Source organism: Taklimakanibacter deserti (assembly GCA_003574785.1).
The window spans coordinates 219,794-333,021 of sequence record QORU01000007.1 but is presented as its reverse complement, the minus strand read 5'-3'; the positions used below and the strand labels follow the sequence as shown (position 1 = coordinate 333,021).

Sequence of the window (113,228 nt, the reverse complement as noted above, 5' to 3'; positions counted from 1 at the left end):
TTCGGCGGCGAGGTCGGGGTCGTTATAGACGTTCTTCCCGACGGCATCTTCGGAATGCACCGAACCGGAATGCGGATAGAGGTAAGTGTAGGAGCGCAATCGCTCATGCACTTGTCCGCCCAAGAGCTTGTAGACCGGCTTTCCGGCTTCCTTGCCGATGATGTCCCAGCAGGCCATTTCCAGTGCCGAGAAGCAGCCCATGGCGGAAACGTCCGGCCGCTGGGTGAAGCCCGAGGAGTAGCAGCGGCGGAAGAAGTTCTCGATGTCATGCGGATCATGGCCGATGAAATAGCGCAGGGCCATGTCCTCGATCATTCTGGCGGTGAGATGGGCGGAGAAGGTGGCGGTATAGGCTTCGCCATAGCCGACGACGTTGGCGTCGGTCGTCAGCTTGACGAAGATGAAATACTTGCCGCCGATGCCGGGCGGCGGATTGCCCACCACCCAGGTTTTTACGTCGGTGATCTTCATGAGCTACTCCCTATGAGCCGAGGCGGTGTGGCTCGGCAACCGGTTTCCAGTTTTGCTTGTTGTAAGTCAAACAAAGGGTTAACTGTATAAGATGACGTTTTGTTTGAAGGAAGTTTTCTCATGATGCGCTCCCACCTGCCGTTGCAGTGGTTGCGGACCTATGAGACGGCGGCGCGTCACCGCAATTTTTCTGCAGCGGCAGCCGAATTGGGCCTGACGCCCGCCGCCGTCAGCCATCAGATCCGTTCGCTCGAGGGTGAATTGGGTTTCAAGCTTTTTGAGCGGCTGGCGCGCCGGGTCGAGCTGACGGAGATCGGACAAGCGTATCTTCCCAGTGTGACCAAGGCGCTCGACGATCTTCTCATATCGACGGTGAGCCTCTTCGGTGGCGAGCGCGAGGCCCAGATTACCCTGCGTGCGCCGATAACGCTGACGGGTTCCTGGCTCGCGCCGCGCTTGCACCGCTTCTACGCGGCATTTCCCGACATAAGGTTGCGCCTTCTCGCCGGCGGCTGGATCGGCCCTGGCGTCGCGACCGACGTCGACATTCAATTCGGCACCGGGAATTGGCCGGGATTCGACGTGACCCTGCTGTTGAAAGCCCAATCGATCATGATTGCCCGGCGCGATGCCGTGGCGGTCGTGCCGCAGGCCGACGACAGGACAATGATCGAAGCCCTCATTCGCAAGGGTGTCGTTCATGTCATGGGAAGCGAGAACCGCTGGGTCGCCTTTGCCCGGAAATTCGGCGTGTCCGAGGATTTGATCAAGGTCAATGTCACGACGGACAACTCGATTTCCGCTATCGATTTGACGCGCGCCGGATTTGGTCCGTGCCTGGTCCAGAAATACTATGCGCGCTCGGTGTTCGAGAGCGACGATCTCGCGGTGCCGATCGCTGAAGGCGTGGATATCGAAGAGGCGCAATATGTGCTGACCTCCAAATCCGCGCAGAAGAAGAAGCCGGCGATCATGCTTTTTCGAAAATGGCTTCTCGAGGAAGCCGGGGCTTATAACGCCGCCGGTTGAGCAATGCCGTCAAGGCTGACGGCAGGCGACGTCGCGGACCTGGCGAGCGCATTTCAAGTCGACGGCTTCACGCTTCTGGCTCTGACCAGTTGTGGGCTTCGAAAACCGTCACGCTTCCTGCAGCAGAAACCGTTTGTTGAGCCAGGCTTGCCAGGTCGTCTAGACATCATTGGCGATATCGGCGCCTGGGGCCCGTAGAGAGTTCATGAGTTATGGGAGGGATTTCTATAGCTCAATTTATACGGTATTGTGAGCTATAGAAAGGATGGCTGTGGCTCATGACCTGGAACTGGGAGCGGCTGGACTGGCCAGATTTTACACATGAGTCCAAGGCATTGCAGGCTCTGGAGGAGCGGTTTCTGGTACAATCGGGGGAGCTTGTCGGCATCCAGAGACATATCGGCGCGGATGATCAGGACGTTCTCAGGATCGAACTCATCAGCGATGAGGCCGTCAAGACGTCCGAGATCGAGGGCGAGATCCTCGATCGTGACAGCGTGCAATCATCGCTGCGCCACCAGTTCGGTCTCGGCTCCACATCGCTTCGGGTGAAGGCCGCCGAACGCGGCATCGCCGAGATGATGGCGGATCTCTATCACAACTTCGCGCAGCCGCTCGACGACGCCACGATGTTCGCCTGGCACAGGATGGTCTTGAGCGGCGATAGGACGGTGAGGGTCGTCGGGGGCTATCGCAGGCATGCCGAGGCGATGCAGGTCGTCTCAGGCCCCGATTACCGGCGCAAGATTCATTTCGAAGCGCCGCCTTCGTCCCGGCTGCGCGCCGAGATGAAGCGGTTCAATGCCTGGTTCAATGCCACTGCACCGGGCGGCAAGCGCCCGCTGGCGGCGCTGACCCGCACCGGGATCGCGCATTTGTATTTCGAATCCATTCATCCCTTTGAGGACGGCAATGGGCGCATCGGCCGCGCTCTGGCCGAGAAGGCGCTGGCGCAGTCGCTCGATCGCCCGAGCCTGATCGCGCTTGCTTGGACCATCGAGCGTAAACGCAAGGGCTATTACGCAGCACTCGAGCGTAACAACAAGGAGCTGGAGATCACCGCCTGGCTCTCATACTTCGCCGAGACGATCCTCGAGGCCCAGCGCAACACCATCAGGCGTATGGACTTCTTCCTCGCCAAGGCGAAATTCTACGAGCGCTTCCGCGGCAAGCTGAACGCGCGCCAGGACAAGGTCGTCGCCCGCCTCTTCGCGGCAGGCACCGACGCCTTCGAAGGCGGGCTGAGTGCTGAGAACTATATCAGCATCACCAAAACTTCACGCGCCACCGCCACCCGCGATTTGCATGATCTGGCCGAGAAGGGCGCGCTGACGCGGACAGGTGAGTTGCGGCATACGCGGTATTTCCTAAATCTGCGCCAGTGGGGTTGATTCAGGAGAGCCGAACCGAGCACAAGCCGTGCCGATCTACGGAGATGCCCCGCCTCATTGAGTTGGAGATAATCTCCGATTACAGTAATGCGCGTCTGACGTGAACGACGACATCATGCAGCCGCACAATCGCAAGAAGCTCCACGATCGCGTGACCAAAGCTGCGGAGGAAGCGCTCGCGGCCCGGAAACATGTGAGTTCCATCGATGTGCTGGTCGGGATCGGATGGCTCGATCCGGGGACGGTCAAACGCTGGCGGCAGGGACAGCTCGATTGTCTCGAGGGGGCGGTGCGGACCAATCTGGCGCGCATTTCCGAGGCCATGAAGCTGTTCCGGTCCTGGGCCGGCGCGAAAGGATTGATCCCACGTGAGACCCACTATGTCGCGCAAACGCCGTCTCGGCAAACGCTGCGCTTCAGCAAGAGTGGAAACCCGACGATCGAGCAGCTGTATCGCACGCATTGGATATCGCGCGAGCTTACCGAGAACAAGCGGGAGCGCTTGGCCGAGAAGGCGAGCCGTGCGCCCGAGCTGGTCGTGATCGCGCCGCTTCATGATTCGTGGACGTGTCACCGGTGCGGCGGCACCGGCGGTCTTCTTATCATGGAAAATCCTGGTCCGGCGTGCCTCACATGTGCGGGCCTCGGCGATCTTGAATATCTGCCGGCCGGGGATGCGCTGCTCACGCGCCGAGCGAAGGCGAAAAGCCCAAGACACGCCGTGGTGGTGCGTTTCAGCAGAAGCCGGCGCCGCTATGAACGGCAAGGCCTCTTGGTCGAGCCTCAGGCCTTGGCGGAAGCGCAGCGTGGACTCTCATACGATGATTGACATGACTTCCGCTCCTCGCCGCAGCGCTACTGGTCTGCGCCGATTCCTGGATCTCGAGCAGCAGCGCAATTGGTTGCAGGGCAAGACGGTCCTGCGCGACGCTGACGAGCGCTTGGAATCCCTCGAGCTGCGTCTCAAATATGTCGCGCGCTATGAGAAGCTGCTGCGCCGGCCGCAGGCGCAAGAGGTCCTGGAGATTCTCCGGCGCTATGGCCGCGACTGCATCCCGATCCCGCGCCGGACCGAGCGGCACTATTGGTCGGTCTCCTGCCTGCCGTCGACTCCGGGCAAGGCGCTCGTCCGTGTGAATGCGAGCTGGATGGAGTTTTTTTCGCTTTATGCGGAAGGCGACGGCATCCGTGCGCTGTTCCTGGTGCATCTTTCGGATTTCACCATCGACCATTCACTCGAAGAGGACCGGGTGGACGAATCCCTCCTCGAGCGTTGCGTCACGACGCCGGAGGACGTCGGTTTCATCTTCCCGCGCGGCGAGGACATTTTCGGCATCAAGGTCCGCGGCTTCGCCTCGATCGGCAAGTTCCTCAAGAGCCGCCGCGCGCTGCGCGCCATCCGGGCTTTCAACCTGACCCACATGAACCGCGGCCGGAATGCCTACCAGGCGAGCCATTGCTACAGCCTGGCGGATCACATGCTGGCACGTTGAGCTGCTCATTGGGCTTGGGCCGCGTCAGTGCTGGACAACCTTGCGATACAGATGCCAGGTCGCATGCCCGAGCACCGGCATCACGACGGCGAGCCCGGCGAAGAGGGGCACGGCCCCGATCAAGAGCAGACCGGCGACGATCAAGCCCCACAGCATCATCGTCATCGGATTGACCACAAGCGCGTGAACGGAGGTTTGTATCGCTGTTGCCAGGCTGACATGCCGGTCGAGAAGCATCGGAAAGGACATGGCGCTGACGGCGAGGGCCACCAGCGCGAAGAGGAAACCGACGCCGCAGCCCACGATGATGAGCGTCCAGCCGGCCGGCGTGGTGAGGACCTCACGGAGGAATTCGGTGATCGAACTCGGCACGGTGTCGCCATAGATCTGTCGGTAGATGGCGAATGCCGCACCGAGCCACGCGAAGTAGATCACGCCGAGCAGGACGCTCAGCATCAGGATGTTCATGGAGGGACGCCGCATGACGTTGAAGGCGTGCCCCCACGAGATATCGAGCCCCAGTTCGCGCCGCCGGCTGATTTCATAAAGGCCGACCGCGGCCAGGGGGCCGATCAGGGCGAATCCGGAGAGGAGCGGGAAGACGAGCGGCAGCGGTATGTATCCGGCCGCGATATTGGCCGAAACCACCATGGCCAGCGGATAGAGAATGGCCAGGATGACCAGGTGGCTGGGTTTCGCCTTGAAGTCATCGACGCCCTTGATCAATGCGTCCACGAGGTCAGCCGCGCTGATCTTTTGAATATTCCCATAAGCGGGGCTGTCATCGACAGCGCCGATCGGTTTGCCATGTGAAGAGGCCATGACGGGACCTCCTGAACAGCCGCATCCGAGCGCCCCTTGCGCTCGGAGCCAAGTCGAGCACCGGGGCGGATTATACACCGCGAAGCTTGCCGTTTCAAATCTGGTCGCCGGCCCGAAAAGTCTCAATCGGGCATTCAGCCAAAATTAACGATGTTTTTCGAAGCGGAAGCCATCTTAAGCGCCTCTTTGGCCTTCCGGCTGCAATGGCAGACAGTAAAATCGCGTCAGATGGGTTTGCCGGTCGCAGACATGACAATTCCTGGTCCTGATACAGAGCAGACCGATGCCTTTGAAAGAGAAGGGCTCCGTCGGCTTGATGTTGCGGATGACAGGACCGCCGCGGAGTCTTTCCGCCTGCTGTTCGAGAGCAGCCCGGTTCCGATGTGGGTCGTCGAAAGATCAAGCCTGAAATTCCTTGCCGTCAATGCCGCGGCTGTCGAGCATTACGGCTATGCGCGCGACCGGTTCCTGAATATGACGTCGCTGGAAATCAGGCCCGCTTACGAACGGCAGCGGGCGCTCGACGACGCCAGGAACAACTTTACCCGGGACAGCGGCGAAAAGGATTGGATCCATAACAAGGCCGACGGCACGGAAATTCTGGTCTCGAGCTACGCCCGGCCCATCATATATGGCGGCAAGGAAGCGGCGATCATTTCCGTCTTCGACGTTACCGAGCGCCGCAAGCAGGACGCCCGCATCAAGTTCATGGCGGAACACGATGCGTTGACCGGCCTTCCCAACCGGCGGCTGTTCCTCGAGCTGCTTGAGGACACGCATCTGCGGAAAACACAGGATCCCGGCCTTTGGTCGGTCATTCTGGTGGATATCGACGACTTCAAGAACATCAATGACACCCTCGGACATTATGTCGGCGACAACCTCATCATTGCGGTGGCCCACAGGCTCGAAGAATGCTTAGGCGACCGGGGAATTGTCGGCCGCCTGGGTGGCGATGAGTTCGCGGTGCTGCTGCCGGTGCTTGCCGATCCCGCGGACGCTCACACCGCTGGGAGCGACCTGGTCAAGGCTTTCGCCGATCCCCTCAAGGTCCGCGAATACGAAATCCTGGTCGGGGTGAGCGCTGGGTTGAGCGTCGGTTTGGACGTTTCGACTGACGCTTCCACCATGCTGAAGAACGCCGACCTCGCCCTCTACAAGGCAAAGTCGGATGGCCGTGGCGTCTGCCGGGTTTATGAGCCGCATATGTCGCTGCAGACGATCGTGCGCCGCGAGATGGAGCGGAACCTGCGCCAGGCCCTGGCCGAGGATCAATTCGATGTCCACTATCAGCCTCTGGTGGACCTCGCGACCGCTAAGGAAATCGGCTTCGAGGCTCTGCTGCGCTGGAACCATCCGATCGAAGGCATGATACCGCCGTCGACTTTTGTCCCCGTCGCGGAATCGAGCGGACTGATCGTTCCGATCGGCGCCTGGGTGCTGGAACGGTCCTGCAGCTTGGCGACCGCCCTCCGGGAAGATCTGACAATTGCGGTGAACATTTCCCCGGCCCAGTTCAAGTCGGGCAAGCTCGTGGAGGCCGTATCTGGCGCGCTCGCGAGGTCAGGTCTCGCTGCCCACCGGCTCGAGCTCGAAATCACCGAATCCTGCCTCTTGGAAAAAACGTCCGAAACCGTGCAGATCCTGCAGGACCTGAAGGACCTTGGCGTGTCCATTGCGCTCGACGATTTCGGCACCGGCTATTGCGGATTGGGATATCTGGGCAGTTTTCCGTTCGACAAGATCAAGATTGACCGATCCTTCGTCAAGGATGTCGAGACCGCGCGGAAGTCCGCGGAAATATTCCGGGCGGTCATCAATATCGGCCATAGCCTGGACCTGGTGACGCTTGCCGAGGGCATCGAAACGAAGGAGCAGCTTGAGTTCCTGCAGGCGCTCGGCTGCCAGCAGGGTCAGGGCTTCCTGTTCAGTCCGGCGGTTCCCGGGGGCGAAATCGCCCCGGAGCTGAAGCGTGAAGGGAATCTCCATTCCAGGAGATGTGTTGCCTGACGGTTCGCGCCCGAGCTTACGCCGACGGGCTTGAATTTGCATGTGTTCCATGTTTCCTTGGCGAGAGCGATCTACAACTTAGGGGGCCTTGCGGGAGATATCATCCGATGCGGCTGAAGTCGCTCCTCCTCGGTGTCGTCAGCTCGGGCATGGCTATTGCCTTGTTGGGTTTGCCCCACTCTTTTGCCGCGGAGCAATCCCCAGATGTTCCGGAATGGCTGCGACCCCATGTCGGCGAAGGCCCAAGCCAGATCGCGCAAGTGGTTTTGCAGAGGGCACGCGCGCTCTACTTGCAGAAAGTGAGCGAAGGCGTGGTCAAAAATCCATGCTACTTCGCTATGGACGCTACGCGGCCTGGCGGTTGGGGGCGACGGTTCTACACCATATGCGAAGCCGACCGGACCTTTCGCGCGGTTCCAACGGGCCACGGCAACGGTCGTCATTTGAAGGGCATCGCTAACTTCGCGAACGGAATCCGGTGCGCGAAGAATTTCAGTAATGCGTTGGATTCCAAATTGACGACCGGGGGAGCCTACCTGACACGCGAGGAGATCACGTCTTTCAAAGGTTATTATCGCGCCTCATCCGGGAGAAGTGCGGTTTTGAATCGCTCTTTCGTGCAGTTTGACGGTGAAGGTGACACGGGAAATGCGAGGCTTCGTCTGATCGGGGGGCATCCGGCCGTGTTGCTGAGGGGAGTGTGCCTGCGGAAAGACCCGAAAAGTCCGTACGCGAATCAAAACGGTTACGTTCCATTCGGAAAGCTGGTGGACTATTCCTTCGGCCGCAGCAATGGCTGCACCAGCTGGTCGCCTTCGGACGCCAGGCAGATCATGCCGATGATGAAGGATAAGCCGACGACGCTTTATATCTATCCTGAATCAAAGGACATCGAAGCCGTCGTGGGGGCCGTCAAGGCCGGCCGATTGCCGACGAGCGGAGGATTATATTGGAACGCCTCTTGCTTGAAAGAAATTCGCTCTCCGAAATTCTGGGCCAGAGAATCTCTCGAACCGATCCTGATCCAATACCAGAAGGATCATCCGGCACCGCCGCCGGGGCCGATACCGATTTGCAAGGGATCGTGAAGGTCCATCTCATTGATCTGACATTGTGCTCGTGGGAAATTTCCCTCAGAGTGGCGAGGGGCTGAGGCAAGACCAATTGGCGAGATGCTGCAACCATAGGAGATCGTGAATGCGATGCCTGGGCTTGCTGTGTCTCATTTTGGCAGTGGTCGCCGTATCTGCGGCGAAAGCGCAGGACAACGCCGCGCTTGCGCAGGGCGAGGCCGTGGTAACGGGCTTCGCCGGGGCGAAAGCGGCAGGTGCGCCAGGCGCTGCCGGCGATCCTGTCGATGGAACCTTCATCGATCTCGACGGCGCCTCGGCGCAGATTTTGCAGCTCGAGCCGGGCGCATCTCCGCAGCGCCCGCCGAAGCTCCGGGTGAAAGCCCGCGACGTCGGCCAGGTTTTCGCGATCGGCCTCGATGATGGCCTTCCTGCCCGTGGCACGCAGGCGACGCCCAGCATTTATCTCGGCGCCACCTCGGCCTTCGGGCTTCAGATCGTGGCCCCCGATTCCGATGGCGACGGGCGCCCGCAACGCCTGACAAAGGGCGACGCCAATGCCGAATGGATGGCGGGCCAATTCGGGCGAGGAGGGGGGCCGGGCTCGATCTACAGGATCGACGGCAAAACGGGCGCCGTGTCGCTCTTCGCGACAATACCCGGAAATGCCGGTCCGGGCCTCGGCGACATCGTATTCGACCCGGCCACAAGGCAGTTCTTCGTCTCCGACCTCGACACGGGCCTGATCTACCGCCTCGATGCCGCGGGAACCCTCGTTGCCAGCTTCGACCATGCGCGGACCGGCCGGACGGCGCTGGGCCTTCCCGCTATTGCCGATGACGGCATCGCCATGGATATCAAATCGCCCGCCTTCGACAGTGAGGACCAGGCGACGTGGGGCTTGACCCCGCCCGAGCGGCGCATCTGGGGGCTCGGCCTCCATGCGGGACGTCTCTATTATGCCGCTGGACCGGAAATCTGGTCCGTGTCCATCAATCTCGACGGGACCTTTGGCAGCGATCCACGCCGCGAAATCGAGGTTCTGGGCGGGCAACGCAATCACCCGATTTCGGACATCGCCTTCGACGGCCAAAATCGCATGTATGTCGCAAAGCGGGGCGGCACCGTGCTGTTCCGGTTTGCCCGGGAAATACCGGACGACCCGGTAACACCCGGCACCTGGGCGCCGATACAAGATGAATATGCCCTCGGTACCCCGCCCGACCATCGCACCACATCGGGCGGCGTGGCGCTGGGTGTGGGCTATGACGAGGCCGGCACGATCCGGCCCGGCGCATGTGATATGACGCTGTGGGCGACGGGCTCTCCGCTGCTGCAAGGGACCGATCTTGCGCTGACGCGGGCCGACAATGAACCGCCGGCCAAATCCCGGTTCATCGACTACGGTGGCCGAGGCGCCGATCCGCAAAGCCAAGGCCATGTCGGCGATGTCGAGATCTGGCAGCCTTGCGATCCCAAGATCGCCACCGGCATCCATGCGCCGGCAGCCGATGTGCCGCCGGATGGGACCTACAATCTCAGGCTCGAGGAGCGTTCGGTGAGGGGCGCCTGCGCCGCGGGTGGGCTTGGCTTCCTCTGCGACTATGTGGTGCGAGTCACCAATACCGGCCCCGACGCCTATGTCGGCCCGATCGTCGTCAAGGACCGTTTGCCGGCGCAGCCGGCCGGCGCGGTGATGACGCTCAGCCACAGTCCGCCCTGGCTCTGCTTTGCGCTCTCGCCGAGCGAGCAGCAATGCACTCAAGCTCAGGCTTCGCTCCTGCCCGGCGAAAGCGTCGATCTCCATGTCACGGTCGATCTCCCGGTCGCCGCGCCCCTCTGCCATCTCGACAGTCAGGCCGGACTGGTCTGGCCCGGGGGGTTAGGCGATGTCGATCCCGCCGATGACTTCGATCTCGCCACCGCCACGATCCCGGCTCCCCATTGTCCGCCGCCCGCCATCGGCAAGGCCAATCTCGAGATCTCGACGCATCCGCTGGCCGAAGTCTGTGCCGACGAGGTTGGCTTCTTCGAGTGCCGCTACACTTTCGTTGTCCGCAACACCGGGGCTGGCGCCTATTACGGTCTCATCAAGCTCGACGACACGATCCCTCAGGGCGCGACCGCGACCTTCTCGGCCCGGTCGTGGAGCTGCATGGGCTCCGCGCCGACCTTGTCCTGCGAGAGATGGTCGGTTGCGTTGCTGCCAAATCAGGCCGTGAATTTGAATGTCGTCGTGAAGTTACCCAAGACTCTCGCAGGGCCTCTGAGTTGCCAGGCGAAGAACGCGGTGAAGATCGTGGCGGCGGCGGGCGGCACCGATCAGAACGCAGATTTGACTGATGATGAAGCCGAGGCCACGATGGTCCTGCCGGGCGAGCTTGCTCAGTGCCCGAACCTTGATGCCGTGAGCAATCTCAAGCTCGAGACGAAAGGGCCCGACGGCGAGTGCCCCGTCATCTGGGGCAGCTGGGTATGCGAGTTCAAGGTTACGGTGCAGAACCTCGGCAAGGCTTACTCGAGTCCTGTCCAGTTCACCGACGCCTTGCCTTTCGGCAACCCGGCCGGCGCCACCATCTCCTTCCAGCCGCCCGCCGGTTGGACTTGCGGCGGCCCGGTGCAGTTTCCGAACCTCTACCAGTGCAGCAGCGACAATCCCGACCTTGCGCCTCTGGAAAAGGCCGAGATCCGGGCGATCGTCAAGATTCCGGTGGCGCCTGTTGCGAAATGCGAGGTCACCAACGGCGCCGAGATCATCAAGGCGATGGGCGGCACGCTCGACAATGCCGCCCTTGGCGATGATGCGAGCTCGGCCACGGCGAAGCTCGCCGCCGCTGTCGCGCAGGGCATCTGTCTCTCCAATCTCGAGCTCACGAACACCGGACCTTCCGAACCATGCCCGGTCCTGGACGACGCATGGGAGTGCAGGTTCAAGGTCACGCTGCAGAACTTCGGCAAAGCTTACGCGAGTCCTATCCAGTTCATCGACACCCTGCCATCCGGCACGCCCGCCGGCGCCACGGTCTCGTTTGAGCCGCCCACCGGCTGGAATTGCGGCGCGACGGCGCCGTTCCCGCATCACTATCGGTGCGGCAGCGACAATCCCAACCTGGCGCATCAGGAAAAGGTCGAGATTCCGCTGACCGTCAGGATTCCCGTGACGCCCGATGCGGCATGCGCGATCACCAGCAGCACCAAGATCGTCAAGGCGCCGGGCGGGTCACCGCGCAATTTCCTCGAGGCAGACGACACTGACTCGGCAGAAGCCCAGTTCGCGCCCGTCTTCCCACCGGACGAAGGCCAGGGCATCTGCCTGACGAGCAACCTCGCGCTCGAGATCATGAATCGCAACCAGTCTCCCGGAGACTCTTGCCCGGCCGTGGACGGAAACTGGATTTGCCATTTCCTGCTCAAGATCGCGAATCTCGGCGAACCCTATGCGGGCGAGATCCGGATCGTCGACGCGCTGCCGGTCGACACGCCCGAAGGCGCCACCATCACATTTGACGAACGGCCTGGCTGGGACTGCGAAGGGCCCGTCGCAGGCTCGAATCTCTATCAGTGCACGAGCGCCAATGCCAAGCTCGGCAAGGGCAAGAGCGCGTTCATCCCGGGGACGGTCAGGATTCCCTTGGAACGCGTGACCAAATGCGAGGTCACGACGAATGCGAAGATCGGCAAGGCCGGAGGGGGCTCTCCGCTCGACAGCTTGAAGGGCGATGATACGGCCTCGCTCACCATGCCGCTCCAGAGGGACGTGATCCTGCCCTCGGGCCGGATTGCCTGCGCATCGAAACAAAGCAACCTCAAGCTCGAGACGGCGGGCTGGGTCAAGAACATGAAATTTTGCCAGGTCTCCGGCAAAATGTGGCGGTGCGAGTGGAAGGTCAGGATCACCAACACGGGTCCGGATGCCCACACAAGCCCGATCGAGTTTGTCGATGAGCTGGTCGGCCCTCCTTCCGCGCCGCCCAAAGCGGCTCTCTCGCTCAGCCAGCCGGTCCACTGGACGTGCCAACAGCCGGCACCGCTGCGCTCTGAGTGCCGAAGTGAAAATCCTGAGCTTGGGGTCGGCGAATCCGTCGAATTCGGGGCAACCGTCAGAATTCCCCTCGGGCCTGTTGCGGAATGCGCGCTCAAGAACCGTGCGTATATCGCCGCGCCGAAGGCCCCCACACCTCTCAACCTTGCCTGGGCAGACGATTCCGGATCATCGACGCTTTACCTGGCGCCCCATCCTCCGCCCGACCACCCCCACATTCCGGCGGTCTGCCTCGTGTCGAATATCGGCGAGCCCCGGCCGCTTGCGACGAACGAAGAGCAGGAGAGCAATCTGACCGTCACCAAGACGGTGGGCGCAAGCCGGGTCACCGCGACCGGACAGAGCACGAAATTTGCGATCACGGTGACCAATCAAGGGCCAGGCGTGTTCAACGCGCCGATCGAGATCCGCGACACGTTGTTCGATGGCGCCATCGTCGAGCCGTCCAACGGCAACTGGTCGGCGCCCTGGTTGTGCGAAGTCCAGTCGGCATTGGGTCATCCCGAGCAGGCAATCTGCACGCATCCCGAGGTCGAGCTCGATCCGGGCGAGAGCGTCGTGCTCGATCTTGAAATCGAGGCGCCGCTGAGCTTCGCCGCATCTTCGGGCACCGAGGCGAGGTGCGGCTACGACAACAAGGTCGAGATCCTGAGGCCCTTGGGCGGCAGCGCGAAGAATGTCGATGCGGGCGACGATGTGGCCTCTGCCCAAGTCGCGTTCGCGCCGTTTGCGAAGGACGGAGCGAAGTTCTGCGGAGGAGGCCTCAAGACCGACCCCGGCGAGAAGAGAAACCTCACTATTGCCAAGACGGCGGGCGCTTGCGACTCGACCACGGGCGGCCAGAATTGCCGGTTCACGATCACTGTCACCAACAGAGGTCCGGGGGTCCACAAGGGTGCGATCGAGCTTCGCGATACGCTCTTCGATGGCGCCATCGAAGAGCCGTCGAACGCAAACTGGTCGGCGCCCTGGACCTGCCTGGGCCAGCCCCTCCTTGGCTATCCCGAACAGGGTATCTGCACCCACCCGCCGGTTGAGCTCGGCCCGGGCGAGAGCGTCGACCTCGAGCTCGAGATCGAGGCGCCGATGAGCTTCGTGGCACCCTCGGCTTCGCAGGTGAAGTGTGGCTACACGAGCAAGACCGAGATTGTCGCGCCGGCGGGCGGGACGCACGACAATGCCAGTACCGGCGACGATATGGCCTTTGCCGAAGCCAGGTTCGCGCCCTTCGAAAAGGACGGAAAGACCTTCTGTCGCCCCGAGAGGAACCTGACTGTCACGCAGGCTGCTGGCGACTGCGTCACCACCGCGGCGGCCGGTCAGGATTGCCGGTTCACGATCACCGTCACCAATAACGGACCAGGTGTCCATGAGGAGGCGATCGAGCTTCGCGGCACGCTGTTCGGCGGCGCCGTCGTCGACCCGTCCAACGGAAGCTGGTCGGCGCCCTGGGTTTGCCAAGGCCGGTCGGCGGCCGGCCATCCCGAGCAGATCATCTGCACCCATCCGCCGCTCGAGCTCGGTCCGGGCGAGAGCGTCGATCTCAAGCTCGAGCTCGAGGCGCCGGTGAGTTTCGTTGCGGGTAAGCCAGCGAAGTGCGGCTTGAAGAACAAGGTCGAGATTCTCGAACCGGCAGGCGGCACGCGGGGCAATATAAATGCCGGCGACGACGGGACCGTCACCGAAGCCAGGTTCGCGCCTTTCGAAAAGCGCGGGAAGACATTCTGCGGACTGGGCCTGACGCCCCCGGCATCGCCCGCCTGTCCGCGAGGCTGGTCGCGCAAGCAAGTTCGCGGCAAGTGCTGCCCGCCCCAGTCGAGCTGGGATGGCGAGAGCTGCAAGAGCGACGTGAGGCAGCCGGAAGGCAAGAGGGACGTGAGGCAGTCGGAAGGCAAGAGCGTCCTGAAGCAGCCGGAAGGCAAGAGCGGCGTGAAGCAGGCGGAAGGGGTGAAACAACCGGAAGGCGTGAAGCAGCCGGAAGCCGTGAAGCAGCCGGAAGACGTGAAGCAGGCGGAAGCCGTGAAGCAGGCGGAAGCCGTGAAGCAGCCGGAAGCCGTGAAGCAGCCGGAAGCCGTGAAGCAGCCGGAAGGAAAATGCCCGGCAAATACAGTGGGGTTCATCGGCGGCGAGTGCGCGTGCGCGGAGGGGTGGCGCGTGCTCGATGGAAGGTGCCAGCCGGCGTCGTCCGAAGCCGAGACGACCTGCCCGCCGGATTCCGACGGCCTCTATCCTGACTGCCGCTGCAAGCAGGACACGACCGGCACGCCCGGCAAGTGCGTGCGCATCATCGCGCCCAGGAAATGCCAGGCGGACTCGGTCGGCATCTATCCGAAATGCCGCTGCAAGCGGGGCACGACCGGCAAACCCGGCAAATGCAAGCCGATCGTCGAGCGCAAGAAATGTCCCAAGGGCTTCCGCGGCAAGCCGCCCAAATGCAGGCGGATAGCGCCGCGCTAAGGCCCACGGCGTTCCCCTTCATGTGGATCGGGCGCCCGACGGCGGACCCGACGTGAACCACGCCTGAACCGGACGATCAGGTCCAGTTCAGCGTCGCCGCCCTATAGTTGCGCCCCAAAGACGAGTCTTCCGCAGCGTCGGCGAGTAGCTCCGAAACGCAACGGCGTCGTACGCGGCATCAGCCGCCAGACTGCAGTTGCGAGTAACGACCGACGACCCAAAGGCACAAGGAGATTCGCTATGTCGCCACTCATCCGTTGGAAATCCCGCGTGATCAACTTTGCTGCACTTCTCACAGCGCCGCTCGCTCTTGCGATGCCGGAGGAGGCGAGAGCCGATGAATGTCGCTGCGAGGCGCATTTCGAACTGCGCGCGCCTTCCGACAAGGGGCGGCGTCCGAATTTTGACCCGTCGTTCAAGCCGGATTTTCCCGTCGATCATTTCAACGCAGGCGTTGGCCAAGGTGCGGGGACGATGAATGGCTGTCGGCGCGAGGCTCAGCATCGGGCTCACCGATGCATGAGCAGGATTTGGGACAATCGTTTGACTCCGGACGATGAACCCGGCGAGTGCTCCACGAGTCTCGGCATACATGGTTCTGTGCCCTACGACATCAAGTGGTGGATCGAGCGCAGCGCCTGTCAGTCGCCATCGCCTATTGCCAATCGTCACGCCACTACGGTCTCGGTCTTTCGCCGTACTCACGGGGGCACCGGCTGTGGCGACGATTATAGGACGGTCAAATCGGTCTTTGTGCACGACTACGTGGTCGATTGCCTGGCCATTCGCCACCGGGAGAAGCTTGGCATGGTGGCCGAGAGTCAAATCGAGGGCATTGACCGGCCGGGCTCCGATCTCGCCGAGGGTGCGACGGCTGGGGATGGTTCAGTTGGCGCTTGCAAGGCGGCTTGCAATCTCAGCAGCCAGTGCAAGGCTTGGACCTGGGTGCCCGCCGACATCCAGGGACCGAAGTCGAAGTGTTGGCTGAAGAGCAGCGTCCCCTGGCACAAGGTCCACGCCACGAGCACCAAGATGGTCTCGGGAACCCGCCAGCACAACAGCCAATAGTTATGCCATGCGCGCGCCTATTCGTTGACGTTCATGTACGACGTAAAGCGCCATTTGTCGTCGACGAGTCCGAAATAATATTCGTTTCCGTCGCAGTCGATATACCAGGGACTGCCCGGGAAATCGGGGTTTTCGGCCTGGTAGTCCAGCTTGGCCGTGGCGAGGCAGGTCACGATCTGCTCGCCGCCCTCGTAGAACAGGCTGGAAAACTGGATCTCGTCGGACAGGAAGTCCTCCTCGGTGATCTTGTCGGGAGCCTCATAGCCGCTGAACGCCACCGGGAAGCGCGAGAGCGCGACGATCGCTTTAAGGTCGTGCGCCTTCACCGCGGCGGCCAAGTCCTTGCGTAGGGCGTCGAGTTCGGGCGGTGGGGCAGGCTCCGAGGCTGCAAGCGCAACAGAGGCCGCGCCGGCGAACGACAACGCCAGAAGGACTGTTCTCAACCTCGATCTCCGTTCATTGGATCTGCGGCCTCCCCGTTCCCAGAATCCCATCCCTTCGCCCACGAAGTCAATGAGCCGCCGGTGGCAGGAGAATGCGGCAATTTCCTTGACTCCAGCGAGACCTGGGAGCTTGTTTTCAACGGCGGTGTTCGGCGGGCTCCATCATGGAGGATGATCATGGCAACCATGGATCGTCGCACCGCAATAACGCTTGGCGCGACGATTTTCGCTCCGGCAGCTCTATTTCCTGGTTCGGCAAAGTCTGAGATCTATGCGAGACACGCCGGTCTGGAAGTCATGCCGGGTGTGAGGCGGATCGACTTGGGCAGGTGGCCGGCGGCATTGCCGAATTACCGGTCCATCGTGATGACCGACTATGTCGTTGCGCCCGGCGCGGGTTTTCCGCCGGAGAAAATAAGGTTCGACACGATCTATCACGTCCTCGAAGGAGAGCTTCGGGTCAAGAAGGGCAGGGAGTTCAGGGTCCCGGCCGGTGGCGTCTTTGTCGGCGTTACGGGCGAGACGAGGGAAGTTACCAACCCTGGTCAAGTCGATACGGTAATGCGTGTCATCGCTCTCAAGGCGAGATAGAGCGGGCTTCGCATCGGCGACGGCTCAGGCCACCCCTACTCGGCAACCTTTACGGGGTTGATGTGCCAGATGTCACGGCAATAGTCGCCGATCGCGCGATCGGACGTGAACTGGCCTATGCGCGCCACGTTGAGGATCGACGCGCGCGTCCAGCGCTCGGGCTCGCGCCAGGCGCGGCCGACCTTGTCCTGGCAATCGATGTAGGAACGGTAGTCGGCCAGCACCATATAGGGATCGGTCCCCAGCAGATTGTCCACGATCGGGCGAAACAGCTCGCGGTCGCCATTCGAGAAAGCCCCGTCCGCGATCGCATCGATGGCCTCCTTGAGCTCCTCGTCCGAGCGATAGTGCTCATACGGCCGGTAGCACTCGGCGAGCCGCCGCTGGACCTCGTCCACCGTCATGCCGAACAGGAAGAAGTTTTCCGCTCCCACGGCGTCGCGGATCTCGACATTGGCGCCATCGAGCGTGCCGATGGTGAGCGCGCCGTTCATCGCAAATTTCATATTGCCGGTGCCGGACGCCTCTTTGCCCGCCGTTGAAATCTGCTCCGAGAGATCGGCGCCCGGGAAAATGCGCTGGCTGTTCTTCACATTATAGTCGGGCACGAAGGCGACGCGCAGCCGTCCGGCGATCGCCCGGTCGTTGTTCACGATGTCGGCGACGGCGTGGATCAGCTTGATGATCAGCTTCGCCATCATGTAGCCGGGTGCCGCCTTGCCTGCGAAAACGACGGTGCGCGCCGGCGCGTCGCAATGCGGGTCGCGCTTCAGGCGATGATAGAGCGTTATGATGTGCAAGACATTCAAGTGCTGTCGCTTGTATTCATGGAAACGCTTGACCTGGACATCGAACAGGCTTGCCGGATCGGTCGTGATGCCAGTCTTTTTGAGAATCTCCGCGGCGAACGCTTCGCGGCACTGCCGTTTGACGCTTCGCCACGCGTCGCGGAAGGCCAGTTCGTCAGCCTTGGCTTCGAGGAGACGCAGCTTGTCGAGGTCGCGCGTCCAGCCATCTCCGATGGCGTCGCTGACGAGCTTCGTCAGCCCGGGATTGGTCAGCATGAGGAAGCGTCGCGGCGTAACGCCGTTCGTCACATTGAAGAACTTCTCCGGCCACATGTCGTTGAAATCGCGCAGCACCTCGTGCTTGAGGAGCTCGCTGTGAAGGGTGGCGACGCCATTAATCGCGTGGCTGCCGACACAAGCGAGATGCGCCATCCTGATCGACCGGCCGCCGGTCTCATCGATGAGAGAAAGCCTGCGGACCCGCTCGTCGTCGCCCGGATATCTGGCCCTCACCTCGTCGATGAAGCGGCGGTTGATCTCGAATATGATCTCGAGATGGCGCGGCAGGACGCTTTCGAACAATCCGATCGGCCACTTCTCGAGCGCCTCGGGAAGGAGCGTGTGGTTGGTGTATCCCATCGTTCGGCGTGTCACCTCCCACGCCGGCTCCCAGTCCATGCCGTACTCATCGACGAGGAGGCGCATGAGTTCCGCGACCGCGACCGCCGGGTGCGTATCGTTGAGCTGGACGGCATATTTTTCGTGGAAATGCGACGGATCGGGGGCCGTCTGCAGCGTGATGCGCATCATATCCTGGAGCGCGCAGGAGACGAGGAAATACTGCTGCTCGAGGCGAAGCTGCTTGCCCTCCAGCCCCGAATCGTTCGGATAGAGGACCTTGCTGATCGTCTCGGAGCCGACCTTTTCCTCGACGGCGCCATAGTAGTCGCCGGTATTGAAGGACTGGAAGTCGAACGAGTTGACGGCCTCCGCCCGCCACAGACGGAGCATATTGGCGGTGTTCACCCTGAAACCCAGGATCGGCGTATCGTGGGCGATGCCCTTGACGAGGCGCTGCGGTATCCAGCGCACGCGATAGCGGCCGTTCTCGTCGGTGTAATGTTCGGTATGGCCGCCGAGGCCGACGGTCATGGCGATCTCGGGGCGCGGGATTTCCCACGGATTGCCGAGGCGCAGCCACTTGTCCGCGATCTCGACCTGCCAGCCGTCGCGGATGACCTGGTCGAAGATGCCGAATTCATAGCGGATGCCGTGACCGACGGCCGGGATCTCGAGCGTCGCCATCGAATCGACATAGCAGGCCGCAAGACGTCCGAGGCCGCCATTGCCGAGGCCCGGCTCTTCCTCCTGATCGAGCAAATCCTCGAAATTGAAGCCGAGCTCCTCCATGGCCTGCTTGGCCTCGTCATATGCTCCGAGATTGAGGAGATTGTTGCCGAGATGGGGGCCGAGCAGGAATTCGGCCGACAGGTAGCAGGCCGTGCGCGCCTTTTTCCGATAATAGGTTTCGGATGTCTTGACCCAGCGGTCGAGCAGGCGTTCGCGCACGCTATGGGCGAGCGCCAGATACTTGTCGTTCAGGCTCGCCGTCTCCGGAAAGCGCCCGAGAACATAATAGAGGTTCCACAGGAACGCCTTCTTCCAGTCTTCGACGCTTGTGCCGGCGCTCCCGCTCTCGGCCATCGGGAGATTCTGAAGATGCAGGTTTGCCATCTGAGTTCCCCTTGAACTGCCATACTCCCACGGTGTTTTCCGGGCAAATCCCCGCCCGGCGGGACATTCGAGACCAGGAAGATGACAATCATGGTACAGGACATTTCCGGCCGGGAAGGCCCGCTGCGGAGGCGCCATGTGGAGAAAAGCGTAGGGGAGCTGTTTGAGCGCTACGAGAAGCTGTTCCGAAGGGCGCTTGGCGGTGAAGCCGACATGGACGAGGTGACATCCTCATACGCTGGGGCCTTCGTGGCTGCGTCTCCGGCCGGCGTCAATGTTGGCCGTAATGACGAGCAGCTGAAGCAGGTGATGCGGCAGGGATTCGAGAACTATCGCCGGATCGGCACCAAGGATATGCGGCTGCGCAATGTCCGCATCGCATCCATCGACGAGCACCACTGCCTGGCGCACGTCGCCTGGCGAGCCATCTATGACCGCGGCGGCGAACCGGATATTTCCATTGATTTCGAGGTCCATTACCTGGTGCAGCAGCTTGCGGATACGCCAAAGATCTTTGGATGGATATCGGGAGATGAGCAGGCCGTTCTGAAGCAGCACGGGATCATCTGATTCACGCAAAGCAGGCCCGCTTTGGCGGTTCGATATTGCGCAAGCCTGAAACAGATGGCACCATCGCGCGCGCATGCCCAAGCTCGCGCGATCCATGTGCGGTGGCAGGCCGCGGCGATTTGGGTTCCGCAACCGGGAGGAATCGATGAAGAGGCTGATGATTGCTGTGCTCGCGATGATCATGACGGCGGCCGGCGCCTATGCGGAGAGCTTGCCGGACCTCAAGGGGACATGGACGGGCCCCTTCAAGACCGCGATCCTTGGTCACAACCCGCACCATCCGGGCAACGAGACGATCGCCGACCCACCGCGCATCCGGCAGATCGAATTCACGGTCGATATCGTGGGCCAGGACGGACGGCTGGTCTGGGGCAGCTCCTGGTCCAAGCCCGAGAGCAAGGATCCGTTCGTGGGAACGATCACGGCCGACGGGAAGAGGTTTCTCGCTGCCGATACGGACGGCTCGATGGACGCCGACATCAGCAATCCGGAGCTCGTGGACCTCTGCTACACGCAGACCAGCCTCGGCCCTTCGCAGGCCATAGTTGCGTCCTGCGGCCAGCTCAAGCGCGCGAAATAGGCATTGCTTTGCGCTTCCGGTTTCGGTGCGCCTGATATCTATGCCGTCGAAATCTTGGACAGGATGTCGATGGGCGCGTCCTCCACCGCGAGGCTGTTTCCGTGGTCGAACACGATGGTCGAGCCGTAATCGGCCGAATACGGCCGGACGTAGCTGATCGCGTCCGCATTGACCAATACGAAGAACGGGCGCCCCATTTCCTTGAGCGTTATCATCCTTGCCATGAACGCCTCCACTCGTCTGCCCGGTGGGAGCCTATCGCGCGCGTGACCGGACAGCAATCCGGTGCCGTCAGGAGCGAAGCCTTTCGCCCGCCCGCCGTTTTTGCCCCTGCAAGGCTGTGCTATATCCGCCGGGTGCTGAGCAGGGTCCGGTCAAGGCGGGCAGGCTGATAGGGTCACCATGCGCAATATCGATTTCAGTTCCTGGTACGGCCTTCTCACCACCTTGCTTGGCCTGGCGCTGATCACGCTGATCGGGATGGGCATTCGCCTGCTGATGATGTTCACCATTCAGCAGCGCCGCGAGCGCATGAACCGCCAGATCAACGAGCGGTTGCGTACGCTGATTGCGGCCTACAAGGCGCTGGGCGGTTCGTTCACCGGTATCCTGACCGTCGATCCGACGCATCTGAAGCAGTTGCGCCGCGACGGCGAGCCTGCGCCGGAGGGTGAGCCTGGGGCGCCGCTGAGTCCCGCCGCCGAAGGCACCTTGGGCTCCGATCGGTCCCGCCGCATCCGCGATGCGGTCGAGGCAGCATTGTCCGACATCATCCTGCTCGGCACCGAAGAGCAGGTGCGGCTGGCGGAGCGCGCGGCGCGCGAGCTGGTGGCCGGACGTCCGGTCCACACGCATGAACTGGTGGTTTCGCTGCGCGCCTTCATTCGCGAAGCGCTCGATCTTGCGCCGATCCCGCCTGATCTCGAGATTCCCATGCAGGGCCCGACCCGGCCGTCCGGCGCCGGCGCGCGCGACAAAGGCGATCGCGACAAGAGGGGCTCGGGGCAGGGCGGCGGGGGGATGGGCGGCGGCGCGATGGCGGGTGGCATGGGCCTGGGCGCCGATCCGGTTGCTGACGATCCGCCATCATCGTCGCACACGTCCTGAAAAGGCGGGTTCACCGCACGGTTCTGGGCTTCATGTCCATGCAGCACTCAGGATTTCAAGCGCCGGCCAGACGATCAGCAGGCCGACGATAAGCGCGCCTGCGAATATTCGAAGGAGGATTCCGACAATCTCGGATTTATCGGCGGACTCAATTTTTACCGACATGGCAAACCTATTTGCGCTTCCAGCGCGCGGACAATTGTGGCTCCTTCCGAAGAAGGGTTCTGGGGCCTCTTTCCAGACAGGCGCCTATATAGGCGCGCTATCGTCAAGAATTCATTTCTGTATGAAATTTAATCACCGCTCCTACGGACGCGGGCTCCCCGGGGCTTTGCCTGCTTAAGCGTTGGCAACCAGGATGGCCGCCTTGTCGCGCGTCTTGCATTTCCCACCTGCTTGAAACAGCGTACAGCTAAGCGGCTGAGCACGAAAGAAGGGACGCGGCCGGCTTCATTTACGGAGCGGCCGGCAGAATGAGGGACGGGTCATGACGGGACGATCACGCTTCGAGGGCGCCATCACCGAAATGTTGGCCAAGACAAGGAAGTGTCAGGCCATGACCGGTGATCGGGAGAGCATCCTGTTCTCCGGCATGCGCGCCAATCTCTATTTGCCGCATCCCATCTATATCGACTCGGGCGAAGGCGCGACGCTCACGGATATCGACGGCAACACGTACATAGACACCTGCATGGGGTTCGGCGTCTGCGTCCTGGGTCATCGGCACCCGGAGATCGCGGCGGCGATTTCCAGGATCTCCGGATCGGGATGGCATTTCGGCATTCACTCCGAAGAACAGCTTCCACTCGCTCAACTCTTGCAGGACGCCATTCCATGCGCCGAGCGTCTTCTGTTCTGCAACTCGGGGTCCGAGGCGACCGGCTATGCGATGCGCGCAGCGCGTGCGTTCACGGGCAAGGAAAAGATCGGCATATTCGACGGCTATTGGCACGGCATGCACGACTACTGCATGGTTGCGCCGACCGCTGTCGACTCCCGGGAGCGGCCGTCCGGCGTCGAGATCAGCACCGGTATCCCGAAAGCAATTCGCGATCTGATCGTTCCTCTCCCCTATCGCAATCCCAGTGCGTTCGACATCATCCGCGCCAACAAGGATGAGCTGGCGATGGTGATCATCGAGCCCGTCCAGCATTCGAACCCTCAGCGCGAGGCTGGCGCCTATCTCAAATCCCTTCTAGAGGTTTGCCGCGAGTGCAACGTGCTGTTCGCTTTGGACGAGATGGTCACCGGCTTCCGCCTGGCCTATGGCGGCGGTCAGGAATATTTCGGCATCACACCTGACTTCGCGACACTGGGCAAGGCGTGCGGCGGCGGATTGCCGATCGGCGTCATCGCCGGGCGGGAGGATTTCATGCGGATGTTCCTTCCCAAGCCTGGCGAGCAAGGCGTGTTCACCGGGGGCACCTTCACCGGCAACCCGCTATCGATGGCGGCAGGAACCGCGGCGGTCCGCTATTATTCCGAGCACCCGGAGATCTACGCTCGCATGGCGGCTGAGGGCGACCGCCTGACGGCCAGTTTCAATGACTTCGCCGCACGACACAACATGGCGGTCCAGATGAGCAATGTCGGCTCGATGTTTCATATCTACTTTCAAAGCGGTCCGGTTCGCAGCAGCTTCGACATCGACGAGAAGCCCATGGAACGGGCGCGGCAGGCCTTTCTGATGCACGCTCTCAATCTCGGTGTCCTGATTTCGGGGGCCAACCGCTACTATCTTTCCGCCGCTCATTCACGCGAAGTCGTCGACCGGATGATCGATGTCTTCCAGGAGTCGCTCGCTCTCGTTCGCGAAGACGGCTTATTTTAGAACGAGAGCGCCGGCGACCCACTGCCCCCTATTTCGCTTTGCTGATGCGCTCCACCGCGAGCGTCTGTCCCTGCATGCAGGGCGACATTTCGGCGATACGTCCCCGCACGTTGACGCGGTCGCCCGGCCCGAAGCCGCCGAGATTCCCGGTGAGCGCATACCTTCGTCCATCATCGCTCCTGAACACCGCACATTCCGCACCGCCGGTGAGAAGCGTTCCCCTGAGGGTCAGCGGCGGGGAGGGCCTTCTCTCGGTGACCCGGAACGGCCCGGCCGTGGCCCGCCTTCGCCCGTCCGAACTCTGCAACGCGAAGAAGACGCTCCGCCCCGGCCGCGCCCAGTCGGGCAGCTCGACGGACGTTTGCACACGGCCTCGGCGGTTGACCTCCACATTTTTTTGACGCCTGAGATCGGAGGGCGTGCGCCCGACAAGCAGGCGCAGCCGCTCAAAAGGACGAAAGCCCTCGCCCTCGAGCTGGACGCGCGAGCCGGGCGGCCCGGCCTGCGGTCGGAAGGTCAGGCTTCGCCGCGCCGTGGTGGAAATCTCGTCGTCCGACACGCTCTGCTCGGTGTCCTGTGCACGGACCAGCGACGTGGTGGAAAGCGGCAGAAGGAAGCCACACAGCAGCAAGGCCAGAACGAGTCGCATCGAAATCTCCCATTGGGTCGGTTGCGCGTTAATTGACGGGCGTTCATCGAAAAGGCGCGGGTGGGGCGGCGGCGAAATAATGGCAGAGCCCTGACGGTGCGGCAAGCCGGCCTGAGGCGCGGACGAACGATCGCCTGAAGCCTTTGACCTTTCCAAAACCTGTCGTAAAGTCACCCCAGAGGGTGAAATGTTTTCGGAGAAAAGCCATGGCTTCTTCCGTGCCCAGCAACATGTTCACGTCGACAGAGAAATCCAAACACCGCAACTCGCTCGATAAATTTACCGACGCGGCAGCGGATTTTCTCGACTGGGTCTATGCCGACCACATCGCCTTTTTCAAGAAGTGGGGGGTGTCGAAATATTACGGCAACCGCAAGCCCGAGCACCAGACCAAAGAGCTCCGCATTGCGCAGCTCAAGAAATATGGCAAGCCCGCCTCCCTGGCCGATCTGCAGGTGGCGACAGCGTGTATCACGCTCGCCATGCAGGCGATGGAGCACGGTTTCAACGCCACCGGCATGCCGAACACGTGGAAGAAGATCAACGACCAGTTGCGGATCGGGCAGAAATTCTACGGCACCGATTTGCAGATCATGCTGCAGCAGCTTGGCTGGAAGATCTATTACTGGAACCCCGATCCGAGCAAGAATGCGGACTGGGACGCGCAGGACAAGCAACTCAATCCGCCGAAGAGCCCCGGCAAATGGCGGCCTGAATGGGGCGGCCATGCGCTGCGCTACGCGAGTGTGATAAACAAAGGCTTCTACTACGACTCGAAGGTGGACAACGCCACCAAGCTTGTGGGCTTCAAGAAGTCGCCGCCGACGTCTTTCAAGAAGGTTCCGGTCTTCGTCGGCATTGCCCATGCCGGCTATCACGTATTTCCGGGCCGCGGCGGCGATGTCATCGAGGCGCATTCCATGCGGGCCATGAACTCGATCGAGAACATCGAATTCTCGAAATTCAATCCGCTGGCGTCGGGTGGCGGTCCGCGCTGGACGGCTTCGCTGAAATATCGCTCAGGCTTGATCTGCGTTCCGTCCGATTTTTAGAGCATGATCGGAAAAGTGCGCAGCGGTTTTCCGGAAAAATCATGCGCAAACAAAAAGATAAAGCGCGATGGCGACTCGATCTAAAGCCATCACGCTTTAGCATCTCGCGCCCGAGATGATCAGCCGGGACAGCACCCGGAAGCTTTGCGCGGCTTCTTCTTTGCCTGTATCTGATCGAGCTGTTTCTGGCTCAATTCAGGCATGATCTTGGGCGCCATGGCGACCGCCGACGGAGCAGCGGCCGGTTTGTCGAAATTGCCGGCCTGATAGTCGTCCAGGCGAGTCTTGTTCTTCTCGATGAAAGTCAAGAGTTCCTTGTAGGTGCCGCAGATGACATCCGGTTTCTTGCGCACATAGCGGGCGATGCGCTGCATGGCTTTCCAGTAGGCGCCGCCGTTCATCTGCGAAAAGTGATGCCCGATATGCACCGGCGCGCGATTGCCGAAGTAGTTGCGATGGAAGTACTGGACGTAGCTCTGGACCATCTGGTCTTCGTATTCCTTGAACTTTTCCTTGGGCCCGTCCTTGCCGCCCGATTGGACGACGAAGAAGTTATAGTCCATGCTGAGCGTGTTCTTGGGCGTGCCCGCGACGTTGATGGTGGCCAGCGGAAAGTTCCACACGCCATCGATCTGGCGCGGCCAATATCCCATGTTGTTGACGAGGCTCGTATCGTAGTCGATGCCTTGCTCCTTGAAGGTCTTCCACAACCCCTTGCGGTCGCCGACGCTGAGATAGGGGGCCCGGAAGCCTGATATCTCCTTGGCGAAATAGTTTTTCCAGCCTGCGGGTTCCGCCGCCTTGTTGTATCTCTGCCAGGCATCCGACATGATGGTCGTGAATCGCTGGAACTCCGTGTTCCATTGCTCGAAGGTGTAGTCCCTGCCGTCGAAATGCCCGTTGGCGTGAGAGGCGATTTCGTGGCCTTCCGTCATAGCCAGCCTGACCTGCTCCAGCCGTTGCTTCATCACGTCGAGCGATGGACCGCCAAACCCGATATTGCTCTTGCCCTTGCGGCCCGCGGGATCGACGTAAATATTCTTGTCGGCGTCGAGCAGGAAGAACACGCCGCTGATGAAATAGGTGAAGCGGACTCCGGCGTCCGCCGCGAATTTTCGCGTCGCTTTCCAGAACTCAACCTCGTTCGAACCGTCGAATGCAAGCAGTACAAACTGCGGTGGGGTCGGAACTTTGGCCACGGACCACCTCGTGCTGCGCGACTGCAACTCACATATGTATAGGTCTAAACCATTGAATCGTCAATGTTTTTTCTTAAATGACACAAGGTAAAAATAGTAGCTGATACAATCAGTTAGGCTAAAGCCACCGTCTCGCGATATCAGGCACCCTGCATGATGCGCGGTGGCGGCAATGCCGAGAAATTATCTAGCGATCGATGAAGGCCGGGTCTTGCGCGACAAGGCGGCCCTCACCGTTGGCGACGAAATAGCGATCGGAAAGCTCGACGCGTGGATAAGGAAACGCGAGAAGCTGGAGCGAGAGGCCTGCGCCGTTATTAACCCTCATGAAAACCTTCCTGTTGACTCCAACGTCCTGCCGTTCTTGAATTGTTCAGGCCGGCTAGTGAGTGCAGGGGAGTGCCATGAGTATCAATCTTGAAATACGCAAGTATTGGAAGAAGCAATGCACACGCAGGAAGGACGCGGAGCCTTCAGACGTGACCACGGCGGTCCTGAACATCTATCAGAGCGAACTCGGCCTTGCGTTCGACGATGAGGGCTTTGTGCATCTGCGGGTACGGATTGCCGCCCTCGCCCAAAGGCATGAGGTTAGCGCCAAGAACTATGGCCATCTCGTCGATTTGGTCTTGGAAGAAATGCACCGCGAAGACGCCGAAGTGGCTCAACCGCCCTTACATTGATGGACCATGCTGCGGAGCCGGCCGGGTCTCAGCGCCAAGCTGGGGCACGGATCACTAAATAAAACTCTTCGATTGCTGCGATAGCGCTCGATGCCGACCGGATAGAGTTCAGATCGAGCCAGCCGGCGTAACGGCGGGGAAGTCCTTCTCGGGATCGAACACGTTATTGAAAAAGTTCGTCAGGGAGTACATGGCCACCAGCGCGACGATCTCCATGACATTCGCATCCGTGTAGCCGGCATCGCGGACGGCTTTCAGATCGGCGTCACTGACATTGCCGCGGGTCTCGATGACTTTGCGCGCAAACTGGACGGCGGCGTCCCGCTTCGGGTCGCGGGCATGGCCCTTCCGAGCGAGAATGATTTCATCGGCCGGCAGCTTGGCCATATGCTCGGCCGTAAAGCTGTGAACCGTCAGGCAGTAGCTGCAGCCATTCGCTTCGGAGACAGCAAGGCCGATGCTGTCACGCGTCTTCACGTCGAGCGCCTTGCTCAAGGAGCCGAGCAAGGCGGCCCATGAGTTGAACGCGATCGGGCTCTGCGCGAAGGTCGCCATCATATTTGGGGTGAATCCGATGGTCTTGCTGAACGTATCGAGAGTCGGTTTCGAATCGGCCGGCACCTGTTCCGGCTTTAGAGCAGCAGTTCTGGGCATGGTAGTCTCAGCAAGTTACTCACGAGAGCATCGGACCGAAAAGTGCGAAGCGGTTTTCGGATAATCCGATGCGCAAACAAAAAGATAGAGCGCCGCGACGATTCCAACAGAACGTCCGGCGCTCTAATAGTCATACGAGATCCAGCACATCGGCCACCGGCAGGCGCGGCTTCTGCGGCCAGTTTCCCGGACGCTCCGCCCCTATGGACAGCAGCATGACCGGCACTTCGTCCTCGGCCAGCGCGAACTCGCGGGCCACCGCTTCGGCATCGAAACCGATCATCGGCGTCGAACCCAGGCCCCACGAGCGAGCCGCATAGATCATCGCCGCCGCACCGAAGGTGCCGGTGCGTACCGCTTCGTCGCGCTGGCGCTGCGGGTGATCGAAATACAGACCGCGTGCGGGGATTTCCCAATCCGGCACCAGCTTTGCCGGCATAATGCCCGCTTCCACCACCGGCGCCAGGCGCTCTGGTATTACGCTGGAATCGGCCAATTGGCCGCAGACGATGAAGGTAACGGCTGCATCGGTGATTGCGGGCTGATCCCAGGCGATCGGACGCAGCCGGGCCTTGGCTTCAGGCGTGCGTACGGCGATGAAGCGCCAGTTCTGCAAGTGGAAGGATGTCGGCGCGGTGGTGCCGATGCGCACCAGCTCGCGGATCTGGTCGTCGCTCAAGGTGGCGGCAGGGTCGTAGTACTTGGCGGCGCTGCGGCTCAGGATACATTCGATGACGGCGTTGGTCATGGTCATTCCGTTGGTCGTGGTCAGTGCTATGGGTGAAGGGATAGGTTGAGGTACGAGAGTGTTTTTCGCTCTCTTTGCCGATCTGGATGGTGCCGGCCGGCCGCGTGCATCGATAGGCGCGTGTCGCTCACGGGCGAACGCGGATGATCGTCTTCCCCGAGCGTCGCTCGGTCGGGTTGAAGGCGGAGACGGCATCGTCGAGGGTCGCGATGTGGCCGATGTTCGTCCGCAGTCGCCCGTCACGCATCCGCTGGACGATCTCACTCAGTTGGGCACGATCGGACTCGACGACGAAGTCGACCGTCAGGCCATCGGCGGGCCGCGCCTCGGCCGGCCCGACGATGGATACCAGCGTTCCTCCAGCTCGAATAAGGCCCGCGGACCGCTTCCCGATGTCGCCGCCGATGACATCGAACACCAGATCGACGCGGCCGACGTCTTCCAGCGCGTCGTTGTCGAGGTCGACAAACTCCTGCGCGCCGAAGTCGAGCGCTTTCTGACGGTCGGCCGCGCGTCCGGTGCCGATGACATAAGCACCAGCCTCGCGCGCGAGTTGCGTCACCATCGTCCCGACCGCGCCCGCCGCACCGTGCGCGAGGACGCTCTGCCCCGCCTGAAGGCGGCCGTGCTCGAACAATCCCTGCCACGCCGTCAGCCCCGAGATCGGCAGGCTCGCGCCCACCGTGAAGTCGACGTCGCCCGGCAGCGGCGCGAGGTTGCGCGCCTCGACGGCCGTGTACTCGGCCAGGGTTCCGTCGCGATACCAGTCCGTGAGGCCGAATACCCGCTGTCCCACCGACAGCCCCGTCGTGCCATAGCCGAGGGCGGTGATCACTCCGGCCAGCTCGTGCCCGGGGATCGACGGCGTCCGGTCACGGTCGCGGCGATCGGTCCAGGTCGAGGGCCAGGACAGCTCGGTCGGGACGAATCCCGATGCATGAACCTGAACGACGACGTCGTTTATCGCTGCCTGGGGCTCGGGCCGCTCCGCCAGCTTCATCCCGGCCGTTCCCGCGGCCTGGTCCGTCACGACGATCGCCTTCATCATTCATCTGCCTCTGTGGTAAGCCGCCATCTTCCGAATAAAGCAACATTGCCACTTGTGCTGGCGCGATGAAACCCGCGTCGGGCGTCTCCGGACGGGCGGACACGCATTCTGGATTCCAGAACTGGCCGGCGCCGAGGATCAGTGCGCTCAGGCGCCCTTATCATCCTCAGCGTTCTTCGCGCTCTGCCGGAACTCGCTGGGATCGACGTTGTAGGCTTTGCGGAAGGCTCGCACGAAGCTTGAGCGGCTCTCATATCCCGCATTATGAGCCACGACATCGACGGGCGCCGTCGTCGTCGTCAGATCGAGCGCGGCCTGCCGCATCCTGAGGTCGCGAAGGATGGCCATGGGCGACCGGCCAAAGATTTCGGAGAAGCGGGCCATGAAGGCCGAACGGCTCAAGCTGGCGCTGTAGGCAAGACTCTGGACCGTGTGCGCGGCGCCGGGGCGGGCCACCATGTCGGCGAACGCGCGCGTGATCTGGCGGTCGGCAAGGATGGTGAAACGGTCCGTCCAGCTCTGCGATGATTTCAGCGAGCGCCGCGCCAATGCAATGATGACTTGTTTCAAAAGCGAGGCCGTCATCGCTCCCATGCCGACCTCTTGCGACAAGAGCTCATTCATGGCCTCGCGGAGCTTGCCATCAATCCTGTCCGACGGTTCGAATTGCTCGACGACGGGTTCGCGCAGGTCGCGAAACAGACCAACCGACTGACCGAAGGACGCATTGAAGAAGCCGCAAATCTGCACGACCTCGGGCTTTTCGTTCGCAACGGCGACGCGCAAGACGCCTTCTTCGTCGCGCTTCCAGCAATCGCGGTTGATCAGGCGGGGAGCGCCGTCGCCGCCGTCGACCTCGATCGAAAAGGGCGTATTCGGGGGAACGATGATGAGCAGATGCGGCATCAACTGCATGTTCGGGCCGCGATCGATCGACATCCGTCCAGCACCTTTGAGGTTGTAGTGGATCGCGGGCGCATCGATCATTCCCATCTCGACCCGATGGCCGCGCGGAACGAGGATCTCTGTCAACGCCACGACGTCGATCTCGAGCGCCCGCATGAGGTTGTTGAGGTCGGCGGTGGAGAGCTTCGAGGCAGAGACGGCGATCATCGACTAGGTCCGCTTCCGGCCGGCGATCTGGCTGTGTTTTTCCATGGGTATCTGCTTACAATCCGGCGAAACGCGAGATCAAGCAGGAACCACATCCGCGCCGCTACCGGCAGGGTTGTGCAGCTTCCGTCACATGTTTAAGCTCCCGGCCGGCGATGGTTTGGGCGGGCTCCGCCCGGGAAAGGCGAGGTCCGGCATGAAGGCAATTCGTTTGGCCGCCGTGGCGGTCATGCTACTGTTCGCATGCGTTGCGAACGTGGCGATAGCAGCCGAAGAGCTGACGGGCGAGGAAAAGGGGTGGCTCGCGAAATCAAGCCGGAGCGAGGAGAACGGCTGGATCCGGGTGAAGATCGGCGGCGCACCGTTCGAGCGGGGTTTCCAGCACGGATACCTGCTGGCGGCGGAGTTCAAGGACGCCTGGCGTGTCTATGACGCGATGACGCTCCAGACGACGGGCCTCGACCTCGCCTTCTTCGTCACCAAGGCTGCGGACATGCACCGCTCGAAGATCCCGGTCGAGCAGCTCGATGAAATGCGCGGTATCGCCGCCGGATTCACCAAGGCGGGCGTGCCGACGACGCTCGATCAGATCATCGGCTGGAATGCCTGGATGGAGATGACCGGCTACTGGTGGCCGACCGTCGCCGGCCAATACAAGAACGCGGCGCCGGGCGCCGTCGGCATGAACAAGGCAAAGAGCCACTGCAGCGCCTTCATAGCGACGGGCTCGGCGACCGCGGACGGCAAGATCGTCATCGGCCACGAATCCTTCACCGAGTTCTGGAACGGCCAGTACTTCAATGTGATCGTCGATATCACGCCGGACAAAGGCTACCGAATGGTGATGCAGACCTCGCCGGGCTGGATCGGCAGCATGACCGACTTCTGGGTGACCGGCGGTGGTCTCGTGGTGGTCGAGACGACCCTGGTTGGATTCGTCGGCTACGACACGAGCAAAGTGCCGGAATATGTCCGCGCGCGCACCGCTTCACAATATGCCTCCAGCATCGACGAATGGGTGAAACTGGTGGAGGCCCAGAACAATGGCGGCTACGCCAATGCATGGCTGATCGGCGACATCAAGAGCAACCAGATCGCGAAATACGAGCAGGGGCTGATCTATCAGAATCTCGAGAAGAAGAAGGATGGCTGGTTCTTCGGTGCGAACGTTCCCGACGATCCGCGCATCCGCAATCTCGAATCCTCCGACGTCGGCTACAACGACATCCGCCAGCAGACCGGCGCCCGGCGTATGCGCTGGCCGCAGCTGCTCAGCCAGCACGAAGGCCGCATCGACGCCGCCATCGGCCAGGCCATGCTCGGCGATACCTTCGACGTCTATCTCATGCGGATCGAGCCGTCATCGCGTACGATCAGCTCGCATTACGATACCGACCCGCAGCCCTATGTCAGCGATCCCAATGCGGTGTGGAACGTTCCCTACTACCCGGCAGGCTCCGTCGACGGGAAGGTGACGACCGCGGATGCGGCAAGATCCATGAGCATGTGGGGACGCTTCGGACGCGCCGACGGCCTGGCCTTCGATGCCGACGAGTTTCTCCGCATCCATCCGCAATGGAACTGGCAGCAGGGTTATCTGAAGAGCCGGCCGTCCGAGCCCTGGACCTATTTCGACGGCGCCAAATAGCTCCAATCCATCCGGCTAAGCGGGATCAAGCAGGAATGTAGGTCAGCCTGATCACATCCTCGCCGATCCGGTCATGCGTCATAAGGCGGAGTGGCGGCCGGGGTCCGGCGAAATAGGGCTTGCCGTGACCGAGCACGACGGGGTGCAGGTAGATTCGATACTCATCGATCAGGCCAAGCTCGGTGAGGCTTTGCGCCAGCTTGGGGCCGGCAACTTCGATCTCCCCGTCGCGCTCGGCCTTCAGCGCGCGGATCGCGCCCTCGAGCTCATCCTTGACAAGGCTGGCATTGGGGCCGACCGACTTCAATGTGCGCGAGACGACCCATTTCGGCTGCTTCCGCCACGCCGCCGCGAAGGCGCGTCGGTCTGCATCCCATTCAGGATGATCGTCGTCCCAGTAACGCATGAGCTCATACACGTGGCGGCCGTAGACACTCCCCGCCTGCCCCTCGGCCTCCTTGATGAAGTGGCGGAAGAGCGTGGGGCCTGGCCCAAACGCCATATGGTCGACATAGCCGTCGAGCGACTGGTTCATTCCGAACACGAGCTTGGCCATGTTGCATGATCTCCATCCGGCTTCTTAGGACCTAGCTTGAGCCGCGGTCTCCGACAAGACATCATGTGACAGTCGCGGCGACCAGCACCCGAGCCTTTGGTTTCCGATGATGATGCATTGGCCGGGTGCGCCGCCGGCGCGCCGCAGGTAGACGTATAGTCGGCTCGGCGTGAAACGATCTGGCCCGCTGTGCCTTGCTCAATCGGCTAGCCGGGGAATCTTCGTCTACGCAGTGGCAAGCACGATATCGAAGACACCCCGCAGATGCCGGCTATCTTGCTTCAGTTTGATGGCTAAAGAAGGTTTTCGGCTGGCAAAAGGATCTTTGCCAATGAAGGGATCCCCCTGGAAATAGAGTTGCGTGGTCAGTGGGATATGCAGAGCCTCCATGACCCTGAAGTGGATGTGAGCGGGTCGCATCTGCCCGGCGCCTGGCAGCCCGGGTGGGATGGGGTAACGGCCCGGCATCACCGTTTCGAACTCATATCGGCCGCGCTCATCTGTATTGAACATCCCACGCAAGTGAAAAGTGGTGGCTTCGGTGAAGTGGCCAGGTATGTCGGTATCATAGAGCCCGGCACTGTTTGCCTGCCAGACCTCAATAAGCGCGTTCGACAGGCCTGTGCGACAATCGGAGCTGTAGACGGTGCCAGAGATCGCCAGTTGCTCACCCGGCTCGTTTGGCGCTCCGAGTTTGGTTCCAAACGGCGCGCCGAAGCGGTAGAATGGACCTAGTATGTCGGGCAGCGTGGGACTGCACTCCTGAGCTGCCGCAACACCTGGAGCAGCCAAGACAGCCCCGCCAAGTGTCACACCGACTTTATGCAAGAAGGTTCTGCGAGAGAAAACCAAGCTCGGTGATGAACTGGATTCGTCGCACATGTTGCCTCGCTGCAAGCTATCAACAACCGCTTGGCCGCAATCTTGGAAGCATATCATTGACCTGACGAAAGGCAAAACCTCCAGACGGCGGCTCTGATTGCGTTATGCAAGCGGTTCTAGGCTGGATCGACTGATTTTATGGCGCGGCGGGGCAGGCACAGCGTTATGCTGACGTGGTTGATTGACGCGACTACATCGCGGGCACATAGTACATTGAGATAGGAGCCGGCCCTGTTGAATCTCCTATCCCTTGACGTGCGTCCAACACTGCAGCTCAGAGGACTCGCTTGGGGGTGACAACGTGAAGGCATACTTCACCAGCATCGTCGGAGGGGCTGGTCTGCGCGATCAGATCCTGTCGGTTATCCGGGACGCCATCGGTCTGGCCGCTGCCCATCACGTCGACATCCACATCATGACATTCTCGTTCACCGACGCCGAGATCGCCGACCTGCTCGTCGAGGCGGCACGCACCCGGCCGAACCTGACGATCCGGCTGCTCGCGGACTGGCATCAGGGCGCGCCTTCGAAGGCCAGGGACGCAAAGTCGGACACAAAGTCAGACACAAAGTCCGCCGACTCGGGACGCAAAGTCCGTGGACTGGCTGAACTCGGCCTGCCCAACCTCCAAGTAAGGTACAAGAAGGACCAACCCTATGTTTGGGACGCCAAGGCAAGTCGGATGCGATGGTCGTATCAGGACAGCCGGGGGCTTCTGCATCACAAGACGTTGACGGTTTTGGTCGACGGGCGGCCACAGACGCTGGTGTGCGGAAGCTTTAACTGGTCGAAGAGATCGGCGAACGGCTATGAAAATCTCATCGTGCTCGACGGAGACGACCCGGGCTCGATGCCGGTAATGACGGCTGTCGAGCGGGAGTTCGCGGCGTTGTGGTCCGACGGGGCCGCCACCCTGTCGCCCGATGAAGTACGTACGCACTACGCCGCGATTCTGACCGAATTCCGAAATAATTCGGGGCGTAAGGCCGCCGAAGTGGTCGGGGTGGAGCGTGGTGCCGGCGCGCCGCTTGACGTGCTTCGCGAGGCTGAGGACACCGGCGGTTCGGCCGGCTCGCCGCCTTTGCAGATTGCATTCAGCTCGCGCCTCCAGCACCAGGACAAGGCCGCTGCCGGGTACGCCGAATCGAACCGGCTGAGACGGTTCGAAATGCAAAAGCCGGGGGGAAAGACCAAGCAGGTCCCGGTGACGTTGTCGACGCTTGCGCTCGACACCATCGCCCGTGCGCAGAAGGGCGAGCATCTCCTGGTGGCGATGTACGTGCTGTCCACCCGGGTTCCCGAATACAGCGCGCTGCTGGCCGCGGCCCGCCGCGGGGTACGTCTCTTCATCGTGGTGGACGGGCACATCGGTATCAAGCCGCTATCGCGCCTGGCCGCCACTGCGTTCGGAAAAGAGAAGCTGCCGATCCACTTCCGGGCCACCGGACACAGGACGATGCACCAAAAGTACATTGTTTATCCGGAAGGGCAGACCGTGCTGACGGGTACCGCCAATCTGTCCGCCGATGCGACGCACCGGCACAGCGAACACCGGATCCTGTGGCGCGGCGACAAATATGCGACGGACGCGTTCATCGCGGACTTCATGACCATGTGGAAGCGGCTTCCCCCGCCGTTCGCGTCGAAGCGAAAGCAGGAATACTCGACTTGAGCCACTGCCATGGACGCAACCTTTCCCGTGCTTCCAACCTTCGACGCTGAAGCGATGCGCTCGATAACGTGTGTGCTGCTGTATGGCAGCCGTGCGCGCGGCGACCATGACGCGCATTCCGACGTCGACCTGACCGCGATAACATCGAAGCCCACATCCGAACGCGTTTCGCTCGGACGGACGATGACGACGGCCTATCCGCTGGACCACGCGCTGCGCGTCGCCCGGTCGGGCGGCCTGTTCGCCTTCCATCTCGTGTCCGAGGCCAAGGTGGTGTTCGAGACAGAGCCGGTCTTTGCGCGCATCCAGCGCGCCTTTCGGCTCCGCGACGACTACACGCCGGTTATCGCAATGTGCTCGGAGGCCGGCTGGTTTCTGTTGCGGCACCAGGAGAGCGCCGTCAACCCACGCAAATTCAACCAGGCCGTGGCCTGGTGCACCCGGGAGATGCTGGTCGCCCGGGCCGCGAACGAGAGACTGCCCGTCTTCTCCGCCGACGGCCTTGCCGAGTTCGTCGGCTGTCGCGCCGTCGCCTCGGTCATCCGCAGTAAGCGGAATGCCTTCATCAATCCTGCGACCGTGCGGGCCTTTCAGGAGATACTCCGCGAATTCGGTGCGACCGAGCGCCCGCAGCTGCCTCCTCTGGCTGCGGCGGAGGAATGGTTCCGTGCAGCCCGAAATTCCGCGGGAGTGATCGCGGCCCGCGCGCTTCGCAATGAAGCAGGAGGCGAGACGATTGTCGCAGCTTGATGATCAATTCGATCTCGACATCCGGATAATGCCGCTTGGACGGTAGCGGGGACCCGCGCCGGATACTTGACTTGGCCCCTGCCAGGGGGGTAGCTTTTGGTTTCACGAGACGGCCAAAGCGTCGCTCCCGTTGTTATTGAATCTGCTTAGGCGTATCAATCTTCCATATCTTTCCACTCTTCGGTGCTGAAGCGATGCGTTCAAGGCGCGTCTGCTGCGGCATCGGAGTTGCGCGCGGGGCGACCATGACGCTCGTTCCGACGTCGGCCTGACCGCGATAACGTCGAAGCACATAAGCGAGCGCGATATTGTCACTGCTTGATGATCAGTTCGACCTCGACATCCGGATAACGCCGCTTGGACGCTCACGCAACGGGGACTCGCGCCTTGTCGCCGGAACGGATGGGTGGGAGTGTTATTCCGTTGAGGGGAGTTGCGGCGACACCTGTGGGTGCAGCACGGTCGAGACCTGCGACCAGCAACTGGAGGACTGCGGGTTCCCGTTCACCTTTCCCGGGGCCTACTGCGAAGACCAGAGCGACGGCTGCGGGGATCCCGGCGGTGGACCTGGCGAAGCCGACGACGGCGAAACCGGTAGCTGCGAGTGCCCGACGTCGGCCCACTGTCACTGACCATTGCGGTCGACACCGCACGGCGGTTCAGCCCACATGCGGTCGAAGCTGCGGTCGCGGAGGCGCGGCAGGTCGACGACCCCAGCCTCATCAACTGGCGCGCCGCCGGGCTGTGGGGAGGCTATGCCGGGCTCGCCGTGCTGGCCGCCTCCCTGGATACGGTTGAGCCCGGATGTGGTTGGGACAGCATCGGCTTTGATCATCTGCGTCGCGCGGTCCGCGGTATGGAGGCGGAGCAATCTCCAGCCGTCGGAATGGCGGGGCTCACGGGCCTGGCCACCGCCGCGTCATTGTTGTCCCGTGACGGCAGGCGTTACGACACGCTGTTGACGACGCTGGAAAGCGCGATCGTGGAGCGCGTCGAGCACATGTCGCAGGGAGTGCTTCGATCGCGACCGCACGGCGTGCAGGTCGGGCTGTTCGACGTGATCGGCGGATTGGCCGGCGCGGGCCGATATTTGCTGAGCCGGGCACAATCCGCACCGTGTCGGCGGGCGCTGGAGACGCTGCTGCGTGCATTGATCTATCTGTCCAAGGCAGACGCCGACGCGGTTCCTCACTTGCACACCACTTTTCGTCAATCGACGGACAACCTGCGCAAACTCTATCCCGACGGTCATGTCAATCTCGGCATGGCGCACGGGATTCCGGGACCGCTCGCTCTGTTGTCGCTGTCAGCCAGCCAGGGTGTCGAGGTCGAGGGACAACACGACGCGATTGTCCGGATCGCCGACCGGATCGTGAAAGCGCAGTGCAGCGACGAATGGGGTGTCGGCTTTCCCGTGGCCGCATCGATACTCACGGTTTGCAAGGAAAGGACGAGTGCGGACCTTCGGAACATGCGTGCCAGCGCCAATGCGGCCGCGCCGGCGCGCGCGGCGTGGTGCTACGGCCCGCCCGGGGTCGCCCGCGCCTTGTGGCTCGCCGGGGTCGCATCGGGTCGATCCGAGTACCGCGATCTCGCGCTCGCTGCGATGACCGCGGTCTTCGAGCGTCCCATCCCGAACCGGCGGATCGATTCTCCCACTCTGTGTCACGGTGTAGCCGGCCTTCTCCAGATCACATTGCGCTTCGCACGTGACGGCGCCGGAGAGATCTTCTCTAATGCCGCGCAGGAACTCACCGCCCAGCTGCTCGACGCCCACGAACCCGACAGTCGGTTCGGCTATCGCGATCTCAAGCCGTCAGGCCAACGTGCAGACAACCCCGGCTTGTTGGAGGGCGCCGCTGGCGTTGCGTTGGTCTTGCTCGCCACCGCCACGTCGGCGGAGCCGGTCTGGGACCGGATCCTGATGCTGTCATGACGCTTTACGAACCACTGGATTTCGTCGTGGTCCGGGCCCCATTGCTGCCCGTCGACACCCTCGATGCATTTGCCAACGGCGACAGAGACCTTCGCGATGTACTTTCCAGCGAGGCGCGTGCCGCACTCGCTGTGGCGAGCCTGACCTTCAGCGACGCGCTGGCCAAAGACGGCGCTGGCCCGCTTGGCCCACGCACCGAATCCACTCTGCGCCGATACCTCATCCGAATGTCCACTCGATCGACGCCGCTGGGCCTGTTCGCCGCGGTGGGTCTGGCCAACTGGGGAGAGTGCACCGACATCGAACTGACCGCCGGTCATCGCCCGCGGCGTACCCGCCCGGACGCGGCGTGGCTGATGGCGCTCGTCGACCGCGCCGAGTCCGACCCGCAGATCCGCCGGCATCTGCACGTCCGGGCGAACCCCCTGGCGCTCACGCGTGCTGGACGGATCTTTCTCGCCGAGCCGGCATCTCGCGACAATGGCGCGTCGGCATCGGTGTCGGTTCGAGCCACCGGCGTCGTCCAGCGTGCCATGACTGCGGCTCGGACCCCCATCCGCTTCGATGACCTGATGGCGCATCTGCTCGGGACGACACCCGGGGCGACGATAGAGCAGGTCGCCACACTGTTGGACCGGCTGTGCGAGCAGGCGCTGTTGCTGACCGACCTGCGTCCCCCGCTGACCGTTGCGTCGCCGGCACGCTACGTGCTCGAGAAGTTGGGCGCCATTCCCGCCGCGGCGCATCACCGCGCAGTGCTGGCCTCGGTCGTAGAGGCCGCCGGCCGCTGGGACGCCGAGCCCTCCCCCGACGAAGCCGGTTTTCGGACGTTGAACGCTTCGGCAAAGGACGTGGTGACGACGGAAAAGACTGCGCTGCAAGTCGATTCGGCGTTGGGGTTCACGTCAAGCACCTTGTCGAGGCGCATCGCCGCCGACGCCGCCCGCGCGGCGGAGTTGCTGCTCCGCATGAGTCGCTTCGCGCGCGGGACTGCGTCGCTGGAAGCCTACCGGCGCACGTTCGAGCACCACTACGGCGAGCATCGTGAGGTGCCGCTGGTGGAGATGATCGATCCCCATATCGGCATCGGGCCTCTGCCGCTTGGATCGTCGGAAGACACGGCAACGGAATCCGCGAAACGCAATCAAGCGCTGGTGGATCTGGCGGCGCAGGCATTGCGCACCGGCGGCGAGGTCTGTCTGGACGACACCGCACTGGCGCGCCTTGCCACCGGGGATATCTTCGCGAGCGGGCTCCCTATGTCACTCGACTTCGTGGTGATCGTCGCTGCGGCGTCGCGCGCGGCGATCGACGCCGGTGAGTTTGACCTCGTTGTCGGTCCTACGATCGGAAGTGCTGCGGCCGGGCGCATGCTGGGCCGCTTCTCGGATTTCGTGCCCGGCGCGCCGGAGGCGTTGGCGCAGGTGGCCGTCGCCGAAGCGGAACGCTCACCGGGGCGGATCGTCGCCGAGCTCGTCTATCAGCCTCGAGTGCGCAGGTTAGCCAACGTCTCTGCCAGGCTCAATTTGCGTCGCTACGAGATCGCGATCGATCTGCCCTCCGGCGCCGATCCCGACCACACCATCGGAGTGGACGAACTCGTCGTGGGCGTTCGCGACGGCAGGTTCCGGCTGCGCTGGACCCGCACCGGTGAGGACGTGATGATCACCGCCGGCCACATGCTCACATCCACCCGCGCACCGGCCGCCGCCCGGTTCCTCTCCGAGGTGGCACGCCATCAGACACGCCAACTCGCTGCATTCTCATGGGGACCAGCCGCCTTGTTCCCCTTCCTGCCGCGCGTGCGGTGCGGGCGCATCGTGCTGTCGCTCGCGCAATGGCGGCTGCACGCCGACAGTTTCCCTTCCGGGCTCGACGATGCGCTGTCCTTCCGCGCGGAGCTTGACGCGTGGTGCACGCGATGGAACGCCCCGGCCGCGCTCGTCGTCACCGCCGGTGATCATCGGCTCACGCTCGATCTGACCCGAGCGGGAGATGCGGACGAACTGCGCCGGGTGTTGCGTTCCCGCGGCTCGGTCGTTGTCCAGGAACAGTTTCCGCAACCGGACCGCACGTGGTTGACCGACACCGCGGGCCGTCGGTTCGCGGCCGAGTTGGTGGTTCCGCTGGTACGGCGCTCCCCCTCGCCGGCCCCGCCCGCCGGTCGGAGGGGAGGCCGCGGGGCCGACGACCTTAGGCCGCCCGGCAGCGACTGGTTGTTCGTCAAGCTGTACTGCCCCTCGGATTCGGAGACGGAGTTGCTCAGCGGTCCGGTCCGCGCCTTTACGCGCGACGTGGCCGGCGAGGGTTTTGCCGACTGGTTCTTCATCCGCTACAGCGATCCGCGACGGCACATTCGGCTGCGGTTCCGCGGCGAGCCCGGTCGCCTTCTGGCCGACCTGCTGCCGCGGGTGACGGCCTGGGCGGCTGATCTGATCGGTTCCGGTGTGTGCCAACGATTCGCGATTGATACCTATGACCGCGAGTTGGATCGCTTCGGCGGGTCACACGGCCTCGCTGTCGCCGAGGACTTCTTCTGCGCCGACAGTGCTGCCGTCAGCGACCTGTTGGCATCCCGGGAGATCGAACCACTGCCGACGGCCGTCATGACAGTCGACGCGATACTGCACGGATTAGGCTTGAGCAGGCAGCAACGGGCGGCTTGGTGTGCGGCGCGATCCGGGCCGCGGCCTGAATCCGGTGCCGACTACCGCGAATGGAAACAGTTCCTGCGGCCGATGCTTGTCGACGAAGCCGCACCGCAACCCCTCGACGAGCTGCTTGCCCGGCTTCGCACGGCCGGCGCTCGCCTGCACACTGCTACGACCAGACTGCACGACGAGGGATGCTTGTCACGCACGCCGGCCGATCTGCATGGCAGCCTCGTGCACCTGCATCTCAACCGGCTGCTGGGCGCCGACCAGGCCACCGAACGCCGCGTGTATGGGCTGTTGGAGCGACTGCAACATGGCCTTATACGACACAACCGGAGCAGTTGAAGGTCTTTCTCGGCAAGGTGCAGGTGCCGCCGGGTCGACATAGCCGTCCAGGGACTGGTTCATTCCGAACAGCGGGGAGACGCCGTGACGAAACTGACACTTACCTTGTCTGCGCTTTACCTGGCCCTTGTCGGCCTGGCGCTGATGTCCTTTCCGATACAGTTCGGCCGGGGCGCCGTGCCGACGGATGCTGCACCCGAACTGCTTGCGCTGCTGCGGCTTCTCGGCGGACCGTTTCTCGGCATCGCCGTGCTTAACTGGCTGTCGAGAAATGCCGAGCCCTCCACGCTCCGCAACGTCATGCTCGCGAACATCGTCGGTTTCGGCGCCGTCGCGGCGAACGATATCTGGGGCGTCGCCAGCGGCGAAGCGCGGGACATCGCCAAGCTATTTCTGATTGTGCATCTGCTCTTCACATTGGCCTTCGTGGCGGCTGCTCGCGGAGGCAAATTCTGAGGTTCTGCACTGGCGTCCGCTCCTCAGCGCATCGCTGGTCTTCAATTCTCTTGTCGAGGTTGACGGATGATTTTGAATTTCGGTGACAGTGCACAAACTACCACGACTGGCGAAACCTATGAAGCAAGTTATCGCTCGCCAGTTAAATGCACTGTCACCGAAATGGACAGAAAATCCTGTCACAGAAAATCAGAAGGGCGAGGATGGCGAGGGCCGGCAAACGGACCGATTCCGACCCTCACCGAAATGCTCGCCATCCCGGCCCGGATCAGCCTTTGCTCGGCACAGGCGTGTTGAGAAGCTGCTGCTCCCAAAGATACGCGATGCCGCTGCCGCCGAAGTGCTGGATGAGAATCTCGGTCAACTCCTCGACATGCTCGGTGCGCGCCCAATCGCGTTGCCATTCGCCAGCGAGCGCCATCACGGTCATCACGTTCGCGCCGGCCGCGATCATTCGCTGGATGGCAACTTCGTGAGACTCCTTCGAAATCCCGCCCGACGCGTCGGTGATCACGGTCACGTCCCAGCCTTCGCCGGCGGCCTGGATGACAGGCATTGCGACGCAGACCTCGGTCCACAGGCCGGCGATGATCAGCTGCTTGCGGCCGGTCGCCTTGACGACGTTCACCACATTCTCGTCCTGCCAGGTGTTCACCCAGGTGCGATCGATGACTTCCTGGTCCGGAAATACGTCGGTGATCTGCTTGAAGAGAAGTCCACCGCGCGCCGCGATCACGCTGGTGAGAATGGTCGGAACATTGAAGGCTTTTGCCAGCTTCGCCAGCGCGGTCGTGTTGTTGATCACCATGTGCGGATCGTGGCTGTTCAGGTTTGCGAGCTGATAGGGCTGATGGTCGATCAGAACGAGGACCGAATCTTCGGGGCGAAGAAGCGAATCGAGGCCGTTACGAGGGGTCATCAAGACTTCCTTTCTCTCTGCCGCTATGGACGGCAATGGGTTCACGGGAGACATGCGCCAGCGGGCGACATTGCCTGGACGCAATTTGCTGTTCCTTTTATTGATGCGGTAGTGCCATAGTCAGGCAAGCTGTGTCGCGAAACGAGGAACGCCGAATGGATATCGAAGATCTACAGACATTCGTCGCAGTGGCCGATGCCGGGGGCGTATCGGCCGCCGCGCGCCGACTCGGCGTCTCCAAGTCAAGCGTCAGTCGGCGGCTCGGTCGGGTCGAAGCGGAGCTTGGTGTCCAGCTTCTTGCACGAACGACCCGCGGCGCCGCGCTCACAGAAGCGGGGATCACGTTCAGAGACCATGCGGCCCGAGCCAGCGCCGAGATCGATACGGCCAGGGAAACGATCCTTCCGACCGGTGAGCTGCGCGGCCGCCTGAGGGTTGCCATGCCGCTTTCTTTCGGCCCGACCCACTTCGCCCCCGTGCTTGCGGAAATGGCGCAACACCACCCGCAGCTCCACATCCATACTTCCTACAGCGATCGCTTCGTCGATCTGATCGCCGAAGGTTTCGATTGCGCGATCCGGGTTGGTTACCTTCAGGACTCCAACCTGATCGCGAAGCGCGTCGGGCCGATCTATGGAAAGCTTGTCGCAAGTCCGGATTACATCAAGGCGCACGGTTCACCTGAGACGGTAGAGCAGCTCGTCAACCATCAGGCCCTCATGCAAGGAACGGAAGCCTGGCAGTTCATGGATGGCGACAAGATCGTCACGGTTCAGCCGCAGGGCAGGTTCAAGGCCGACAACGCTACGGCGCTGGCCGCTGCCGCAGCGGCAGGACTCGGCATCGCCTGGCTCCCCGATTGCATCACACACGAATATGTGGCCTCCGGCGCGCTCGTCCCGGTGATGACACGCTATCCTCCGCCTTCGGCAGGCGCGTATGTCGTCCGGCCGCCGGGTAAGCACCCCACACGGAAAGTCCGGGTCCTCATCGAAATGCTGTTCGAGTACTTCGCACGAAATCCGGACATTTGGGGTCTCGACCGTTAAAACACGAACGGGGCGAAGCCTTATTAAAGACCTGCGTTCGACGGCCGCTCTGCTGCGAGCCGCCGAGCGCGACGACATTGCCCGCACGATCGCCATGGCCTGGTCAAACGCGCCCGACCAGGCCTCGCGCTTTCTTTGGCCTGTGAGGCGCTTGAATCGACAAAGAAAGTGTCGGTCATCGAGGCCTTTGAATTTCGTTAATTTCGGTGACAGTGCATAAAACGACTGGCGAAACTATGAAAGCGAGTTATCGCTCGATCCCCGCCCGTGTAAATCAGGATGAATCAAGATTGATCCGATTTGCCGCGGTTCCCGAGCTGCGCCACATTGTCTCCGCGTCCCTAATGAACAGGAGCAGACAGTGAAGAATGCCGAAGAGAACAATCGGTTCACGCTAATCGAGATGTGCAAGGCGCACCTACGGGGTCGCTGCCTTGGTATTGCTCTAGCCGCAGCGCGCGCCAAGAAAGAAAATACTAGGGCTATAATTGCCGCTCTCGAACACAGGAAGAAAAAGCCTCCTCCCAGATCACAGGAAAAGGAATGGTTTGTAGTATTGGAAGCGCTCAACGTCATAATGCGGGAAGCGGATCGCAGAGAGAGGCTAGTGAATGCGGCTTATTCGCGATTGAAGGGCGAGATGATGAGGTTACTGCATAATGGGGAGTGGACCGCTTGGGCGCGCTTCCCTGGTCATCTCGACACCATGCAAATTCCAGCGCACGAATGGTTATCCATTAGAATCGAGCTTGATGGCCGCCGACTCTCCTTCACGATGGGCAACGGCACCGAGCTTTCGGGTGTCAAATTTGCATTGGCCCGCCCGAAGTCCAAACAAATGGATGAAGTTTAGTCGAGCTCTTGCCGAACTCCGGCTAACGGCGGTCGATCTGAAGGCGCATGGCGCATTGAAAAGGATTGCGGACCGAATTGTTAGTCGCTTCCCCAATATCGGCAAGCCTGCCGCCGTACTCAAGGTCTTGGGTGACATAAAGCGCGCCAGCAAATAGACTTGGCCGACGATGCAAACCACGTTATGGCGAGAGTGGTCCTCACTGCTTCCGTCTGGGTAAACGGCCCTTAAGTATCGGTGCATAGAATTGTAGCTGACAAAATTAATGTTTACGGCTCGCCCTTTCAGTTAAGTGCACATCACCGAATCCCGCGAGCTTTACGCGGGGCCGAACATGCCGTCCTTTCCCGCCGAATCCTCAGGCTTGCGAACCAATGGTCACCCTACTACATCAGGGTCATGTCCTCGAACGACGAAGCCTATCTTGCCTCGCTTCGCACCCATGCCGCGGAAACACGGACCCTATTCTCGAATCCGATGAAGCCGAAGCGGGAGCGGATGGTTGTGCGCGCCTATCTACGCTGCCTTGGCATTCCGTTCACCGAGGACGAGATCGCTTCCAGCAACGACGAGCCGGTAGATGTCCTGTTTGGTGATGCCCGATTCCAGATCAGGGACATCGTGGGCGACCGCCTCCGTGCGAAAGAATGGGTCGAGCGTGAACTGCGGTATCAAGCCGCTCGGACCGTATCCGACGTGAAGGACCCCTACATACCGTCGGCCGCCATCTCCCTCGACCAAGTCACTAAGATGGTAGCCAATGCCTTGGCCGGAAAAGCCCGGCACTACGCGCCGGCGAGTATCACTACCCTTGACGCCTTGGTTTATCTCGACCTTGCCAATTCGCATCTCTGGCCACTTGAGCCCACGCCGGCGGCCGCCGTGATTGACGAACTCACTCGCCAATGCTGGCGTTCTGTCTCGCTGCTGGCCGTACCCTATGGCGTGGTCCTCATGGCTAGCACTAACGCTCCTGAATTCCTCAAGACCAAAGCCGGGCTTATTCTCAACGCCTGGCCGGGCCCGGATGGATGGTTTGAGCCGTAGAGTACGCAGTGACAGAAGTGGCGCGCGAAAGTTTCGGTGACAGAAAGTTTCGGTGCACAAATTGATGTCGCTTGAAGGTGAGACGCGGACTGGGGTCGACATGGTCGAGCGCCGCCGTACCCTACGTGTCAAAGCCGCTCAGTTCTGACACCAGCCATCCTGCCTTCTGGAGGTTGGGGATTGTCGGTTACAAATGGCTCAAGTGTCTAGCATGTCCCACTCGTCGCCGAGCACCCAACGAATAGCGGACAGCTTGCCGCTGAGCATTCCCCACTCGAAATCGGTCCACGGGCCTAGTTCGTCGGGGTACCGCGATTCGGCGGACTTCATGGCGGCGATCATACCGTCCCATATCTCGTCCACGATCATGCTCCGCCGCTCTTCCTGCGTTCCAGCCTCCCAGACCTCCCTTGGAACCCGCTTCTCTTTACCGCTCTCGACGGCAGCGATGATGCCCCACTTGCGGCCGTACCAAATCTGTGTCGTCAACTTGTGCTCGGCTTCGAGCAGTTCGGACAGCGCCCGAGACTCTTGGCTGTATTCCCGGTCATAGGTGATCTCCTCGATTAGGTCGCTGGCGTACTCATTCAGGAGCGCGCCAAGGTTGGTTGAGTAGCGCGAGTGCACCCCATCGAAGAGGATCGCGAGGTCCGGGTGCGGTAAGCGCGTGTCGGCCCCCTTCTCACTGAAGTCGTGGATGTTGTGCGTGACGAACGCGAGCACGTCGTCGCCCTCCCGCTCCGCGAATGCGTCGATGTATGTCTCAATGATTATCGCGTCGCCGATGCCGTTCATCTGCCGATGGAACGGGGCGACCTTGGCGATGGCGCGATCCGCCGCACGGGCCTTTACGCTCTCGCTGATGGGGATCGGTTTGGTCGTTGTGAACAACTTCTCGATCAGGCCAACCGCCTCATTCACGGCCTCGCCGCCAGTGGCGATGCGATGATCAATCTCGTTCAGCTGCTTGAGAACTTCGTTCCGACCGTCCTCCGGTGCGAACTGCACAATTGCGTCCTTTACCCGTTTGAAGTGACTCGACAGGCTGGCGCGGCTGGATGCCATTACCCGGTCCCGATTGCGGGCGAACTCATTGAGGATCATCTGCGGCAGGATCAGTTCAACTTCGCCCGCCTCCGTCATCGCGAATAGCGCGTCCAGCAACGGCAGGTGGCGCGGGTCTTTCGTGAGATCCAGCCACACCGACGTGTCGATCAGTAGTTTGAGCTTCATCTTAGCTCCGCAAGAGGTTGAGCGCGGAGGCTAGCGGTTTCCAAGCGCATGGTCACCACCCGCAGGCTGTCTCTTCCACCGTGGGTGCGGCAGTCACACGGCCGGCATCGTGTCAGAAGGCCGTATCCGCTATCAGGATCGACAAGTGCGTTGCGGCATGACCGGCCGCCCGACGTCGATAGCTGAAGGCCGAGCCTGCACTCCGGTATCTGTCCGGCCCTTCAGGGTTAGATAGTGACCCAAAGGTCATTTATCGTGGCAATTGACACTCGTGGAGTGGCGCACCGTGCAGGATAAAGATGAGAACTCCTATGTCATTGAAATTGCACGATGTGGGTCCCGGTAGAAGGACTGTGCTTGAGCTTTTCCGGCCCCGGGCCTCCAAACGTTCTGACCCGCAAAGCCATCATCGAGCGCCGGACGGCGGATTTCCGAGTCAGGCCAAAATCAGAAATTCTCGCAGTGAAACGATCTGGCCCGCTGTGCACTACCCAGTGGCAAGCACGATATCAAAAGACACCCCGCAGATGCCTGCTATCCTGCTTCAGTTTGATGGCTAAAGAAGGTTTTCGGCTGGCAAGGTAACGGCGATCGGCGATCGACGTCGTCAAAAATAACCCGTCCTCTTGACAGCGGCCGGCTAATGGGTGTCACCGAAATCTCCAGAGCCATCACTCCCTCATAGAAGTGCCAAATGACGGGAGAGCCGTGAGACAAGTCAAGGTGTGGTGGCATTAACTTTGCGCAGTGTCCTCACGGGCAATCGCGCAACCTGCGGGCAGACCCCGGGTCTTGAGAGACGTGTGCTTGTTTATGGTTGCCAGCATTTTGGATTTTCAGTACAGTCTTGCCGCAACGTAAGGAGCAAGTCATGCTGAGCTTTCAGACGAAGTGTTTGGTCAGACACGGACTGCTTGCGTTGAGCGCATTCGTTGCCTTGGCAGTAAGCGGTTCGCAGTCATTTGCCGAAGGCATATGCGATGCAGCATTTGTTGATGCCCTAGCTACCAAGACAACCGAGACCGACAGAACTGACATCCAACTGCTTACCAAGGAACGCTTTTGCTCCCAATGGCGTAAGTCTGGCAGTTCGTCGCTCGGTGTTAGCATCTACGGAATCTTTGGAATTTCCGGCTCGTCGAGTTCAAAAAATATAGGCAGTCTATGCAATGCGAAGGAATTTCAGTTTTCTAACAAGAGTATTCAAGAAGTCGCGGCGCGAGAATTGCCCGAGGACGTTCAATCCTCTTTGAGCGGGTGCTTTGCTGGCACGCATGCATTTATCAAGGACTTCACGGCTGACCGTGTCAATGTCAAGGTGAGGAATTTTGAGTTTACCAACACTCCCGGCTCGATCACACTTGTTTCTGCGAAAGTTTTCGGAGGAGACGATTGTTCGCCTGCCAAGGGTGTTGAAGTAGGACCAAAGGGTATTGATTTCACCTGTTCAAGAAACGAGAGTGCGCGAAAAGGCGGATCGACTATACAGTTTGAATTTCGGAAATCAGCAAATGGTCCACTTGAAACGACGACACTTGCTGTGCCGCCAGATCTCGTCATCGAGAAAAATTTCGAACTTCCCACGTTTAGATTCGGGAAAGGCCGGGCCGCGGGTCGCTGCATTGAGGAAGGTATGGAACCACCTAAAAACGGTACTGTTGCCAACGATGAGACCGACATAGTTCTTACGGGTCGATTCCCAGTAGCACCCCTTCTCGCAAACTTCTGTTACGCCCGTGACGGATTTGCGTTCTTGATTAAAGCCAGCGGCGAAAAAATTAACATACGCAATACATGGAGTTCGCCAGCCACTCGAAAGGATCTTGGAAGAGGTCAATTTGAGATCGAGTGTGTCAGAGACAACGATAAGTTGCCGAATGCTATTTGCGGTGCCGGTTCGCACTGTGCCAACGAAGATGTGCGTATTGCAACTTGCTTCTCCAAGTTCAAGGGAAAGGTGCCGGAGGACATTTTTAAGTTGCTGAGCGAGTCTCAGAATGCGTCTTTGAGTCAATACCAACAATGATTTGCTTAACCGCGTTCGTTGGAGGTCGTGGCGACCCACTAAGGTCTCATGGCCAACCAGCAAAGGTGTGCTGAAGCAACTCATTGAAATTTATGGCTAAAATGGCGCGCCCGAAAGGATTCGAACCTCTGACCCCCAGATTCGTAGTCTGGTGCTCTATCCAGCTGAGCTACGGGCGCGCATTGGGATCTGGAGACGGCTGGGCCGTCCGCGGGCGCCTCTGTAATACGGCTTTCCCATAAAGGCAAGCCACGCTTTTTGCCCGCGCCCGAGCCTGCGAATTTGTCCCTAAATCGAGCGTCCACCGGTGTTTTTTGGTCCGGCCCGCGATCCGAGGTAGGGCGGGCGGGCCCCGCCGCCTCACCCGGTCTGCTCCAGTGGGAAGGAATGGTGCTCATGCGCCACCTTCCAGCGGCCGCCCTCCTTGCGCAGGCCGATGGTGAGCCTGAGGCGGCTGCCGGGGTCCTTGGCGAGCTCTTCCGGCATCCCGCATTTGAGAAGCGCATGCGCGAAGGCGACGTCCGCCCCCGCGGTGACGTCGAGCGAGACGATCTCGAACAGGGCGCCTTGCAGCTGGTATTTGAAGAACGGCGGCCAGGTCTCGCGATAGGCGTCCTTGCCGCGCACCTCATTGGGCGGCGGCACGTCGAACATCACGATGTCCTCCGTATGATCGGCGAGCACGCCCGCCATGTCGCCTTGATGCACGGCCTTGGCCCAGCGGGCGATCAGCTCGCGGATCTCGGTTTCGTCACGATCCATGCTGTACCTCCTTCGCCATTAACGCCGCGCGCCGTCGATATCAGTCCAGGATCTCGACATCGTACTTCGCGACGAGCGCCCGGATGGCCGCGCGATCCTTGTCGGCAACGCCATCCACTTCGATGAAGTAGTCGGCAAAGCGGCCGGGAATGACCGTCAGCAACAGCCGCCCCTCATCCGGCCCGACATTGCGAAAAGTGTGCGGAATATCGCGCGGGGCGACCACGATCGCGCCCGCCGCCGCTTGTATCTTTTGATCGCCAAGGGTCACCTCGAATTGTCCTTCGAGGATATAGAAGATCTCCGTCTCATGCCGGTGAACATGCAAGGGCGGCCCGTGACCGGCGGGAATCTTCTGCTCCAGTATGGCATAAGCGCCGCCCGTCTCTTCGCTCAAAACCTTGAAGGTACTCTGGTTGCCGAGCACGCCGACGACCTTGCCGCCGCCCGGTGGATGAATGATCGGGACGGTCGTTTCCGTCACGCTCAGGAAATCATGATCTACAGCCATTTTTCCCTCCTCGTCCTTCTCATGACAGCGTGCACGGAATTGCCGATGGCGGATAGCGCCTTTCGCCGTATCCGTATTCGGGTCAGCCGCCGCACGGATCGAAATTGAGCCGGAGGCCCGGGCGTGGCCAGGGCAGGCTCACCACCCGCCCGGTGCTCGACAGCGTGACATAGGCGGTCATGAGCTCCGGTCCGCCGAAGCAGATATTGGTGCAAAAGGGATCGGGCAGGGCGATGAACTCGACGAAGGCGCCATCGGGCGCCACGACATTGATGCCGCCCAGCGTCAGCGAGGCCACGCAGACATTGCCGTCGCGCTCCACCGCGAGCGAATCGAACGACGTGAAGCCGGGTGGCCCTGCGAGATGCCGGCCGCCATTCTCATGCGGCGGTGCCTTGCGGATGACGCCCGGTGCAGCGACATCGAAGCCCCATAAATGGCCGGTGCGCGTCTCGGCGACATAGACGGTGCGCTCATCGGGCGAGAGGCCGACGCCGTTCGGCATGATCATCGGCTGCACCAGTTCGCGGATCAGGCTGCCGTCGGTCTTGGCATAATAGAGACCGCCCAGATCGACGTCGCGCGGCCGCCTCTTGCCGTGATCGGTGAAGTAGAAGCCGCCTTGGGCGTCGAAGACGAGGTCGTTCGGGCCTTTCAGCATGCGCCCGTCGCAGCTCGCATAAAGCACCTCGACCTTGCCGGTCGCGATGTCGATACGCTCGATCCGCCCGCCGCTATAGTCCTGCGGGCTGCCCGCCGGCACCAGCCGGCCCTCGACCGTCTTCCAGGCGAAGCCGCCATTGTTGCAGATATAGAGATGGCCGTCCGGGCCGAAGGCCGCGCCATTGGGTCCGCCGCCCGGTCTGGCGATGATCGTCTTGCGGCCGGTTTTGTCGATGTGCGTCACGCAGGCCTTGGCGATCTCCACCACGATCAGCCCGCCATCGGGCAGCATCACCGGCCCTTCCGGAAAAGCGAGATCGGAAGCGACTTCCGTCAATGGGCTGTGAAGAGTGTCGCTCATGATGGCTCGTCGGGAAACATCGACACGGCGGGCGTCTATTTGCGGAGATTATTTTTGTAGATCTTCCCGTCCTTCATGATCACGAGGAAATTCTTGTCGGGGTCGGCGATCAGATCGATGTTCGCCAGCGGATTGCCGTCGACCAGCAGGAGGTCGGCCAGGGCTCCCTTCTCGATGACGCCGAGCCTGCCCGGATAGGGATCGCGCAGGCCGGACAACTTGAGCAGTTCGCCATTGGCCTGCGTCGCCTGTTTCAACAGTTCAGCAGCGCTGTACCAACGGGTCAGCTTGGTCAGTCTTGCACCTTGGCGCCTGGCCAACGCCTCGGAAAACAGGATGTCCGTTCCAAATGCTGTTTTGAGGTCATATTTCTTCGCCAGCGCATAGACCCTGTCCGTGCCCGCAGCGACCTGGAGCTGCTTCGCCCGTTCCGGCGAACCGGCCGGCTGCGGGTTGGAATCCTGGTCGTCCAGGAACGGCTGGGTGCTCAGCCATATTCCCTTCTCCGCCATCAGCCTGGCGGTCGCCTCATCCATCAAGTGAGCGTGCTCGATGCATTTGACACCGGCGGCGATCGACCGCTGGATCGCAGCCGGCGTATAGGCGTGAACCGCCACATACGTACCCCAATTCTCCGCAGCCTCGACTGCCGCGCGCAGCTCGGCTTCGGTGAAGGTGGATACGTCCAGCGGACTGAAGGGTGAAGACACGCCGCCACCCGCCGTGAGCTTGATCTGCGTCGCGCCCTGCATGAGTTGCTCGCGCACGCGCATCCGGACCTCATCCGGGCTGTCCGCGATCATGCTGCCGCCGAGCAGCTCCATGCGGGTCAGAGGGCCGCCGATGGTTCTGGGCAGGTCGGAAAGCTGACGAAAGTCGCCATGACCGCTGGTGATGGTGATCATGGCGCCCGAGGGATAGAGGCGTGGACCCACGACAAGACCCCTGTCGATCGCCAGTTTGAGCGCGAAGGTCGGGCCGCCCATATCGCGGACAGTGGTGAAGCCACGCATCAGCGTCGCCGTGGCTTCGACGCCCGCCGCCAGATTGGTATAGCCGGCATCTCCCGTGATGAGTTCAACCGGCCTCAGCCGCACGAACATGGCGTGCCAATGCGCGTCGATGAGGCCCGGCATCAGTGTGCGGCCGCCGCCGTCGATGGAAACAAGATTGACGATATGGTCGAGCGCGATCGGGTCGCGGGAGATGTCGGTTATGAGATTGCCGCGGACAAGGACATTCGATGGCGGCGACAACTCGTCGGATCCGGTAAACAGACGCACATTCTCGATCAAGACGCCGCTGTCACCCGCCGCATCGGCGGCCGTCTCCTGGGCAATGGCAGAGGATCGTTCCATAAAGGCAAGAAGGAACCCCAGCACCAAGGCGATGCTCAGACAAATGATGCGTCTTGTGGCGTTCATCGACTTCCTCGTGGTGCGATGCTGGATGTCAAATTACAATCCTCATGCTGAGGTGCGGCATCGGGCTATCACATATGGAATTTGTGAGTCGCTTGGAAGCGGTATCACTCTCCATCATTCCCCTTCTCCCGCTTGCGGGAGAAGGTGCCCGATAGGGCGGATGAGGGTGTTGGTTAAGCTTGCGACAGCTTCTCAAGAATGAGCTAGGAAGAAGTGTCATTGCACTTTTTGGGCCTCACGAAGAACGCCGGATATGCGGAAAGAACACCCTCATCCGGCCTTCGGCCACCTTCTCCCGCAAGCGGGAGAAGGGGAAACCTGGCACGGCATTCCACGGGATATACATATGCGAATAGCTCTGCCCTCCGGCGGCCACCTCAGGGTGAGGGCTATACAGTCGGCTCATGTTTGTCTGTTTCAAAGCCGGAACGTCTCGCGATAGCTCAAGAACCCGCCGGCACTTTCCGCGCTCCACAGAGCCCGCCCGATGGCGCGCGACAGCGTGTCGGCGGCGATGCTGCCGAGCGCGGTCAGCGCCAGCGACCTTTGCTCCGGCAGCTTCTCCTTGCCGGTCGCCAGCGCGAAGACCGTGTCGCCGTCGAAGGGCGTGTGCGCCGGACGGATGGCGCGCGCCATGCCGTCCCTGGCCATGATGGCGAAGCGCCGCGCCTCGATGCGCGACAGGCTCGCATCTGTCGCCACCACCGCGATCGTCGTGTTCTGCTGCGGCTTCGGATCGAACTTGCTGTCCTGGAGCGGCGGTGCCGCGATATTGGCGCGCTCACGCTCCTGCGCCGGGCCCATCTCATCGCCAAAAGCGAAATCCTGCGCCCACAGACGCCCCGTGCCGGGAATGACGCAGGACCCGACCGAATTGACCGCGACCAAGGCGCCGACGGTGAAATCGCGCCAGCGCGAGGAGGCGCTGCCGAGCCCGCCCTTGAGACGGCCGGCGATGGCGCCGAGGCCCGCTCCCCTGTTGCCGATCTCGAATTCCGCTTTCGCCGCCTTGAGCGCCGCGTGACCCAGATCGCGATAGGGCGGCTCGTCATCCGGCCATTTGGCGCCGCCATTCATGATGTCGAACAGAATGGCCGCGGGCACGACCGGGCAGGGCACCGGCTGCGTGCCGAAGGTGAAGCCTACACCCTTCTTCGCGAGATCGATGACGACGCTCGAGGCCGCCTCGAGGCCGAAGACCGAGCCGCCCGACAGCACCACCGCATGCACATGCTCGACCAGGTTGGCGGGCTCGAGCACCGCCGTCTCGCGCCCGCCGGGGGCGCCGCCGCCGATCTCGATCGCCGCCACCACGGGCTCGTCCGGCAGGATGACGGTGGCGCCGGTCAGCGCCAGCCAGTTCTCGGCATTGCCGACCTTGATCCCCGCCACGTCGCTCAAGAGATTGCGCGGGCCGGGCTTGACCAGATCCGGTTTAGGCATCGAGGGCGGACCTGCGCTCGCCGCGCTTGCCCTGGCGCAATTCGCTGATGCGGTCGGGCAGCGTCATCATGAAGCATGTGCCCTCGGGGCCGGTCGAGGAGAGCCACAATTGCCCGCCATGGGCGCGCACCAGGTCGGCCGCGATGGTGAGACCGAGGCCGGTGCCGCCGGGCTTGGCGGCGCTCTGGAACGCCTCGAACAATCGCCCATGCAGGTGCTCGGGGATGCCGGGACCGTTGTCGGTGACGCTCACGCTGACGACAGTGCCTTCGCGCCAGGCCTTCAGCGTGATGGCGCCTTCCTTGAGCTCAGGGTTCTCCGCCTCGCGCTGCTCGAGCGCCTCCGCCGCGTTGCGCACCAGATTGGTCAGGATACGGAACAGCTGGTCGCGGTCGGCGTCGATGGAGAGGTTCTGCGGCACGTTGTTGTAGAGCACGATCCGGCTCGAGGCCTCGACCGCGATGCTCTCGATCACCTCGTCGACGAGCAGCGTCAGGATGAACTTGTCGCGCCTGGGCTGCGGCTCCTCGGCGCGGCCATATTTCAGCGTCTGCGCGCAGAGCGTGATCGCCCGGTCGAGCGAGGCGATGAGCTTGGGCGCGAATTTCTGCACCGTCGGATCGTTCACCATCGACAGGCGGTCGGAAATGAGATGCGCCGAGGACAGCATGTTGCGCAGATCATGGCTCACCTTGCTGACCGCGAGGCCGAGGGCCGCGAGATGGCTTCTCTGGTTGAGGAGCGAGGTGAGCTCGATCTGCATGGCGCGCAATTCGCGTTCGGCGATGCCGATCTCGTCCTGGCGGTCGGAAGGCGCGATGATGCGGTCGGGATTTTCGGGCGCCGAGCCGAAGGCCTGCATGTTGGCGGAGAGCTGGCGCATCGGCTTGACCAGCACCTGGTTCAGGGCGAGGAAGACGAGGCCGGCGACGAGGGCCGAGAGGAACAGTGACAGAAGGAAGATGTTGAGCGCATAGCGCAGCATGGCGGCCCGAAGCGGCGCTTCCTCCAGCGCCACGTCGATGATCTCGCCCGAGCTGTTGGGCGGCACGTCGGTGACGCCGATGACGCGGCCATTGCCGGCGATGAGCGATTTGAAGGCATCGAAGATCGCCGGGATGGTGCGCGTCCCGCGCAAATCGAAGCTGTCGTCGATCATGTCATAGCTGTCGCTCCTGAGGATCAGCTGGCGGGAATCGCCTTTCTTCAGCGAGACGACGAGGACGCCGGCGCCGGCCAGGAGCTCGCTCTTCAAGTCCTCGGACAGCATCTGGTCGGGGGCCGCCTCGACGGCAAGGGCCGCGATCTCGGCCTGCGCCACCCGGTTCTTCAGCCAGTTGAGGCGGAAATTGGCGATCGAGGGCAGGAAGATCAGGATTTCGCCCAGCATCACGAAGAGGAGGGTGAGCAGCAAAAGCTTGCCCGACAGCCCGTGCCGGTGGCTCGGGCTGGTCGCGGGCGGCTTCTGGGCCAATTCCGTCATGCGGGCGGCACCCTATCATCCGGGCGATGCGCGAATAAAGTGGAACCGCTGCTTGTCGTTGACGCCCACCATTTTCCGCTTGGCTTTGTGGGCCAAACCGTGGAAAATCGCGACGCCGGGTTCGCGTGGCGAGGAAGATATTCCGGGCACGCTCTTCCCGGCTTTCCGGCGGCGAAATTCGCTGCTCGCGGGCCTGTGAGAGGCTCAAGCTATTGATATGATTGAGTCGCACTCTTTTTCGCGAAAATTCCCTGATAATCCCTGTAAATCCCTGTATTTTGCTGCACTGCATCATAATACATTGTAGGTCTGTTTTCCGCGAGATTGGTATTATATTCCTCGATGTTCGGTCTGCGCGGCAAATCCTTGCAAAGTTGACTTTGCTCGTCTTTTCGCCATATATGCCGCGCCATTCCTGAAGCGAGTGAAATTGCTCTCTGGGGCGCTCTCCGGGCCGGCTGCCCGGCTCTTGGATCGAGCGCCAGACATGAGGGCCTGAGACGGAGAACGATTGTGAAGCGCACTTTTCAACCCTCTAAGCTTGTCCGCAAGCGCCGCCATGGTTTTCGCGCCCGCATGGCGACCACGGGGGGCCGCAAGGTGATTGCGCGCCGCCGGTCGCAAGGCCGCAAGCGGCTGTCCGCTTAAGCGGACAGGGGCATTGAGCCCCGCAGCGACGATCGATCGCATGCTGAAGCGGCAGGATTTTCTCGCCGCCGCGCAAGCGAAGTCCTTTGCCGCCAAGGGCGTTGTCGTGCAGATGCGCGACCGCAAGGATGGCAAGCCGGCGCGGGCGGGCTTCACAGTGACGAAGAAGCTGGGCGGCGCCGTGACGCGCAACCGCATCAAGCGGCGACTGCGCGAGGCCGCGCGCCTGACATTGCCTGAGCTTGTGGAGACGGGCCATGATTACGTGCTGATCGGCAGGGCCTCCGGCCTCGATCGGCCGTTTTCGAGCCTTCAAAATGACATTCGGACAGCCTTGAAAAGGCTGCACACCACCGACCGGTGAACGGAACTGCCTATGCAGCATGACAGCAAGAACTTCATTCTGGCGATCGTCCTCTCCATGGCGATCATTTTCGGCTGGCAATATTTCTATGCCGTGCCGACGCAGAAGAAGATCGAGACCCAGACTCAGTCGCAGACGACAACGAGTGGGGGCCAGGGAGCAACCAATCCGCAGGCCCAGCCGGGCGCCACCGTGCCGGGCACCACGCAGCAGGCTACCCTTACACGCGATCAGGCGCTCGCCTCGAGCAAGCGCATCAGGATCGAGACGCCGGTGATCGACGGCACGCTCAATCTCGTCGGCGCCCAGTTCGACGACATCCACCTCAAGAACTATCGCGAGACGGTCGACCCCAAGAGCCCCGAGATCGCGCTGCTCAATCCCTCAGGGTCCGTCGGCGGCTATTTCGCCGAGCAGGGCTTCGTTGCGGCGGCGGGGACCACCGCCAAGCTCCCCGACCCCAAGACCGAATGGCAGGCGCCGCCCGATGCCGTGCTGAGCCCTGGCAAGCCGGTGACCCTCACCTGGGACAATGGCGAGGGCCTCCTCTTCACCCGTACCATCTCGGTCGATTTCGACTATCTCTTCAGCGTCAAGCAGGACGTCACCAACAAGACTCAAGCGCCGGTCTCGCTCTTTCCCTATGCCCGCATTCAGCGCCAGGGCACGCCCAAGGTCGACGGCATCTATGTGCTGTTCGAGGGCCTGATCGGCGTCTTCGACGGCAAGCTGCATGAGGTCCATTATTCGGATCTGAAGGACGACCAGAAGCAAATCGCGACCGATACGACGGGCGGCTGGCTCGGCTTCACCGACAAATATTGGGCCACGGCGCTCATTCCCGATCAGGCGACAAGCCTTTCGACGACCTTCAAGCACATCTCGCAGGACGGCGGCGACATCTATCAGACCGATTATCTCGGCAAGACCGCCATCACCGTTCCGCCGGGCGGCATCGGCTCCTATCAGGACCGCCTTTTCACCGGCGCCAAGGTGGTGCAGATCATCAACGCCATCGGCGAGAAGTTCGGCATCCCGCATTTCGATCTGATGATCGACTGGGGCTGGTTCTGGTTCCTGACCAAGCCGCTCTTCTGGCTGCTCGAATTCATCAAGTCCTTCGTCGGCAATTTCGGCGTCGCCATTCTCATCGTCACCGTCATCGTCAAGCTCCTGTTCTTCCCGCTGCAGAACAAGTCCTACGAGTCGATGAGCAAGATGAAGAAGCTGCAGCCCGAGATGGAGAAGATCAAGGCGGCGCATCCCGACGACCGGATGAAGCAGCAGCAGGAGATGATGGCGCTCTACAAGCGCGAGAAGGTCTCGCCTTTGTCGGGCTGTCTGCCCATCCTCATCGCCATCCCGGTGTTCTTCGCGCTCTACAAAGTGATCTATGTCACCATCGAGATGCGCCACGCGCCGTTCTTCGGCTGGATCAGGGACCTGTCGGCGCACGATCCCACGACCATCTTCAACTTGTTCGGCCTCATCCCCTGGGATCCCTCGACGGTGCCGGTCTTCGGCCACTACATGATGCTCGGCGTCTGGCCGATCATCATGGGCATCACCATGTGGCTGCAGATGCGCCTCAACCCGACGCCGCCCGATCCGGTCCAGGCTCAGCTCTTCAACTGGATGCCGGTCATCTTCACCTTCATGCTGGGCTCCTTCCCGGCCGGCCTCGTGATCTACTGGGCGTGGAACAACTTCCTCTCCATCCTGCAGCAGTCCTACATCATGAAGCGCCAGGGCGTGGAGGTGAACTTCTTCGGCAATGTCCGCGACAGCCTGCCCTTCCTCAAGCGCAAGAGCAGCACGGGGACCGGGTGACGGCGGAGTGGACCGCTGAGCAAATTGAACGAGGCAGGCTACTCTTCGCGGGGCCTGCCTCTTTCGTCATGGGCGTGGCCGCGATCGAGCAGCTCCCGGCGGTCAAGGGCACCGAGATCGCCTTTGCCGGGCGCTCCAATGCCGGCAAATCCTCGCTCATCAATGCGCTCGTCGGGCACAAGGACCTGGCGCGCGCCTCCAACACGCCGGGCCGCACCCGCGAGCTCAATTTCTTCGATATTGGCGCCGGCCGGCTGATGCTGGTCGACATGCCGGGATATGGCTATGCCAAGGCGCCGAAGGCCGAGGTCAGGAAGTGGCAGGGGCTGCTCAAGACCTATCTCCGCGGCAGACCCGGCCTCACCCGCGTCTTCGTTCTCATCGACAGCCGCCACGGCGTCACCAAGGCCGATGAGGAGATGTTCCAGCTTCTCGACGAGAGTGCCGTCACCTATCAGCTCGTGCTCACCAAGGCCGACAAGATTTCGGGCCCCGAGGAGGCCGCCGTCCTGGAGAAGACCCGCGCCGTCGCCAGGAAGCGACCCGCCGCCTATCCCGAGATCCACCTGACCTCGAGCGTGTCGGGGCGCGGCTTCAAGGAACTGCGCGCCGAGATCGCAGGTCTTGTGAGCGCCCACAATTGAAGTATAAGCGCTTGCGATTTTAAGCCGGGACTCTTGCAGCCATGTCCGAAATCTCAACTTCCGAAACCGCCCGCATCCTCTCCGAGGCCCTGCCGTTCCTGCAGCGCTATGACGATCAGGTCGTGGTGGTGAAATATGGCGGCCATGCCATGGTCGATGCCGAGCTGGCGCGCAAATTCGCCCGCGACATGGTGATGCTGAAACTGTGCGGCATCCATCCGGTGGTGGTGCATGGCGGCGGCCCGCAGATCAACCGCCTGCTCGACAAGCTCCAGGTCAAGTCGGAATTCCGCGAGGGCCTGCGCGTCACCGACAAGGACACGATGGAAGTCGTCGAGATGGTGCTGGCCGGCTCGATCAACAAGTCGATCGTCGGTCTCATCCAGGCGGCGGGCGGGCGCGCCGTCGGCATCTCCGGCAAGGACGGCAACCTGCTCATCGCCGAGCGCTTCACCAAGACCAAGGTGAATGCCGAGACAGGAAAGACCGAGAAGATCGATTTCGGCTATGTCGGCGAGCCGCATCGGGTCAACACCGACATCCTCTTGACGATCATCAAGAGCGACGCCATCCCGGTGATCGCCCCCGTGGGCGTCGGCATGGACGGCGAGAGCTACAATGTGAATGCCGACACGGCGGCGGGCGCCATCGCGACAGCGCTCCAGGCCAAGCGCTTGCTGCTCCTCACCGATGTCGCGGGCGTCCTCGACAAGAACAAGGAGCTCATCCACGAATTGACGTTGTCGGGAATCCCTGAGCTCATCGCCGAGGGCACCATCACCGGCGGCATGATCCCCAAGATCGAAAGCTGCGTCTCGGTGGTCGAATCGGGCGTCGAGGGCGTCATCATCCTCGATGGCCGCGTGCCGCACAGCGTGCTGCTCGAGCTCTTCACCCCGCATGGCGTCGGCACCCGCGTCTCGCGCTCGGGCATGTGATGAAGCGCGCGCCCTCTCCAATCTTTCCCCCTCTCCCGTCCGCAGGATGGGAGAGGGTGGCCGAAGGCCGGGTGAGGGCTCTTTGCCTGAAACCTGTCGCTGCTTCAGAAGAGCCCTCATCCGCCCTGTCGGGCACCTTCTCCCATTGCTACGCAACGGGAGAAGGGGAAGCGCCGGAGGGAGAGAGCAGGAGGGAGGAAGCAGCAACTTGACCGACAAATACCCTCGAGGCTTCACCCATATCGACACCTGGATCTTCGATCTGGACAACACGCTCTATCCGGCGAGCTGCCGGTTGTTCGATCAGATCGACGTGAAGATCGGCGCCTTCGTGTCGAACCTCCTCGGCATCGACGCGGCCGAGGCGCGGCGCATCCAGAAGGCCTATTTCTACAAATACGGCACGACCTTGCGCGGCCTGATGAGCGAGCATCAGATCGTGCCGGACGATTTCCTCGATTACGTGCATGACATCGACCATTCGCCGGTCCCTCCCAACCAGGCGCTCGACGAGGCGCTGCACGCGCTTCCCGGCCGCAAGCTGATCTTCACCAACGGCACCGTCGCCCACGCGCAGAAGGTGCTGGCGCGCATCGGCGTCACCCATCATTTCGGCGATATCTTCGACATCGTCCATTCCGACTATATCCCCAAGCCTGCCATAGGCCCCTACCGCAAGTTCATCGCCCAGACCCACATCGATCCCACCCGCTCGGCGATGTTCGAGGACATCGCCCGCAATCTCGAAGCGCCGCATGAGCTCGGCATGACCACCGTCCTCGTGACCTCGCCCGACAACAAGGACGCCCAGCATCTGAACGAGCTTCACGGCGGGGCAGGCGCGAAGCATGTGCACCATGTGACCGACGATCTTGCCGCTTTCCTGGCGCGACTTGCCGTCGAGCGCAATTGACTTCACGCTGGGGACCGCTAATTTTGCGCCCGCTTTAGGGGAGATAGCCATGGCCGATCTCGAATCCATCATCGAAACCGCCTGGGAAGGCCGCGACAAGATCACGCCCAAGACCAAGGGCCCGGTGCGCAAGTCGGTCGACCAGGTCCTGCTTCTGCTCGACCAGGGCAAAGCGCGGGTTGCCGAGAAGAAGGACGGCGCATGGGTCGTCAATCAATGGCTCAAGAAGGCGGTGCTGCTGTCCTTCCGCCTCAATGACATGGCGCTCATCGGTGGCGCCCCGGGCAAGGCCAAATGGTGGGACAAGGTGCCCTCCAAGTTCGACGGCTGGACCGCCACTGAGTTCCGCAAGGCGGGCTTTAGAGCCGTGCCGGGCGCCGTCGTCCGCCGGTCCGCCTATATCGCTCCCGGCGTCGTGCTGATGCCGTCCTTCGTCAATCTCGGCGCCCATGTCGACCAGGGCACGATGGTCGACACCTGGGCGACGGTCGGCTCCTGCGCCCAGATCGGCAAGAATGTGCATCTCTCGGGCGGCGTCGGCATAGGCGGCGTGCTCGAGCCGATGCAGGCCGGCCCCACCATCATCGAGGACAATTGCTTCATCGGGGCGCGCTCGGAAGTGGTCGAAGGCTGCATCGTCGGCGAAGGCTCGGTGCTCGGCATGGGCGTCTATATCGGCCAGTCGACCAAGATCGTCGACCGCGCCACGGGCGAGATCTTCATGGGCAAGGTGCCGCCCTATTCGGTGGTCGTCTCGGGCAGCCTGCCGGGCAAGCCTTTGCCCAACTCGCCCAATGGCGAGCCGGGACCGAGCCTCTATTGCGCGGTGATCGTCAAGCGGGTCGATGAGAAGACGCGCTCAAAGACCGCGATCAACGAGCTGCTGCGCGACTGAATCCATCAGGCGTGATGACTGAACCGGGCCCGGCGGGCATCCTTGGTCAGGACCCGGAAGGCATCGGCGCTGACATGCACGAGGCTCTTGTGATCGCCGCCTTCGAAAAAAAGATGCGGCGCATCGCCGAGGCTTTCGTCGAGAACCACGGGCACGCCATAGGCGGCGCCGATGGGCGGGATGGCACCGGTCTCGCAGTCGTTGAAGAGGGTTGCGACCTCGCCTTCGGTCGCGAGCCCCAGTCGCCGGTCGAGGAGCTCCTGCAGCGTGCCCAGTTCCACCCGGTGGGTGCTGGGCACTACGGCGACGACATAGCCGAGCTCGTGGTGAACCACGACCGATTTGGCCATCCAGCCGCCGGGAATATGCGCCGCCTCAGCCGACTCGCTGGTGGTTGCAGTGCGCGGATGGCTCGTCACGTCATAGTGAACGCCTTCGTTATCGAGATATTGTCGGAGTTTGCTTGCGATCGTCATCGGAGCCTCCTTGCCGTGATGTGATGCAGGGGCGTACGAGAGCAGCCATTTTCGTCCTATGGGGAATATTGTCAATCGCCCCCGGTGGCCGCCCTGATCGGACCTGGAACGGCGATATTGGCTAATCAATTATTACGCGCTTAGGCGAAATCTCGCCTATCGCTTTACGTCAGTTTTAAAGGCGGGTTGGTAGGGTGGCCTCCTCTAGGCGAAGGGGTTGATGATGAACATGCTTGCACTGCTTTTCAGCTTCGGCGGCCGCATCGGCCGGGGGCAGTATTGGCTGGGTTATTTCGTCCAGATCGCTCTGGCGGCTCTGTCCTGGATGTGCCTCCTCACCGGACAGCGCAACGAGAACATCCTGCTTCTTGTCGTCCCCATCATCCTCGCGCCGATCGTGCTGTGGATGGCGCTCGCTGTCATGGCCAAGCGCTATCATGATCGCAACAAGTCGGCCTGGTGGATCCTGATCGCCTTCATCCCGATCGTCGGCGGGATCTGGCAGCTCATCGAACTGGGCCTGCTCAGGGGCACCGACGGCACCAATGACTATGGCCCCGATCCCGCCCACGGCTTCAACGTCGCCGACGACATCGAGACCATGCGCCGCCAGGCCGGCTACAGCACCGCGGCAGCACCCGTCGGCGCGATCAACCGGTCGGTTGCAATGGCCGCGGCGCCGCGGCCGCGCTCGCCCTATACCGATGGCCGGCCGGTCTTCGGCAAGCGTGTCTAGCAGGTTTGACGATAGGGCATTATTCCGCATAGTTGAGCCAAGTGAGGTGAGTCGCCTTGGCTCAATTAGGAGGGTTCAATGGATATCATGTCGATTTTCACCGGCTTTGCCGGCCGGATCAATCGCGCCAAATGGTGGATCGGGACCATCATTCTGGCCATCTTGGCGGTCTTTCTCTACTTCATCCTGGCGGCGATCTTCGGCGCTTCGCTGCCGACCGATCCGGCGCAGCTCGCGTCCTTCATGCGCACCGCCGCCATCATTCAACTGGTTCTCTTGGCCATCATCGCCTATCCGACGACCGCCTTGTGGATCAAGCGGCTGAACGATCGCGACCGGCCGAGCTATTTCGCCTATATCTTCTGGGCGCCTACTGTTCTCTCGGTGCTGGGCGGCATTCTCGGCATCACCATGACGACCGCCGACATGGGCGGCGTCGCTATTCCCACGCAGTCAGGCTTGGGCTGGGTGTTGAGCCTCGCCAGCCTCGCCGTCGGCATCTGGGCCTTGGTCGAGATGGGCATCCTCAAGGGTACTGACGGTCCCAACCAGCACGGACCCGATCCCTTGGCGAAGTAAGCCGGCACCTCGCAATTCTGCTGGTCCGTCATGCGCCCGGTCTTTGTGGCCGGGCGTTATTTTTGTAGCTAGATTGCGCCAATGGAAACCGATCCGCTTCCGCTTCTCGACGACCTGATTCGCTGCCCCTCCGTCACGCCCAACGAAGGCGGTGCGCTCGATTGCCTTGCGGCCTATCTGAGCGCTGCCGGCTTCCAGTGCCAGCGGCTTGTCTTCTCCGAAAAAGGCACGCCCGACGTCGACAATCTCTTCGCCCGTTTCGGCAAGGGTTCGCCGCATCTGTGCTTTGCCGGCCATGCCGACGTCGTGCCGCCGGGACGGCTGGAGGACTGGGCGGCGCCGCCCTTCTCGGCGCACCAGGAAGGGGGCTTCATCTATGGCCGGGGTGCCGCCGACATGAAGGGCTCGATCGCGGCCTTCGCCACGGCGGCCGCCGATGCGGTGCAGGCCGGCACCTTCACCGGCTCGCTCTCGCTCGTGATCACTTGCGATGAGGAGGGGCCCGCCATCAACGGCACGCGCAAGGTTCTCGCCTGGATGAAGGAGAACGGCCATGTTCCCGATCATTGCATCGTCGGCGAGCCGACCTCGACCGAGAAGCTCGGCGACACGATCAAGATCGGCAGGCGCGGCTCGCTGACGGTCAACGTGTCGATCGGCGGCGTCCAGGGTCATGTCGCCTATCCCCACAAGGCCGACAATCCGATCCCCAAGCTCGCCCGCCTGGTCGACCGGCTCTCAGCGTACAAATTCGACGACGGCAATGACCGCTTCGATCCGACGACGCTCGCCTTCACCACCTTCGATGTCGGCAATCCCGCCGTCAATGTCATACCGGCGCGGGCGGAGGCGCGGTTCAACATCCGCTTCAACACCGAGCACACGCATGACACGCTCATCGCGAGCGTCAGGGAGATATGCGGGAGCGTCGAGCGCGAGATGGGCGGAAGCTTCGTCCTCGACTTTACCCATGGCGCCGAGGCCTTCATCACCGAGCCCGGCGCCTTCGTCGGCGTGGTGATCGATGCGATCGAAGAGGAGACCGGCGTCCTCGCCAAGCTTTCGACCTCTGGCGGCACGTCCGATGCCCGCTTCATCAAGGACTATTGCCCGGTTCTGGAATTCGGTCCGCCCAACACCACCATTCATCAGGTCAATGAGGCGATCGCGATTGCCGATCTGCGCAATCTTGCCCAGATCTACCGCACCATCATCGAAGCCTATCTCGGACGGACGCCCGCGTGACGCTGCTCGAAGAGGGGCTTCTGGCCATGCGCGGCTGCTGGCGACTCTTGTGGCGGGACCCTGCGGCATTCGAGGATTTCAACCTCACCATCGAAGGCTTCTGGCGCTCCTTTGCCGTGATCGTGCCGGTCTCTGTCCTCGCCTATCCGATGTTTGTTTCGACCCACGACAGAGCCAATGAGGTTGCGGCCACGGCCGGTGAAGGGCTCCACGAATTGCGGCTCGGCGTCAGCTATCTCTATCTGCTGGCGGGCATCGTGCTCTGGCCGCTGGTGGCGGCGGTGTTGGCGCGGGTCACCGGTGTGGCGCAGAACTACGTGCGCTATATGATCATCTATAACTGGATGCAGGTCCCCATGACGGCTCTCATGCTCATCCCGCATCTGCTTTTTTTCGTCATTCTGGCGAATGCGGCTCTGATCTTCTCCCTCTATGTGAGCTGGTATGTCGCCAAAGCCGGTCTGCAGACGACTGCACCGATCGCCTTTGTCTTCGTGGTGGCCGAATTTGCCTTGACCTACGGGCTCGGCGCGTTGATCCAGTGAATCGGTAATGAAGGCTCTGTGGAATTCGGCTTTCGGCCTCCTGATGATAGCCGGCGGCTTGCTCGGCTTGATGTTGCCTTTCGGCAAGATGGCGACCGAGCGTGGTGTTCCGGGCATGCTGTGGGCCTTCATCGTGTCTTGCGGCGCGGGCTCGGTGCTGCTCCTCGCTCTCGCCCTCAGGCGCAAGCTCTTTCCGCTGACCGCCCGGCGGCTGCGCTATTTCGTCATCACTGCCGCGATATCCTACGCCTTGCCCAATTTCCTGCTGTTTTCGGCGATCCCGCATCTGGGGGCCGGCTATACCGGCATCATGTACACGCTCTCCCCAGTGATCACGCTGGTGCTGGCGCTCCTGCTCGGCGTCAGGAAGCCCAATCTGCTCGGCATCGCCGGCATCATCGTCGGCTTTGCCGGCGCGCTGATCGTGACGTTGACGCGGGGCGAAGCCGGAAGGCCCGCGGATATCGTCTGGGTGCTGATCGGTCTCCTGATCCCGGTATGCCTCGCCATCGGCAATATCTACCGGACCTATGACTGGCCTGAGGGGTCCGGCCCGATCGAGCTTGCGGCCGGGAGCCATGTGGCCGCAGCACTCATGCTGCTTCTGGGGCTTGGCCTGACGGGCCAGGCCGGATCATTCGCGCTTTTGCCCCACATGCCGCTCCTGGTCCTGGCGCAGGTTGTGTCAGCCTCGATGATGTTCTCCGTCTTCTTCCGCCTCCAGGCGGTCGGCGGCCCGGTCTATCTGAGCCAGATCGGCTATGTCGCGGCGGCGATCGGCCTCGGCTCCGGCGTCATTTTTCTGGGCGAGCACTACCAGCTCCTGACCTGGATCGGCGCCGTGATCAGCGTCGTCGGTGTGCTGATGACGACCAAGGCGCAGGCCGAGCAATCTAGTAGTCCACGCGCATGAGATAGAGGCCGGTCGGCGGCGCTACCGGGCCGCAACGGGTGCGGTCGCGGGCGAGGAGAGCGGCCTCAATTTCGCCAATGGGCCATTTGCCGTCGCCGACGAGCTTGAGCGAGCCGACCATCGAGCGCACCTGATGATGCAGGAACGAGCGGGCTTCGACGGTGATGTCGATCATGTCGCCTTGGCGCGTCACAGCGATGCGGTCGAGCGTCTTGATCGGTGATTGCGCCTGGCATTCGGCGGCGCGGAAGGTGGTAAAGTCATGCTTGCCGACAAGCGCTTGCGCGGCGTCATGCATGGCCCGATGATCGAGGGCGACCGGCTGCCACCAGGCCTTGCCGCGCTCGAGCGCCAGCGGTGCCGGCCGGTTGGCGATGCGGTAGAGATAGTGGCGGCGGACGGCCTTGAAGCGCGCATGGAAGTCATCCGTCACCGTCTCGACCGCGAGCACGCTGATCGGATGCGGGCGCAAATGGGCGTTGATGGCGTTGCGCAGCACGCGTGTATCCCACAGGCGGTCGAGATCGACATGCGCCACTTGGCCCCTGGCATGGACGCCGGCATCGGTGCGTCCTGCCGCGTGGACGGTGGGCCTTGTGCCGGTAAGGGTGAAGAAGGCGTCCTCGAGCGCGCCTTGGACGGTCGGCGCATTGGCTTGCAGCTGCCAGCCGGCGAAGGGGTCGCCGTCATATTCGATGGTCATCTTGTAGCGCGCCATGGCGGTCTTATGCCCCGGTCGCGGCCGAAAGACGAAGGTTAATTGAAGATGCTACTGCCGGGTCTTGTTGATGGTGAACTCGCCCGCCCGGATGCGTTCGGGCAGCCTTTCGGCCAGGCGCGCCACCGGCTCCTCGCCATAGGTGGTGACGAGATCCGACATGGCCGCGAAGATCGCGGCGGTCGCCACGCAATCGGGATCGATGCCGTCAAAGACGGCCTCTTCCCAGGCCTCCATGATGTAGCGCAGGGCCGCATATTTGGGCTCGGCCTGAGGCTCGGATGCCGGCAGCTTATGAGTTTCTTTGTCCATTCCATCCATCCGCAATGCCGACGCCCGTTCCACCGGCGACGGCCTGCCCACCAACCGAATCACTGACAATTTGAAATTTATCAGAGCAATGTGGCCGAACTACCCCATCCTTAGGAAAGGGTTAACGGCGGCGTCTTTTTTTGACTCAAGTCGTTAATAATTGCCAGGCCTGGCGGATATAGGCCGCGGTGCCCGGCGTCATGTCGAGCCGGTCGAGCGCCTCGACCTCGGCCCATTGCACATTTGTGGCGTCGTCCCGTGCCTCGGCTTCACCCCGGCGCCAATGGCCAGTGAAGCAGACGATCGAATAATGCGCGACCGCAGTACCCTTCGCGTCGCGCGTGATGGCATCGTCGACATCGACAAGCTTGCTGAGATCGGCCTCGATACCGGTTTCCTCGGCGAGTTCGCGATGGGCCGCGGCGCGCACCGTCTCGCCGAATTCGAGACCGCCGCCGGGCAGGCTCCATTTGCCTTTCCACGGCTCCTTGCCGCGCTCGACCAACAGGACCTTGCCGTCGCGCCACACGCAGGCGCTGACTCCGATTCGCGGCAAGGGTTTCTCGTTGCTCATCCGGCCATCGTAGCAGGTGACGCAACTGCGCCAATGCATTACTTTTGTTGCGCGACTCAGGATGCCGATCCTGAAGCAGGCAACAAGGGAGATGATGATGGCTGACAACAAGAAGGCCCGCGGCAAGGCCGATCGCTCGAAGGTGGCGAAGGGCGAAGCCTATGAGGTGGCCTATTTCGCCAGGAAGCATGGTATCAGCGCTGCTGAGACCCGGGCGCTCATCGACAAGGTCGGAAACGATCGCGCCAAGCTCACGGCGGCCGTAAAGAAAGTGAAGCCGGCCAAGAAGAAGGCCGCCAAGAAGAAGGCGGCCAAAAAGCGCGGCAAAGGCTGATAAGCACGCCCGCGGGCCCGTCAGGGTTAGACGGGCCTCGCGCTTCTACTATTCGCCTGGCGCCGGCATCTCGACTGGCCTCGGGCCTTTCTCTTGGCCGGCCAATATCCGATAGCCGAGCGTGACGGTGAGAAGGGCGGTAGCGCCCGCCGCCACCGACACCCAGAAGCCGCTTGCCGGGCCGAAAGTATCGATGACATAGCCCGAGGCGAATGATCCGACCGCCATGCCGATGCCGATGCCGGTTACCGCCCAGGTCATGCCTTCGGTGAGCTTGGCGGCGGGAATGCGCTGCTCGATGAGGGCGAAGGCCGTGATGAGCGTCGGTGACACCGATGCCCCGGCGAGAAACAGCAAGAGCGCCAGCATCGGAATATTGGCGATGAACAGGAGCGGTAGCGTGGTCAGGGCGGCGACGAGATTGGCGGTCACGAACTGCTGCGCCAGGCTGGCTTTGAGCTTCAGCACGCCGAAGACGAGACCGACCGCCAGCGAGCCTCCGGCATAGCCTGCGAGGATGAAGCTCGCGGCGGCGGGGGCGCCGAATGCTTTGGCCAAAGCGATGACCGTGACCTCGGCCGTCCCGAACAGAGCGCCAAGCGCGATGAGCGCGAAGGTGATGATCTGCAGCGGGCACGAGGCGATTGCCGATTGGCCTCGCGCCTGGCTGACCGGATGCGGGCGAGGCTCGGTCCCCGTCTGGATCACGAACAGAGCGGTGCCGATAGCGAGGAAGATCGTCGCCATCAGCGGTCCGGCTTCGGGAAACCAGGCGACGCTCAAGCCGACCGACAGGACCGAGCCCGTCATATAGAGGACCTCATCGGCGATCGATTCGAACGCGAAGGCGGTATTGAGCTGAGGCGTGTTGCGATAGATCTCGCTCCAGCGGGCGCGGATCATCGCCGGCATGCTGGGCATGAGGGCGGCCAGTATGGCGAAGGCGAACAAGGTCCAGCTCGGCCACCGGAAATGAGTGGCAGCAAGCAAGAGTATGAAGGCGATGACCGAGACGATTGTCGCGGGAACCAGTACGCGCCGCTGCCCGTGCCGGTCCACGAGGCGCGAGACCTGCGGCGAGATTAGCGCATTGGTGAGGGCGAAGACGGCGGACGCGGCACCCGCCAGCCAATATTCGCCGTGGGTTTGCGACAGCATGGCCACGAGGCCCATGGGGACCATGGCGATCGGGAGCCGGGCGACAAAACCGGCGGAAGCAAAGCCGACGGTGCCCGGGGCCCGGAAAATCTCGCGATAGGGGTTGGTCATCACAAACTCCTGGATTCTCGCGTCCAAATCACATACATACGGAATGTATATGATTGATATAGGGACATACGGGACGTATGTCAAATAATATACGTACCGTATGTGATTGTGAGAGCAATGGCCCATAGACCGCGCGCCGAGATGATTGCCGAAACACGGGCAAAGCTGGTTTCAGCCGCCCGGAAAGCCTTCGGCACGGTCGGCTATGCCGAAGCGTCCATGGATGATTTCACCGCCGCGGCCGGCCTGACCCGGGGCGCGCTCTATCATCATTTCGGCGACAAGGAGGGGCTCTTGCGCGCCGTCATCGCCGAGATCGATGGCGAGATGTCGGCGCGGCTCGCCGCGGCGTCTGAGAAGGCCCCATCGCGCTGGCAGGGCTTCGTCGATGAATGTGTCGCCTATGTCGAGATGGCGCTCGAGCCCGAGATCCAGCGCATTGTGCTGCGCGATGGCCCGGCCGTCCTCGGCGATCCTTCGCAATGGCCGGAGCAGGGCAAATGCATCCGCAACATGGCGCGCACTTTGAAGAGCCTGGCGGAAGAAGGAACGATCATTGCCGTCGATCCCGAGGCCATGGCCTATATGATCAATGGTGCGACGCTGCAGGCCTCGCTCATGATCGCCAATGCCGCGGATCCGGAAAAGGCATCGAAGCGGGCGGTGCAGGCGCTGAAGACGATGCTCAACGGTCTCCTGGTGAAACCATCGGCCGGGCTTTGACAGACTCAGACCTTTCGGACAACAAAGGCGCATGTGCAATCTTTTCAGGCTGAAGGCCAGGCCCGACCATTTGCGCGAGCTGCTCCATTACATGGAGGAGCATGATTTTCCGCCGCGCCCTTACATATCGCCGGGCAGTCCGATCGCCATCGTGCGCATGGAGCAGAATGCCCGTCACCTTGCACTGGTGCGCTGGGGCTTCGTTCCGTCCTGGGCGAAGGAAGTGGCGCCGGGCAAGCCACTGACCAATGCCCGCATCGAGACGATCCTGGAGAAAGCCTCGTTCAAGAATGCGATACGCCGGCGGCGCTGCCTCATTCCGGCCGATGGCTATTATGAATGGTCGGGTGAGCTCGGACGCAAGCAGGCCTTTGAGGTCACGCGCGCCGATGGTCGGCCCTTCGCCTTCGCGGGACTCTGGGAACACTGGCTGGGTCCCGATGGCAGCGAGCTCGAGACGGCGGCGATCGTCACGACCGCTTCATTGCCGCCCATGGCCGCGGTCCATCCGCGCATGCCGGTGGTCGTCGCGGAGCATCTCCACGACGACTGGCTCGCCAATGAAAGCGTCGAAGCGGACCGGATGATCGATGCCGTGCTGTCGCATTCTGATCCGACCTTGATCGTCGCGCCGGTCGAGCTCGAGCGCCGCACGCCGGCACCGAAGCCCCCAGCGACTGAGGTCGATCAGCTGTCGCTGTTCTAATCTTTCAAGAGAAAACGAGCGAGCGCATCTGCCGTCTTCTCGGGCAATTCCTCCGGGAAGAAGTGCCCGCCCTCCACGGCTTCGCCGCTGACCTGATCGGCGAATGTCCGCCATAGGCCGAGGGGACCGCCTTCCTTCTCATACCAGCTGTTGAGCGGTCCCTTGCCGCTCCACAGCGCCAGCACTGGACAGGCGATGCGCCGCCCCGCTTTCTCGTCTGCCTCATCATGATCGCGATCGATCGCGGCGGCGGCGCGATATTCCTCGCAAATGGCATGGGCATGCCGGGGGTCGCGCAGGGCCCCGGCATAGGCGCTGCGAATTTCGGGAGGAAAGGTCTCAGGGACAGAGCCCCAATGGTCGAGCGCGCTATCGACGATGTCGGCGGCATTGGTGCTGAGGATGCGTTCCGGCAAGGGTTCGTCCTGCGCCAGCAGCGACCAGGGCCAGAAGCCAACCGCAAAATCGGCGTCGGCGCGGGCCCAGGCCATGCCGGTCGGCACCACGTCGAGCACCGCAAGCCTGTTCACTCGCTCGGGATGGTCGAGCGCCAGACGATAGGCCACCCGGCCGCCGCGATCATGTCCCGCGACGGCAAACTGCCGGAAGCCAAGATGCTCCATGACGCGCACCATGCCGGCCGCCGTCGTCCGTTTGGAATAGGGAGCATGGTCTGCAGCGGAAGGCGGACAGCCGCTTCGCCCGTAGCCCGGGAGGTCAGCGCAGATGACGGTGAACCGGCGGGCAAGGAGCGGCGCCACATCGCGCCACATCAGATGGGTTTGCGGGAAACCATGCAGCAGAAGAAGCGGCGGTCCTTCGCCGGAACGGCGCAGGAAGACCGCCGTTTCTCCCGTCTTGACCTCCGCAGTCTCGAAACCGTCGAACATGCGCAAAGGCAACGGTCGGACGGCGCGTCTGTTCCGCTGATCGGCGACGTCAGGCCGGCTCGGTGTCGAAGCCGCCGTCGGCTGCGTCCTTGAAGCCGCCGAGATTGTGCACCTTGCTGTAGCCCATGTCTTTAAGCACCTTGCCGGCGAGCGCCGAACGGCCGCCCGAGGCGCAATAAAGAACGACTGGCCGGTCCTTGCGGAACTGCGGATCGTGATAGGGCGTGTCTGCATCGGCGCGGAATTCGATCATGCCGCGCGACACATGCACGGCCCCCTTGAGCTTGCCGGTCTTGGCGAGCTCGGTGCCGTCACGGACGTCGACAAGGAGGGCATTCTCTTTCGTCACGAGCTTGCGCGCCTCATCGACGCTGATCTTCGGCACGACTGCATTGGCATCGCTCATGAGCTGCTTGACGGACAGGACCATGCATATCTCCTATGTGGACAATGCGCCCCAGGACAATCACGCGCCGATCTGGCCGCGATGCCTGAGGAAATGATCGGCAAGAACGATGGCGAGCATCGCCTCGCCCACCGGCACGGCGCGGATACCGACGCACGGATCATGGCGGCCGGTCGTCATGATGTCGGTGTTCTCGCCGGTTGACGTCACCGTCTTGCGCGGCGACAGGATCGACGAGGTTGGCTTGACCGCGAAGCGCACCACGATCTCCTGGCCGGTCGAGATGCCGCCCAATATGCCGCCGGCATGATTGGTGCTGAACTCGGTCTTGCCGTGGCGCACGCGCATCTCGTCGGAATTCTCTTCACCGGACAGCGTCGCTGCGGCGAAGCCGGCGCCGATCTCGACGCCTTTCACCGCATTGATGCTCATCATTGCCGCGGCGATCTCCTGGTCGAGCTTGCCATAGATGGGGGCGCCCCAGCCCGCCGGCACGCCGCTCGCCACCACTTCGATGATGGCGCCGCAGGACGATCCGGCCTTGCGCACCTCATCGAGATATTGCGACCACGGCTCGACGATGGACGCGTCGGGCGCGAAGAACGGATTGCGCTCCACCTCATCCCAGTCCCAATGGATGCGGTCGATCTTGTGCGGACCGATCTGGATCAGGGCGCCGCGCACGATGACGTTCGGGATGATCTTGCGCGCAATGGCGCCGGCCGCGACCCGCGCCGCCGTCTCGCGTGCCGAGGACCGTCCGCCGCCGCGATAGTCGCGCACCCCATATTTGGCAAGGTAGGTGTAATCGGCGTGGCCGGGACGAAACTTGTCGCGGATCGCAGTGTAGTCCTTGGAGCGCTGATCGACATTCTCGATGACGAGCGCGATCGGCGTGCCGGTGGTCACCTGGCCAGGGGTGCGGTCGTCCTCGAAGACGCCGGAGAGGATCTTCACTTGGTCCGGCTCGCGCCGTTGCGTGGTGAAGCGCGACTGGCCGGGCTTGCGCTTGTCGAGAAAGATCTGGATGTCGGCTTCGGCGAGCGCAATCCCCGGCGGACAGCCATCGACGACGCAGCCGATCGCCGGCCCGTGGCTTTCGCCGAAGGTCGTCATCCTGAACATGTGGCCGAAGCTGTTGTACGACATGGGCCACTGCTTAAGGCGCAATGGCGATGGCGTCAAATAGCGGGAGCGTTACCGTTTACGCCCGGAAATCTCCCTTGGGATTGCCCTCGGTGTCGAACCAGTCGATGCGTCCGTCCTGAAGCCGGCAGAAATGCCCTTGCGGTGTCGGCGTCTTGATGAGAGTAGCGGGGGGAAGATCCGACACAAGCCCGATCAGGCAGCGTCCGATGGCGCCATGCGCGACGATGACGGTCGGGCCGTCGATGCGACCGATCCACTGCCTGACGCGCTCGAGGCCTTCCTCATAGCTTTCGCCGTCCGGGGGACGCCAGCGGAAGCGCTCTTCGAGGTTCTTCGGATATTGCGAATCCGTCTTGAGGTCCTTGAAGAAATGGCCTTCCCAGATGCCGAAGGCGAGCTCCAGCATGGCGGGCTCGCTCTCCGCGCGATTTTCGGGCAGGTCGAATTCGCGCAGCAGATGACCCATGGTTTGGCGGGTACGCGTCAGCGGGCTCGCGACGAAGAGGTCGATCTTGGTGTCGCGCAGGAAATTCTTGAGGCCGCGCGAAATGGCAATCGCCTGCTGATGGCCGTTATCGTTGAGCGGGATGTCGATCTGGCCCTGGATGCGGCCTTCGCGGTTCCAGTCGGTCTCGCCGTGACGGATGAAATAGATCGGCGGATTGGGCTCAATCACCGTTCGGCGCAACCGTGATATCGGGCGCTTCGGGATTCTTCATGCCGACGATATGGTAACCGGCATCGACATGCATGATCTCGCCGGTGACGCCGCGGCCGAGATCGGAGAGCAGGTAAAGCCCCGAATCGCCGACCTCATCGATGGTCACCGTGCGCCTGAGAGGGGAGTTATATTCGTTCCATTTGAGGATGTAGCGGAAGTCGCCGATGCCCGATGCGGCGAGCGTCTTGATCGGTCCGGCCGAGATGGCGTTGACCCTGATGTTCTTCGGACCGAGATCGGCCGCCATATAGCGCACCGAGGCTTCGAGCGCTGCCTTGGCGACACCCATCACATTGTAGTGCGGCATCCATTTCTCCGCCCCGTAATAGGTGAGGGTGAGGAGTGCGCCGCCTTTTTCCATCAGTTTCTCGGCCCGCTGCGCGATGGCCGTGAAGCTGTAGCAGGAGATGAACATCGTCTTGGTGAAATTGTCCGCGGTCGTATCGACATAGCGCCCGGTAAGCTCGTCCTTGTCGGAGAAGGCGATGGCATGGACGACGAAATCGATGCCGCCCCAAGCTTTGCCGACGGCGGCGAAAGTCTGGTCGACCGAGGCCATGTCGGTGACGTCGCAAGGCAGCACGAGCTTGGACCCGATCCCGGCCGCCAGAGGCTCGACCCGCTTCTTGAGCGCATCGCCCTGATAGGTGAAGGCGAGCTCCGCCCCATGGCGCGCCAAGGCTTGGGCGATGCCCCATCCGATCGACCGGTTATTGGCAACACCCATGATGAGGCCGCGTTTGCCAGCCATTAAGCCTTTGGATTCACTCATGATTCGCTCTGGTTGCGGACGCGGGATGGGGGACATCCCGGCGGCGCGTTTCTGGCATAGATGTTTTCAGAGGTCCACCTTTAAAGACATACAATTTATGTTGCGAAATATTGTACGCCGGCCGCCCCTCGGGGCTCTGCGCGAACCAGGCCGCGCTCGATCAGATGCTCGATATGGGCCAGCGTCGAGAGGCCGGCCGCCGCATGGAGCTTCGGATCGATATCGGCATAATTCGCCTTGACGATCTCCTCGATGCTGCGGTCGCCGGCCTTGAGCCGCGTGACGATCGCATCCTCGCGCATTCTCCGGTGGGTGAGATAGGCTCTGACCAGCGGTCTGGGGTCGCGCCGCGACGGCCCATGGGCCGGGTGATAGACATCGTCGTCGCGCTCCAGCAAGAGCCGCAAGGAAGCGAAATACTGGCCCATATTGCCGTCGGGAGGGGCAATGACGCTGGTCGACCAAGCCATCACGTGATCGCCGCAGAGCAGCGCCTTCTCCTCGCGAAGCGCAAAGCTCATATGGTTGGACATGTGGCCCGGCGTGAACACGCCTTCGAGGCTCCAGCCTATGCCCGATATCACCTCGCCATGACGAAGTTTGATATCGGGGTCGAAATCCGCATCGATGCTGGCATCGAGCCTTAAGCCCTCTTGTTCCGGCTGATCGGCTACCGGTCCATAACCGACGATGGCGGCTCCGGTCGCGCGTTTGAGCTTGGACGCCAGCGGCGAATGATCGAGATGACTATGGGTAACAAGGATATGGCTGACAGTCTCGCCTTTGACGGCGGCGAGGAGGGCTGCGAGATGGGCGTCACTGGCGGGGCCGGGGTCAATGATCGCTACCTGGCCATGGCCGATGATGAAGCTCGAAGTGCCTTTGAAGGTGAAGGGACCCGGATTGTCCGCCAGCACCCGGCGGATGAGCGGTGAGACCACCATCGTCGTCTCAGATGGGACATCGAATGAACGGTCGAAATTGAGCGAAGCCATGAAGCCAAAAGATCAGGTTGTGACGGGGGCAGGCCCGCTCTATAGTCCGGGCCGAATTCAGGGGATCAACAAGAGGGTACAGATGACCACACCGACGACGACACTGGCAAGCCGGATCTGGCAGGTATCGGGATCCTGGAAGAAGCAGGCCCTGCTTGTGGTTCTGGGCAGCCTCTTCATCGCCATTTGCGCGCAGATCAACATACCGCTGCCGCTCGTGCCCATCACGTTGCAGACCTTCGCCGTGCTTGCGGTTGGCGCCGCTTTCGGCATGCGTCTCGGTGCGGCGACGGTTGCGCTCTACGTTCTCGAAGGCACGCTGGGTCTGCCGGTTTTCGCTGAATTTCGCGCCGGGCCTGCCGTGCTGATGGGGCCGACGGGCGGCTATCTGATCGGCTTCGTCCTCGCTGCCGCGCTGGTCGGCTGGTTCGCCGAGCGGGGCTTTGACCGCCGCGTGCTCACCATGTTCGGCGTGATGATGCTGGGCGCCGCTGTGCTCTACATTCCGGGCCTGCTCTGGCTCGCCAACTTCACGGGCTATGACAAGGTCCTCGAGCTCGGCCTCTATCCCTTCCTGTGGGGCGATCTGTTGAAGGCGGCGTTGGCGGCCGTTGCGTTCCCGACTGCCTGGAGCTTCCTCGGCAAGCGCTGAGGCTATTCGTCGAACTGATTGTGAAGGCGCGGGATCGACTCCCGCGCCTTTTTCATGCGATGACCGGCAGAGCTGTCGCGGCAATGCGGGCCTGGAATTGTGGGACGGCTTGCACCGTTCGAAAGGCAGGATCGACACTGTAGTCGACGACCGAGTCCTCATCCCTGGCCAGCGCTTCCGCGAGGAAGCGGGCAGCGTTCCGCCAATCGTTTCGCAAGCCGTGTATGTGCGCCATGTAATAGGCGGTCACCTTGCCTTGGCCGAAATGCGGTTCGGCAGTGGCCATCATCCGATCAGCCATGCCTGGCGGTCCTGCGGTCTGCAATCCTTTGACGCCGGCAGCGACGATCGCCAATCCTTCCGCGAAATCCTTCAGGCGAAACAATCTCTCCGACACGGCCAGATAGCCGGCATAATCCTCACGCGCCAGATGGATGAAGATCAGCCCCCAATAAGGCGGCAGGTAGTCGGGTTCGTTGGCGATGAGCTGCGTGATCAACCGCTCGGCCTCGGCCGGATTGCCGGCGCGAAACAGGATGAGAGCTTTGGCCGACAGAATTGAGCGCGATTGCGGATCGAGTGCCTGCGCCTTGTCGATCTGACGGAGAGCCTCATGAAAACGGCCGGCATAGAGGAGCGCTTCGGCGTGCCAATGCAGCGCCTGGACCGATTGGGGGTCGAGGGCTAAGGCAAGCTCGAAGCGCTTGAGGCCCTGCTCGGTTTGGCGGAGCCAGAAGAATTCGATGTCGGCGAGCACGCTCTGCGCCTCGGAGAGGGTCGGATCGAGGAGAATGGCGCGCTCGGCCGCAGCCTTGGCGAGGGGAAAGCCGTGCGCCGGCGTCACCACGTCCAGCTCCACCATCAGGTCGTAGCTGGTCGCCAACCCTGCATGGGCCGGAGCATGATCCGGGTCCACGGCAATGACCTGCGTGAAGATCTCGACAGCCTGGCCGAGGCTTGCCGGCGTGCGCTTCTGCCAGAGATAGACGCCGTTCAGATAGAGATCGTTGGTCGGTTGCGATGTCTTGACCGACCGGATTGCACGCGAGCGGCTGGGCTTCTTGCTGTTGCGCAACCAGACTTCCAGGTCATTCCTATAAGCATAGACCGGGCTGCGCCCGCCACCCGGTATCCGGCGTACCGGCAGGCCACGCCGATGCTCCCAGCGTTTGACCGTCCGCTCGTCGCGGCCGAAAAAGGCTGCGATCTCTTTCCAGCTGTCGAGCCGCCCGCTGCCACGGCCACCCGGTCCTTCGGCCATCCACGCCTCCACGGTGCCTGCAAGACTCTGATGTAGGGGCTCGAAGTCATAGCAATTTGCTGCTCGGGGTCAACGGCGTGGGTGTTTCTGACCGTCACATCGCGGTATCGAGGCTTTTGGTGAACGCCTCGGCGATCATGGCCCGCAATTGTGTGTGAATATCGGCGCGGCTCCGAACGCCGCCATCGTCGCATAGACGGTCGGCATCGCCGAGCGATTTCAAGAACTCGGCGCCGCCGGCCTGGCATTCGGCGAGGAAGCTGAAATGCACCGCATCGTCGACCTGCGTATAGGTGCTGTTGGGCACGAGCTTCGCCAGCTTGTCGGCAATCACGGCAACCGGGATGGTTCTGGGGCGGCCGAGATTGATGAAATGCAGCGGAATGGCAATCTGCTTCAGGCTTTCTGCGACATAGGCTTGCGCCAGGGAGGGATCGACAAGCACCGCCGCTCTTATGCGCGGGTCGAGATTTGACTGCTCGAAGCGGTTCTTGTCGATCTTGCGCAGATCGACCTTCTCGGTTGCGACCGCCTTGCCTTCGACATAGCCTTTGCCGCCGGCGAACCACATGCAATCGGCCATGGCCCTGTAGGTATCGCAGTAGCGCGCATAGGCTTCGAGGTCGGCTCGCGCGCCCGAAATCTCCATCGCCGCCGCGCCGCCGAGCGAGAAGCCGAGCACGCCGATCTTCTCCTCGGCGATGAGGCCTTTCCATTGCGGATCACTGGTCAGCGCGGTCAGGATGATCGACAGATCCTGCGTGCGCTCCCATAGCTTCGGCGTGTCGATGGGGGTCGAATCGCCACTGGTGGTGCCGGGATGGTTGGGGCCGGCGACAATGAAGCCGGCTTCGACAAGGCCCGCCGCAAGCCAGCCCAGATTCTCGATCCGGGCGCCCGAACCATGCGATATCAGGATGAGCGGATGATGGCCGGGTGCTACCGGCGCGTCGCCGAAGGCTGGCGTGCCCTTGAACAGCTTATTGTCGCCGATCAAGGTTTCCTTGCCGCCTTTCCGGGCCGGATACCAGATCGTGACGGCCAGAGCCTTGCCGCGCTGGGGCGAGGCGACCGCTATCTTGCGGACACCGATGACATCCCCGGCAAGAGCCGGCTGACCGACCATGGTCGCGATCATCAGCAAGAGAAGGAAAAGTGCAGGTTTCATCAGGCTCTCCGAGGTGCAGGGCTAGATGCCCTTGTGGCCGCCTTGGGCCGGATGAGCGTCCTCGATCATGTTTGAGGTCGTGCCGGATCGCGATTCAGGCCATTGTTCCCTCAATCCGGTCGGTCGGGAGATATCCTTGCTTTTCGTGCCTCTGCCCTTTGTCGTGGCCCTGCTGTTGGCGATCCTGTTCATCGCTCTGGTGCGCGGGGAGGACACGGCACCGGCCAACCGGCCGTTCCTGGCGCTCATCGCTCTTTGCGCCCTGCAATCGGTTCTCGTCGGTCTGCACTGGGGCTACGGTGTAGAGCAAGTCCGCTTCGTACGACCGGTGCTGGCTGCGATCGTGCCGCCATTGGTCTATGCGAGTTTCCGCAGCCTCACCCATCGCGATCACGAATATAGGCACCTGGATTACGTGATCCATCTCGCACCGGCAGCTCTTATCGTCCTGCTGATCTTCACCTGGCGGATGCTGATCGATCCTGTCCTGGTGATCCTCTATGTGGCCTATGCTTTTGTCATCCTGCGTCTTGGACGCTCCGGTCCCGACGCCCTGGACGAAGCGCGATTCGAAGGCGCACTGCCGGCCTACCGCGCCATGCAGATCGCCGCGGTAGCCCTCTGCCTTTCCGCCCTTGTCGATCTCCTCGTGGCTCTCGATTTCGAATGGACGAGAGGGGCCAATGCCGCCCTGATCGTCACCAATGCCAACATCTTCGGGCTCTTCCTGTTCGGTCTCACCGCCTCTGTTGCGGGCAGGAGCCGGCCGGCGCCCGAAGCAAAGCATGAAACAGCGCCGCAACCGTCAGCGGCCAGCGCCGAGGACCGCAATGTCCTCTCGCGCATCGATGAGCTGATGCTCGGCCAGAAGCTCTACCGCGACGAGAATCTCAATCTGACCCGTCTGGCACGGCGTGCCGGCATTCCGGCGCGGCAAATATCCGGCGTCATCAACCGGCTCACAGCCAAGAACGTCTCGCAGTATGTCAATGATCACCGCATTGCCGAAGCCTGTCGTCTTTTGCAGGACACCGACCATGCGGTAACGGCGGTGATGTTCGAATCGGGCTTTCAGACCAAGTCCAACTTCAACCGCGAGTTCCGCCGCGTGACCGGGCTGAGCCCCATCGCCTGGCGGGAGAAGAACGCGGCAAGCTGAGCTATTCCGGCTTTCGCGCCGTCACCAGCTTCGACAGGAAGACGGGCTCGGCCTCGACCCGCTCCAATCCCACTTCCGTGAAAATCGCTTTCAGATCCTCGCGCAGATAAGAGGGGTAATAAGGCTCATGGAAGTTCGTCGGAAAAGCCTCGAGCATCGCATCGACCTCAGGCATGTCGCCGGGCTGGAGCGAATCCATGAAGACGAGGAGGCCACCGGGCTTCAGCACCCGGGTGAATTCCCGGGCGACGGCGCGCCGAATCTGAGGCGGCACCTCATGGAAGAGAAAGATCGAGGTGACGATATCGAATGAAGCATCGGCAAAGGGCAGCGCTTCGGCCTCTCCGGCTCTGAACTCGGCCTTGTAAGGTTTGAGATGATCGCGCGCTTCCTCGAGATAGGCTGCCGACAGATCGCTGCCGGTGACGGCGAGGCGCGGAAAGGCCTGCTTGACGAAGCGCAGGAAGCGGCCGGTGCCGCAGGCGACGTCGAGCAGCGCCATGCGGCGCTGATCCTTGTGGCGCAGGAAATCGGCGATCGGCACCAGGCATTGCCGGCGCATCGCATTGGCGGTGCCGGAGAACAGCACCTCGACCTGCATGTCATAGAGCCTGGCCGATTCCTCGGTGAGATAGCCGCCGGTCTGGAAATGGAAGTTCTGCAGGAAATAAGCGGGGAACTTCTCGGCGAGCTCGGGCGAATAGATTTCGGTGCCCTGGCCTTGCGCCTTCCTTTCGGCGGCGAGCGGTAGGTCGGCGAAGAAACGGCGGCTGGTGTCGATGAGGCTGCGCAGATCGCCGTCGCGATCGCGCGGCATCGGATAATGGCCCTTGCCGACATTGGCGAGATCGCGGGCGAAGAGGGCGCCCATTTGCTCGAAGATGAAGTTGCGGCCCGGCCCCTTGCCGCGGCTCTTTTTCCGTTCCTGAGCGGGTTTCGCCTCGCGATAGCGGCGCGAAGCGAAGTAATGGCCCATATACCAGGCGATGCGGGCGCCCTGCCGGCTCGCATATTCGAAACTCTCGAAAGGCGTCATCCTGCCTTCTCCGCCGCGATCAGGAACTCTCTGTTGCCGCTGCCGCCTGCAAGCGGCGACGGCTCCAAGCCTATCACACTCCAGTCACGGACCCTAAGCCAAGACGCGATATCGTCGCAAATCTGCCGATGCACCAACTCGTCCTTGACGACACCATCCCGGCCCAGTGCCGCGCGGCCGGCCTCGAATTGCGGCTTGATGAGCGCCATGAGCCTGGCCCCCGGTGCCGCGAGATCAAGCGCCCGGGGCAAAGCGAGCTTGAGCGAAATGAAGCTGACGTCACAGACGATGAATTGAAGCGGCTTTCTCACATGCTGGGGCGCGAGATCGCGTGCATTGAGCCCTTCCCACAAGGTGACGCGCGGATCATGGCTGAGCGCCCTTACGAACTGGCCGTGGCCGACATCGATGGCGGTGACGTGGCGGGCGCCATGTTCCAGCAGCACTTCGCTGAAGCCGCCGGTCGAGGCGCCGATATCGAGGCAATGAAGACCTTGAGGAGAAAGCCCGAAATGGCCCAGCGCATGCTTGAGCTTGAGGGCGGCGCGCGAGACATAGGCGCGGGCCGCATCGGCGATGGCGATGACCGCATCATCGGCCACGGGCTGCGCCGGTTTAGTGACGATCAGACCGTCGACCGTCACCGTGCCGCGCTTGATCGCATCGCGCGCCCTGGAGCGCGTCTGATAGAGGCCGCGCGCGACCAGCGCTTCATCGAGCCGCGTGCGCGTCAACCCGGATCCAGGGGTTCCGTACCGGAAGGCGTGCCATCCGCCTTGAGCGTGATCTTCTCGATGCGTGCCTCGGCATCCTTCAAGAGCTTCTCGCAATGCTTCTTGAGCGCCTCGCCACGTTCATAGATGGAGATCGAGGATTCGAGATCGACCTTGCCGGATTCGAGCTTCTCGACGATGTCCTCGAGCTCGGCGAGCGCCGTCTCGAAGCTCATCGCGCTGATTGCGGTTTTCTCATTCGCCATCGTCGTCATCCTCATCGTCCGGGATCCTGGCCAGAAGATCGCCGCTGCCCCGGATCAAGGCCTGGACATGGACGGCGACCGAAGCGGCCAGCGCCCGAAGGTCATAGCCCCCCTCGAGCACCGATACAACGCGGCTGTCGGCATGCTTGTCGGCGATCTCCATGATATTGAGCGTCGCCCAGACGAAATCCTCTTCGGTGAAATTGAGACCGCCCAGCGGATCGGCGCGATGGGCATCGAAGCCCGCCGAGATGATGACGAGGTCGGGGCCGAAGGCATCGAGAGCGGGCAGGATGATGGTCGACATGGCGTCGCGGAACTCCGGCCCGCCATTCCCTTCGCGCAAGGGAGCATTGAAAATATTGCCCACCCCGGTTTCCGATGCCGCTCCGGTCCCCGGATAGAGCGGCATCTGATGCGTGGAGCCATAGAAGAGATCGCCATCGGCCCAAAAGATGTCTTGCGTGCCATTGCCGTGATGGACGTCGAAATCGATGACGGCAACACGCTCCGCATCGTAGCGCTCGCGCGCATAGAGCGCGGCGATGGCGGCATTGTTGAACAGGCAGAAGCCCATGGCCCGGCGTGCCTCGGCGTGATGGCCGGGCGGCCGCATGGCGCAAAAGACATTATGCGCCTCGCCGCCGAACACGGCATCGACGCCGGCCACCGCCGCGCCGACACCGCGCAAGGCGGCCTCGAGCGTACCGGGAGACATGAAGGTATCCATGTCGATCTGGGCGAAGCCTTCCTCAGGCGAGGCCTCGCGGATCTGGGCGAGATAGCCGTCGGGATGGACGCGCACGATGTCCTCGTCGCGCCCCAGCGGCGCCTGCTTGCGCTTCAGCGCCTTGAAATGGGAATGCGAGAGGATCTGGTTGATGGCCTTGATGCGGTCCACCCGCTCGGGATGGCCGGGCGGGTTGTCATGCTCGAGGCTCGCATGATGGTGGATGAGCAATGTCGTCATGGCTACCGGCTTAGGAATAGAGCGGGTTCGCGTCCAGCGGAAGGGTCTTATTTGGAATGGCTGAAATCGATCAAGCCATGGGCTCCGGCTAGTGTCGTCATCCTCCCTAAGCTGCTATAGAGACGCTCCCCGAATTGCAACCAGGAATATCATCTGACCCAGTCCGTCACCCATGCCGCCGAGGCCCTGATCGAGGGCAAGCTTGTCGCCTTTCCGACCGAGACCGTCTACGGGCTCGGCGCCGATGCGACGCAGGACAAGGCCGTGGCCCACGTCTTTGCCGCCAAGAACCGGCCGAGCTTCAATCCGCTGATCGTGCATGTCGCCTCGCTCGATGAAGCGGCCGCTCATGGCGAGTTCGGCATCGAGGCGAGCGAGCTCGCCAAATTATTCTGGCCCGGCCCCCTGACCCTGGTGGTGCCGCGGCGCGAGGGTTGCGCGGTCTCGCTCCTCGCCTCGGCCGGACTGCCGACGATTGCGCTGCGCGTGCCGAAGCATCCGCTTGCCCAGGCGCTGCTCAGGGCCGCGCGCCGGCCAGTGGTGGCGCCGAGCGCCAATCCTTCCGGCCGCATCAGCCCGACCACCGCGGCGCATGTCCGCGAGGGTCTTGGCGACAAGGTCAGCGTCATACTCGATGGCGGCCCATCGGCGATCGGGCTTGAATCGACCATCATCGGCTTCACCGGCGGGCGTGCCACACTGCTCAGGCCTGGCGGTCTTGCGCGCGAGGACATCGAGAAGGCGCTCGGCCACAAGCTCGGCTCAGGCGGTGACGCGAGGAAGCCGTCATCGCCCGGCCAGCTCGAAAGCCATTATGCGCCGCGGGCGAAGCTGCGCCTCAACGCCAAGGCGGCAAAGGAAGGCGAAGCCTATCTCGCTTTCGGCAAGGCGCCGGGGGCGCGGTTCAATCTGTCGCCGACGGGCGATCTCACCGAGGCAGCCGCCAATCTTTTCCGCCTGCTGCATGAGCTCGACACGACAGGTGCTAAGGTCATTGCCGTCGGGCCTATTCCCGATCACGGCCTCGGCGAGGCCATCAATGACCGGCTCAAACGAGCCGCCGCGCCGCGATCCCCATCCTAGATGAAGCAGTCCCGATGACCATCAAGCCTTCCGCCGAGACACTGGCTCGCCTTGCCGCCGTGGTGGGTGACAAATATGCCATCAGGGATCCAAGCGAGATGACGGCCTATATGGCGGAGGCGCGCGAGATCTGGACCGGCAAATCGCCCCTGGTGCTGAGACCGGCATCGACAGCGGAGGTCTCGCAGATTCTCGCCATCGCCTGTGAGGCGGAGACGGCGATCGTACCACAGAGCGGCAATACCGGCCTTGTCGGCGGCCAGATTCCCTTCGAGACCGGCGATGAAGTGCTTTTGTCGCTCGATCGCATGACGCGCATCCGCGCCGTCGATCCGGTCAACAACAGCATCACGGTCGATGCCGGCGCGACGCTCAAATCCGTCCAGGAGGCGGCCGGGAACGCCGACCGCTTCTTCCCCCTGAGCCTGGAATCGGAGGGCTCCTGCCGCATCGGCGGCAATCTTTCCACCAATGCCGGCGGCCTCGGCGTTCTGGCCTATGGCAACACCCGCGATCTCTGCCTGGGGCTCGAAGTGGTGCTGGCGGACGGGCGCATCTGGAACGGGCTCAAGAGCCTGCGCAAGGACAATACCGGCTATGATCTGAAGAACCTGTTCATTGGCGCCGAGGGCACGCTGGGTGTCATCACGGGGGCCGTGCTCAAGCTCTTCCCGCATCCGAGCGACCACGCCACCGCTTTCGTCGCCTTGCCGTCGGTCAAGGCCGCACTCGACCTCCTGAATCTGGCCCGACAACGGAGCAGCAATCGGGTCACCGCGATCGAGCTTTTCCGCCGCAACGGCTTCGAATTCACCATCAAGCATTTTCAGGTGCGCGATCCCTTCGCCGCGGCAGCCCCCTGGTATGTGCTGCTTGAATTGTCGGGCTCGGGCGATCTTGCCGGCCTCATGACCGAGCTTCTCGGCGAAGCCGCGGAGCAGGGCATCGTGCTCGATGCGACGATCGCCCAATCCGAGGCGCAGCGCAAGGACATCTGGTTCATTCGCCAGGCGATCGTCGAGGTGCAGAAGCGCGAAGGCGGCTCGATCAAGCATGATGTCTCGGTGCCGATTTCAGAGCTTCCGGATTTTGTCGACAAGGCGCTTGTTGCCATCGAGGCCTTCATGCCGGGCGCGCGTCCGATGCCCTTCGGCCATATCGGCGACGGCAACCTGCATTTCAATGTCAGCCAGCCGCTCGGCATGGACAAGCGCGCCTATCTCGATCAGTGGCAGGCGATGAATGACGTCGTCTTCGATGTCGTGCTGAAGCACGGCGGCTCGATCAGCGCCGAGCATGGCATCGGTCGGCTGAAGCGCGACCTGATGATGAAGATAAAGTCCCCGGTCGAATTGCAGATGATGCGCGATGTGAAGAAGGTCTTCGATCCCAAGGGCATTCTCAATCCCAACAAGGTATTGCCGTCGTGACGACGTTTCGTCCCTTGGAGGACCGTGATGTCGCCGGTGTGATCGCCTTGTGGACGGACTGCGGCCTGGTGCGAGCCTGGAACGATCCCCGGCGTGACATCGATTTCGCCCGCGGCAAGGAGAATTCGGAAATTCTCGTCGGCATAGCGGACGGCGGGCTCGTCTCTTCCGTCCTGGTCGGTCACGATGGCCACCGCGGCTGGCTTTACTATGTTTCGGTGGCGCCGGCCTCTCAGGGCAAGGGCCTGGGGAAGGCGACGGTGCGCGCCGCCGAAGCCTGGCTCAAGGCGCGCGGAATCTGGGCCATCAATCTCAATATCCGCAGCGAGAATGCCGAGGTTCGGGGCTTCTATGCAGCGCTCGGCTATGAGCTTCGCGATGTCATCGTCATGGGCCGGCGCGACCTCGATCTGTAGCTTGAGATTTTGCCGGCCCCCGATATTGTCGATCCTGTGCCAGGTTCCACCAAATTCCAGCGCGTCGAGGCTGAAGGACGCATTTCGGTCAAGCATACGCCGCGCGGCTCGGTCCTGGACCGGCTCCATCAATCGGGCGCCGCCAAGATCCGATTTCCTTCATCGCCCGACACATCCGCCTGCGAAGCCGTATTGATCAATACCGCCGGGGGGCTGACGGGCGGTGACCGCTTGTCCTGGTCCGTTCATGCGGGTAGGGCGGCGTCCCTCACTTGCGTGAGCCAAGCCTGCGAGCGGATCTACCGTTCGCTCGACGGGGAGCCGGCGCGGCTTTCGGTCAAGATAACGCTCGATACGAAATCGCGCCTCAACTGGCTGCCGCAGGAGACGATCCTGTTCGATGGCTGCGCGCTGGAGCGCAGCCTCGAAGCCGATCTTGCCGCGGGGGCGAGCCTCCTCATCGTCGAGGCCTTCGTCTTCGGTCGCGCCGCCATGGGCGAGGTCGTCCGTCACGCCAGTGTGCATGACCGCTGGGCCATCCGCCGCGAGGGCAAGCTCGTCTTTGCCGACAATGTCCGATTTGACGGCGAGGTGGATGATCTCTTGCAGCGCCGTGCCGTTGCCGCAGGCGATCGCGCTTTGGCGACGGTGGCGCTTTTTGCGCCCGACGCTGAAGGTCATCTCGATTTCGTGCGAGAAAACTTCCCCCTCATTGCCAGCACCGCCTTTGCTGGCAAGTTTCTTGCTAGGCTCTCGGCAAAAGGGGCCTATGAGCTCAGGCAAATGCTTATTCCGCTGGCGATCAGGCTTTCCGGTGGACATGCACTGCCGAAAGTTTGGGCAGTCTGACTGGAAAAGAGGCGGCAATGCAGCTCACGCCGCGTGAGAGAGATAAGCTTTTGGTCGCCATGGCGGCGTCGGTCGCACGACGGCGACTTGAACGGGGCGTCAAGCTCAATCATCCCGAGGCGATCGCCCTCATCACCGACTTCGTGGTCGAAGGCGCGCGCGATGGCCGCAGTGTCGCCGATCTCATGGAGGCCGGCGCCCATGTGATCGATCGCAGCCAGGTGATGGAAGGCATCGCCGAGATGATCCACGATGTGCAGGTCGAGGCGACCTTTCCCGACGGCACCAAGCTGGTGACGGTCCATGAACCGATACGCTGAGCGGAAGGCGCGTCAATGATACCTGGCGAGATCATGACCAAGGCCGGCGATATCGAGCTCAATGCGGGCGCCGATCTCGTGGTGCTGCAAGTCGCCAATAGTGGCGATCGTCCGGTGCAGGTCGGCTCGCACTATCATTTTCATGAGACCAATCCGGCGCTCATTTTCGACCGCGACAAGGCGCGGGGCCGGCGGCTCGACATTCCGGCGGGCACCGCGGTCCGCTTCGAGCCCGGCCAGACCCGCGATGTCAGCCTCGTCCCGATAGCAGGTGCCCGTCAGATCCATGGCTTTCGCGGCATGGTGATGGGCAAGCTCTGATGCCGGCGCGGATTTCGAGAGCTTCCTATGCCCGGATGTTCGGTCCGACCGTGGGCGACCGCGTCCGGCTGGCCGACACGGATCTCATCATCAAAGTGGAGAGCGATTTCACCATCTATGGCGAGGAAGTGAAATTCGGCGGCGGCAAAGTGATCCGCGACGGCATGGGGCAGAGCCAGCGCGCCCGCGCCGAAGGTGCGGTCGACACCGTCATCACCAATGCCCTAATCATCGATCATTGGGGCATCGTCAAGGCCGACATCGGATTGAAGGATGGGCGGATCGCGGGGATCGGCAAGGCCGGAAATCCCGACACTCAGCCCGGGGTCGACATCATCATCGGGCCCGGCACCGAAGCGATTGCGGGCGAAGGCCGCATCCTCACCGCCGGCGGCATGGATGCGCATATCCATTTCATCTGCCCGCAGCAGATCGAAGAGGCGCTGATGTCGGGCATCACCACCATGCTGGGCGGCGGCACCGGCCCCGCGCACGGGACGCTGGCGACCACCTGCACACCCGGTCCCTGGCATATGGAGCGCATGCTTCAGGCGGTGGACGGCTTGCCTATGAATATCGGCTTCTCGGCCAAGGGCAATGCGTCCTTGCCGCGATCACTGGTCGAGATGATCGACGCAGGCGCCTGCGCGCTCAAGCTGCATGAGGATTGGGGGACGACGCCGGCGGCGATCGATTGCTGTCTCGCTGTTGCCGACGATCACGATGTCCAGGTGATGATCCACACCGACACGCTCAATGAGTCGGGCTTCGTCGAGGACACGATTGCCGCCATCAAGGGCCGGACCATTCATGCCTTCCATACCGAAGGGGCAGGTGGCGGCCATGCGCCCGACATCATCAAGCTCTGCGGCTTCGCCAATGTCATTCCCTCGTCGACCAATCCGACGCGGCCCTACACGGTCAACACCGTGGCCGAGCATCTCGACATGCTGATGGTCTGCCATCATCTCGATCCACGCATTGCCGAGGACATCGCCTTCGCCGACAGTCGCATTCGCAAGGAGACGATCGCCGCGGAAGACATCCTGCATGATCTGGGTGCCTTCGCCATCATTTCCTCTGACAGCCAGGCCATGGGTAGGGTCGGCGAGGTCATCATCCGCACTTGGCAGACCGCCCACAAGATGAAGATCCAGCGCGGCCGGCTTGCGCAAGAGGTCGGTGACAACGACAATGCCAGGGTGAAGCGCTATATCGCGAAATATACGATCAATCCCGCCATCGCCCATGGCATCGCCCATCATGTCGGATCGATCGAACCCGGCAAGCGTGCCGACCTCGTCCTGTGGTCGCCGGCTTTCTTCGGCGTCAAACCCGACATGGTCCTGCTCGGCGGCATGATCGCCGCAGCACCCATGGGTGATCCCAATGCGTCCATTCCAACACCGCAGCCCGTTCATTACCGCCCGATGTTTGCCGCGCTGGGCAAGGCGCCAGTCCGTAGCGCGGCGACCTTTGTTTCCAAATCGTCTCTCGCCAAGGGCGTCAAGCAGCGCTTCGGCCTCGACAAGGAATTGATCGCCGTCGAAAACACCAGAGGCGGCCTTGGCAAGGCATCGATGATCCATAATTCGGCGACGCCCCATATCGAGGTCGATCCCGAAACCTATGAGGTGCGTGCCGACGGCGAAGTGTTGACCTGCGAGCCCATGCACGCGCTGCCCATGGCGCAGCGCTATTTCCTGTTCTGACGATGCGGGCGCAATCGATAAAGCCGAAAGGCACATGGTCGGGCACCCCTGCGGACCGGGTGACGCTCGATTATGAAGACCGCTGTCGGCGGCGCATAGCGATGATCGGCGAGGGCGGTCTTTCCTTTCTCCTCGATCTCGCCGCGACGACCTATCTCAAGGACGGCGACGCGCTTCTCCTCGATGACGGGCGCCTCGTCGAGATCAAGGCCGAGGCCGAGAACCTGCTCGAGATCAAGGGCCGCGATCGCCTGCATCTGATGACGCTTGCCTGGCATCTCGGCAACCGCCATCTCGCCGCCCAGATCGAGCCTGAGCGCATCGTCATCCGCCATGATCCGGTGATCGCACATATGCTCGAACATCAGGGCGCGCGCTTGAGAAAGGTGCGCGAGCCCTTCAATCCGGAAGGTGGCGCCTATTCGGCGCATCACGGCCATGAGCATTGATCGACTGGCGATGCTGCGGCTGATGACCTGGCTGTCGCCTTCCTTCCCGGTCGGCGCCTTCAGCTATTCGCATGGCCTTGAATATGCCGTGCACGACGAGGTCGTCGCCTCGCGGGGTGACCTTGCCGAATGGATCGAGGATCTGATTTCGGTCGGCAGCCTGTGGAACGACGCGGTGCTGCTGGTTGAGGCCTGGCATGCGGCAGCCATGGGAGACTTTCCACGCTTGCGCCGGGCGGCGGAATGGGGAGAGGCCATGGCGGTCAGCGCCGAACGTCATCTCGAAACAATGGATCAGGGCCGCTCTTTTCAGGGCGCCGTGCGGCCTTGGACGGCCAGCACCGGTGCCGATCTCTCATCTCCCTATCCCGTGGCCGTCGGAGCGGCTGCCGCCGCCATGGAAATCGACCGGGAAGCGGCCTGTGCCGCGTTCCTGCATGCCTGTGCGGCCAATCTCGTCTCGGCCGGCATCAGGCTCATCCCGCTCGGCCAGTCGGAGGGAACCGCTCTCATGGCATCACTGGAAAATCAGATCATTACAGGCGCGCGCAAAGCGGCGCGGTCGTCGCTTGCCGATCTCGGCAGCGCGAGTTTCGCGGCCGATATGGCCGCAATGCGGCATGAGGCTCTTGCGGTAAGGCTGTTCAGATCATGAGTGGTGCTCACGGCCCGCTGCGCGTCGGCATAGGGGGACCGGTCGGATCCGGCAAGACGACGCTGACGGAGAAGCTCTGCAAGGCGATGCGCGAGCATTGGTCGATCGCCGTCGTCACCAACGACATCTATACGAGGGAGGATGCGCTGATCCTCAGCCGGCTGCAGGCGCTGCCGGAAGACCGCATCCTGGGCGTTGAGACGGGCGGTTGCCCGCATACCGCGATCCGCGAGGACGCTTCCATCAATCTGGGAGCGATTGCCGAGCTCAATCGGCGTCATCCGGATCTCGATGTGGTTTTCATCGAATCGGGCGGCGACAATCTGGCGGCGACCTTCTCGCCCGAGCTTGCCGATCTGACGCTCTACGTCATCAGCGTTTGCCAGGGCGAAAAGATACCGCGCAAGGGTGGGCCCGCCATCACCCGCTCGGACCTCCTCATCATCAACAAGATGGATCTGGCCCCCTATGTCGGCGCTGATCTCGACGTCATGGAGGGGGATACGAAACGGGTCCGTGGAGGCCGCCCCTATATCTTCACCGACCTTCTGCGCAACAAGGGGGTTTCCGAGGTTGCTGCAGCTATTGGGCGGATGGGTGGCCTCGATTTGATTGTCTAGTATTTAAACTGGAATTCAGTAGATCAAATAGTTTGTCAACACAGATCGGGCTCTCTAGTTTGGCGCCCTCGTTTGTGGAGACCTCGCCATGCCCATTGCCGCCCGGCCTTTCGACTACCCTTATGACGGCCATCTCGATCCTGCCGTCACCGCTTTGCTGGTCATCGACCTGCAAATGGATTTTCTGTCCCCGGACGGCTATTTCGCCCGCAAGGGCTACGATCCGGCACCTCTGCGCGCGATCATCCCGAACGTGAACGCTGTCATTGCCGCGGCCCGCGGCGCCGGTTGCACCGTCGTCCATACGCGCCAGGGCTACCGCGCCGATCGGGCCGACATGACGCCCTACGAAGTGTGGCGCAGGCGCCGTGCCGGCCTCGACGGCACCGAGGTGCTGTTGCGCTCGTCGCCTGGATACGAGATCGTTCCCGAGATCGATGTCCATCCCGACGACATCATCGTCGACAAGACGGCCAATGGCGCCTTCACCTATACCGATCTCGAGCATGTGCTGCGCGCCCGCGGCATCACTCATCTGCTGTTCACGGGCTGCACGACGGATGTCTGCGTCCACACCACCTTGCGCGAGGCGCAGGATCGCAACTTCCAGAACCTGTTGATCGAAGACGCCTGTGCCAGCGGCGATCAATATGCGCACCAGGCCGCCATTCATATGGTGACCGTCGAGGACGGCATATTCGGCGTCGTGGCGACGACGAAGGATGTCATCGCCGGCCTCAAGGCCGTGCGCCGCTGACGCATCAGACAGGAGATCATCTTGCCGCTTTTCATCTCTCTCATGCGTCTCACCCAGCGCGGGCTCGATGAGCTGCACAATTCACCGGAACGCGGCCGCATCAGCAAGGAGCGGGTCGAGAAGCTCGGTGGTCGCAGCATCGCCCTTTATGCCACCATGGGACCTTATGACTTCGTCCAGGTCTTCGAGATGCCGGATGAGGCGCGGATGATGGAATATGTCCTGACCGCGCGCCGTGACGGCCATGTCGAGCCGTTGATCCTGCCGGCCTTCGATGCGGCCGATTGGTCAGCCATCGTCAATGCCGTCACGCACGGCAAATAGGAATGGCAGTAGGACCTACGCCGACCAGAGGCGGTTGAGACCGTTCAGCATGCGGGTCGTCAGCGACAAGTCCGCTGCACTGATGCCGATCTCAGGAAGCAGCCCGGCGTGGTCCATGAGGAGTTGCGCCACGATCTGCGCCACGTCACGACCTTCTTCGGTCAGCTCGATGAGGCTCGATCTCTTGTCCCATTGCGGCCGCGCCAGCGTGATATAGCCGCCCGCCGCGAGCTTGCCGACATTATAGGCAAGGTTGGTTCCCTCATAATGGCCAAGGGCCTGGAGCTCGCCCAAGGAGATGGGCATCCCATGAGCGTGGCTGAGGATGAGGGCTTGCACCGAGCTCAGCGTCTTATTGCGCTGCCCGAGTTCCACGGTGATGACATCGAGGAAGCGACGATGCAGCAGTTCGATGGACTGCAACATCTGCGCGAAATGCTCGCCCTTGATGACAAGCTCTTCGTCAGCCTGATGGGATCTGGCAGCGACCGCCGTCTTCATCGGAAGGTGTCCTCCTGGCGTGGGCATTTACCACGCAAGATGCTAACGCAACCGAAGGCCCGCCTCCCAAATCCGAGCAATCATATTAACCATAGCGGCAGGAGTGTACGTCTCCAGCGGCATTTTTCTCCTTTGAAACAAGGTGCTAGCGATGGACTGGTGGCTACGATCGAAAGGCCTGATGGAAAGGCAGTTTCGTGCGCTTTTATGGTTGTCTCAGTACCAGCCGACCATACCGATGCGCGCGCCATCCTCAGGTGTCTTAACGACAACCTTTGGCGGCTCGTCATCCTCATCGAAAGAATGAAACCACCGGTAAAATCTCTGAAGCAACGCATTCATGGAACAAACTCACTTCAGGGTGCAGTCATAAATGCCATTGGCGCGGCTTGGTTCCTCAGAAGACCAGGGAACCAAGCCTCATCATCTGATCATAGGCGCCATTGCTGACAGGATCTGTCACCATGCCATGAGGAGAGGGAGGTCAGGTGCTTTCGAGACCGCTTTGCGGCGCTTTGAGCTCCCATACGAGGCCGGAGGCCTGGTGCTCGACCTTGGCCTCGCCCTGCACCGCCGCGGGCGTCAACTGTTCGAGCACCTTGCTGCCGAAACCTTTGGACTTCTCCTGCTTCATCGCAGGCCCCCCGGTCTCTTCCCAGCGCAAGGTGAGGATGCGCGCATCCGCCTCGCCGGCAAGCGACCAGGTTATATTGACCCGGCCTTCCGGCACGGAAAATGCGCCGTGCTTCGCGGCGTTGGTAGCGAGCTCATGGAAGGCCATGCCGAGATACTGCGCCGCGGTGGGCGACAGCAGCACTTCCGGACCTTCCGTTGCAAGCCTGTCCCTGACGCCGAAGCTGTCGATGTGGGCGATGATGAGGCCATGAAGATCGGCCCGCTCCCAGTCGCCATGGACGAGCAGATCTTGCGAGCGCGACAATGCCGTGATGCGCGCGCGGATCAGGGTCTCGAATTCCTCCGGCGAGCGCGCCTGACTGTTGGTCTCGCGGATCATCGCCAGGATCACCGCATATTGGTTCTTCACCCGATGGGCGAGTTCGCGCATCAGCATTGTCATGCGCTTTTCCGCCTTCTTTCGGCGCGTGACGTCCTGGGTGATGCCGATGAAGTGCTTGCCGTCGCGATCCACCGAGACGCGGTGATTCTCGAGCCATATCATCCGTCCGTCGGGCCGATAGAAGCGATATTCATCGCGTGGCGGCGGCGGCTCGCCTTGCTTCATCCGGTTGCGGGCTTCCTGCATGCGTGCGCGATCCTCCGGATGCACCATGGCGAGAAAGCGTTCCGCGGCGGGGGCGTCCTTTACGGGATCGAGCCCGACAAGGCGGAAGAAATTATCATCCCAGATGAGCTGCCCGTCGGGTTTGATCTCCCAACTCGCCATGTCCGCCGCCTTGAAGGCGAGTTCGAGCCGCCGCTGCTCGTGCTGCAGCGACCGCCTTTCATGCTCGAGCCGCTGGATCGATTTGTCGAGGAGGTGGACGATGAACAGGATCAGTCCGCAGACGATGATGAATCCGATGACGGCCGCGACCGCCCAGAGTCCCGTGGGATCTCCGGAGCCGGAGGTCGCGAGGAAATAGATCGCAAGCCCGGTACAGACGAAAAGGGCGGCCAGCCCGGCCTTGCGGCCGCCAACAAAGGCGCTGAGCAGCACTGCCGGGTAAAGGGTGAGGAAAGGCTGCATGCCGGGCATCGCCAGTTTGAGGCCGGCGGCGACCAGGATGAAACCCGCCGCCACCACATACCCATAGCCCTTATGCCGTCTGAATGACGGCAAGTGCCTGTCGATCCACACTGGCCTCTCCCTCTGCGGGACTCACTCTAGCATGGCGGAAGAGCAGCGCTAGGCTCAAGCCTTTGATTTCCGAGCGCTACCTGCGGTAAATATTGGAGATTGCGCGCCGATATCCGCAAGCCTAATTGCGAACGCCGCTGATCCGCGCCTGGGCATGATCCCGGCTGGCGGTGTAGGCGACCTCATCCGGTTTCAGGGCGACGGCCTTCTCGATGGTCGCGAGGGCGGCCTCGTAGGCTTTCAACGCGCGCGCCCTGTCGCCTTGTTCCTCGAGCACATATCCGCTTTTGATTTGCGTGTCATAGACGCCATAGAGGAGTTCCGGGTTCTTGGGTGCGAGATCGGCGGCCTTCTGTGCCGCACTCCTCGCCGCTTCGAATAGCTTCAGCGCATCTTGCGGAAAGTTCTTCGTATAGGTGCCCCCGACATCCATGTAGGACTTGTACAGATCGCGCAAGCTGTTCGGGTCGTCCGGAAAGCGCTTGTTGAAGGTCTTCGCTGCTTCGAGCTTCAAATCGTTCTGCGCAAAGAAGCCTTGCCAGTCATCGAGCTTGCCCTTGTCGAAGGCGACCCTCGTGTGGAAGATGATGACATCGCTCTGATAGACCTGCTTGTCCGGATGGGCCTCGGCGACTTTCAGCGCGTGAGCGAGACCGGCCTGGTCATAGGCCAGCGCATTCTTGTAATCCTTGAGCTGGACATAGGACCCCGCAAGCTTCGCGTGATACATGGTGGCGTTGCGCTGCCATTCGACATTCTCCGGGTCGAGCCCCGCGAGCTGGAGCACCGCTTCATGCGCCTTCTTGCTGTAGCCTATGGCCGTCACATCGTCGGGCACGAATTCGTACCAGGTGGCCATCCGCTCATAGGAAGTGACCAGATCCGCGACCCAGACCTTGTTCGTCGGATCGGAACTGACCAGCGTCCGGCGGATCTCGTTGGCCGAGTTGTAGGCGGCGAGCGCCTTCTCGGCATCCTCCTTGGTGATGACATTGTCGCCGAAATAGGTGGTCTCGCCGATCTTCTCCAGGACACCGGCAAGACCGCGCTGCCAGGCGGTGTTCTTGGGATCGGCTGCTACAAGGCGCTTGATGATCGCAGCTGAAGCCTCGAGCGACACCAAAGCGGGCTTGCCCGCATCCTCCTTGTATTTTGTGAGGGCGCGGGCCTGGTCGAACTGGATCGAGCCCATCGCTTCATAAGCGCTCGCCAGGTTGAACTGCCGCAGCGGATCAGCGGGCTTCGCATCGGCGAGCCTTTTGGCGATGTCGAGGCTCGCCTGATAGGACGAGAGCGCTTCCGGGAGCTTCTTTTCTTCCTGCTCGATCTCACCGATCAGCCGATGGCTGAGCGCCAGCGTTGTCTGCCAGTCGTCTTTCGCCGCGTCGCCCTCAACCAGTCCCTGGACAATGTCGCGGCTGGCTTCGTAAGCCGCCAAGGCCTTGCCGGGATTGCCCTGAAGCTTGTGCAGGGCGCCGATCTTGAGATAGGCCGCTGCTTCGAGACCGCGCGCCGTAGCATCGGCTGGATCGGCCGTGGCGAGATCCTGGCGCAGGCCAAGTCCGCTCTCATAAGAGGCGAGAGCGCTTTTCGAGTCACCCTGGTCGCGCAGCACGTCGCCCAGCTTGAGCGTGCTGACGGCCAGGCTGTCCTTCCAACTGCGGTTTTCCGGCTCGGCATCCATCAGCTTGGTCGCGACCGCCTGACCCGTCTCGAACGCTTTCTTCGCCATCGCCAGGTTGCCGACGGTGACATAAAGATCGCCCAGGGCATCAAGCGTCCGGAATTGCTGTTCACGCTGCGCGTCGGGCAATTTTTCGGCAGCGACCTCGCCATAGAGGGCAGCCGCCTGCTCATAGCTGGCGATGGCGAGATCGTAGTTGAGGTCGGCACGCGAGGCGCCGCCGCTGATCGCATGTGTGCTCGCCTCCGACAGCGTGCGTTCGAGGAAGTTGGTCTTCAGCGCGGTCCGCGAGGTGGAGTCGATGGCCGCCGCCTCGGCAAGCTTGCCGCGCGCCGTATTGAACGCGCCGAGCGCCAGCTGCTGCTCCGCTTCCTGCCGAAGCTTGGTCACCTGCGGGTCGGCGGAGGCGAGCGTGCGCATCTGGTTGCGCGTCGTGACGAAGGCGTCGGCCGCTTCGGCGAGCTTCCGGCTGCGCTGCTCCAGGGTGAGATCCTTGGCGTCGGATGAGATCAAGGCGCCATAGAGCGGCGCCAGCGGCATGTCCTTTTCCTTGGCGAGCCTTTCGACCTCATCGCGGAGATCCGACGTGACGTCCGCCATGGCGAGCAGCAGCCGCTCACGTTCGGGCAAGTCATTCGCCGTCACCGCCGCGAAGAACAGCTTGGGCAGGCCGTTCTCGATATAGGGCAGCTGGTTGCCGCGCGATTGGTCGTAGACTTCCTGCTGGACGAGGGTGAGGGCGGAACGGATCTCGAGTCCATCGGTGCCGAGATATTTGGCGAGCGCCGTGGTGAAGGGCGAATTGGGGCCCTTTCCATCGGATGCGGTTTCGCCGGGTGCCGCCGAGAAAGCGAAAAGCACATTCTCGGCCCGGCCCATGCGGCCGAGACCCGGCCTCACATCGAGGGACGCATTGGGCTCTTCGACGACGGCGGCGCCGCGGCTCGATCCATCGGCGCTGCCGCCGCCAAAGGGATCATTGCGGCAGGCATCGAGCATGATGAGGCCGACCTTGCCGGTCGCGGCAATGGTGGCGCGCACTTCATCGAGCGGCAGGGCCGAGATCTTGAGCGTGTCGGCGCTCTCCGCCTTGGCGTCGATCGGGAGAAGGAAGTTTTGCCCTGAGATCTCGACCCCATGGCCGGCAAAGAATACCAGCGCCACATCGGCGCCCGCGGCATCCTCGCGGAAATCCTCCAGCGCCCGGCGCATGCGCTTGAGGTCGCGGTTGGATTCGAGCGTCACCTCGAAGCCGAGCTTCTCCAGCGCGGTCTCGATGGCCAGCGCGTCATTGACGGCATTGGCGAGCGGCCGGATGATCTTGTAGTCGTCGGCCCCCATGACAAGCGCGACGCGTTTTTCTGCAAAGGCCTGGAAAGGGGAAACAAGAATGAAGATTGCGGTCGCCGTAATGCGCAGCACGATTGCCCTCCGGTTAGTCGCGCGCAAAACACCATGCCATTATGGCAACCGCAAGCCTGATTTTGTGCGGCGGGATGGTTTCATTTTGACGAAGGGGAAAGAAGCCTATAGCCGGAAGTTGAAATAGATCACCGGCTCGCCCTTCTGCCCCAGGCGCTCGTAAAAAGCGCGCGCCTCCAGGTTTTCCACTTCGGTGCCGAGCCAGGCGTCGCGGCATCCCCGTTCTCGGCCGAACGCGAAGGCGGCCTGCATGAGGCGCGTGGCGACGCCGCGCCGGCGTGCCGGCTCTGCCACACCGACTTCATCGATGAAGAGATCGCCCGGGCGGTTCTCCGGATGCTCATAGGACAGCGCCGTGAGCTGGCCGATGACGATGCCTTTTTCGATGGCGATGAAAAGATGATGATTGGGAAATGTCAGATAGCGGGCAAGCTTTTCGGGCTCGATCGGATCATCGAAGACATCATCCGCGATCTGTCGGAAGAGCTCTTCATCGCCTGGCCCGCAGAGATGGATTTCGACGTCGTCCGCCATGACGGGCGGAATTAGTGTGCTTCCAGGCCGAGATCAAGCACGACGCGGCCGACGATCTTGCCTTGCCTCATCTCGTCGAAAACCGCATTGATCTCCGACAGAGGCGCGGTCCTGATCTTGGCCCGGACGAGGCCATTGGCGGCGAAATCGAGCGCTTCTCGGAGGTCAGCGCGCGTGCCGACATTGGAGCCCCTGATGCTCAGTTCCCAATTGGTGATCGCGGCGATCGAGGTGCGGATCTCATCCGATTTGCCGCCGGGCAGGCCGATATAGGCGACCGTTCCCGCGGGCCTCAGCATCAGGACCGCCTGTTCGAAGGCCTTGCTCGCGACCGCCGTCACCACGGCGGCATGGGCGCCGCCGATCTTCGCCTGGATGGAAGCCACCGCATCTTCTTGCGAGCCGTCGACCAGGATCTCGGCGCCGAGCGATTTCGCCAGCGCCAGCTTGTCCGCCGCCACATCGACGGCGGCGACCCTCAGGCCCATGGCGCGGGCATATTGGATGGCGATGTGGCCGAGGCCGCCGATGCCGAGAATGGCGACCCATTGGCCGGGGCGCGCGCCGGTGCGCTTGAGGCCGCGATAGGTGGTGACGCCGGCGCAGAGGATGGGAGCGAGCTCGAAGAAATCGGCATCGACGGGAAGCCGGCCGACGAAAGCGGCGGGCGCCACCATATATTCGGCATAGCCGCCGGGCTTGGAATAGCCTGTCGCTTCGCCCGATTTGCAGATGGTCTCCATGCCGGCGAGGCAGAATTCACATGCGCCGCATGAGGAATACATCCACGGCACGCCGACCGCATCGCCCGGCTTGAAACCTTCGACCCCTGGCCCCAGGGCCGCGACATGGCCCGCGACCTCATGGCCCGGAATGAGCGGCAGATTGGGCAGCGGCGACCAGTCGCCTTCGATGGCGTGAAGGTCGCTGTGGCAGACACCGCAGGCTTTGACCTTGATCAGGATCTCGCCATGACCGGGCTCAGGAACGGCGACATCTTCTATGGCGAGCCTGTCCTTGATCTTGTGCAGGACCGCCGCCTTCATTGTCTTCGCCATGATCCGCTCCTTGTTGTCTGGTCGGCGCAAGCTAGATTTGCCGGCATTCGCCTGGCCATATCCCTAAAGCAATAGCGCGGCGATGGCGGTCGCCCCGAATCCCGCCCTGGGCTATAAAGGAGCGATGACAGGTTCCATTCCCCGGCGCCATCTGGTGCTCGACAGTTTCGCCCGGAGCATCGCCGAGCTCACCGAGGCCCTTGAAACCGACGGCTTCGTCTCGGCCTTGCTGGGCGCCGTCCAGCGCCTCGTCCATGCCGATTTTGTGATGGTCTTCGGCTATCAGGGCTCCGAACAGCCCTTGATGCTGGGCGACACGCTCGACCGCGAGCGCCATGGCGTCATCGCCGAGGACTATACAAATGGGCCTTATCTGCTCGACCCCTTCTATCAGCTGGTCGAGGACGGCAGGCAGGAGGGCTGTTTCCGCCTGCACGACATCGCCCCCGACCGCTTCCGCCAGAGCGAATATTACCGCACCCATTACAAGCGCACCGGTATCGGCGAGGAGGTGGGCTTCGTCTTTGCCGCCGGGCGCGGCATCATCGGCGTCGCCTCGCTGGCGCGCTGGAATTCCTCGCCCGCTCTGTCGCGCGACGAGCTCGAGATCCTGCAGGCGATCGAGCCGGCGCTCCGCAGCCTGTGCGCCCGCCATTGGGGTCGCATCACCCGGGCGCGGCTTGTTTCCGCCGATACGGCCGGGGCCGGTGCCGTGGTCACCCTGGAGGAATTCGGCGGCGGCGTGCTCTCCGCCCGTGAACGCCAGATCATGACCATGATCCTGCAGGGCCATTCGACCCAGTCGCTCGCCCATCATCTCGACATCAGCCCCGGCACGGTGAAAATCCACCGCAAGAATGTCTACCGGAAGCTCAATATCTCGACCCAGGCCGAGCTCTTCGCCGCCTATCTGGCCTTCGTCCAGGCGCGGCCGGAGGGCGCCCGCCTATTCCCCGGGGGATATACCCGTAAGCGTCCGTCTCTCGGATAATCCCCCCAACCGAGAAACGAACCCGTGGGAGGGACAGATGACGAAGAGCTGGTACAGCGACCTGCCGCAATTCTATCAACGCCAGATCAAGGCCGCGGGCCTCGATGAGGCAGGCCTCACCCGCCGCCGCCTGCTCAAAGGCATGGCCGCGACCGCGGGCGTCGCCATGGCGGGCCTATCCTCGCGGCCCTCGCGGGCGGCTGCCCAGATGACCTATATGTGCTGGGAAGGCTACAACGACCCGCGCATCATCGATCCCTTCAAGAAGGCCAATGATGTCGACATCGCCTTCGACCTCATCGTCGACAGTCCCGGCGGCTTCGCCAAATTGCAGGCGGGCGCCTCGCGCGAGGTCGACATCGTCTCGAGCGACATGCCCTGGATCACCCGCATGGGTCCGGCGGGGCTGACGCTCGAGCTCAACCCTTCCGACTATGAGGACGTCTACGCAACCTTCTATGACCAGTTCAAGCCGCCCTTCGAGCCTTTGCTCAATGACGGCAAGACCATTGGCGTGGCGACACGCTGGGGCTGGGTCGGTCCGTGCCTCAACACCGACATCACCAAGCCCGAGGCCTGGCGGACCTATGATCCGGTCTTCGACGACGCCAATAAGGGCAAGATCTGCGTGATGGATTGGGGCGACTGGCCCATTCTGCCCATGGCCCTCCATGCCGGCATCAATCCCTATGACGAGCTTGACCAGAATGCGCTGGAGGAAGTGCGCAAGGTATTGCGCGCGATGTTCAAGAACACGCGCACCCTGGTCGCCGATCTGACGCAGGCGCAGAAGGGCCTGCTCGACGGTTCGCTCCTCGGCTGCATCGGCGCCGGCTCCTATCTGACCTCGGCGGTGCGCAAGCAGGGCCACAAGAACATCATGGCCGTGGTGCCTGAGCCCAAGAACGGTCTGAAGCAGGGCATCATCTGGGTCGAGGCGACGGCGATCCTCAAGGACACCGATCAGCCGGAACTGTCGCAGAAGCTCCTGAAACATGTCGTGTCGAAGGAATCGGGACACATCCTGTCGCTGCTCGATTCGACCTGCAATGTCGTGACCAACAAGGCGGTGGAAGCGCTCTACACGCCCGAGGAGCGCGACATCCTGCAGGTCGACTATATGTGGAAAGCCTGGGACAATTCGCAGATGCACCGCATCGCCCCCAATATCGACGAGATGCTTGCCATCTGGCAGGAGGAGCTGGCCGCGGCACAATGACATGAACTTGCGGACGTGCCTTTTGCGATGACGGCCATTCTCGACATCCAGGATGTGCGGAAGTCCTATGGCGCGCACCAGGCGCTGAAAGGCGTGTCGCTCAGCGTCAGCGAGGGCGAGTTCATCGCCCTGGTAGGCCCGTCGGGCTGCGGCAAGACAACCTTGCTGAAGCAGATCGCGGGCTTCGAGGAGCCGGATCAAGGCCGTATCGCCATTGCCGGCGCCGACATGGCGGGCGTTCCCGCGGCGAAACGGCCGACCAGTATGGTGTTCCAGAGATTGGCGCTGTTCCCGCATATGACGGTGGCGGAGAATGTCGGCTTTCCCTTGAAGCTGCGAAAAACCCAGCCTGGCGAGATCAGGAAACGGGTCGGCCAGATGATCGAGCTCATGCAGCTCAAGACCGACTATCTCACGCGCTTTCCCCGCCAGCTTTCGGGGGGCGAGCAGCAGCGTGTGGCGCTGGCGCGCTCGATGGTGTCGGAACCCAAATTGCTGCTGCTCGATGAGCCTCTGTCGGCGCTCGACGTCAAGCTCAAGAAAGTGCTGCAGGCCGAGCTCAAGCGCTTGCATCGCTCCGTCGGCGTCACCTTCGTGCATGTGACACACGATCTCGAAGAGGCGATGATGCTGGCCGACCGCATCTGCGTGATGCGCGACGGCGCCATCCTGCAGCTCGGCACGCCGGCCGATATCTATTACCGGCCGGCCGGCAGCTTCGTCGCCGGCTTCATCGGTGAAACCAATCTGATGCCGATCAAGGTCACGGCGCGCGACAAATCGGGCCTCGTTTATCGCTCTGCCGATATTGCCGACATCGATGGCAGGATCGCTTCCGATTTTGTCGCCGATGGCGTGGGACAGGGCGATGCACTCCTGATGCTGCGACCGGAATTGCTGCGCGTGCTGGGGCCGGAGGAAAAGGCCGAGGGCATCATCGGCGCCGAAGTGACCGAGATGTTCGGCAAGGGCGGCACGGTCCAGTATCGCGCCCGGACCCGGGGCGGCCAGAACCTCGTCGTCGAGATCCCCGGCACGTCGTCGCTCCCCATGCGGATTGGTGACAAAGTGCGGCTCGGCTTCGCCAAGAAGGACATCTATGTCTTCGGTCCCGGGGCCTGACCATGGCGGATGAGGTCCGGAAGAGCTGGCGCGACCCGGAATTGCTGATCAAGGCCCTGCCGACCGTCATCCTGCAGACAGCGTGCTTCCTGGCGCCGCTGGTGATGACCTTCCTGCTCACCTTCCAGCGCAGCCGGAGTTTCCAGCTGCAATGGAGCTGGGACCTGTGGACCTGGACGGACATCTTCTCCAAGCCGCATTACTGGACGATCCTCATGCATACCATGTTCATGGCCATGGCCTGCGTGGCGATCTGCCTGGTGATCGCCTTTCCGGTGGCCTACGGGCTCGCGACGCGCTTCAAGGCGTGGGAAAACGAGATCAAGGTGCTCATCACTTTCGCCTTCATCACCGACGCCACCTTGAAGATCTATGGCTGGGCGTTGTTCCTCGACAAGAACGGCATGGCGAATTATGCACTGGCGTCGCTCGGCCTGCCGCCGGACATCGTCGCTTTCCTCTATACCGATTGGGCGACCTTGCTCGGCATGGTCTATTCGCTTCTGGCCTTCGCCATCTTCACGCTCTATCTGTCGATCAGCAATATCGACCGCTCGCTCATTCTTGCCGCCTATGATGCGGGTGCCGGCAAGCTCCGGGCGCATTGGGAAGTCACCTTGCCTTTGTGCAAGCCCGGCATCTGGGCCGGCAGCGTGCTGATCTTCCTGCTGAGCGCCGGCGCCTTCCTCGAGCCCAAGGTGCTGGGCGGCGGCAAGTCGCCGATGTCGGCGGAGCTCATTCGCCAGACCTTCGAGACACGAGTGAACTGGCCGCTTGGCGCGGCATTGACGCTCGTGCTGATGGTGGTGTCTGTCTTCATCGTTCTGCTGTTCAGCCGGGTGATCGGCATGAAACGTGCGAGCCTCGCGACATGAGCGCCCAAGTCGAGAACCGGCTGATCGATGCCGCGCTGTGGGGCAGCCTCGCCGTGGTGCTGATCTTCTTCTATATCCCGATCTTCACGCTGATCGCCTTCTCCTTCCAGGAAGGCCGCTTTCTGACGCTGCCCTTCGAGGGCCTTTCCTTGCGCTGGTATGGCGAATTGTTCCGCAATGCCAATGCGCTCACCGCGCTGTGGAACTCGACGCTGATCGCCGTCGTCACCACGCTCATCGCCACCGCCATTGGCACCATGGCGGCGATCGTCGCGGTGCGCTATCGGTTCAGAGGCCGGGAATCCTTCAGGCTGCTGGCGGGCGTGCCGCTGGCCTTCCCGCAATTGCTGCTCGGCATCGTGCTGCTGCTGTGGTTTTCGGTGCTGGGCCGCATCTTCGACTTTTCGACCGGCATCACCACCGCGATCATCGGCCATATCGTCTATATCACGCCCTTCGCCATGGTGATCGTCGCCGTGCAGGTTTTCAACTTCGATGCGACGCTCGAGGATGCGGCGCGCGATTGCGGCGCCGATACGTTCCAAGTCTACCGCCACATCACGATTCCGCTTCTGTGGCCGGGCATCTTCTCGGCCGCGATCTTCGCCTTCCTGCTGAGCTGGGGCAATTTCTATCTGACCTACAGCCTCGCCGGCTCGACCCGTACGCTGCCGACTTTCATCTTTTCCGGCATTGCCATCGGCTCATCGCCGCTCTATCCGGCGATCGCGACCGTTGTCTTCATTCCCGGTATCTTATTGGTAATACTTGCCAATCGCCTGCGCCGGGCGTGATTCTAGGGCTTCTGCTGCATGGGCTTTACAGCTACTTGTTATAACATATAGACTACAGCGTCTTCTGTCTTGCGGAATGCCCATGGCCGAGCTTGAGCCGATCACACCGGAGCCGTTGCACGAGAAGGCCTATGCGTCGCTGCGCCATGCGCTGCGCACCGGCCGGTTCCGGCCCGGCCAGGCGATGACCATCAGAGGTCTCGGCAAGGAGCTCGGCGTCTCGGCGACGCCCGTTCGCGAAGCGCTGCAGCGATTGATCGCGTGCCATGCGCTCAAGGTTCTGCCCAACCGGACGGTCATCGTTCCACCGCTCACTCGCGAGCGGTGCGCGGAAATCACCGAGGTCAGGCTGAGGCTGGAAGGTCTGGCGGGACGCCAGGCCGTCAACCGCATCACCGACCAGGCTGTGAAGCGCCTCGTCTCCCGCAAGAATCGGATGGATCGGGCGATCAAGGACCGTAATCTTGCGGCCTATCTGCAGAACAACGAAGAGTTCCATTCGACGATCTACGAAGCGGCGCAAATGCCCTTTCTCAACCAGATGATCGATCTCGCCTGGCTGCAGGTCGCGCCGTGGTTCAACCTGCTCGCGGTGGAAGGCAATTTCTACGAGAACGCCAATGCGTCGCACGCGCTGGTCATCGACCGGCTTGTCGCTCGCGACGCTGATGGCGTGGAAGCCGCGATCCGGCAGGATATCAACCAGGCGGTACGCCACATCATCGAATTTCTGGACAGCGGCGTGAAGGTTGCCGGCGTCAACGTGGCGGCGTGACGGTAGCCTATGCAGGTATGAGCAGTGTCATGGTCGGACAATCACGGTGGACGAAATATGCGGCACATGCCGTGCTGAGCCTGGCCTCGGCCGTCATTCTTCTACCCTTGCTGTGGGTGCTGCGCACGTCCTTCGCCGACAAGGTGATCGCCTACAAGATACCGCCCGACCTTTTCTTCACTCCGACGCTCGACAACTATCGCGAGATCCTGTTGCGTTTCAATTTCGCCTCCTTCTTCGTCAACAGTCTCCTAATCGCCCTGGCGACCACCGCCATTGCGATCGCCATCGGGGCATGCGCGGCCTATGTCATCGAGCGCTTCCGTGCCGGAGGCGCCGTGGCGCCGATCGCCATCCTGGCGACGCAGATGATGCCGCCGATCGTCCTGGTCATTCCCTTCTTTCTTATCTTCAAAGAAATGGCGCTCACCGACACGCATGCCGGGCTGATCATCTCGTATCTGACCTTCAACCTGCCCTATGTCGTCTGGATCCTGGTGAGCTTCTTCAAGCGCGTGCCGCGCGAGCTGGACGAGGCCGGCCTCATCGACGGCTGCACCACCTTCGGCGTGTTCTTGCGCATCGTCGTGCCTTCCGCCTTGCCTGGCATCGGCGCCGCGGCGGTCCTGAGCTTCGTCCTCTGCTGGAACGAGTTTCTGTTCGCCTTGATGCTGACCGGCAAGAATAGCCAGACATTGCCGGTCGCCATCTCGAGCCTCGTCACCCAGCAAGGCACGGCGATCGGCGCCGTCTGCGCCGCGACGATGCTCGCCATCACGCCGATGGTCATCCTTTATTTCGCCATCCGGAATTTGCTCATCGCCGGTCTGAGCCTGGGCGCGGTCAAGGGATGACGGATCACAACCGAACATCAAACAGGGAAAGGAAACACTCATGAGGAAGCACTACTGTTCACTGGCGGCACTTCTCCTACTCTGCGGCGCAGCACCGTCCCTGGCCGCGAGCGATGTCTGCAAGGACACCGAGATCAACATTCTCATGGAAACCGTTCCCGACACGGTCGCGGTTTCCAACATCAAGAGTGAGTTCGAGAAGGCCTACAACACCAAGGTCAATATCGAGGCCATCAACTATTCGCTGATGCATGAAAAGCTGGTGCCTAGCCTCTCCGCCAGCTCCGGTCATTACAATGTCCTGGTGGTCGACAGCTATTGGGTCGGCGAATTCAAGACCGCCGGCTGGATAGCCGAGCTCGACGAGCTGATCGCCCGCGACAAGATCGATACCGGCGTCTACATCCCGGCATTGATGGAATTGAACGGCCGCGTGCAGGGCAAGACCTACATGCTGCCCTTCTGGCACTACGCCATGGGCGTCCTCTATCGCAAGGACATCGTCGATGCCCCGGCATTCCGCGAGGCCTACAAGAAGCAGTTCGGCAAGGACTGGGAGTTCCCGAAGACGCTCGAGGAGTTCGCCGAAGTGGCCAAATGGGCTGGCAAGCAGGAGAACATGCACGGCATGGCGATGGCCGGACAGCGTGCCGACCCGGTCGTCATGGAGGCGACGAACTATCTGTTCAGCGTCGGCGGCGATTTCTATGACCGCGCGACATGGAAGAGCACCATGGGTAATCCCGAGGCGGCGAAGGCCGTCAACATCTATGCCGATCTCCTGAAGAACGCGGCTCAGCCGGGGGCGCTGGGAGCCAATTTCGACGACGTCGCCAATACCCTCAAGCAGGGCAAGGCAATCTTCGCGATCAGCTATCTCTTCCTGTTCCCGACCCTCCAGGACAAGAAAGACTCGCTCGTCGTCGACAAGATGATGTTCGAGCCCTTGCCGGGCAAGGAGAGCTTCCTCGGCGCCTGGGGCTGGGCCATCCCGTCCAACGCGCCCAACAAGGAATGCTCATGGGAGTTCCTGAAGTGGGTTGAATCGAAGGATGCGGCCTACAAGCGCGCGCTCGACGGCGGCCAGCCGACGCAGGCCTGGATCTATGAGGACAGCAAGTTCCTCGAGGCCTGGCCGATGATGAGAAAGGTCGGCTATGCGGTCGATCATTCCAAGGGCTTGCCGATCATGTCGCGCTCGACGCAGTTGGTCGAGACCTTCGCCGAAGTGTTGGGCACGGTTCTCGCTGACGGTGCTAAGTCCGAGGATACGCTCGCCGAGTCGGTTTCCAAGTTCGATCGCCTGGTGAAGGGCGATCCCTTGCTCAAGTAGTCGCTTCAATACGGGTCCGCTTCGGATGACGCTGCTCAACTCCGCCGAACGGCCAGGCATCATGGCTTTGCGGATGAAACCGAAGTCCGGCGCCGAAAGGCGCCGGACTTGGACCTCGCTTCTGTTTATGGCGCCGACCGTCATCGTCCTGGCGCTGGTCGTTGCGGCCCCGCTCATCTATTCGATATATCTGAGCTTCCACGAATATATCATCACTTATGGCCTCGGCGGTTTCACCGGCTTCGCCAACTACGTGGCGGTATTCCAGGACGAACTCGCAGGCGTCTCCTGGGTGACGCTCAAGCTCACCGTCCTTTGTGTTGTCATCGAGCTGGTGATCGCCTTTGGCCTGGCGCTGCTCCTCAACCAGCCCGAACTGCGCTTTCGCGACATCTATCTGGTCATTCTGATGATCCCGGTCCTGATGACGCCGGTTGCGGTCGCGTTGATGTTCCGCTTGATGTTCAACCCCAATCTCGGCATCATCAACTGGCTCATCGGCCTTGTGGGCATTCCGCCGCAAGGATGGTTCGGCGATCCCGGCCTCGCTCTACCAGTGATCGTCTTCGTTGATGCTTGGCATGAGACATCCTTGATGCTGATCATGCTCTATGCCGGCTTGAAAGCCCTGCCGGGCGAACCGATCGAAGCGGCCCGTATCGACGGCGCCTCGTCCTTCGGCATATTGTGGCATGTCGTCATCCCCATGATGCGGCCGGTGCTCCTGGTGACCATCCTCATCCGCATGATCTCGGCGCTCAAAAGCTACGACCTGATCTATATCCTGACGCAGGGTGGCCCCGGCAAGGCGACGGAGACGATCAGCTTCTATGCCTACCGGCTGGGCTTCCGTTTTCTCGATATCGGGCAGGCTGCGGCGGTCTCGTTCATCTTGCTGGCGGTGATCATCGCCTTGACCATTTGTCTGATCTATCTCATGCGCAGCACCGAATGAACACGACCTCACCTTCTTCCAACCGCTGGCGCCGCTTCGCCGAATGGGAAGAGCGGCCGCTCAATCTCGATCGCTTCGCCGTCGAGGATGCCGAGAACGGCTTTGCGGTCTTCTCCAGCCCGCATGACCCGAAGCCCGCGGTCGAGATCGCGGACGGCAAGCTCTTGTCTATGGACGGACGCAAGGTTGCCGATTTCGACATCATCGACATGTTCATTGCGCGCCACCATCTCGATCTCGCCACGGCCGAGACCGCGATGCGGATAGACTCGCTCAGCCTTGCCCGCATGCTGGTCGACATCAATGTCCCGCGCGCGGAGCTCGAAAGGCTGGCGCGCGGCATGACGCCGGCCAAACTCGCCGATGTGGTCGGCAAGCTGTCGGCGCTCGAGATCGCCTTCGCCTATTCGAAGATGCGCCAGCGCAAGGCGCCGGGAAACCAGGCGCATGTGACCAATGCCAAGGACGATCCGCTGCAGCTGGTGGCCGACGCGGCGACGGCCGTAGCCCTCGGATTCGACGAGATCGAGACCACCATGCGGGTGGCGGGCAATGCCTGGTCCAACGCGCTCGCCTGCACCGTGGGCGCCGCCGTCGGGCGCGGCGGCGTCCTGTTCCAGTGCTCGATCGAAGAGGCCGAGGAATTGCAGATCGGCTTTGCCGGTCTTGCCTCCTATGCCGAGACGGTTTCCGTCTATGGCACGGAGCGCGCCTTCATCGATGGCGACGACACGCCCTGGTCCAAGGCCTTCCTCGCCGCGGCCTATGCCTCGCGCGGCATCAAGGGCCGCTGCACGTCGGGTGCCGCCGCCGAATTGCTGATGGGCTTTCATGAGAAGCGCTCGCTGCTTTATCTCGAGGCGCGCTGCCTCTGCCTGCAGCGCGCCATGGGCATCCAGGGCACGCAGAATGGCGGCATTGACGGGGCGCCGCTCACCGCTTCGATGGCGGGCGGTGTCCGCGAGCTCATGGCGGAGAATCTGCTGGCGGTATGGCTCGGGCTCGAATGCGCTTCGGGCAATGATACCCGCATCAGTGAGTCGGAAATCCGCGTCGGCGCGAAGATCGCGCCCTATCTCATGGCAGGTTCGGACCTGATCTGCTCGGGCTTCGGCTCGATCAAGACATACGACAATTCCTTCAATGCCTCCTTGTTCAATGGCGAGGAGATCGAAGATTATCTCGTCCTGCAGCGCGATTTCGAGGTCGATGGCGGCCTCGTGCCGGCGAGCGAGGACAGCATACTGAGTCTCAGAGTGCGCGCGACCGAGGCCCTTTCAGCGGTGCTGGACGAGCTGGGCCTCGCCAAGGTCACGCAAGCCATGCGGTCCTCGGTGGTCTTCGCCTCGGGTTCGGACGAGACGGAGAGCTTTACCGCGGGCCAAGCGACGGCAATCAGTGAGAAAATCAAGGAGCGCGGCATCACGGCGATCGATATCGTGAAGGCGCTGGCCAAGCGCGGCTTCGGGCCGGAGGCCGAGAATCTGCTGCTCATGCTGCGCCAGCGCGTCTCGGGCGATTATCTGCAGACCTCGGCCATCATCCGCGATGGAGAGGTGATGAGCGCGGTGAACACACCCAATGATTATCAGGGGCCAGGCACAGGCTACCGGATGAAACCCGAACGCTGGCAGGAGGTCAGAAATATTCGAGGGTTGCTGTCGCGCGACAAGGTGCTTGCTGCGGAGAGCCTGCCCGGCCCCGATCACTTCCGCTTGCAGCCGCTGGCGATTGCGAAGCGGGGAACCGACCCCCGTGAGGTCGTCATCGGTGTCAGTCCGGCCTTTGCCGAGAGATTGCATCAGACGACGGCCGGTCATCCGCTTGGACAAGTCGTGAAGGCCCTGACCGCCGGGATCGAGGAAGGGGGCGGTGTCGCGCGCATCGTCCGCATCCGACATACGGCGGATACGTCCTTCCTCGGCCTGACGGCGGCCAAACTGTCGGGTTCGGGCATCGCCATTGGCATCCAGGCCAAGGGAACGGCCGTGATTCATCAGGCCGATCGCCTGCCGCATCTCAATCTCGAGCTCTTCTCCAATGCGCCGCTGATCAGCCTCGATCACTACCGGGCGCTGGGCCGCAATGCCGCGCGCTATAGCCATGGTGAGCGGCCGGAGCCCGTCATCGTGCCGGTGCGCGGTGAGGCGCTGGGCGCGCGGTTCCATGTCCGCGTCGCACTCCTCTACGCGCTCGAAACCGAGCTAGTCGATCCCGAGGCGGAGCCGGTGGATGTCGTCGCCACGTTCGGGAGACTGGGAAATGAGTGACGACATCTATCCACTGTCGGAGAAGAAGCCTGAGGCCGTCGCCACGCCGCGTGGGCGCAAGCTTGCGGATATGACACTCGATGCCGTGATCAAGGGCGAGGTGACCGCGGCCGATGTCGCGATCACGCCGGAGACACTGAGGCTGCAGGCGAAGATTGCTGAGTCCGCAGGCCGCGACCGCCTGGCGCGGAATCTCGAAAGGGCCGCGGAGCTCGCCATAATTCCCCAGGATATCGTGATGTCGACCTATGAACTGTTGCGTCCCGGCCGGTCGGAGAGCTCACAAGCCCTGCGCCGGCGCGCCGAGGAACTGCGCCAGAAGTTCAACGCTGCCTTGATCGCCGGTTTTCTCGAGGAAGCTGCGGACGCCTATGATGCCCGTGGCTTCTTCAGCAAGCGTTATTGAGCAGGATCAGCGCTGCATCAGCTTCGGGAGCTGCTTGAGGAAGAGATCCCTCACCGCAGGTCCTTTGGGACGGTCTGATTTCTCGCTGCCGACATCGAGCCGGACGAAGATGATGCGCCGGTCGCCTTTCTCGGCCCAGCCGACGAACCAGCCAATGGGATGGTTCTTGTCGTATTCGTTCTTCTTGTCGCGCAGCCAGATGCTGCCGGTCTTGCCACGGACACGCCAGCCGCCGGCGCCATCGAAAGCCGGCATCACGCTGCGGGTCAGGGCTTGCGCCTCCTTTGTCGCCGGCAGTGAATCCAAAAGAAGGCGGCGGATGAACTGGGCCTGCTCGTCGGGCGAGATCACCAGCGAGGAGGAGAGCCAGGAATGGGTGAGCCCATTGTTCTTGCCCAGGTCTCCAGCGACGTCCTTGTTGCCGTAGCCGAGCCTGGCCACATAGGCGGCAAATTTCTTAAGCCCCAGGCGGCGCGTGACCTCGCGCGAATACCACAGGACGGAGTCGCGTTCCCAGATCGCGGGATCTACGGTCTTGTGGTCGCGTTTGGGCGCCTCGATTCCGGGCTGCCAGGACCAGGCCGGGTCATGCGCATCTTTCAGGACGCCGGCATCATAGCCCATGAGTGCCAGTGGGATTTTGAAAGTCGAGGCGGGGCTGAAACCTTCATCGCAAGTTCCTTCGCGCCGGATCGTGGCGTTCGACTTGGCATCGAGGATCAAGGTGCAGGTGAGAGGTGGTCTTGTCGCGGCTTCGGCCCGAGGCTGAAGGTTGATCGCGGCGAGGAAAAAGGCGGAAAGGAGAACCGGTGCGAATAGGCGAATCATCATGTCGACAGGTCGCGGTGCAATGGTGTCAAGAAGATGACGGGCTGTTCTCGTCAGGTTTCTATTTGCTTCGTTTAAATGCAAATGGAAGGCAGTCCGATAGCTACTTGACAAACCGTTTGCCGTTTACATCAACCAGCACACAACCATGCTTGTTTGACGGCGCCTGATAGGCGTCAACACCCATGGCAACATCGCAGTCGAAGAGAGCGGCTTCCTCGGCGTCCAGCTGGTTTTCCCTCCCAATATCCCAGCGCCAAGGGCCGTCTTTGCTAACGGCGATGGCCTTATGCTTTGATGTCGCCCTGTACTCTTCTATCTGCCGCGCTGTCAGATTGGGAAAGAAAACATGCTCGCTCGTGCGACTGACTTTTAGCGATGGGATCCGCAGAAACTTGCTGATCGCGGCTTCAACTTCTGGCCACCATATCGCTGCATAGTGGTCCATTCCGGCAACCGATACCCAAGCCATCTTACCGGCACCACTTACATTTCTGCAGGATCGAGCCAGTGCCTTTGCGCTAGTCACATCGGGAAAGGATCGATCTTTTGTCCCGGCGATAACGAGGACGGGAACACCTTTTGCAACCCAATAGAACCCAGCAAATCCGCAGCGACTTCCGGTAACGATGATGCCATCAACCTTTTCACCCAGAGCCTGTGCGACAAAGCCGCCTTCCGAATGGCCGTGCAAATAAAGTGGCTCGCCCGCATACTTCTTTTTGATGCCGGCGATAGTACGCAATGTCTGGGCGACTCGCAGTTTCATAATGCGTGTCTGCTGATCCATGCCGTCTTCGCCCGGTCCACCGCAACGCGCGGGATCGCGCACTTCGGCGAAACTGTTCGGGATAATGACCCGAAAGCCTGCAGCGCGATAATAGTTTACCCACGCCATCTGCCAGCCGTGGAAGTTGTAGCCGTTGCATCCATGCAATAATAGCATTGTCCCGCGTGACGTGACGCCGCTAGGGTCCCAGTATTTACCGAATTGCCAGGGGTAGTCCTTACCCTGAGCTGGCGTGCCAAACGGGATGCCGATGGGTGCGGCGTTGCCGGTCCGTTTCCCGTCGAGATCGAAGAGGACGCATTTTTGACTACGCAGTTTCTTGAATTTGGATGAACGTAATATACGGTTGCAGGCATTTAGCGCACTCTTTGATGCTGCGGCGGCCGTGCTGCCCCCATAGCTATTTGCCCAATGTCCGCCTGGCCCTACTGCAATTGCCTTGTGCGCCTTGTCGTGTGGATATTTGTGAATTGCATAAAACTCAGCAACATCCGGGACATGAAACTCAGCGGACTTTGCGGTTTGCGCCAACACAGGCGGCCAGCATAAAACAAGGCATATGACCGAGGCGAGGGTAAAGCGAGGCATTTCACGTGCCTTTTGCCGAGCACATCGAGTGGGGAGACGAAATCGCATGATGGGGTGCCGCCCGTTGGAAATCGCCAATTTCTTGCAAGCTTTGAAGTTGCAGTCAATTACCCCCGGCCCTTATAGTTGTGTTCCGCCGCTTCTCTGATCTCACGCCAGGTGGCGGGATGCTCGCGTTTGATCTCGGCAAGGACTTCGCGGGCGCGCAAATCGGTAAAGGCATATTGCTTCTCGTCCGCGCCGACGAAGAACACATCGCAGGCGAGATCGTCGGCGAAGGCTTCGTCATGGATGGGGCGGATGCGGATTTCGAGGTCGCCCACCACGATGTCGCGCTCGCGGAGCGGGATGAAGGCGGTGACCATCATGGCGCGAGCGCCGGCCGGGTTAGCCTTGTGAGCTCGGCATGTCGTGCGCGATCAGCATCGCTCCATCGGTCTTTCATGGCGAGCACCGCCAATTCGCGCTCGTTGGGTGAGGCTTCCGCCCAGGCCTTGGCATAGGCCTCGATATAGAGCGCATTGCGCTGCCGTCGGGCCTCGGCTTCGCTGAAGATCATTGCCGTCTCCGTCCAAATCTGGAACTCTATCTATACGTAAAATTTGTTATTGTCAACGTAAAAAGCGTATGAACTGAAA

Annotated in this window: 113 protein-coding genes and 1 tRNA gene (1 of these 114 cut by a window edge); 65 read left to right on the top strand and 49 right to left on the bottom strand. The window is 62.0% G+C overall.

The features are described from left to right. Positions 1-471: the beginning of a mandelate racemase/muconate lactonizing enzyme family protein gene (locus tag DS839_RS16945; RefSeq protein WP_119271618.1), read on the bottom strand. It extends 741 nt beyond the left edge of the window; only the first 471 of its 1,212 coding nucleotides appear in the window; its start codon is at positions 469-471; the stop codon falls past the left edge of the window. Between the two features lie 120 nt (positions 472-591). Here DS839_RS16945 and DS839_RS16940 point away from each other — a divergent pair, with 120 nt between their 5' ends. From DS839_RS16940 to DS839_RS16925, 4 genes are all read left to right on the top strand, one after another. Then, entirely contained in the window at positions 592-1,500 is a 909-nt protein-coding gene (locus DS839_RS16940) for a LysR family transcriptional regulator (RefSeq protein ID WP_119271617.1), read from the top strand. Positions 1,501-1,778: 278 nt separating this feature from the next. Then, entirely contained in the window at positions 1,779-2,891 is a 1,113-nt protein-coding gene (locus DS839_RS16935; RefSeq protein ID WP_119271616.1) for a Fic family protein, read from the top strand. 100 nt (positions 2,892-2,991) lie between these two features. Beyond that, the gene (locus DS839_RS16930; RefSeq protein ID WP_368911693.1) at positions 2,992-3,720 is read left to right on the top strand and encodes a hypothetical protein; all 729 of its coding nucleotides are present in this window, start codon (positions 2,992-2,994) and stop codon (positions 3,718-3,720) included. Beyond that, on the top strand, positions 3,713-4,384 hold the full coding sequence (locus DS839_RS16925) for a hypothetical protein (protein WP_438816525.1): 672 nt from the start codon (positions 3,713-3,715) through the stop codon (positions 4,382-4,384). Before DS839_RS16930 ends, DS839_RS16925 begins: the two co-directional genes overlap by 8 nt. 24 nt (positions 4,385-4,408) lie before the next feature. Here the strand turns inward: DS839_RS16925 and DS839_RS16920 are convergent, their stop codons facing one another. After that, positions 4,409-5,206, bottom strand: a complete 798-nt coding sequence (locus tag DS839_RS16920) for a DUF2189 domain-containing protein (RefSeq protein ID WP_119271614.1) — start codon at positions 5,204-5,206, stop codon at positions 4,409-4,411. Between the two features lie 150 nt (positions 5,207-5,356). On the opposite strand from DS839_RS16920, the gene DS839_RS16915 reads away from it, so the two are divergent. The 4 genes from DS839_RS16915 (at position 5,357) to DS839_RS16900 (ending at position 15,853) form a co-directional block, all read left to right on the top strand. Then, positions 5,357-7,216 carry a putative bifunctional diguanylate cyclase/phosphodiesterase gene (locus DS839_RS16915; protein ID WP_119271613.1) on the top strand — a complete coding sequence of 620 codons (1,860 nt, stop codon included), beginning with the start codon at positions 5,357-5,359 and terminating at the stop codon, positions 7,214-7,216. Between the two features lie 107 nt (positions 7,217-7,323). Further along, complete coding sequence (locus DS839_RS16910) at positions 7,324-8,304, top strand: hypothetical protein (RefSeq protein WP_119271612.1); 981 nt, start codon at positions 7,324-7,326, stop codon at positions 8,302-8,304. Between the two features lie 109 nt (positions 8,305-8,413). Beyond that, positions 8,414-14,785 carry a hypothetical protein gene (locus DS839_RS16905; protein WP_119271611.1) on the top strand — a complete coding sequence of 2,124 codons (6,372 nt, stop codon included), beginning with the start codon at positions 8,414-8,416 and terminating at the stop codon, positions 14,783-14,785. Between the two features lie 240 nt (positions 14,786-15,025). Further along, the gene (locus tag DS839_RS16900; protein WP_119271610.1) at positions 15,026-15,853 is read left to right on the top strand and encodes a PAN domain-containing protein; all 828 of its coding nucleotides are present in this window, start codon (positions 15,026-15,028) and stop codon (positions 15,851-15,853) included. A 17-nt stretch (positions 15,854-15,870) separates the two neighbouring features. On the opposite strand, the gene DS839_RS16895 is transcribed toward DS839_RS16900, so the two are convergent. Further along, positions 15,871-16,296, bottom strand: a complete 426-nt coding sequence (locus DS839_RS16895; RefSeq protein ID WP_162918604.1) for a hypothetical protein — start codon at positions 16,294-16,296, stop codon at positions 15,871-15,873. Positions 16,297-16,473: 177 nt separating this feature from the next. On the opposite strand from DS839_RS16895, the gene DS839_RS16890 reads away from it, so the two are divergent. Then, entirely contained in the window at positions 16,474-16,887 is a 414-nt protein-coding gene (locus DS839_RS16890) for a cupin domain-containing protein (RefSeq protein WP_119271608.1), read from the top strand. 35 nt (positions 16,888-16,922) lie between these two features. Here DS839_RS16890 and DS839_RS16885 read toward each other — a convergent pair whose 3' ends face one another. Continuing rightward, positions 16,923-19,409 carry a glycogen/starch/alpha-glucan phosphorylase gene (locus tag DS839_RS16885; RefSeq protein ID WP_119271607.1) on the bottom strand — a complete coding sequence of 829 codons (2,487 nt, stop codon included), beginning with the start codon at positions 19,407-19,409 and terminating at the stop codon, positions 16,923-16,925. A 138-nt stretch (positions 19,410-19,547) separates the two neighbouring features. Between DS839_RS16885 and DS839_RS16880 the strand changes: the two genes are divergently transcribed. Together DS839_RS16880 and DS839_RS16875 are read left to right on the top strand one after the other, a co-directional pair. Then, positions 19,548-19,979: a DUF6841 family protein gene (locus DS839_RS16880; RefSeq protein WP_119271707.1), complete on the top strand. Its 432-nt coding sequence runs from the start codon at positions 19,548-19,550 to the stop codon at positions 19,977-19,979. 145 nt (positions 19,980-20,124) lie between these two features. Then, entirely contained in the window at positions 20,125-20,559 is a 435-nt protein-coding gene (locus DS839_RS16875) for a hypothetical protein (RefSeq protein WP_119271606.1), read from the top strand. Between the two features lie 38 nt (positions 20,560-20,597). On the opposite strand, the gene DS839_RS16870 is transcribed toward DS839_RS16875, so the two are convergent. Continuing rightward, on the bottom strand, positions 20,598-20,783 hold the full coding sequence (locus DS839_RS16870; RefSeq protein ID WP_119271605.1) for a hypothetical protein: 186 nt from the start codon (positions 20,781-20,783) through the stop codon (positions 20,598-20,600). A 178-nt stretch (positions 20,784-20,961) separates the two neighbouring features. Here DS839_RS16870 and DS839_RS16865 point away from each other — a divergent pair, with 178 nt between their 5' ends. Then, complete coding sequence (locus DS839_RS16865; protein ID WP_119271604.1) at positions 20,962-21,666, top strand: hypothetical protein; 705 nt, start codon at positions 20,962-20,964, stop codon at positions 21,664-21,666. 592 nt (positions 21,667-22,258) lie between these two features. Beyond that, positions 22,259-23,497, top strand: a complete 1,239-nt coding sequence (locus tag DS839_RS16860; protein ID WP_162918603.1) for an aspartate aminotransferase family protein — start codon at positions 22,259-22,261, stop codon at positions 23,495-23,497. Between the two features lie 28 nt (positions 23,498-23,525). Here DS839_RS16860 and DS839_RS16855 read toward each other — a convergent pair whose 3' ends face one another. Next, the gene (locus DS839_RS16855) at positions 23,526-24,146 is read right to left on the bottom strand and encodes a DUF5818 domain-containing protein (RefSeq protein WP_119271602.1); all 621 of its coding nucleotides are present in this window, start codon (positions 24,144-24,146) and stop codon (positions 23,526-23,528) included. Between the two features lie 206 nt (positions 24,147-24,352). On the opposite strand from DS839_RS16855, the gene DS839_RS16850 reads away from it, so the two are divergent. After that, positions 24,353-25,198, top strand: coding sequence for a hypothetical protein (locus DS839_RS16850; RefSeq protein ID WP_119271601.1), 846 nt, complete (start codon positions 24,353-24,355; stop codon positions 25,196-25,198). 119 nt (positions 25,199-25,317) lie between these two features. Here DS839_RS16850 and DS839_RS16845 read toward each other — a convergent pair whose 3' ends face one another. Beyond that, on the bottom strand, positions 25,318-26,397 hold the full coding sequence (locus tag DS839_RS16845; protein ID WP_119271600.1) for a polysaccharide deacetylase family protein: 1,080 nt from the start codon (positions 26,395-26,397) through the stop codon (positions 25,318-25,320). A gap of 187 nt (positions 26,398-26,584) precedes the next feature. Further along, positions 26,585-26,725 carry a hypothetical protein gene (locus DS839_RS36530; RefSeq protein WP_162918602.1) on the bottom strand — a complete coding sequence of 47 codons (141 nt, stop codon included), beginning with the start codon at positions 26,723-26,725 and terminating at the stop codon, positions 26,585-26,587. 76 nt (positions 26,726-26,801) lie between these two features. On the opposite strand from DS839_RS36530, the gene DS839_RS16840 reads away from it, so the two are divergent. Then, on the top strand, positions 26,802-27,080 hold the full coding sequence (locus DS839_RS16840) for a hypothetical protein (RefSeq protein WP_119271599.1): 279 nt from the start codon (positions 26,802-26,804) through the stop codon (positions 27,078-27,080). Positions 27,081-27,188: 108 nt separating this feature from the next. Here DS839_RS16840 and DS839_RS16835 read toward each other — a convergent pair whose 3' ends face one another. The 4 genes from DS839_RS16835 to DS839_RS16820 form a co-directional block, all read right to left on the bottom strand. Further along, complete coding sequence (locus DS839_RS16835; protein ID WP_119271598.1) at positions 27,189-27,734, bottom strand: carboxymuconolactone decarboxylase family protein; 546 nt, start codon at positions 27,732-27,734, stop codon at positions 27,189-27,191. A gap of 130 nt (positions 27,735-27,864) precedes the next feature. Then, complete coding sequence (locus tag DS839_RS16830) at positions 27,865-28,482, bottom strand: nitroreductase family protein (RefSeq protein WP_119271597.1); 618 nt, start codon at positions 28,480-28,482, stop codon at positions 27,865-27,867. A gap of 127 nt (positions 28,483-28,609) precedes the next feature. Further along, positions 28,610-29,527 carry an NADP-dependent oxidoreductase gene (locus tag DS839_RS16825; protein ID WP_119271706.1) on the bottom strand — a complete coding sequence of 306 codons (918 nt, stop codon included), beginning with the start codon at positions 29,525-29,527 and terminating at the stop codon, positions 28,610-28,612. A 150-nt stretch (positions 29,528-29,677) separates the two neighbouring features. Further along, the gene (locus DS839_RS16820; protein ID WP_119271596.1) at positions 29,678-30,643 is read right to left on the bottom strand and encodes an AraC family transcriptional regulator; all 966 of its coding nucleotides are present in this window, start codon (positions 30,641-30,643) and stop codon (positions 29,678-29,680) included. 196 nt (positions 30,644-30,839) lie between these two features. On the opposite strand from DS839_RS16820, the gene DS839_RS16815 reads away from it, so the two are divergent. Further along, positions 30,840-32,291, top strand: a complete 1,452-nt coding sequence (locus DS839_RS16815; protein WP_368911692.1) for a C45 family autoproteolytic acyltransferase/hydrolase — start codon at positions 30,840-30,842, stop codon at positions 32,289-32,291. A gap of 25 nt (positions 32,292-32,316) precedes the next feature. On the opposite strand, the gene DS839_RS16810 is transcribed toward DS839_RS16815, so the two are convergent. After that, the gene (locus DS839_RS16810) at positions 32,317-32,847 is read right to left on the bottom strand and encodes a dihydrofolate reductase family protein (protein ID WP_119271595.1); all 531 of its coding nucleotides are present in this window, start codon (positions 32,845-32,847) and stop codon (positions 32,317-32,319) included. Positions 32,848-33,072: 225 nt separating this feature from the next. After that, on the bottom strand, positions 33,073-33,729 hold the full coding sequence (locus tag DS839_RS16805; RefSeq protein ID WP_119271704.1) for a dioxygenase family protein: 657 nt from the start codon (positions 33,727-33,729) through the stop codon (positions 33,073-33,075). A gap of 301 nt (positions 33,730-34,030) precedes the next feature. Here DS839_RS16805 and DS839_RS16800 point away from each other — a divergent pair, with 301 nt between their 5' ends. The 5 genes from DS839_RS16800 (at position 34,031) to DS839_RS16780 (ending at position 41,542) form a co-directional block, all read left to right on the top strand. Then, positions 34,031-35,401 (top strand): phospholipase D-like domain-containing protein, encoded by a 1,371-nt coding sequence (locus DS839_RS16800; RefSeq protein ID WP_162918601.1) that lies wholly within the window; start codon positions 34,031-34,033, stop codon positions 35,399-35,401. 9 nt (positions 35,402-35,410) lie between these two features. Beyond that, positions 35,411-36,151 (top strand): nucleotidyltransferase domain-containing protein, encoded by a 741-nt coding sequence (locus DS839_RS16795; RefSeq protein ID WP_119271593.1) that lies wholly within the window; start codon positions 35,411-35,413, stop codon positions 36,149-36,151. Between the two features lie 604 nt (positions 36,152-36,755). Further along, positions 36,756-38,087: a lanthionine synthetase C family protein gene (locus tag DS839_RS16790; protein ID WP_162918600.1), complete on the top strand. Its 1,332-nt coding sequence runs from the start codon at positions 36,756-36,758 to the stop codon at positions 38,085-38,087. After that, positions 38,084-41,086: a lantibiotic dehydratase gene (locus DS839_RS16785; protein ID WP_119271591.1), complete on the top strand. Its 3,003-nt coding sequence runs from the start codon at positions 38,084-38,086 to the stop codon at positions 41,084-41,086. The genes DS839_RS16790 and DS839_RS16785 overlap by 4 nt, the downstream gene beginning before the upstream one ends. Positions 41,087-41,170: 84 nt before the next feature. After that, entirely contained in the window at positions 41,171-41,542 is a 372-nt protein-coding gene (locus tag DS839_RS16780) for a hypothetical protein (RefSeq protein ID WP_162918599.1), read from the top strand. A gap of 268 nt (positions 41,543-41,810) precedes the next feature. Here DS839_RS16780 and DS839_RS16775 read toward each other — a convergent pair whose 3' ends face one another. Continuing rightward, positions 41,811-42,461 carry a hydrolase gene (locus DS839_RS16775; protein WP_119271590.1) on the bottom strand — a complete coding sequence of 217 codons (651 nt, stop codon included), beginning with the start codon at positions 42,459-42,461 and terminating at the stop codon, positions 41,811-41,813. A 155-nt stretch (positions 42,462-42,616) separates the two neighbouring features. On the opposite strand from DS839_RS16775, the gene DS839_RS16770 reads away from it, so the two are divergent. The 3 genes from DS839_RS16770 to DS839_RS16760 all read left to right on the top strand — a co-directional run bounded on the left by DS839_RS16770 (position 42,617) and on the right by DS839_RS16760 (position 45,410). Beyond that, positions 42,617-43,510, top strand: coding sequence for a LysR family transcriptional regulator (locus DS839_RS16770; protein ID WP_119271589.1), 894 nt, complete (start codon positions 42,617-42,619; stop codon positions 43,508-43,510). A 361-nt stretch (positions 43,511-43,871) separates the two neighbouring features. Then, positions 43,872-44,363 carry a hypothetical protein gene (locus DS839_RS16765; protein ID WP_119271588.1) on the top strand — a complete coding sequence of 164 codons (492 nt, stop codon included), beginning with the start codon at positions 43,872-43,874 and terminating at the stop codon, positions 44,361-44,363. A 399-nt stretch (positions 44,364-44,762) separates the two neighbouring features. Further along, a complete protein-coding gene (locus tag DS839_RS16760) occupies positions 44,763-45,410 on the top strand; it encodes a DUF1780 domain-containing protein (protein ID WP_119271587.1) in 648 nt (215 codons plus the stop codon). Positions 45,411-45,608: 198 nt separating this feature from the next. Here DS839_RS16760 and DS839_RS16755 read toward each other — a convergent pair whose 3' ends face one another. Next, complete coding sequence (locus DS839_RS16755; protein ID WP_119271586.1) at positions 45,609-46,643, bottom strand: PIN domain-containing protein; 1,035 nt, start codon at positions 46,641-46,643, stop codon at positions 45,609-45,611. Between the two features lie 871 nt (positions 46,644-47,514). On the opposite strand from DS839_RS16755, the gene DS839_RS36525 reads away from it, so the two are divergent. Continuing rightward, entirely contained in the window at positions 47,515-48,669 is a 1,155-nt protein-coding gene (locus tag DS839_RS36525) for a hypothetical protein (protein ID WP_162918598.1), read from the top strand. 102 nt (positions 48,670-48,771) lie between these two features. On the opposite strand, the gene DS839_RS16750 is transcribed toward DS839_RS36525, so the two are convergent. The 7 genes from DS839_RS16750 to DS839_RS16720 form a co-directional block, all read right to left on the bottom strand. Next, positions 48,772-48,848, bottom strand: a tRNA-Arg gene (locus DS839_RS16750). Positions 48,849-49,029: 181 nt separating this feature from the next. Continuing rightward, a complete protein-coding gene (locus DS839_RS16745) occupies positions 49,030-49,431 on the bottom strand; it encodes a YybH family protein (protein WP_119271585.1) in 402 nt (133 codons plus the stop codon). Between the two features lie 40 nt (positions 49,432-49,471). Beyond that, the gene (locus DS839_RS16740; RefSeq protein WP_119271584.1) at positions 49,472-49,942 is read right to left on the bottom strand and encodes a cupin domain-containing protein; all 471 of its coding nucleotides are present in this window, start codon (positions 49,940-49,942) and stop codon (positions 49,472-49,474) included. Positions 49,943-50,024: 82 nt separating this feature from the next. Beyond that, positions 50,025-50,966: an SMP-30/gluconolactonase/LRE family protein gene (locus DS839_RS16735; protein WP_119271583.1), complete on the bottom strand. Its 942-nt coding sequence runs from the start codon at positions 50,964-50,966 to the stop codon at positions 50,025-50,027. A 35-nt stretch (positions 50,967-51,001) separates the two neighbouring features. Next, entirely contained in the window at positions 51,002-52,390 is a 1,389-nt protein-coding gene (locus DS839_RS16730) for a metal-dependent hydrolase family protein (protein ID WP_119271582.1), read from the bottom strand. Between the two features lie 417 nt (positions 52,391-52,807). Next, the gene (locus tag DS839_RS16725) at positions 52,808-53,833 is read right to left on the bottom strand and encodes a P1 family peptidase (protein WP_119271581.1); all 1,026 of its coding nucleotides are present in this window, start codon (positions 53,831-53,833) and stop codon (positions 52,808-52,810) included. Continuing rightward, a complete protein-coding gene (locus tag DS839_RS16720; RefSeq protein WP_119271580.1) occupies positions 53,826-55,316 on the bottom strand; it encodes a sensor histidine kinase in 1,491 nt (496 codons plus the stop codon). Before DS839_RS16720 ends, DS839_RS16725 begins: the two co-directional genes overlap by 8 nt. 513 nt (positions 55,317-55,829) lie before the next feature. Between DS839_RS16720 and rpmH the strand changes: the two genes are divergently transcribed. The 7 genes from rpmH (at position 55,830) to dapD (ending at position 61,548) form a co-directional block, all read left to right on the top strand. Next, positions 55,830-55,964 carry a 50S ribosomal protein L34 gene (rpmH, locus tag DS839_RS16710; RefSeq protein WP_119271578.1) on the top strand — a complete coding sequence of 45 codons (135 nt, stop codon included), beginning with the start codon at positions 55,830-55,832 and terminating at the stop codon, positions 55,962-55,964. Positions 55,965-55,977: 13 nt separating this feature from the next. Further along, the gene (gene rnpA / locus DS839_RS16705) at positions 55,978-56,328 is read left to right on the top strand and encodes a ribonuclease P protein component (RefSeq protein WP_368911691.1); all 351 of its coding nucleotides are present in this window, start codon (positions 55,978-55,980) and stop codon (positions 56,326-56,328) included. Positions 56,329-56,340: 12 nt separating this feature from the next. Then, the gene (gene yidC, locus DS839_RS16700; protein WP_119271577.1) at positions 56,341-58,158 is read left to right on the top strand and encodes a membrane protein insertase YidC; all 1,818 of its coding nucleotides are present in this window, start codon (positions 56,341-56,343) and stop codon (positions 58,156-58,158) included. A 68-nt stretch (positions 58,159-58,226) separates the two neighbouring features. Further along, complete coding sequence (gene yihA / locus DS839_RS16695; RefSeq protein ID WP_368911690.1) at positions 58,227-58,802, top strand: ribosome biogenesis GTP-binding protein YihA/YsxC; 576 nt, start codon at positions 58,227-58,229, stop codon at positions 58,800-58,802. Between the two features lie 41 nt (positions 58,803-58,843). Continuing rightward, positions 58,844-59,740 (top strand): acetylglutamate kinase, encoded by an 897-nt coding sequence (gene argB, locus DS839_RS16690; RefSeq protein ID WP_119271575.1) that lies wholly within the window; start codon positions 58,844-58,846, stop codon positions 59,738-59,740. Between the two features lie 208 nt (positions 59,741-59,948). Next, entirely contained in the window at positions 59,949-60,653 is a 705-nt protein-coding gene (locus DS839_RS16685) for a pyrimidine 5'-nucleotidase (RefSeq protein ID WP_368911689.1), read from the top strand. A gap of 49 nt (positions 60,654-60,702) precedes the next feature. Continuing rightward, the gene (dapD, locus tag DS839_RS16680; RefSeq protein WP_119271573.1) at positions 60,703-61,548 is read left to right on the top strand and encodes a 2,3,4,5-tetrahydropyridine-2,6-dicarboxylate N-succinyltransferase; all 846 of its coding nucleotides are present in this window, start codon (positions 60,703-60,705) and stop codon (positions 61,546-61,548) included. Positions 61,549-61,553: 5 nt separating this feature from the next. Here dapD and DS839_RS16675 read toward each other — a convergent pair whose 3' ends face one another. Beyond that, the gene (locus DS839_RS16675) at positions 61,554-62,024 is read right to left on the bottom strand and encodes an aminoacyl-tRNA deacylase (RefSeq protein ID WP_119271572.1); all 471 of its coding nucleotides are present in this window, start codon (positions 62,022-62,024) and stop codon (positions 61,554-61,556) included. Positions 62,025-62,253: 229 nt separating this feature from the next. On the opposite strand from DS839_RS16675, the gene DS839_RS16670 reads away from it, so the two are divergent. From DS839_RS16670 to DS839_RS16650, 5 genes are all read left to right on the top strand, one after another. Beyond that, positions 62,254-62,760 carry a DUF805 domain-containing protein gene (locus DS839_RS16670; protein ID WP_162918597.1) on the top strand — a complete coding sequence of 169 codons (507 nt, stop codon included), beginning with the start codon at positions 62,254-62,256 and terminating at the stop codon, positions 62,758-62,760. A 78-nt stretch (positions 62,761-62,838) separates the two neighbouring features. Further along, the gene (locus DS839_RS16665; protein ID WP_119271570.1) at positions 62,839-63,339 is read left to right on the top strand and encodes a DUF805 domain-containing protein; all 501 of its coding nucleotides are present in this window, start codon (positions 62,839-62,841) and stop codon (positions 63,337-63,339) included. Between the two features lie 81 nt (positions 63,340-63,420). Then, positions 63,421-64,584, top strand: a complete 1,164-nt coding sequence (dapE, locus tag DS839_RS16660) for a succinyl-diaminopimelate desuccinylase (RefSeq protein ID WP_119271569.1) — start codon at positions 63,421-63,423, stop codon at positions 64,582-64,584. After that, entirely contained in the window at positions 64,581-65,129 is a 549-nt protein-coding gene (locus DS839_RS16655) for a hypothetical protein (protein WP_119271568.1), read from the top strand. The genes dapE and DS839_RS16655 overlap by 4 nt, the downstream gene beginning before the upstream one ends. A 7-nt stretch (positions 65,130-65,136) precedes the next feature. Further along, positions 65,137-66,042 carry a DMT family transporter gene (locus DS839_RS16650; RefSeq protein WP_119271567.1) on the top strand — a complete coding sequence of 302 codons (906 nt, stop codon included), beginning with the start codon at positions 65,137-65,139 and terminating at the stop codon, positions 66,040-66,042. Here DS839_RS16650 and truA read toward each other — a convergent pair. From truA to DS839_RS16635, 3 genes are all read right to left on the bottom strand, one after another. Then, positions 66,023-66,760, bottom strand: coding sequence for a tRNA pseudouridine(38-40) synthase TruA (gene truA, locus DS839_RS16645; RefSeq protein ID WP_119271566.1), 738 nt, complete (start codon positions 66,758-66,760; stop codon positions 66,023-66,025). The genes DS839_RS16650 and truA overlap by 20 nt on opposite strands. A 51-nt stretch (positions 66,761-66,811) precedes the next feature. Next, on the bottom strand, positions 66,812-67,072 hold the full coding sequence (locus DS839_RS16640; protein ID WP_119271565.1) for a hypothetical protein: 261 nt from the start codon (positions 67,070-67,072) through the stop codon (positions 66,812-66,814). A gap of 145 nt (positions 67,073-67,217) precedes the next feature. Continuing rightward, positions 67,218-67,646, bottom strand: coding sequence for an NUDIX hydrolase (locus DS839_RS16635; protein WP_162918596.1), 429 nt, complete (start codon positions 67,644-67,646; stop codon positions 67,218-67,220). A 97-nt stretch (positions 67,647-67,743) separates the two neighbouring features. On the opposite strand from DS839_RS16635, the gene DS839_RS16630 reads away from it, so the two are divergent. Beyond that, a complete protein-coding gene (locus tag DS839_RS16630; RefSeq protein ID WP_119271563.1) occupies positions 67,744-67,980 on the top strand; it encodes a DUF3606 domain-containing protein in 237 nt (78 codons plus the stop codon). A 48-nt stretch (positions 67,981-68,028) separates the two neighbouring features. Here the strand turns inward: DS839_RS16630 and DS839_RS16625 are convergent, their stop codons facing one another. Next, on the bottom strand, positions 68,029-69,249 hold the full coding sequence (locus DS839_RS16625; RefSeq protein ID WP_119271562.1) for an MFS transporter: 1,221 nt from the start codon (positions 69,247-69,249) through the stop codon (positions 68,029-68,031). A 117-nt stretch (positions 69,250-69,366) separates the two neighbouring features. Between DS839_RS16625 and DS839_RS16620 the strand changes: the two genes are divergently transcribed. After that, entirely contained in the window at positions 69,367-69,972 is a 606-nt protein-coding gene (locus DS839_RS16620) for a TetR/AcrR family transcriptional regulator (RefSeq protein ID WP_119271561.1), read from the top strand. Positions 69,973-70,003: 31 nt separating this feature from the next. Further along, positions 70,004-70,678 (top strand): SOS response-associated peptidase, encoded by a 675-nt coding sequence (locus tag DS839_RS16615; RefSeq protein ID WP_119271560.1) that lies wholly within the window; start codon positions 70,004-70,006, stop codon positions 70,676-70,678. Here DS839_RS16615 and DS839_RS16610 read toward each other — a convergent pair. The 6 genes from DS839_RS16610 to DS839_RS16585 form a co-directional block, all read right to left on the bottom strand. Next, positions 70,675-71,568 carry an alpha/beta fold hydrolase gene (locus DS839_RS16610; protein ID WP_119271559.1) on the bottom strand — a complete coding sequence of 298 codons (894 nt, stop codon included), beginning with the start codon at positions 71,566-71,568 and terminating at the stop codon, positions 70,675-70,677. The two genes, DS839_RS16615 and DS839_RS16610, sit on opposite strands and share 4 nt — an antisense overlap. 49 nt (positions 71,569-71,617) lie before the next feature. Beyond that, positions 71,618-71,998 carry a rhodanese-like domain-containing protein gene (locus DS839_RS16605; protein WP_119271558.1) on the bottom strand — a complete coding sequence of 127 codons (381 nt, stop codon included), beginning with the start codon at positions 71,996-71,998 and terminating at the stop codon, positions 71,618-71,620. Between the two features lie 36 nt (positions 71,999-72,034). Then, on the bottom strand, positions 72,035-73,123 hold the full coding sequence (gene aroC / locus DS839_RS16600) for a chorismate synthase (protein ID WP_119271557.1): 1,089 nt from the start codon (positions 73,121-73,123) through the stop codon (positions 72,035-72,037). Positions 73,124-73,178: 55 nt separating this feature from the next. After that, complete coding sequence (locus tag DS839_RS16595; RefSeq protein ID WP_162918595.1) at positions 73,179-73,799, bottom strand: histidine phosphatase family protein; 621 nt, start codon at positions 73,797-73,799, stop codon at positions 73,179-73,181. Further along, on the bottom strand, positions 73,792-74,616 hold the full coding sequence (gene fabI, locus DS839_RS16590; RefSeq protein WP_119271555.1) for an enoyl-ACP reductase FabI: 825 nt from the start codon (positions 74,614-74,616) through the stop codon (positions 73,792-73,794). The genes DS839_RS16595 and fabI overlap by 8 nt, the downstream gene beginning before the upstream one ends. A 95-nt stretch (positions 74,617-74,711) precedes the next feature. After that, complete coding sequence (locus DS839_RS16585) at positions 74,712-75,611, bottom strand: MBL fold metallo-hydrolase (RefSeq protein ID WP_119271554.1); 900 nt, start codon at positions 75,609-75,611, stop codon at positions 74,712-74,714. A gap of 82 nt (positions 75,612-75,693) precedes the next feature. Between DS839_RS16585 and DS839_RS16580 the strand changes: the two genes are divergently transcribed. After that, a complete protein-coding gene (locus DS839_RS16580; RefSeq protein WP_119271553.1) occupies positions 75,694-76,263 on the top strand; it encodes a biotin transporter BioY in 570 nt (189 codons plus the stop codon). 52 nt (positions 76,264-76,315) lie between these two features. Here the strand turns inward: DS839_RS16580 and DS839_RS16575 are convergent, their stop codons facing one another. Then, positions 76,316-77,524 carry a CDC27 family protein gene (locus tag DS839_RS16575; protein ID WP_119271552.1) on the bottom strand — a complete coding sequence of 403 codons (1,209 nt, stop codon included), beginning with the start codon at positions 77,522-77,524 and terminating at the stop codon, positions 76,316-76,318. Between the two features lie 94 nt (positions 77,525-77,618). Next, a complete protein-coding gene (locus DS839_RS16570; RefSeq protein ID WP_119271551.1) occupies positions 77,619-78,692 on the bottom strand; it encodes an alpha/beta hydrolase family protein in 1,074 nt (357 codons plus the stop codon). Between the two features lie 145 nt (positions 78,693-78,837). Between DS839_RS16570 and DS839_RS16565 the strand changes: the two genes are divergently transcribed. Continuing rightward, entirely contained in the window at positions 78,838-79,851 is a 1,014-nt protein-coding gene (locus DS839_RS16565; protein WP_368911698.1) for a helix-turn-helix domain-containing protein, read from the top strand. A 1-nt stretch (position 79,852) separates the two neighbouring features. Here DS839_RS16565 and DS839_RS16560 read toward each other — a convergent pair whose 3' ends face one another. The 4 genes from DS839_RS16560 to DS839_RS16545 are packed head-to-tail and all read right to left on the bottom strand — an operon-like array spanning position 79,853 to position 82,836. Next, on the bottom strand, positions 79,853-80,887 hold the full coding sequence (locus tag DS839_RS16560) for a class I SAM-dependent methyltransferase (protein WP_119271550.1): 1,035 nt from the start codon (positions 80,885-80,887) through the stop codon (positions 79,853-79,855). Further along, the gene (locus tag DS839_RS16555; RefSeq protein WP_119271549.1) at positions 80,884-81,621 is read right to left on the bottom strand and encodes a TlyA family RNA methyltransferase; all 738 of its coding nucleotides are present in this window, start codon (positions 81,619-81,621) and stop codon (positions 80,884-80,886) included. The genes DS839_RS16560 and DS839_RS16555 overlap by 4 nt, the downstream gene beginning before the upstream one ends. Next, complete coding sequence (locus tag DS839_RS16550) at positions 81,618-81,875, bottom strand: exodeoxyribonuclease VII small subunit (protein WP_119271548.1); 258 nt, start codon at positions 81,873-81,875, stop codon at positions 81,618-81,620. The genes DS839_RS16555 and DS839_RS16550 overlap by 4 nt, the downstream gene beginning before the upstream one ends. Next, positions 81,856-82,836: a histone deacetylase family protein gene (locus DS839_RS16545; RefSeq protein WP_119271547.1), complete on the bottom strand. Its 981-nt coding sequence runs from the start codon at positions 82,834-82,836 to the stop codon at positions 81,856-81,858. Before DS839_RS16545 ends, DS839_RS16550 begins: the two co-directional genes overlap by 20 nt. Positions 82,837-82,989: 153 nt before the next feature. On the opposite strand from DS839_RS16545, the gene DS839_RS16540 reads away from it, so the two are divergent. The 12 genes from DS839_RS16540 to DS839_RS16485 all read left to right on the top strand — a co-directional run bounded on the left by DS839_RS16540 (position 82,990) and on the right by DS839_RS16485 (position 91,772). Continuing rightward, a complete protein-coding gene (locus DS839_RS16540) occupies positions 82,990-83,919 on the top strand; it encodes an L-threonylcarbamoyladenylate synthase (protein ID WP_119271546.1) in 930 nt (309 codons plus the stop codon). 14 nt (positions 83,920-83,933) lie between these two features. Continuing rightward, on the top strand, positions 83,934-85,349 hold the full coding sequence (locus DS839_RS16535) for an FAD-binding oxidoreductase (RefSeq protein WP_119271545.1): 1,416 nt from the start codon (positions 83,934-83,936) through the stop codon (positions 85,347-85,349). Continuing rightward, a complete protein-coding gene (locus DS839_RS16530; RefSeq protein WP_119271544.1) occupies positions 85,346-85,765 on the top strand; it encodes a GNAT family acetyltransferase in 420 nt (139 codons plus the stop codon). The genes DS839_RS16535 and DS839_RS16530 overlap by 4 nt, the downstream gene beginning before the upstream one ends. A 36-nt stretch (positions 85,766-85,801) precedes the next feature. Then, positions 85,802-86,614 carry an urease accessory protein UreD gene (locus DS839_RS16525; RefSeq protein WP_162918594.1) on the top strand — a complete coding sequence of 271 codons (813 nt, stop codon included), beginning with the start codon at positions 85,802-85,804 and terminating at the stop codon, positions 86,612-86,614. 17 nt (positions 86,615-86,631) lie between these two features. Further along, the gene (locus DS839_RS16520) at positions 86,632-86,934 is read left to right on the top strand and encodes an urease subunit gamma (RefSeq protein WP_119271542.1); all 303 of its coding nucleotides are present in this window, start codon (positions 86,632-86,634) and stop codon (positions 86,932-86,934) included. A 15-nt stretch (positions 86,935-86,949) separates the two neighbouring features. After that, positions 86,950-87,255, top strand: a complete 306-nt coding sequence (locus tag DS839_RS16515; RefSeq protein ID WP_119271541.1) for an urease subunit beta — start codon at positions 86,950-86,952, stop codon at positions 87,253-87,255. Continuing rightward, on the top strand, positions 87,255-88,967 hold the full coding sequence (ureC, locus tag DS839_RS16510) for an urease subunit alpha (protein ID WP_119271540.1): 1,713 nt from the start codon (positions 87,255-87,257) through the stop codon (positions 88,965-88,967). The genes DS839_RS16515 and ureC overlap by 1 nt, the downstream gene beginning before the upstream one ends. Positions 88,968-88,969: 2 nt before the next feature. Further along, complete coding sequence (locus tag DS839_RS16505; RefSeq protein WP_119271539.1) at positions 88,970-89,416, top strand: urease accessory protein UreE; 447 nt, start codon at positions 88,970-88,972, stop codon at positions 89,414-89,416. Next, a complete protein-coding gene (locus DS839_RS16500; protein WP_119271538.1) occupies positions 89,406-90,071 on the top strand; it encodes an urease accessory protein UreF in 666 nt (221 codons plus the stop codon). Before DS839_RS16505 ends, DS839_RS16500 begins: the two co-directional genes overlap by 11 nt. After that, complete coding sequence (ureG, locus tag DS839_RS16495; protein WP_119271537.1) at positions 90,068-90,691, top strand: urease accessory protein UreG; 624 nt, start codon at positions 90,068-90,070, stop codon at positions 90,689-90,691. The genes DS839_RS16500 and ureG overlap by 4 nt, the downstream gene beginning before the upstream one ends. 88 nt (positions 90,692-90,779) lie before the next feature. After that, entirely contained in the window at positions 90,780-91,448 is a 669-nt protein-coding gene (locus DS839_RS16490) for a cysteine hydrolase family protein (RefSeq protein ID WP_119271536.1), read from the top strand. Between the two features lie 21 nt (positions 91,449-91,469). Next, the gene (locus DS839_RS16485; RefSeq protein WP_368911688.1) at positions 91,470-91,772 is read left to right on the top strand and encodes a GYD domain-containing protein; all 303 of its coding nucleotides are present in this window, start codon (positions 91,470-91,472) and stop codon (positions 91,770-91,772) included. A 15-nt stretch (positions 91,773-91,787) separates the two neighbouring features. Here the strand turns inward: DS839_RS16485 and DS839_RS16480 are convergent, their stop codons facing one another. The 5 genes from DS839_RS16480 to DS839_RS16460 form a co-directional block, all read right to left on the bottom strand. Further along, a complete protein-coding gene (locus tag DS839_RS16480; RefSeq protein ID WP_119271535.1) occupies positions 91,788-92,273 on the bottom strand; it encodes a winged helix DNA-binding protein in 486 nt (161 codons plus the stop codon). A 484-nt stretch (positions 92,274-92,757) separates the two neighbouring features. After that, entirely contained in the window at positions 92,758-94,092 is a 1,335-nt protein-coding gene (locus DS839_RS16475; protein WP_119271534.1) for a sensor histidine kinase, read from the bottom strand. Positions 94,093-94,213: 121 nt separating this feature from the next. Further along, the gene (locus DS839_RS16470) at positions 94,214-97,198 is read right to left on the bottom strand and encodes a caspase family protein (RefSeq protein WP_119271533.1); all 2,985 of its coding nucleotides are present in this window, start codon (positions 97,196-97,198) and stop codon (positions 94,214-94,216) included. A gap of 105 nt (positions 97,199-97,303) precedes the next feature. Beyond that, positions 97,304-97,732 carry a GNAT family N-acetyltransferase gene (locus DS839_RS16465; RefSeq protein WP_119271532.1) on the bottom strand — a complete coding sequence of 143 codons (429 nt, stop codon included), beginning with the start codon at positions 97,730-97,732 and terminating at the stop codon, positions 97,304-97,306. A gap of 11 nt (positions 97,733-97,743) precedes the next feature. Further along, positions 97,744-98,790 (bottom strand): zinc-dependent alcohol dehydrogenase, encoded by a 1,047-nt coding sequence (locus DS839_RS16460; protein ID WP_119271531.1) that lies wholly within the window; start codon positions 98,788-98,790, stop codon positions 97,744-97,746. 124 nt (positions 98,791-98,914) lie between these two features. Between DS839_RS16460 and DS839_RS16455 the strand changes: the two genes are divergently transcribed. From DS839_RS16455 to DS839_RS16405, 11 genes are all read left to right on the top strand, one after another. Continuing rightward, a complete protein-coding gene (locus DS839_RS16455) occupies positions 98,915-99,781 on the top strand; it encodes a helix-turn-helix transcriptional regulator (protein WP_162918593.1) in 867 nt (288 codons plus the stop codon). A 37-nt stretch (positions 99,782-99,818) separates the two neighbouring features. Continuing rightward, positions 99,819-101,000: an ABC transporter substrate-binding protein gene (locus tag DS839_RS16450; protein ID WP_162918592.1), complete on the top strand. Its 1,182-nt coding sequence runs from the start codon at positions 99,819-99,821 to the stop codon at positions 100,998-101,000. 27 nt (positions 101,001-101,027) lie between these two features. Further along, complete coding sequence (locus DS839_RS16445) at positions 101,028-102,122, top strand: ABC transporter ATP-binding protein (protein ID WP_162918591.1); 1,095 nt, start codon at positions 101,028-101,030, stop codon at positions 102,120-102,122. Positions 102,123-102,124: 2 nt separating this feature from the next. Continuing rightward, positions 102,125-102,997 (top strand): ABC transporter permease, encoded by an 873-nt coding sequence (locus DS839_RS16440; protein ID WP_119271527.1) that lies wholly within the window; start codon positions 102,125-102,127, stop codon positions 102,995-102,997. After that, the gene (locus tag DS839_RS16435) at positions 102,994-103,791 is read left to right on the top strand and encodes an ABC transporter permease (RefSeq protein ID WP_119271526.1); all 798 of its coding nucleotides are present in this window, start codon (positions 102,994-102,996) and stop codon (positions 103,789-103,791) included. Before DS839_RS16440 ends, DS839_RS16435 begins: the two co-directional genes overlap by 4 nt. A gap of 82 nt (positions 103,792-103,873) precedes the next feature. Further along, complete coding sequence (locus DS839_RS16430) at positions 103,874-104,566, top strand: GntR family transcriptional regulator (protein ID WP_162918590.1); 693 nt, start codon at positions 103,874-103,876, stop codon at positions 104,564-104,566. A 29-nt stretch (positions 104,567-104,595) separates the two neighbouring features. Continuing rightward, a complete protein-coding gene (locus DS839_RS16425) occupies positions 104,596-105,420 on the top strand; it encodes a carbohydrate ABC transporter permease (RefSeq protein ID WP_119271524.1) in 825 nt (274 codons plus the stop codon). Between the two features lie 40 nt (positions 105,421-105,460). After that, the gene (locus DS839_RS16420) at positions 105,461-106,753 is read left to right on the top strand and encodes an extracellular solute-binding protein (protein WP_119271523.1); all 1,293 of its coding nucleotides are present in this window, start codon (positions 105,461-105,463) and stop codon (positions 106,751-106,753) included. 73 nt (positions 106,754-106,826) lie between these two features. Beyond that, on the top strand, positions 106,827-107,708 hold the full coding sequence (locus DS839_RS16415; protein WP_162918589.1) for a carbohydrate ABC transporter permease: 882 nt from the start codon (positions 106,827-106,829) through the stop codon (positions 107,706-107,708). Next, positions 107,705-109,978: a propanediol/glycerol family dehydratase large subunit gene (locus tag DS839_RS16410; protein ID WP_119271521.1), complete on the top strand. Its 2,274-nt coding sequence runs from the start codon at positions 107,705-107,707 to the stop codon at positions 109,976-109,978. The genes DS839_RS16415 and DS839_RS16410 overlap by 4 nt, the downstream gene beginning before the upstream one ends. Next, positions 109,971-110,384 (top strand): diol dehydratase small subunit, encoded by a 414-nt coding sequence (locus DS839_RS16405; RefSeq protein WP_119271520.1) that lies wholly within the window; start codon positions 109,971-109,973, stop codon positions 110,382-110,384. The genes DS839_RS16410 and DS839_RS16405 overlap by 8 nt, the downstream gene beginning before the upstream one ends. Positions 110,385-110,390: 6 nt before the next feature. On the opposite strand, the gene blaOXA is transcribed toward DS839_RS16405, so the two are convergent. The 4 genes from blaOXA to DS839_RS16385 all read right to left on the bottom strand — a co-directional run bounded on the left by blaOXA (position 110,391) and on the right by DS839_RS16385 (position 113,149). Next, entirely contained in the window at positions 110,391-111,215 is an 825-nt protein-coding gene (gene blaOXA / locus DS839_RS16400) for a class D beta-lactamase (protein ID WP_119271519.1), read from the bottom strand. A 100-nt stretch (positions 111,216-111,315) separates the two neighbouring features. Beyond that, complete coding sequence (locus tag DS839_RS36520) at positions 111,316-112,533, bottom strand: alpha/beta hydrolase (protein ID WP_162918588.1); 1,218 nt, start codon at positions 112,531-112,533, stop codon at positions 111,316-111,318. Between the two features lie 164 nt (positions 112,534-112,697). Beyond that, positions 112,698-112,958 carry a hypothetical protein gene (locus DS839_RS16390; RefSeq protein ID WP_119271517.1) on the bottom strand — a complete coding sequence of 87 codons (261 nt, stop codon included), beginning with the start codon at positions 112,956-112,958 and terminating at the stop codon, positions 112,698-112,700. After that, a complete protein-coding gene (locus tag DS839_RS16385; protein WP_119271516.1) occupies positions 112,955-113,149 on the bottom strand; it encodes a hypothetical protein in 195 nt (64 codons plus the stop codon). Before DS839_RS16385 ends, DS839_RS16390 begins: the two co-directional genes overlap by 4 nt. Positions 113,150-113,228 lie beyond the last annotated feature (79 nt).

Coding starts and splice junctions, on each gene's coding strand:
- ureG (WP_119271537.1), top strand. CDS start 90,068: ATGAGTGGTGCTCACGGCCCGCTGCGCGTCGGCATAGGGGGACCGGTC.
- DS839_RS16730 (WP_119271582.1), bottom strand. CDS start 52,390: ATGAACGCCACAAGACGCATCATTTGTCTGAGCATCGCCTTGGTGCTG.
- dapD (WP_119271573.1), top strand. CDS start 60,703: ATGGCCGATCTCGAATCCATCATCGAAACCGCCTGGGAAGGCCGCGAC.
- DS839_RS16460 (WP_119271531.1), bottom strand. CDS start 98,790: ATGGCGAAGACAATGAAGGCGGCGGTCCTGCACAAGATCAAGGACAGG.
- DS839_RS16440 (WP_119271527.1), top strand. CDS start 102,125: ATGGCGGATGAGGTCCGGAAGAGCTGGCGCGACCCGGAATTGCTGATC.
- DS839_RS16760 (WP_119271587.1), top strand. CDS start 44,763: ATGTCCTCGAACGACGAAGCCTATCTTGCCTCGCTTCGCACCCATGCC.
- DS839_RS16610 (WP_119271559.1), bottom strand. CDS start 71,568: ATGTTCGACGGTTTCGAGACTGCGGAGGTCAAGACGGGAGAAACGGCG.
- truA (WP_119271566.1), bottom strand. CDS start 66,760: ATGGCGCGCTACAAGATGACCATCGAATATGACGGCGACCCCTTCGCC.
- yihA (WP_368911690.1), top strand. CDS start 58,227: ATGGGCGTGGCCGCGATCGAGCAGCTCCCGGCGGTCAAGGGCACCGAG.
- aroC (WP_119271557.1), bottom strand. CDS start 73,123: ATGTCGTACAACAGCTTCGGCCACATGTTCAGGATGACGACCTTCGGC.
- DS839_RS16840 (WP_119271599.1), top strand. CDS start 26,802: ATGAGTATCAATCTTGAAATACGCAAGTATTGGAAGAAGCAATGCACA.
- ureC (WP_119271540.1), top strand. CDS start 87,255: ATGCCGGCGCGGATTTCGAGAGCTTCCTATGCCCGGATGTTCGGTCCG.
- DS839_RS16545 (WP_119271547.1), bottom strand. CDS start 82,836: ATGACGACATTGCTCATCCACCATCATGCGAGCCTCGAGCATGACAAC.
- DS839_RS16820 (WP_119271596.1), bottom strand. CDS start 30,643: ATGATCGCCGTCTCTGCCTCGAAGCTCTCCACCGCCGACCTCAACAAC.
- DS839_RS16465 (WP_119271532.1), bottom strand. CDS start 97,732: ATGGCGGACGACGTCGAAATCCATCTCTGCGGGCCAGGCGATGAAGAG.
- dapE (WP_119271569.1), top strand. CDS start 63,421: ATGGAAACCGATCCGCTTCCGCTTCTCGACGACCTGATTCGCTGCCCC.
- DS839_RS16870 (WP_119271605.1), bottom strand. CDS start 20,783: ATGGCAAGGATGATAACGCTCAAGGAAATGGGGCGCCCGTTCTTCGTA.
- DS839_RS16520 (WP_119271542.1), top strand. CDS start 86,632: ATGCAGCTCACGCCGCGTGAGAGAGATAAGCTTTTGGTCGCCATGGCG.
- DS839_RS16860 (WP_162918603.1), top strand. CDS start 22,259: ATGCGCGCCAATCTCTATTTGCCGCATCCCATCTATATCGACTCGGGC.
- DS839_RS16830 (WP_119271597.1), bottom strand. CDS start 28,482: ATGACCAACGCCGTCATCGAATGTATCCTGAGCCGCAGCGCCGCCAAG.
- DS839_RS16425 (WP_119271524.1), top strand. CDS start 104,596: ATGGTCGGACAATCACGGTGGACGAAATATGCGGCACATGCCGTGCTG.
- DS839_RS16410 (WP_119271521.1), top strand. CDS start 107,705: ATGAACACGACCTCACCTTCTTCCAACCGCTGGCGCCGCTTCGCCGAA.
- DS839_RS16875 (WP_119271606.1), top strand. CDS start 20,125: ATGAAGAGGCTGATGATTGCTGTGCTCGCGATGATCATGACGGCGGCC.
- DS839_RS16725 (WP_119271581.1), bottom strand. CDS start 53,833: ATGCCTAAACCGGATCTGGTCAAGCCCGGCCCGCGCAATCTCTTGAGC.
- DS839_RS16650 (WP_119271567.1), top strand. CDS start 65,137: ATGAAGGCTCTGTGGAATTCGGCTTTCGGCCTCCTGATGATAGCCGGC.
- DS839_RS16550 (WP_119271548.1), bottom strand. CDS start 81,875: ATGACGACGATGGCGAATGAGAAAACCGCAATCAGCGCGATGAGCTTC.
- DS839_RS36525 (WP_162918598.1), top strand. CDS start 47,515: ATGCTGAGCTTTCAGACGAAGTGTTTGGTCAGACACGGACTGCTTGCG.
- DS839_RS16435 (WP_119271526.1), top strand. CDS start 102,994: ATGAGCGCCCAAGTCGAGAACCGGCTGATCGATGCCGCGCTGTGGGGC.
- DS839_RS16805 (WP_119271704.1), bottom strand. CDS start 33,729: ATGTGCGACGAATCCAGTTCATCACCGAGCTTGGTTTTCTCTCGCAGA.
- DS839_RS16535 (WP_119271545.1), top strand. CDS start 83,934: ATGACCATCAAGCCTTCCGCCGAGACACTGGCTCGCCTTGCCGCCGTG.
- DS839_RS16405 (WP_119271520.1), top strand. CDS start 109,971: ATGAGTGACGACATCTATCCACTGTCGGAGAAGAAGCCTGAGGCCGTC.
- DS839_RS16560 (WP_119271550.1), bottom strand. CDS start 80,887: ATGACGCCTTTCGAGAGTTTCGAATATGCGAGCCGGCAGGGCGCCCGC.
- DS839_RS16625 (WP_119271562.1), bottom strand. CDS start 69,249: ATGACCAACCCCTATCGCGAGATTTTCCGGGCCCCGGGCACCGTCGGC.
- DS839_RS16775 (WP_119271590.1), bottom strand. CDS start 42,461: ATGACCCCTCGTAACGGCCTCGATTCGCTTCTTCGCCCCGAAGATTCG.
- DS839_RS16885 (WP_119271607.1), bottom strand. CDS start 19,409: ATGGCAAACCTGCATCTTCAGAATCTCCCGATGGCCGAGAGCGGGAGC.
- DS839_RS16455 (WP_162918593.1), top strand. CDS start 98,915: ATGACAGGTTCCATTCCCCGGCGCCATCTGGTGCTCGACAGTTTCGCC.
- fabI (WP_119271555.1), bottom strand. CDS start 74,616: ATGAGTGAATCCAAAGGCTTAATGGCTGGCAAACGCGGCCTCATCATG.
- DS839_RS16615 (WP_119271560.1), top strand. CDS start 70,004: ATGTGCAATCTTTTCAGGCTGAAGGCCAGGCCCGACCATTTGCGCGAG.
- DS839_RS16890 (WP_119271608.1), top strand. CDS start 16,474: ATGGCAACCATGGATCGTCGCACCGCAATAACGCTTGGCGCGACGATT.
- DS839_RS16855 (WP_119271602.1), bottom strand. CDS start 24,146: ATGCGACTCGTTCTGGCCTTGCTGCTGTGTGGCTTCCTTCTGCCGCTT.
- DS839_RS16865 (WP_119271604.1), top strand. CDS start 20,962: ATGCGCAATATCGATTTCAGTTCCTGGTACGGCCTTCTCACCACCTTG.
- argB (WP_119271575.1), top strand. CDS start 58,844: ATGTCCGAAATCTCAACTTCCGAAACCGCCCGCATCCTCTCCGAGGCC.
- DS839_RS16505 (WP_119271539.1), top strand. CDS start 88,970: ATGCGGGCGCAATCGATAAAGCCGAAAGGCACATGGTCGGGCACCCCT.
- DS839_RS16745 (WP_119271585.1), bottom strand. CDS start 49,431: ATGGATCGTGACGAAACCGAGATCCGCGAGCTGATCGCCCGCTGGGCC.
- DS839_RS16585 (WP_119271554.1), bottom strand. CDS start 75,611: ATGGCTTCGCTCAATTTCGACCGTTCATTCGATGTCCCATCTGAGACG.
- DS839_RS16785 (WP_119271591.1), top strand. CDS start 38,084: ATGACGCTTTACGAACCACTGGATTTCGTCGTGGTCCGGGCCCCATTG.
- DS839_RS16390 (WP_119271517.1), bottom strand. CDS start 112,958: ATGATGGTCACCGCCTTCATCCCGCTCCGCGAGCGCGACATCGTGGTG.
- DS839_RS16450 (WP_162918592.1), top strand. CDS start 99,819: ATGACGAAGAGCTGGTACAGCGACCTGCCGCAATTCTATCAACGCCAG.
- DS839_RS16630 (WP_119271563.1), top strand. CDS start 67,744: ATGGCTGACAACAAGAAGGCCCGCGGCAAGGCCGATCGCTCGAAGGTG.
- DS839_RS16430 (WP_162918590.1), top strand. CDS start 103,874: ATGGCCGAGCTTGAGCCGATCACACCGGAGCCGTTGCACGAGAAGGCC.
- DS839_RS16905 (WP_119271611.1), top strand. CDS start 8,414: ATGCGATGCCTGGGCTTGCTGTGTCTCATTTTGGCAGTGGTCGCCGTA.
- DS839_RS16640 (WP_119271565.1), bottom strand. CDS start 67,072: ATGGACAAAGAAACTCATAAGCTGCCGGCATCCGAGCCTCAGGCCGAG.
- DS839_RS16915 (WP_119271613.1), top strand. CDS start 5,357: ATGTTTTTCGAAGCGGAAGCCATCTTAAGCGCCTCTTTGGCCTTCCGG.
- DS839_RS16385 (WP_119271516.1), bottom strand. CDS start 113,149: ATGATCTTCAGCGAAGCCGAGGCCCGACGGCAGCGCAATGCGCTCTAT.
- DS839_RS16670 (WP_162918597.1), top strand. CDS start 62,254: ATGCTTGCACTGCTTTTCAGCTTCGGCGGCCGCATCGGCCGGGGGCAG.
- DS839_RS16445 (WP_162918591.1), top strand. CDS start 101,028: ATGACGGCCATTCTCGACATCCAGGATGTGCGGAAGTCCTATGGCGCG.
- DS839_RS16850 (WP_119271601.1), top strand. CDS start 24,353: ATGGCTTCTTCCGTGCCCAGCAACATGTTCACGTCGACAGAGAAATCC.
- DS839_RS16420 (WP_119271523.1), top strand. CDS start 105,461: ATGAGGAAGCACTACTGTTCACTGGCGGCACTTCTCCTACTCTGCGGC.
- DS839_RS16940 (WP_119271617.1), top strand. CDS start 592: ATGATGCGCTCCCACCTGCCGTTGCAGTGGTTGCGGACCTATGAGACG.
- DS839_RS16720 (WP_119271580.1), bottom strand. CDS start 55,316: ATGACGGAATTGGCCCAGAAGCCGCCCGCGACCAGCCCGAGCCACCGG.
- DS839_RS16770 (WP_119271589.1), top strand. CDS start 42,617: ATGGATATCGAAGATCTACAGACATTCGTCGCAGTGGCCGATGCCGGG.
- DS839_RS16740 (WP_119271584.1), bottom strand. CDS start 49,942: ATGGCTGTAGATCATGATTTCCTGAGCGTGACGGAAACGACCGTCCCG.
- DS839_RS16515 (WP_119271541.1), top strand. CDS start 86,950: ATGATACCTGGCGAGATCATGACCAAGGCCGGCGATATCGAGCTCAAT.
- DS839_RS16935 (WP_119271616.1), top strand. CDS start 1,779: ATGACCTGGAACTGGGAGCGGCTGGACTGGCCAGATTTTACACATGAG.
- DS839_RS16570 (WP_119271551.1), bottom strand. CDS start 78,692: ATGAAACCTGCACTTTTCCTTCTCTTGCTGATGATCGCGACCATGGTC.
- blaOXA (WP_119271519.1), bottom strand. CDS start 111,215: ATGATGATTCGCCTATTCGCACCGGTTCTCCTTTCCGCCTTTTTCCTC.
- DS839_RS16835 (WP_119271598.1), bottom strand. CDS start 27,734: ATGCCCAGAACTGCTGCTCTAAAGCCGGAACAGGTGCCGGCCGATTCG.
- DS839_RS16755 (WP_119271586.1), bottom strand. CDS start 46,643: ATGAAGCTCAAACTACTGATCGACACGTCGGTGTGGCTGGATCTCACG.
- DS839_RS16825 (WP_119271706.1), bottom strand. CDS start 29,527: ATGAAGGCGATCGTCGTGACGGACCAGGCCGCGGGAACGGCCGGGATG.
- DS839_RS16490 (WP_119271536.1), top strand. CDS start 90,780: ATGCCCATTGCCGCCCGGCCTTTCGACTACCCTTATGACGGCCATCTC.
- DS839_RS16925 (WP_438816525.1), top strand. CDS start 3,713: ATGATTGACATGACTTCCGCTCCTCGCCGCAGCGCTACTGGTCTGCGC.
- DS839_RS16415 (WP_162918589.1), top strand. CDS start 106,827: ATGAAACCGAAGTCCGGCGCCGAAAGGCGCCGGACTTGGACCTCGCTT.
- DS839_RS16735 (WP_119271583.1), bottom strand. CDS start 50,966: ATGAGCGACACTCTTCACAGCCCATTGACGGAAGTCGCTTCCGATCTC.
- DS839_RS16575 (WP_119271552.1), bottom strand. CDS start 77,524: ATGGCCGAAGGACCGGGTGGCCGTGGCAGCGGGCGGCTCGACAGCTGG.
- DS839_RS16675 (WP_119271572.1), bottom strand. CDS start 62,024: ATGACGATCGCAAGCAAACTCCGACAATATCTCGATAACGAAGGCGTT.
- DS839_RS16795 (WP_119271593.1), top strand. CDS start 35,411: ATGGACGCAACCTTTCCCGTGCTTCCAACCTTCGACGCTGAAGCGATG.
- DS839_RS16810 (WP_119271595.1), bottom strand. CDS start 32,847: ATGGCCAAGCTCGTGTTCGGAATGAACCAGTCGCTCGACGGCTATGTC.
- DS839_RS16635 (WP_162918596.1), bottom strand. CDS start 67,646: ATGAGCAACGAGAAACCCTTGCCGCGAATCGGAGTCAGCGCCTGCGTG.
- DS839_RS16665 (WP_119271570.1), top strand. CDS start 62,839: ATGGATATCATGTCGATTTTCACCGGCTTTGCCGGCCGGATCAATCGC.
- DS839_RS16920 (WP_119271614.1), bottom strand. CDS start 5,206: ATGGCCTCTTCACATGGCAAACCGATCGGCGCTGTCGATGACAGCCCC.
- DS839_RS16815 (WP_368911692.1), top strand. CDS start 30,840: ATGAAGGCAATTCGTTTGGCCGCCGTGGCGGTCATGCTACTGTTCGCA.
- DS839_RS16480 (WP_119271535.1), bottom strand. CDS start 92,273: ATGAAGACGGCGGTCGCTGCCAGATCCCATCAGGCTGACGAAGAGCTT.
- DS839_RS16620 (WP_119271561.1), top strand. CDS start 69,367: ATGGCCCATAGACCGCGCGCCGAGATGATTGCCGAAACACGGGCAAAG.
- DS839_RS36530 (WP_162918602.1), bottom strand. CDS start 26,725: ATGAGGGTTAATAACGGCGCAGGCCTCTCGCTCCAGCTTCTCGCGTTT.
- yidC (WP_119271577.1), top strand. CDS start 56,341: ATGCAGCATGACAGCAAGAACTTCATTCTGGCGATCGTCCTCTCCATG.
- DS839_RS16910 (WP_119271612.1), top strand. CDS start 7,324: ATGCGGCTGAAGTCGCTCCTCCTCGGTGTCGTCAGCTCGGGCATGGCT.
- DS839_RS16580 (WP_119271553.1), top strand. CDS start 75,694: ATGACCACACCGACGACGACACTGGCAAGCCGGATCTGGCAGGTATCG.
- DS839_RS16500 (WP_119271538.1), top strand. CDS start 89,406: ATGAGCATTGATCGACTGGCGATGCTGCGGCTGATGACCTGGCTGTCG.
- DS839_RS16605 (WP_119271558.1), bottom strand. CDS start 71,998: ATGGTCCTGTCCGTCAAGCAGCTCATGAGCGATGCCAATGCAGTCGTG.
- DS839_RS16900 (WP_119271610.1), top strand. CDS start 15,026: ATGTCGCCACTCATCCGTTGGAAATCCCGCGTGATCAACTTTGCTGCA.